The organism is Dyadobacter frigoris, from assembly GCF_005280585.1.
Taxonomy (GTDB): domain Bacteria; phylum Bacteroidota; class Bacteroidia; order Cytophagales; family Spirosomataceae; genus Dyadobacter; species Dyadobacter frigoris.
Genome location: NZ_SZVO01000004.1, coordinates 403,701 through 506,112, shown reverse-complemented (window position 1 = coordinate 506,112; position 102,412 = coordinate 403,701). Strand labels below are relative to the sequence as shown.

Here is a 102,412-nt window from a genome sequence, read left to right as displayed (position 1 = left end):
TCATTTCAACGATGTTAGTCAGATAATTAGGGTTTTCAAGCGGGTGCGCAGAGTTGGCCCCGTAATACCCGCCGCCGTTGGTACCCAAATGTTTAATCGCAACAAATGCTGCAACCGGGCCTGTGGAAACCTGAACGGTATCTCCCTGCATGTTGACGATCGTATCTTTTCCTTCAAACGTCATCGGCGTTCCGTTGAAAGCCAGAATAGCAGCAACAAGAATAGAAAGTGGAAGCAGGATTCTTGTACAGGATTTAACCATCAAATTGTAGAAGTTACCCAGTTTGTCCGTTGTGCGTTCGCGCAAGGCCATAAACAAAACAGCTGCTGCGGCCATACCTGTTCCCGCTGTTACAAAGTGAAGGAACATCAGAAATAGTTGAGACAGATAACTAAGCCCGGATTCGCCGGAGTAATGCTGCAGGTTACAGTTTACGACAAAGGAAATACTGGTATTAAAGGCCAGATCAGCCGTTTGACCGGGGTTTCCATCAGGATTTAGCGGCAGCCAGCCCTGGTTCATTAATACAAACATGCCCAGCACAAACCAGACCATGTTGATGGTGATCAGCGAAAACATATGTTGTTTCCAGTTCATTTCGGCCTTTGGGTCAATACCGCTGATTTTGAAAAACAACTTTTCGATAGGGTTAAAAACAGGATCGAAGGAGGTTTTTTCGCCTGCGTAAACTTTTGCTATGTACCTGCCCAGCGGTATTGCAAAGGCAATCGTCAGGACAAACATGGCAATGATTCCAAATAATTCAGTGTTCATTTTTTTATTAATTTAAATTCGATTTCGCTTTCCAGAAAATGATGTAAACCATCGATAAAACAACCAGCCATACAAAAACAATGGTGAGAACCTCCCACAGCCCTGATTTGCTTTTGTTGTCTTTACCGTGCGTTTCCATGACTTTGGGATCAGAACTTTTCAGGTTTGATCAAAACATAACAGATGTAACCAAACACACATATTGAGACTATAAAGAGCGCTGCCATGATTAGATATTTTCAAAGAAGTTTACTGTTTTGTAGAAAAGCGCGAAACATAAAATTCCGGCAGATAATAAGAGGATTGTGATCATAAAATTTAAATTTATTTGAGTAATTGCGTTTTGCTTGTACTAATACCAAACTTATTCCGAATGAAGTTTAAATTATTTAACTACCTATAAATCAGAAAAATAACAACATAAACATCAATCTAAACCCTGATAAAAGCAACTCAAAATGATAGGATTTTATCAGAATGAAAGGTTTAAAGTGAAGTAGCGTTTCAAGCTTTTCCATGACCTAGAATGCGTTGATTTGTTTGATGTATTCCTTTTTCAAGGCATTTGGAAGAATTTTTTCGGTGTTGAAATGTTTCAATTCCAACATGCCGGAAACAGAATATAGGTAGACGTTTGAAATCGCAGTTTTGGTTTCTTTGTTTCCGTTGATAAAAAGACTTTCAGCGATGGCGAAGCATTTTTTCGCGCGTGACATATTACCTCTTACAATCATGGTTTGGGTGATGTCAGCAAATTTTTGCATCTGTTTGTAAATTCCCCTTGTTATTTTCCTTTTCATCGTTTTTGTAAATTGATATGAAAAGGTGGATACCAAAAACAAACCACAATTTTTATTTTAGGGTTAATTTATTGTATAACAATTATTTAAAAATATATAATTGTTATGAAGCCGAATAATGGCGTATAATTTTGATCTGATTTTATCAATTTGGAAGATTCGTGAATCAATCCACCCCGGAATAAATTCCGGCGCTACAATGTCGGCCGTGCCTACGGCATTTTTTAATTGGAAATTTCAAATTCCGTACGAATGCCCGCGATCTGGCCCGTCATTACAACCGCGGAATTAATTCATCAAATCCAACCAACAAATGCCGTAGGCACGGCCGACATTGTAGCGCAGGGTTTCAACCCTGGGAAACGAACGGGCGAGGATAACGCGACAAAAAAATCCGCCAACCAAAATTCAAAAAATTTCGATTGGCGGAAGAAAATGATCTTTTCTAAACTATTAAATATTCTTCTTTTTCAATTCCTTAACAGCAAAATCCGCAGCTCTTGCCGTAAGCGCCATGTAAGTCAATGATGGATTAACACAACTTGCCGAAACCATTGCCGCCCCATCCGTAACGAACACATTTTTCACAGCGTGCATCTGGTTATTTCCGTTCAAAACAGAAGTTTTCGGATCACGACCCATGCGAGCCGTTCCCATTTCGTGGATTGCCATACCAAGATAAGATCCGTTGTCATGTGTTTTCACATTTTTAACACCAGATTTTTCAAGCATTTCGGCCGCATCGTTCATCATGTCCTTACGCATTTTCATTTCATTTTCACGTAATTCTGCATCAAAAACAACCGTAGGCATACCCCATTTATCTTTCTTTTCTTTGTTCAGATACATCCGGTTTTCGTGGTAAGGCAATGTTTCACCAAATCCACCAAAACCCATGGTCCACTGACCTGGTGTTGTTAATTCTTCTTTGAAATCTGCACCGAAAGCAAGTTCTGCCACATTGCGCTGCCATCCCTGACGACCGCCGCCACCCTGGTAACCAAATCCGCGAATATAATCACGTTTGTCAGAACCAATATTTTGATAACGAGGCACATAAATTCCATTTGCACGGCGACCGAAATAATATTTATCCAAATCACCTTCCCAAACACCACTGGCGCCCGTACGGAAATGGTGATCCATCAGGTTATGACCCAGCTCACCTGAATCATTACCCAAACCATTTGGAAAACGATCAGATGTTGAATTTAACAAAACCAATGAAGTACCGATTGCACTTGCACAGACAAAAATTATTTTGGCAAAATATTCACGTTCCTGCAAAGTCACAGAATCCGTAACCTTCACACCTGTCGCTTTTTGTTTTACTTTATCGTAAACAATTTCTCTCACCACAGAATCAGGACGAAGTGTCAAAAGTCCCGTTTTCACAGCCGGCGGTAATGTACTTGATTGCGTACTGAAATAAGCTCCATATGGACAACCATAAGAGCAACGGTTACGATATTGACATGGAGAACGGCCACCTTCCAGCTGGATTTTGTCTGGCTGTGAAAGGTTTGCAACACGTCCAATCGTCATCGTACGACCAGGGAATTGTTTTTCCAGTCTCTTACGAACTTCTTTTTCAACATGATACATTTCCATAGGCGGAAGAAAATCACTATCCGGAAGTTGTGGCAAACCTAATTTTTCACCAGAAATACCAACATGTTTTTCAACATAAGAATACCACGGCGCAACATCTTTATAACGGATAGGCCAGTCAACCGCAATTCCATCTTTCAAATTTCCTTCAAAATCCAGATCACTCCATCGGTAAGACTGACGGCCCCACATAATCGATTTTCCGCCAACAATATTTGGTCTGAACCAGTCGAATCTTTTCCTTTCTTCATATGGCGAATCAGAATCGTTCATCCAGTACTTTTCGGTCATCTCATTATAAGGATAATCCCGGGAAAGAAACGGATGCGTTTCTTTTTGTTTTACCGTCAGGCGACCATTATATTCCGTTTCCCAAGGTGCTTTCAAAGCATTTTCGTAACCGGTGACGTGTTCAAGTGGTTTCCCCTTTTCCAGCATCAATACTCTCAACCCTTTTTCTGTCAATTCCTTCGCTGCCCAACCGCCCGATACTCCGGAACCGATTACGATGGCATCGTAGGTCATATCTTTTATTGCATCAACGTTTAAATTCGCCATGGTGATAATACTTTTAATAAATTTAGAAAGGTTAAGATCTTAAAGTGCCCAGGTTTTTTGTCCTTCTTTCATCGGATAAGAACCTTCAAACCGACCAGGAATTGGCAGATAATCCAATGCTTGCGTCGCTCCGGTTTCGGATGTGAAATAAGCAGTCACTGTAAGTCCTTTCATTTGTAAGAAAAAAGGCTTGTCAGCTGTGGTACTACGCTTTATAATCTCATTTTTCTGAGCAGTATCGAGTGCTACAAACCCCTTTCCGTAGACATCGTTGCTGTCTTTATTCAACCTTTCCACACCGGCATAAAACTTATCCTGTTCATCTTTTACATAACAGTCTCGCATCACACGTGTGATAAACTTTTCAGCTCCGGCAGCTTTTGCGCCAGGTGTTTTCGTCGTCGGAATGATTATGTCGGCAATTTCAGCAAGCAATGCTTCCTGCTCGGCTGAAACTTCAACAGATGGGCCGAAGTTCAGCTTCTCTCCCATTACACCAGCCATTAAAGGTGCAGAAATAACGCCTCCCATCAGAAGGGTTAATTTTTGAACGGCTTCTCTACGATTCATCTCAAAAGAAAATGGTTAATAATTGATTCAGGATTGGTATCTCAAAGCTTTGATTCAACGAAATTCAAGTTTTGATCAACTTCGAAAGATAATTAAATATTACGATTTAACTTTAACATTTTCAGTTTTCCGAACTTATTTTTCCATATTTTTTTCAATATTATCAGTGTTTAAGTATATTTTTTCAAACAAAAAAAAAAATTACATTTTTATTTTTTGAAATATTTGGTTGATATGTCTACCTATTTTACCTTTGTATCATGGATATAGAAGTTAAGGAACTCAATAAAGCTAACTATGAGCGTCTGAGCAAAATGATGTTATTCAACATTATCACGGTTGCGCATCTTGTAGGCAGGAATACCAACAAGGAACTGGCCAAAATGGGCTATACTTTGCAGGTTGAACAGCTTCAGATATTATTCGTTGTTTACCTGCGCGAAGGGAATTCACCATCACAACAGGAAATCGCAAACTTCACCCAGAAGGATAAAGGAGGCATACAACGCTCGGTTCAAACACTTTCCCGAGATGGTTATGTCAGGATTGTTGGTGACTCAAATGATCGTCGAAAAAACCTGATTGAATTAACACCAGCCGGAAAATTGGTCGTGACAAGAATGATGGAATCGATCGAGGATATTGACAGACGAATGACTGCTTCAATCAGTCAGGATGAAATTGATTCTTTGATCTCCATTGTCAGAAAGATTTCAAAAGTAATGAAAGAGTAAAAAATTTGGATATATAGTTGATATATCCACAGTAGACACATCAACCTATTCGCATGAAAAAAAGATTTTTTTTAAAACTGTTTGTAATGCTTGCCCTGCCCTCACTCACGCAAGCACAGACCGCCTGGTCATTAAAGGATTGCATCGATTATGGACTCAAACATTTCGGGACTGTAAGAATTGCACAATACCAAAAAGAGAATGCACGGCAGCAGTCACGCCAGGCTTTGGCGGGTTATCTGCCTCAGATTTCGGGTACAGGAACTTTGGATGATAACCTGAAATTGCAGATGACTACTTTACCCGCAGGGATTTTAGGCCCGGAACCTACAAGGGTTGCTTTTGGTACAAAGTATCAAACTAATTTTTCTGCCTCTGCGGAGCAGGTTATTTTTGATCAGTCATTATTGACTGGTATCAAGGCAAATAAACCGAACCAGCAGCGTGCAGCGCTTAACGAAAGGCAAACGCAGGAGGAAATCATCTATCAGGTTTCAAAGAATTATTATCAGGTTTTTGTCTCTCAGCAGCAAATCTCACTTTTACAGGATAATTTGGAAAAAACTCAGCAAGTGCTGAATATTCTGAAATTACAGCGTGATAATGGTGTAATTCAACCAGTTGATTATGACCGGACGGACGTTACTTATAACAGCAACAAGTCGCAACTATTGCTTGCAAAAACAAATGTAACGCTGGCAATGAACCGGTTGAAATACCAAATGGGACTTGATCAGGATCAGAACTTGGTCCTGGGAGATTCAATTCTGCTAACCCAGCTTCCAGGAATTGAGCAGAGCCAGTTTGATGCTAAAAACCTTACAAGCTATCAGCTGAACGAAAATGAACTGACGCTGAACCGTCTGGATCAGGAAAGAATAACGGCCGGATACTTGCCACGACTAAGTTTTAATGCCCGGTATGGTCAATTGGCTTTGACCAATGAATTTGGTAATGCATTCAAAAACTTCAATGGATTCAGTACGATCGGGTTGAAACTCAATATTCCAATTTTTGATGGTTTTAACAGAAGTGCACAAATTCAACAGGCAAAAATAAAAGTCGTGACCCAGGAAGAGCAACAAAAGATGAACGTGCAATCTTACCGCTTAGCCTTCAACAATTCCCAGTCACAGATTCAGCAATCTCAAATCAATGTAGAAAATGACGACCGGAATGTGAAACTGGCGAGAAAAGTCTATGACATGACAACGCTTCAATATAAGCAGGGAACAGCGCCATTGACGGATCTGATCAACGCTGAAAATTCTTACCGCCAGGCGCAAACGGATTATGTGAATTCGCTGATAAATTTCTATCAGGCCAAGCTTGATCTTGAACAGGCGCAAGGCACGTTACTACCTTTCTTTAATCAACTTTGACATTACAAATAGTATAAGGCAATGAAAAAAACAACATTAATCATAACACTAGCTGTCCTGGCCATTGTGGTTTTAATAGGCGCCCGGCTGGTTTCCAATAAGAAAACTATTGATGAAAAGAATAAGCCAGTCACAGCTTCTAATGCTCCGATTCCGGTAACCGTCATTTCGGTAAGTGAAGATACAGTTAGCCAAATGCTCCTTAAAACCGGGAATTTGATCCCTTTCCGTGAAACTTCCATCATGGCCACCAGTCAGGGACAGGTCTTAAATGTAAATTTTGATCTCGGAACTCAGGTTTCAAAAGGTTCTACGCTGATTCAGATTGACAATAAATTGAATCAGCTCGCTTTGCAGGCGACCCAGCTTAATATTGACAAACTGAAAAAAGACGTAACACGTTATAACACGCTCTATGCCGGAAACGCCACGACCGAATTACAGCTGAACCAGACAAAATATGATTACGAAAATGCTGTCAATAAAGCGGAACAAATCACAAAGCAAATTCAGGATGCAACGGTAAAATCGCCGATAAGCGGAAGAATTGTGAAAAAAGATATTGAGGTAGGTGAATTTGTGAATGCAGGTACCGTTTTGGGTACAATTCTGGATGTGTCAAGATTGAAAGTACAAGTGATGGTCAATGAAAAAGATGTTTACCAGCTTCATGAAGGACAAAAAGTGAAGGTTAGTGCGGATGTGCTTTCAGGTAAAATCTATCCCGGACAAATTTCTTATATAGCGCCAAGAGGTAATGAGGAGCATAGTTATCAGGTCGAAATTACTGTAATTAACGCAGGCCCGCTCAAAGCCGGAACGTTTGTTAATGTCGATTTTTCCCAAAAATCAAAGGAAAAATCTTTACAGATTCCTCGTATTGCTTTGGTTGAAAGTATTAAAAATCCTTACGTCTATGTGGTTAACAATAATGTGGCACAACAGCGCAAAATTACCGTTGGACGCGAATTGGGAGATCTTATTGAAGTACGCGGCGGATTGTTGCCAGGCGATCAGGTTGTAACAACAGGGCAGTTAAATCTTACGGACGGAAAACCTGTTCAGATCTCAAAATAGGCCGGAAGTATATTTCGGAAATCTTTAAAACATACAACTATGTCTATAACCGAATTATCAGTTAAAAGACCGCTGTTGATTACTACCGTTTTCACCGTTTTAATTCTTTTCGGTGTGATCAGTTACCAGCAGCTCTCCTATAATCTTTTGCCCAAATTTGAGGCAAATGTGATCAGTGTTTCAACAACGTATCGTGGAGCTTCTGCGGATGAAGTTGAAACAAATGTTACGAAAAGAATTGAAGATGCATTGGCTTCCATCGAAGGATTAGACCGCATTAATTCCACATCTCAGGAAGGTGCTTCTATCGTGGTTATCCAGCTAAAAAATGGTGTAGACGTAACACTTGCACAACAGGATGCGCAACGAAAAGTGGAGCAGATTATCAATCTGCTGCCTGATGAAGCAGATCGTCCTACGATTAACAAATTCTCGACGGACGAACTTCCGGTTCTGCGGATGGGTGTAACTGCGAACATTTCTCCGGCCAAACTTTACGATCTGATTGATGATGAACTTAAACCACAGCTTTCAAATGCTGCCGGTGTCGGACGGATCGATTTGATTGGAGGAAATCAAAGAGAAATTCAGATTAATGTTGATGCTCAGAAATTGAGAGCTTATAATCTTTCAATCGGGCAAATTGCTGGGGCTATTAATAATGCAAACACCAGTTATCCGGCAGGACAGCTTGAAACAAGAGAATCACAGTTATCCATTCGTTTTGATGCTTCGGTTGCCAATACTGACGGGTTTAGAAATCTGGTGGTTTCCAGAACATCGGACGGTGGTGAAGTGCTGCTAAAAGATGTAGCCGAAGTTGTAGATGCTACCTCGAAACCTACGGCTATTAACCATATCAATGCGAGACCTTCAATAGGTTTACAGGTTTTGAAACAATCGGATGCGAACGCTGTAGAAGTTAGCAAGCAGGTGAAAGCAAAAATTATTTCCCTTGAAAAACAATACGCTTCAACCGGACTAAAATTTAACATCGCGGCGGATCAGTCTACTTACACACTGGCTTCGGCAAATGCAGTTGTTGAAGATTTATTCCTTGCCGTTGCGATTGTTTCGGTCGTTATGCTTTTGTTTTTACATAGTTTCCGGTCATCACTTTTTGTTTTGGTTGCCCTGCCTTCTTCCATCATCCCTACATTTATTTTGATGTATTTGTTAGGATTTTCCTTGAACCTGATGACGCTGATGGCACTTTCTCTGGTCGTTGGGATTTTAGTAGATGACTCGATTGTGGTATTGGAAAATATCAACAGACACCTTGAAATGGGAAAAAGCCGCTGGCAGGCTGCTCTTGACGGACGAAGCGAAATTGGTTTTACTGCCCTTGCGATTACGCTTGTAGACGTTGTAGTTTTTATTCCTTTGGCGATGACGGGCGGACTGATTGGTAATATTCTTCGTGAATTTTCTCTTGTTGTCGTGTTCTCTACTTTGATGAGTTTGTTTGTTTCCTTCACCCTTACGCCACTTTTGGTTTCAAGGTTTGGGAAACTGGAAGTATTAAGCAAAACTTCTCTTTGGGGTAGATTGAATATTGGTTTTGAAAATCTTCTGACACGTCTGCAAAATGCTTATGGCCGGATTCTTTTGAAAGTTTTGAGTCATAAAAGATATGTATTTCTTGGCGTCCTGGCTTTGCTGATCGGTGCAATTGCATTAGTTCCGACAGGATTTATCGGTGCTGCTTTTATGCCGGCAAGTGACCAGGGAGAGTTTACGGTTCAAATTGAACTTGCCCCTACGGCTTCGATTTATGAAAGTAATAAAGTCACTCAGATCGCAGAGCAAATGCTGTTGAAACATCCGGAAGTAACGAACGTTTTCAGCAATATCGGATATAGCAGCAATAACCTTACGTCTTCGTCCAACAGTAATTTATCAACTTTGAATGTCAAGCTGATTGATAAAAAGAATAGAATTGTTTCGACCGAAGATTTTAGTGTTGTGGTGAAAACAGAGATCGCAAAAATTCCTGGAACAAAAGTGACGGTTAGTCCAACCGGTTTGGTAGGGACGTCTGAGGCACCTATACAAATTGCCGTAAAAGGGACAAATCTTGATTCGATCAGAAAAGCATCTGCGATGGTGAAAAAAGTAACAGAATCCATTCCGGGAACTCAGGATGTAAAATATTCCGTACAGGATCCGAAGCCAGAGGTAAAGGTGATTCTGGATCGAGACCGTATGGCGCAACTTGGTATCAATGCCGCAGAAGTTGGTGTTGCTTTACAAAACGGTTTCCGTGGTGATGACCGTTCAAAATTCAAACAAAATGGAAAAGAATATGATATCCTGGTAAGTCTGGATCAATTTGACCGTACCAATGCTTCGGATATTCGTCAGCTGCTTTTTGTGAATAATCAGGGACAATCTTTTCAACTATCCCAATTTGCTTCTGTTGAAGAACAAATCGGTGAAAGTGTTTTACAACGAATTGACAGACTATCTTCCATTTCTGTAAATGCGCAGGTTGTAGGTCGTCCGGTGGGAACGGTTGGTGCTGATATTAAGGCAAAAGTGACAAATTTGAAATTTCCTAACGGGATTACTATTCAGTATCTGGGTCAGATGCAGCAGCAGGGCGATGCCTTTGGAAGTCTTGGACTTGCGCTTGTGATTGCGATTTTGCTCGTTTATTTTATCATGGTTGGACTTTACGAAAGTGTCGTTTATCCTTTTGTGGTATTATTTTCAATTCCGGTCGCGTTAATCGGAGCACTTTTAGCACTGGCGTTAACTATGGAAAGTTTAACGGTTTTTGCAATTGTAGGGATGATCATGCTTCTCGGTCTGGTTGCTAAAAATGCGATTTTGATTGTCGATTTTACCAATCATTTAAAAGAACAGGGACATGAGGTGGTGGATGCTTTGGTTGAAGCCGGGAAAGAACGTCTTCGGCCAATTTTAATGACTACGCTGGCAATGGTTTTTGGTATGCTTCCAATTGCGATGGCAAGTGGAGCGGGTGCTGAAACTAAAAATGGTATGGCCTGGGTGATTATCGGCGGGTTGTCAAGTTCTTTGATTCTGACTTTGCTGCTGGTACCTTCGGCTTATCTGGTTGTGGATAGAATTAAGGCGCGTTTTGAGAAGAAAAAGCCGGAAGTTGTACCGCCGTATGAAGTGAGTGTCGGGTAAAGGTTTCACGCAAAGTTACAAAGCTAAAAACGCAAAGACCGCAAAGTTTAACTCTGCGCCCTCCTATGTTTGTAAAGAATAAAAAGTTCTTTGAGAATATGTTAAGATACCAATAAATTTGATTGTGTAAAGTGAAAAAGAGCGGGAGCACATTAGCGGTCAAGCAACTTTTTAGTATGCTCTCGCAAAGAAATTGCCCCGCTCTTTTTTATCTCTTCGAGTTTGAACAGAATGTAAGGAATAAGGCAAGGCTTTATATCCGCAATATCCAGCCAGGAGACCAAACCGTGAGAGATTTTTTCACTTTATTATTCTTTCATCAAAAAAATGAATTGGTATGAAAAAGGTGATCAAACAAGTATTGGGTATTGATGTTGCCCAAAAAGAGCTCGTGGTTTGTCTGGGCAGGATGCATGATGACTGGACACCGGAGCTTTATGCGAACAAAACTTTTGCCAATACGTCCAAAGGTTTTTTATTGGTTCTCTCGTGGATAAAAAAGTTGACTATTCCAGATCTGCCGGTTCGTTATGTGATGGAAGCCACGGGCGTATATCATGAATCTTTGGCTTATTTTTTAAAAGATCAAGGTCTGCAAGTTTCTATTGTACTGCCCAATAAAATCAGCAACTATGCGCGTAGCTTAACAATCAAGACAATAACGGATAAAACTTCTTCTGAAGCCATCACCCAATTCGGCTTGGAACGCAGCCTGGACGAATGGAAAAAGCCTACACCTATCTATAAAAGAATGAGGCAATTAACCAGGGAGCGCGACCAGATTGTACTGGAAAGAACTATGGTTAAAAACAATTTACATGCAGAACTGAGCGAAGCCCAGCCCAATGAAACATCCCTGCAACGGATTAATAAACGAATTGTGTTCCTGGACAAACAGGAAAAGGAGATCACTGCTGAGCTCTCAGAGTTAATAAAGGAAGACGAAAAAGTCAGTGGATATGTAAATGTTCTTTGCTCTTTGCCGGGAGTAGGACTATTGACAGCGGCCACCGTTTTAGCAGAAACCAATGGATTTGATTTGATCCGTAATAAACGGCAGCTGACCAGTTATGCAGGCTTGGATGTCAAGGAAAAACAGTCGGGGACATCAGTCAGGGGGAAAAGCAAAATATCAAAGAAAGGGAACAAGTATTTGAGAAAAACAATGCACATGCCTGCATTGTGTGCCATCAGATATGATAATCGTTTCAAAGGCTTGTTTATCAGATTGGTTAGCAGGCATGGTATTAAAATGAAGGCAGTCGTGGCAGTCCAAAGAAAATTACTGGAAATGATGTATACAATATTTAAAAACAACGAAAAATACGACAAAGAATACCTAAAAAAACAGTTGGCAGGCGATCCTGCGGCAGGCGATCCTGAACAAACACAACCTGAAAACATAAACAAAATGGCCGTATAAGAAATTAGGGACGGTCATAAAATGAGCCATCCCTAAACAGGCTGGCATGAAGCCGCCTAAGTCACAAATTTAACGAATAATCTAAAAAATGCTTGGATCTTAACACAGAATCTTTGCGCTTTTACTTACCTGCTTCGCGTAAAACCTTTATTTTAATTCTCCCTTCTCAGCTTCTTTTTTCATATCCTGATCCGCGAAAATTGCTATTTCCACCCGGCGGTTTTTCACACGATTTGCTTCACTATCATTTGGAAATTTAGGTTGAGATTCTCCATACCATTTCGTTTTAAGTCTCGATGACGGAATGTTCTCTGATTCAAGATACGACGAAACAGCTTCAGCGCGGCGTTCTGATAACTTCATATTCAAATCATCAGAGCCAGTATCATCAGTATGGCCTTCCAGCAGAATCTGAGTATCATTATACTTCGCTAAAATGCCGCCCACTTTTTTCAGTTCCTGCTTCGCATCTTCGCTTAAATCAGCAGAATTAATTTTAAATAACAAACCTGAATTGAAAGTCAGGTTTATACCCTCACCTACCCTTTCAACGGTCGCATCCGGAATGGCTTGTTTCAACTCTTCCGCTTGTTTATCCATATGTTTACCGATAAAATAACCAGCCGACCCACCCACGGCAGCACCGATCAATGCACCGATAACACTGTTTTTTCCAGTAAGTCCGCCAATGGCTGCACCGGCTGCCGCTCCACCAGCAGCACCGATACCGGTACCTTTTTGCGTATTATTCAAACTTTTGCAGCCCAATGCAAACACTAACAATAATATAACGATGCTATTTCTTTTCACAATTTTCATTTTTAGTTTAGCAATGATTTATTCGCAGATTGAAGCAGACAACAAGTCTAATCGCAGGTTTCGCAAACCCATATCCAGCGCTTTTTTCATATCTGCGCACAAAGTGTTTTTCTCCTGTTTTGTCATCCGTTTCGATAACTCTTTAATATCCGTTGTAACATATTTTTGCTGCAATTGTTTCAGCCGTGCTTCGGTTCTGATCTGATAAATTTCAAGATCATTTTTTCCCAGATCCAGCACTTTGTCGTAAGCTTCAAAGGCATCGTCATAGTTATTGATCTTAATCATCATATCACCTTTTTGAACAAAAAAGGCAGGATTTGTTGGATCAAGCTCAATCGCCTTAGTCAGATTCGTATCTGCCTCAGCAAGTTTGTTCAGCTGAAAATCAAGATGAGACAATTGAGCAAACATTGTCGCTCTGGCTTTCACGTTTTTATTTCTTTTGGTGAGATCCGTGATCTTCACAATATCCGCTTTCGCATCTTCTGTTCTTCCAACATTATTGAAAGCATAACTTCTTGCATAGTAAGCCATTAAATTTGTCTGCTTGCTAACTTTAATCGCGCTTTCCGCAGAAGCAATTGCATTATCAAATTGTTTCAACCCGTTGAAAGCGATTGCTTTACCAACATTACCTTGCTCTTTGGCATCCTTTGCAGAACAATCTTTGAGCACTTTGGTAAAAGTAATTAACGCATCCTGATATTGTCCCTGATCATTTTGCTGATTCCCCGTCTGAACCTGTTTGTAACATTTGTTAGACATGGTAATTAATTGTTGTGCACTCAGTGAAAAAGGAGTTAACAGCACAACCAAAACAAACGATTTGATTTTTGTTGTCATAAAAGATGAAGTGAGCTGATTATTGATTTCTGATTCTTATAGCTCAACGTTATTTTGTATTAAAACTCTTGTCTTAAAATATAATGCCTATCGTAAAAATCAACCAAAAATCTGATAATTAATTTGCTTAAAGATCTTGCAGAATTTCCCTGATATGCTCAACACTTTTGAATTTTTCGCTTTCAATTGTGTTCTCAATCTGTTCATGTGCCCAGGTAATATGGTAAGGTACATGCACTGCGTATCCACCAATATTCAAAACCGGCAATACATCTGATTTCAAAGAATTCCCTACCATCAGCAGATTTTCCGGCATGATATCCAGATGTTTAATCAATTTGAGATAATTGGCATCATCTTTTTCTGACATGATTTCGATGTGATGAAAATAATGGCTCAGTCCTGATTTTTTCAGTTTTCTTTCCTGGTCAAGTAAATCACCTTTGGTAGCAACTACCAGCTTGTATTTCCCTTTCAATTTCTCCAAAACTTCCTCCACGCCATCCAGAATATCAATCGGTTCGTTGAGCAGATTTTTACCCAAATCAAGGATTTTTTCTATATGTTCAAGACTGATTGTTTTGTCGGAAATCTTCAAAGCCGTTTCTATCATAGAGAGCATAAAACCTTTCACGCCATATCCATAAAGAGGCAAATTGTCAATTTCGGTCTTGAATAATTCACGTTCCAGCGCGTGACGTTCGAGATATTCGCTTAACAGCTCACAAAACTGCTCTTCTGTTTTTCTGAAATAAGGTTCATTTACCCATAACGTATCGTCGGCGTCGAAGGCTATTACTTTTATATCCATTGATTGTTTTTTTGATCGAAAAGTAAAAATAGAAATTTGAACTTGAATGCCAGCTATGGACTTATGGCATTTAGCAGGATCCGACAATTATCTGCTATTATCTATCACAAATATTTGAACCTAACGAGCATAGATTTCGGCTCCTTATTACTTTATTAAACTAGTCACAAAATTCTTAATTCCAATAATCAATCGACCTCATTTTCAATGAAAAATCTCCTTTCAATTCTTTTGGTTTTTCTCGCAATAATATCTTCCTATGCTCAAAAAGGTGCCAGACTTGTTGTCAGAGGTGACGACATGGGCTATTCACATTCCGGAAATCTTGCTCTGATAAAATGTTATAAAGAAGGAATTCAGACTTCCATCGAAGTTATTGTTCCCTCGCCCTGGTTTCCGGAAGCTGTCAAAATGCTAAAAGAAAATCCCGGCGCTGATGTCGGCGTCCACTTGGCCATCACCAGCGAATGGGACAATGTGAAATGGCGGCCGTTGACGGATTGTGCAAGTTTGAAAGATGAAGATGGATATTTTCTTCCCATGATTTACCCTAATAAAAATTACCCAAAACGCTCAGTAATCGAAAATAACTGGCAGTTGTCCGATATTGAAAAAGAATTCCGGGCACAGATTGAAATGGCTTTAAAAAAGTTGCCGCGCATTAGTCATTTGTCCTCGCACATGGGTTGCGCCGGCATAACGGAAGAAGTAAAAGCATTGACAAGAAAACTAGCAAAAGAATATAAAATCCCGGTTGATCCCGAGCCGAAAATTGATAGATATGTCAGTTATGATGGCCCTCGCAAAACGTCTGAGGATAAGGTAAAAAGTTTTATCTCAATGCTCGATAAACTTGAAACCGGCAAAACCTATATTTTCGTTGATCATCCGGGACTTGATGATGCAGAACTTAAAGCCATCTCGCACATTGGATATGAAAATGTCGCCGAAGACAGACAAGGTGTTACGGATCTTTTTACGAGTGAAAAGGTGAAAGCTGCTATTAAGGAAAAAGGAATTCAACTGATCGCTTATAAGGATTTGGCTGAGAAGAAATGAAGATTTTAATATCCATTCATTTTGTATAAAACATCTTTCTATTATCCGTCGGACGGCAGAAAAAGCCGTCCGACGGATAATAGAAAGTAGCAATAAACTATAAATCCGCTTATTTCATCAACTTTCTAATCAAGAATTCAGCAATCGCCTGATCAACTTTAACCTGATTTGAAAATTTCATCCAGTGATGGGTATCGTCCGGAATAATCAGTTGTTCAAATGGAATATTCTTTTGTTCCAGCCTTCTCGCAAGATCCACACTTTGAGAAAAATAAACATTACGGTCGTCATCTCCGTGAATAAATAAAACCGGCGAAGTCCAGGTATTTACATAGGCAATCGGCGAAGATTTGTAGACAACTTTGGCCGCAAGAGCAGCATCTGGTGCAGTTTTACTTCCTTCATTTACAAAAGCCCAGTCATGTACACCATGCACATCAACACCAGCGGCAAATAATTTAGAATCTTTCCCTAAAGCCATCGCGGTCAGATAACCGCCGTACGAACCTCCATAAATCCCGATTTTTTTCTTGTCCACATCTGACCGGGCAGCCAACCATTCTCCGGCAGCTTTTACATCCAGATATTCAGAACCACCATTACTTCCCGCATTGGCAGGCTTATGAAATTCAAAACCGTAGCCAATTCCTAATCTGTAATTTACCGCCAAAACGACAAACCCCTGATTTGCCAGATATTGATTAATCGCATATGTATTGGCATAATAATCACCATAATGCCAACCCAGTAACATCTGACGTGGCGGACCTCCGTGAACGAAAACAACAGCAGGTTTTTTGGATTTTGCAGCTCCTCCGGCAGGTTCAAATAATTGTGCGTAAACCAGCGTTCCATCCGATGCCTTGAAAGTTACCTGTTTTGGAATGACCAGTTTTCCCGTTGGGAAATTGGCTGGCAATAAAGATTTATCAAGGATTTTTATCGTTTGATTTGTACCAAAAGGCATTACTGCAAGCTGTGGAGGAAGCACTGCCGATGAACTTATAAAAGCAACATTTGCTCCGTCGGCGGTAACAACCGGAAATGCTTCAACACCGGTTCCGGGTGTCAAAACCTCCATTTTTGCCATATCAACTGGTACCCTAACAATATGTCTACGGTCAAGGTCCAAAACATCAGGACCTGTATTTGCAGCAAAAATCAGCCACTTACCATCATGGCTCATTTCAATATATTCACACATAAAATTACCCGGCGTCAAAAGCAAAGTTTCTCCGCCTTCCGGTTTTATGGAATATAAATGTGGCCAGCCATCTTGATAGGAAGTGAAAGTGATTCTTCCCGCCGACGACCACATCAGATTAGCACCTCCGTCTGTTGTTGGGTAAGATCCGCTCAAAGTTTTCGGCGCCGACCAGATTTTTTGTGCTGTGGATGTTGCAATATCGCCCACTAGGATATTCCACGGATTATGTTTCCTTGGTAAAATAGAATCAGGTAATCCCCCACTTGCAGGTCTTCTGACAAAAGTGATTTTCTTTCCATCCGGCGACCATTTTGGCGAGTCATCTTTGGCAAAAGAAGGAGCAATCCAGCGGATCGTTTTTTCTGTATCAGCAAAAATCCCAATAAAAGAATGATCTCCGCGGGACGAAACAAAAACCATTCCCGAGCCATCCGGAGCCCATTGAACGGAATAATTTGTTCCCTTGGTTTCAAATAAAATTTTCGCAGCAGGAGAGCCATCGGGAGAAACCTGCCATATCTGACCACTTTTTATGAAAGCAATCCTGTCACTTTTTGGAGAGATAACAGGATAGTCGCCTTCCGCCAGTATTTTCGCTTCACCACCTTTAAAAGGAATACTTAGAATTTCGACTTTCGGCATTGCAATTAATGACGATGGATTTACCGTAAGGCTATTGTCATGATTGCCGCCATGCTCTCCGCCTTTAACAAAAACAACCCATTTCCCATCCGCAGAAATGGAGATACTAGAAAGTTGCTGACCATTATCTTCATCAAAAGAAGTCAGTTTTCTTGGTTTGAATTCCGGTCCTTCTGCAACATAAATATTTCTTTTTCCCTGGTCATTATACGTCCAGGCAATTTTCGATCCGGAAGCAGAAGATGTTAACTCAGAAGCCAGCGGATAACTGATAATGTCTTCCATTTTAAAGCTTTGCGCGATGGAAGGCACCTTACTTAAAAACACCAGCAGCAAAAAAAGGAGTGATTTTTTCATTGTATAATTTAAAAACTTTCACTTAACCAGAACCGTAAACTTACTTTTCACTTTTTCTGAATTCCATTCCGTCAAAAACCAGTACGTCTGCTTTTCCACTACTATTCAAAGCAAAGCTTGCCGTTGCATTTCCATACCAGGATTTTTGATTTGGTCCATAAAACGTATCGTAATGAAAATGACCTAAGGTTGCTTTCAAGACATCATTTATATTGAACATTAATTTATTTCCAACGACCGTAACTTCCGCCTGACCGTACAAAGGACTGGTATATTTCCCTTTGTATTGCTCTAAGGGTAAAGAAGGTGACGTATTTCCGACCCGTTTCGCTTCAAAATCAAATTTTCTCTTTTTCCCTTTTTCAGCAAGATTTGTGTACAAAGTTTTAAATTCCGAGTTCCAGTCACGCGTTTCACCTAATGCAAAGCAGTCAAGGGTTTTATACATCAAAACGTGACGAACTTCCGCGTGATCATAATTTCCAAAAATATAAACGCCCAGTTTTTCATCAGGCAACTGCGCCGTTATCGCAGTTAATCCTGCAAGACTTCCCGTATGAAAATTGATTTTTTTGCCTTTGTAATCATGCTGATACCAACCCAGTCCGTAAGTCCGCCAGTTTGGCTTTATCAAACTCATCGTCGGATATTCGTCTTCCGGGAAAAATGCCTGCGATTTAAAAATTTCGGTCCAGGTTTCCGGTTTCAACAATCTGCCGCCAGCGAATTTGCTGCTGTCGAGCATACAAATAATCCATTTGCTCATATCATCCGCAGAAGACCAAACGGCGCCGGCAGAACCGATTTCACTATCAGCCCCATATTCAATTACCTGAATCGTATCGTTAATTTTGAAATGGGGTTTTGTGACGTTATCTGTTTTGATAAGCTTGCGCTTCGGCGCGGTTTGCGTCATGCCTAAACGATCAAAAATTCTTTCCTGCATTACCTCCGACCAAAGTTTCCCAGTTAGCCTTTCAATAATCCGGCCTGCTGCGGAATACATAATATTCTGATATTCAAATCCCCCTCGAAAAGGATAAACCGGTTTCACCAGTGCCATTCTTTTCAGCATTTCATTGACAGGAATATTCATAGCTCCCGTGAAAAAATCTGTCCCCGGAATTCCGCTATTGTGAGTCAGCAGATCACGGACGGTTAAGGCGCGTGTTACATAGGGGTCGTACATTTGAAGCTCTGGCAAATATTTTGTTGCCTGATCATCCCATTTCACTTTTCCCTCATCCACAAGCATACCCATCAGCGCAACCGTCATGGCCTTGGTTGTGGATGCGCAGGCAAATAATGTTTGCGTATCAACAAGTTCCGGTTTCCCAAGCTCTCTCACACCATAACCCTTTTTGAAAATCACCTGATTATCTTTCACCACCGTTATGGAAAGTCCCGGCACGTCCCATTGTTTCCGGACCATTTCAACATAATTGTCAAATTCCTTAATCTGAGCCGGCGTCACTTTTTTCTGGGCACAACAAGAGCCCGCAAAAAGCAAAAAAATGCAAAAAAGAAACTGTTTCATAACTAACGGGACGAAGTTGTTATAACAGAAGAATTAAACAAAAAATAATCATAAATACTGCGGGAAATGTGCGCAATTGTCTGCTCCCTTTCCGCAAGTTCTGCACCGGATTCGGCAACAAAAATGGCAATAGCGACATGACCGGCTCCATCCGGAAGTGTAATAATTCCAACATCATCGGTAGCACTTGCATTGAGCGAACCTGTTTTATGAGCTATCACTGTTCCCGTCGGCAGGTACCCTTTTAAGCGGGCAACGCCTCCCCTGCATCTTTCCATAACGCCAAGCAAAAGTTCACGACTTTCCGGTTTTAACGCCATTCCATTGTAAATCTGGGTTAGCAAATTTACCATAGCTTCCGGAGAAGAAGTATCGCGGGGATCCTTTTGCAGCCTCAACTCGGCAGCGTCTCTTGATTCCCGGGTTGTATTATTCCATAATTTGTCGTAAAAACCATGCGTCCACTGATCTTCTGGCGGCAGCGTAATCCCTTCTTCATCAGCAATTAACTGAATAATAGTCCGATCAATTGACATTCCCTTTATACCGAGAGCGTTCATTCGTTCCTGCACCGCTTTTGTGCCCCCAACCAATCGGAGCAAAATATCCGTCGCGGAATTATCACTGATAACCATCATTAGTTCCAGCAAATTCTGGACAGAAAGCTGCACGCCCGGTTTGGCAAAAAGTACGTCCAGTGTTCCGCTTCCGGGATGGAGATCTGACGGCTGAAGATCAACCATCGTCATCAGCGAAAGTTCTCCCTTTTCAATTTTGGTAAAAAGCTGAACTGCAATGGCCACCTTAATAGTGCTCGCCATTGGAAACAACTCTTTGAGATTAAGACTAATATGCTTTCCCGTTTCCAGATGCACCGCAGAAACCCCCACTTTTCCTTTGGCCAGTTTAGCAATACGTCCAAGCTCATGGTCCAGTCTTGGATTCATTACATTTGATATCTCTGCAACCGGTTGTATTGTTTGCGCATTTACATCCGCCTGAGACGCCAGTAATGTACAAACGAAAGAAATTTCAAGTGTTTTTAATAAATTTTTCCTGATCATAACACTGCCATTTGTTCCGTTTTAATTGCAGCCAGTGCCTGTTCCAAATCTTCGATCAGATCTTCAACATTTTCAATACCGACGGAATAGCGTATCAGACTTTCAGGAATTCCAAGTAAAGCGCGTTGTTCCTCTGTTAATTCTACATGACTTGTGGTTCTGGGTGGGCCGGCCAGTGTGCTTACAGAACCTAAGCTGGCAGCGAGATGAACCAATTTTAGTTTAGGCAAAAATGCCTTTACTGTATCATAATTTCCTTTCAATGCAAAACTCATCACACCACCAAAACCAGACATTTGCGCTTTGGCAATTTCATGTCCCGGATGGGTTTCCAGTCCCGGATAAAAGACTTCTTCAACTGCATCATGTGCCTTTAAATATCTTGCGATTTTCAATGCAGAAGCATTTTGACGTTCAATCCTTAATTCCAGCGTTTTCATTCCGCGTGCTATCATGTAGGCAGGATCCGCCTGCAAACTGGCACCATTTATTTCTCTGAAAGAAAAAACCTTTTTTACCAGCTCAGCTTTCCCGCATAAAACGCCGCCCATCGCATCTGAATGCCCACATAGAAATTTGGTAGCACTATGAAGAACCAGATCAGCACCCAATAAAAGTGGATTTTGATTGATCGGCGTGGCAAAAGTATTATCAACAACCACAACAGCGCCCACCTTATGCGCCGCTGCCGACAACCGTTTCAGATCAACAACTTTAAGCGTTGGATTTGTCGGCGTTTCCAGATAAACCAGGTCACAGCCTTTTGCTATTTCAGCTTCAATTTCTTCATGATTTATTGTTTCACAAAGTGTTACATTGATGCCATAAGCAGGAAGAAAATCTAAAAAAAGACGGCTTGCTCCGCCGTAAGTATCTTTTAAAGAAACAACTCTTTTCCCTGGACCAAGCAATGAAAACAATGTATTACTGATCGCACCCATACCAGTGGCGAAGGAAGTTGCGGCTTCGGCACTTTCCAAAATACGGATTTTTTCTTCCAAAACATGCACCGTTGGATTTGTGTTGCGGCTATAAATATGACCTTCTGATTTTCCGGTCGCAACTGCGTGCCATTCGTCCAGATCGTTGTAAGCAAAGGCTACACTGTTATAAATAGGAGATGTAACGGCGCCGTTCGGAAAATGCTCCGTCTCTCCGCCCCATACAGAATTTGTCCCTTTTCGGGAATCAGATTGGTTCATTCAATAGATTAGTTAAGCGTTGTCAGGCAGTATTTTATCAAATCAATATTATACTTCAAATTATTAAAATATCAGATTTAAATTTCGTTTTTAACCCAAAATTCAATCAATTGTAATTTAGCAAGTAACTTTCCCAAAAACAATGTGGTGGAGGAAATAGTAAGTTATCTTAAAGATTTCCCGTCAAAAGTGATAAAAAGCAAAAAATCGCCCATCGCTGAAAATGCGTTATCCATCCAATGAATTGTGGCGTTGGTCACATTTTACTTCCGCAAAACCGGTTTCCGTCGCACCTTTATGCCGTTAAATACCAATCACATGAACATGCATAAATTTTTCCTGACTATCATTATCATTCTGGCCGCCTTTATTTCGCCTGCATTTGCCCAGTTTCCAACGGGAGGCGCTGCAACTCCGAAAGCATTACCGGGCACAGCCGGTGACCAGACACCAAAAGGAACAGCTAAAATAAGCGGTACTATTCTGGATTCAGCTTCTGCCAAAGGTGTTGAATTTGCAAGCATTGCCCTTTATAACAAAACAACAGGACAAGCTATTGACGGAACGGTTGCAGATGAAAAAGGTAAATTTTCTCTGACCAAAATAGTAAATGGCGATTTCAAAATTCTGATTTCTTTTATCGGCTACGGAAACAAAACCCTTGATAACATCAAACTGGCGAAAGGACAAGAACTGGACCTTGGTACAATAAAACTTGCTTCGAACACTAAAACACTGGACGAAGTTACCGTAACAGGACAATCCGCACTGATCGAAGAAAAAGTAGACAGACTGGTCTATAATGCAGAAAAAGATATTGCTGCCAAAGGAGGTGACGCAACCGATGTGTTACGTAAAGTACCTCTTTTAACCGTAGATCTTGATGGAAATGTTTCTCTCCGCGGAAGCCAGAATATCAAGGTTCTTATCAATAACAAGCCAAGTACGATTATCGCGAGCAGCGTTGCGGATGCCTTGAAGCAAATTCCTGCGGATCAGATCAAAACGGTGGAAGTAATTACCAGCCCTTCTTCAAAATACGATGCGGAAGGTTCAGGAGGTATTATCAATATCATCACCAAAAAGAACAGCTTGCAGGGACTGAATCTGAATGTTGATTCAGGCGTTGGTAACCGTGGATCGATGCTTTCTTTGAACGGAAGTTATCGTAAAGGAAAAGCAGGCTTCAGCCTTGGAGGATTTGGTCGTGGAAATTATAACACCAAAACCACAACATCGCTGGATCAGTCAAGCATTGTGGATAATGTTACAACATTAACCAACCAAACAGGTACAGGATCCAGCAAAGGACTTTTTGGTCAGTACAGTTTAGGATTTGATTATGACCTCGCGAAAAACCAAAGCATTACGGCCGGTGTGCGTTATGGTGTAAGAAACATGCTAAGTCAGCAAGATCTCATCACCAAACTTTTTGAAAACGGAAAGCAGACTTCAACATCAGGCAGAAATGTTGATACCAAAAACCTTTCCGGAACAGTGGATGCCAACATTGATTATCTGCATACTTTCAAACCTCAGCAGGAATGGAGTGTTTCAACACTTTACAGCCGCAATGATCTGACGAACAATTTTGATGCTGATATTTTGAATAGCGACAACCAGATTGCCAGCCGCCAGCGTAACCTGAATAAAAGCATCAACGAAGAATTTACGTTGCAAACGGATTACCAGACACCGATCAAGAAAAATCAGCTGCTTGAATTTGGAGGAAAAGGAATTTTCAGGAAAGTAACGAGTGGTTACAGCTATTTGCTTGCTTCGCCAACCGGAGAATATGAAACAGAAGCGGGACAGCCTGCCGGAGATTTATTGTATCATCAGAATATCGCTGCCGGATACTCTTCTTACACATATACAACGAAAAAACGATACACATTTAAAGGAGGACTTCGTTACGAACATACCTTTATTGACGCCAGCACAAAAGAAAGCGGATCGCTTGGCGTAGGGAATTACGGTGTGCTCGTTCCCAGTGTAAATGCTTCGAAAACGATCAAAGGTGCAACATTGAAACTGGGCTATAACCGCCGTATCCAACGCCCGGGATTGCAGCAATTGAACCCAAACTACAATGCATCCAATCCACAGAACATTACGATTGGAAACCCAAAATTACGTCCTGAACTGACCAATAACTTTGAAGTTGGTGTGAGTAAAAACATCAAGAAAACTTTCGTGAATGCGACATTTTTCGGACGGATTACGAACAATGCAATTTCACAAATCCGTCAGCCATCAGATTCTATCTCGGGCGCAGTTGTAACTACCTATCAGAATATTGGAAAGCAACATGCATACGGCACCAACCTTTTTGCAAACGTAGCTGCAACAACCAAAATCAACGTTGGTCTTTTCATGAATGCCTTTTATTCGACACTGACGGGACAAACAACCGGCAGAGACGGATTATCGAGGGAAATAAGCAATTCAGGTATGAACATAAGCGGCGGTATTTTTTCTCAGGCTACTTTCAAAAATGGCTGGGGGGCACAGGCTTTCGGTTTTATGCAGGGAAATACGATTCAGTTACAGGGAAAACAGGGCGGTTTTGGATTTTACACACTGGGTGTGAAAAAAGATTTCAAAAACAAAAAAGGAAGTGTGGGAATTGCTGCTGAAAACTTCCTGAGCAAACGATACACGATCCATACAGAACTTAATTCCGATTTGTTTAACCAGGTTAATAACGTGCATCTTTACAACCGCGGTATCCGCCTGACATTCAGCTATAAAATTGGAAAAATGACGATGGATGCACCAAAAAGAAAAGCGAAGTCTGTTAACAACGACGACGTAAAAAGCGAAGGTGGCGGACAAACTCAATCTGGCGGAGCAGCACCGGGAGGTGGCACACCGAAATAATCTTCTACCTTTGGAACCTGTTTAACAAACTAATCTATACATAAATCAACTTCACAAATGAAAACAAACAAACTTTTTGTAGCGGTCGTTGCGGCATTAATAGCTACAAATTCCTTTGGCCAGACAGTCGACGAAATCGTTGACAAACATGTTGCAGCAATCGGCGGACTGGACAAAATAAAGGCCGTTACCAACGTTGTTACTGAACGTTCACTTTCGGTACAGGGAATGGAAATTCCAAGTAAAACAACGATTGTGGTTGGAAAATCACTGCGCAGTGAATCCACCGTTATGGGAAATTCAATGGTTCAGGTTGTTGACGGAGCAACGGGCTGGATGATCCGTCCGACTATGATGGGTGGAACCGGCGAACCGGAAGATATGCCGGCAGATCAGGTTAAGCAACAAGTTGGACAGCTTGATCCTTTCGGCGGTTTGGTAAATTATAAAGAAAAAGGAAACAAAGTTGAATTGGTTGGGAAAGAAAAGGTGGACAAAAAAGATGTTTATCATCTGAAACTAACAACAAAAGATGGCCAGGCGATGGATGAATATCTTGATGCAACGACTTATCTTCTTACCAAAGTAAAAGCAACCATGAACGGTCAGGAAGGTGAAATCGACTTTTCGGATTATAAAGAAACGGATGGTGTTAAATTTCCAAATGCGATGGATATTGCAAATCCACAAATGGGAACGATGACTTTTGTTACCAACAAGGTGATCGTCAATGGAAAAGTGGACGATTCGATCTTTAAAAAACCAACAAAATAGTTTTGCATTTTTTGTCAGTTTGATAAAATAGCCAGATCGAAAATCCCGGTTTTCTGCTATATTTAGGCATGAAACAGTATTTGACGGCATTATTTACAGTATTGACATTCTTTTACGGCGCAGGTTATGCGCAAGTGACAAAAGGAAATCTATTTATTATAGGAGGTGGCGACCGGCCTGCATCATTAATGCAGGAGATGGTTGCCACTTCCCTTTTAAAACCAACAGATTATGTTGTGTTGCTACCCATGTCCGGGCTTAATGCGGATACTTCTTTTTATTATTTCAATCAGGATATGAAATTGGTTTGCAATAATGTTATTGCAAATCTTAATTTTAAATCATCTGATGTTACTAACAAAAAGTGGCTTGATTCCCTGGAAAATGCCAAACTGATTTTTATCAGCGGTGGAGATCAGGAGCGGTTTATGAAAATCGTATTGAATACACCTGTTTATGATGCCATTCACAAAGCATACCAAAAAGGTGCAACCATTTCCGGAAGCAGCGCGGGCGCGGCTGTCATGAGTAAACTCATGATAACAGGAAATGAACTGGTTGGAGATACAACTTTGAAATCCACATTCAGAAAACTGCAAGATAAAAACCTTGACATAAAACCAGGACTTGGCTTACTTACCAACGCCATTATTGACCAGCATTTTGTAGTCAGAAGCCGTTATAATCGTTTACTTTCTGCCATTGCAAAATATCCGGATCTTGCCTGCATCGGTATTGACGAATCGACTGCCATTGTCGTAAACGGTAATAATGTAAAAGTTGTTGGCGAAAGTCAGGTTATTGTTATGAAACGTCCTGTTGAGTTAAAAGTTACAGATCGGGGATTGATCAAAATGAAAGATTTGCAGTTAAGTATTTTTACGTCGGGCGATTCTTTTTCAATAACCAATTAATTTAAACACACCTTATTAAAACATTTCCATTCATGGAATGACCAGACGAATTGATTTTGTAAAATCCTGTCCTGTAAGCGAAACAAGATAAATTCCTGAAACCAGTTTCTTTTTTGCCGTAACCTTCACCAAATCAGCATTCTCTATTATAATATCACAGAAAATTTCCTGGCCGGTTATACTGTAAACTTTCACTTCTGTATCAACAGGAATTTGTAAAAAGAACTGATTATTAACGGATGGATTGGGGAATAACATTTCATTTCTTTTGGTTTCGACTGAAATGGCCCGATAAGGAAAACGGCTTCCATCCCAGTCTACTTCCGTTAATCTGTAATAATTTATTCCTTGCAAAGGATTGGAATCCGTAAACTGATAATCTTTCTTTATGTCAGCATTCCCGGCTGCATCTACACTTGTGATTTGCTGCATAGCGGTTAAATTATTTCCTCTTTCCAAAACAAACGAGCGACTGTTATCTTCCCAAGTTGTTGCCCAGCTCAAACTTACCTGCTGGTTTTCAAGCAGATTTCCTTTAAAATAAAGCAAGGTTACAGGAAGCGCACCACTGATTGAAACGGTAAAATCTTCCGCCTGCCCATCTCCATTTAAAGCAACAGAAGTTGGCGGAGAGCCAAAAACATCATCCGCAACAACGCGCATCAATAATGGCACATTGGTTGGAGCAGATGTTGGAATCGTAATATTTCCGGTCATTGAAGGAACCCAGTCACCGGACATGACCAATTCGTTCGCATCCAGAAAATCGCCGTTATTGTTGTAATCAATATAAACCCGTAGATATTCCGGATTTGCATAAGTACTTGTCACCGTCAGTGATGTTGAAGAACCACTGGTTACAGTCGCCCTCTGATTACAGGTACGGCTGATCAGATTTCCGTTATCCTGCAAAGCGGTTCCTGAATAAATATCAATTCCACCAAACTTAACCCGCTCCACACCATAAAATTCCGATTGGCCGTTTGTTGCTGTAAGCGGAGGATTAAAAGATGGAGCAGCAGCAACGGGAGACAATGCTTTGGAATAAATAAGTCCCGGCCGGAATAATTCCAAAAATCCGCGGGCCCTCGTTTTTTGTCCTTCGGTAAACATAGACTGGCAGGTGCCATAACCCATATAATTATTTAAAACCGTATAATTTAATCCGGCATCGGCAACGAGATATACCGCACCTGAACATTCGTTTGGCGTTGTTCCGCATGAGACATTTTTAGTCGGTTCCGTATCGCAAATCATATCACCGGTGTTCGCACAATCCGTGGTCGGCGGACAGCTTATTTCATCAAAATCGGTTACCCTGAAAGTATGGTACAAACCAAAAACATGGCCCATTTCATGCGCTATCGTTTTATTGATACCATCCACGGTTCCTGCAAGAATCGTAATACCATCAATACGGGAATCGGCATGTTCAGGAAAATAAGCGAACCCGCCCGGAAAAGTATCGCTGCCATCAATTTTCGTAACGACCCAGATATTGACATAATCAGCAGAAGACCAACGGCTTAATCCTTTCACCACTGCTTCATTTCCACCTATTGACGTCGTGATGCCATTGGCGGAATAATCAGAAACCCCGCTCCCATCTACCCGGTTGATACCGGAAGTACTGCCGCAGGTCGAAGATCGTTGAGCCAGGGCAAATTTTATCTGCATATCTGCGCCACCGTAAGAAGCATCGTTTTTACTCCATGTATCATTGAGTAATTTCAGCGTTGCACTGATGGCCGCATCCGTAGGATTATCCGGCGCTCCAACGGAACCTCCATTTGTGATGACATGAAAAACTACCGGGAGCGTATATACCACAGCCGCAGTTCTGGACGAATTCCTTGACGTTAAATATTCACGCAGTTTTGATTCCGTATTAATTAAATCTGACTGATAACGTTTATCATCAAGCAATTTTCTCTGCTGAATTGCACTAAAACCGCAGGAAGCCATTTCCTGTGAAAATCCGGTCAGGGCCAAAAAAGCCAGGCTCAAAAGTAGTATATATTTCATAACACCCGAATTTATATTGATGTAATTCAATATAAATTTATGGTGTTATGTCTGATGCTGAAATAGTTAGTGGTAACTAGTTTAACAAAAGAAATAATGTCAATTTTACCATAACCGAAAACCAACTCTGATACCGAACTTGACAATTCTGGCTTCAACTTTTTGATTTTGAGCTGTAACTACATGGGATAAACTTGAATTATAAATGCTATTTCCCAAACCGTAATTACCAAAAACTTCCGCGAAAGCACCAAAATGCTTTTTCTGAATTTCCAGTCCGACAGTTCCTGTCACGGATAACATCGTTTTCTTCAATTGATCCGTCCCACTTACTTTTTGAAATATTGAAAAGCTTTCATATTCGTAAGAGGTTGGAATAAGCATTTCTGTACCAATTTTTAAATACGGTCTGATTTTATCAGGATTTGTATTGGGTTTATGAAGTTTGATCGCAACCAAAACATTTGCCCCGCTTAAAGTAAAATTCTCCATAACAGATCCCGCCGATTGTTCAGTGTAATAATTGGTATTAAAATACTCAACACCAATCGTAAAATCGATCGGATTTTTATGGTCAATAAAAGTAAATTGTGCTCCCGCAGAACTGGACCAGCCATTTCCCATTTTCCTGGCTACACCCGCAACCGAATATTTAGGCATATTCCTTGCAAAGCTTCCGGTAAGCTCAGGTCTCCACCAGGATTTTGTCTGGCAATTTTTTGTTTCTGCCAAACCGGTTTCGATTTCTTCATCCAAAACGTCCTGATTACAAACGCGCAAGGATTTCATTTGTTTGTAAACCTCGGCAGTTTCCAAGCAATTTCCGGTTTGCAAGGATTTTTGAATTTTTCCATGATAAACCGCCAAGAGACTATCATTCCTGACCATCATAAAAACAGAATCTTTCAGGCTTTTATTTGACAATAAAATGGTCCGCGAATCCTTGCATCCCTTTATATAAGCAACATTTTTTTTCCAAAGCCCCTGTGCTTTTGCCGTATTGCAATTAGATAATTCCCGTCTGATCAATACGATGCCTTTCAAATAATCATCTAATCCTGAACAATTTGAAACCGGCGGACTAGCAATTTCTGGAATTGTAGCTTTGTAAGATGTGTACTCATTGTTGATACAAGATTTTATGTCCTCACGAATTTCTTCGGGAAAATCTTCTGTCCAGGTAAGCAGACTTTCATAGGCGCTTTTGACGGTTGCAGCGTTATCCTTATTGGCTTTCAGCAAATTAATTTTCTTCTGCGTACTTCTAAACTCATTCAGTCGTGCAAGTAATGGTGCGAAAGCAGACACATTTTCCTTATTATTATTTACATAACTAATCAGTAAATCAGTATCACAGATCTTAGCTATTGTAGTCAGCGAATTATTCCCATCGATTTCAGCTTTCAATTCCTTCATTTTCACTTCAACATCCGGAACATCCACATTTCTAATATCACGGTAAGTGGTCAGAAAAGCAAGTTCCTCTGCTTTGGAATAATTTGTTGTCTCAAACCTGACTTTCGCTTGTCCCCAATTTGCTAACGCTTCCGTTATACGATTTCCTTCGATGTATTGTTCCCGAAGAATATTATTCCGGTTTCCACCTAAGATTCTGGCATTATTAAAATCCCGCTTCGCTCCTATCGTATCCAGCAAACTCAGTTTTTCCCGGCCACGATGCGCCCATTCAAAACCCGTAATGACACGTTGCTGTGAGGTTAATTCGGTAAGTTTTCCTTTGTTGATCTGAGCAAGGCATTCTTCTATTTTCTTTTCAAAAATGCCAAGAGTTGGGACATCTTTAAGTTTTCGGTATTCTTTGTATTTATCGACGGCTTCTGCGAAATTATCTTTTTTTCTGAGTTTTTCAGCTTCGTAAGAAATATCTTTGATACGAGAAATCTGCCTGACTTTCATTGCGAAATTCAGATTTTCCTTATGTGTATTATACAGACGCAGCGCGTCATCAAACTGCCCGGCATCTAGCTTTTCTTCTGCCAGAATCCAGATGTGATAGAGTTCTTTTTTGGGAAATAATTCTTGGGCTTCACTGGTAGTTGAGAAGAAAACAATTGATAAAATAAAGAGGAGGTAGATTTTTATTTGCATATTTTGGGAGCTTTGTTTGTGAGGGCGGCCGCGTATTTATAATAGTAGTTTGGTATGTATTTCAATTCTGTATCGCTTCGAAAAAGCGCGCATTTATCATTTCCAATATTGGTATAAATTCTTGACAAACTATCCAGCCGTGGGTCTCCTTTTCCAAGTGTTGATGCTTTAATAAAAAGCTCTTCTGCGGTTTCATATCTCTCATTTTCCACGGCCAGAATACCTTTCTTTAATATTTCATTCAATTTGGCTCGGTTGGCAGAAGTCAGAAAATGGCCGTCGGTATCTTTGCTTTCAACGCTACCGGTGTTAGGTCTATCAATCACTTTTTTAACAACAAATGAAGCAAGCAAAATCAAACTTAAACTGATAAGTAAAATCAATCCCGGATATACAAGCAACTTGTAATCAAGCTTAAACTTTTTTATTGAGATAAAAGAACCATAGACGAGCCCAATTAACAACCCCAAAATCATCCACATTAAAACTGGCGGAATGCTGTGTGAGATAAACAATAAATTATCTATCGGGACAAAGAAAAATGAGCTTAACCGTCCCAGAAAATTACGCATCACGTACACTATAAAAACAGTCAGCGCTAATACCACGAATACTGATTTGCCGTCTTTCATATCTTCTCGTATTTTTTAACCAGACTGAAAGAAAATATACCTCCCAAAACAAACATAACAAATACAAAAAAGGATAATAGCGGCGACTTGCCGATTACGTCATCAGGATTTCCAATTGCTGCGTTGTGAACCAGCCAGCCGTTATAATTCAAAAAAACACCCAGAAGAAATCTGAAAGCGCCGAAGTAAAAGGCGGTTATCAAACCGTATAAAACAAGTTTGGTGAGGTATGCTTTTTTGGGGAAAATAACTTTTATTTCAACAGGTATAATGATGTCTTCATAAACCGAGGAAACTACCAGTTCCAGATTATAAAGCTGATCTTTTTGAAGTAAAGAAGTATCAATAATAATATCTATATTTTCACTAACCTTGCTTTCAAGATTGTTAAATTCCAAAACATCTTTACTCAAAGAAATTCCTTCTTTTATGAACTTGAAATAAACTTTTACTTTAACATATCCTTCATTTTTCAAACTTATATTGATACTGTGGTTTAGGATAACACCGCCATTGATCGATAAAAGCTGTACTCTTTCCTGATCAATTTTGAGCCTTGGTTTATCAGAAAGATGATTGATAATATGAAATAAGGCCTGAACCATGCCAAGCCTTATTTCTGGTTCCGTATAATATCCGGCATGTGAAAGGAATGCGTAGCTATCTATTATCTGATCGTTCCAGTCCTCGTTTCCAATACCTGTAAACCATTCCTGAATATTTTTAGCAGCCATCGATTCGGCGATGGCAGGCCAAATTGAAAAATCTTTTCTGGCATATTCAGCCAATAAATCGGGCGTTAAAAACCGATGATTTTCAATAAAAAAAGGAAGCGTAGCATCTGTTTTAAACAGGAATCGAAGAAAACTGTTAAGATCGTATTGTGTTGAAAGATTTAAGGCAACTCCCGGATCGGATTCCTGAATCCATATTTGAAGTATTCCTTTTCTGTACGATTCCAGTAAGGCCTGATATCCCTTCGGAGTTTCACACGCTTTTTGTAATAAAACAGAAACTTCGGTATATAATTCGTCCTCAAATCGAAACGGCAAACGCGGATTTAATTTATAAAGAATTCGTAAATAACGCTTTTCCGAATCGAATTCTTCTTCAATTATCCTTTCAAATTCATCTGCCTTTGTTGCACTTTTTGTCAAAGCAGTGACCAGACCCGGCAGGTAATTTCCGTTTCTTAAAAAATATTTTGCGTCATCTTTATTGTTGAATGAGATATCACCAAGTTTACTTAAAGAATTTGCCTTTTCCCCAAGCCATTCCACTTCTATCAGACTTTCCTTGTAATCCAGCCAGACTAAATCGGTCATCCATTTATTCTGAATAGATAAGGGATCAGGGTGATTGATTTCACGCGGTTTAAAACCTCTTTTGCTTAACTCCGCTACTACATATTGCACAACAATATTTCTATTGACGCTATCACCGACAAGCGAGACGATTTCCCCAAACTGGTCTGTGGATAGAATTCCCTTCCTAAAAATCAGTTCAAGTTTGGTATTAATTATTTCATAAGGCCGCCAATCGATGTCTGAATAAACCTGTTGTATCAGCTGATTTAATTGTCCAAGATTAAGATCGAGTTGCCTCCCATCAGACACCAAATTGGGATATTCAGTTATTTTTATATCGCCATGATTCAAAATCAGCAAATCCTTTAATTGCTGTTTCAGACTTTCTATTGATGCCATTTTTGTTTAATATTTCTGTTAACTAAAACTGATTTGGATCGGCTTAACAATCAGCCATTTATTACCTTGTAGTTTTAATTCACCAGCTACATCCGTATTGATCAAACTATTACCGGATGGAAAAGTATCATACTGACTTGTTTTTCCCAGAAAATAAGGAGAGTTTGAAAGCGCATAACGCTGTGCGTTTTGATTGCCGGATATTTTAAAAGACGCAGTGTTCGGAGATAAAACAGTCAGCTCAAATATGGTTTCACTATCCTCCTCCTCCAGCAATTCCTGAACAGAAAATCCATCTCCCTGATCAGCATATCTCGCATATTTTATCGCTGATTCCAACGCAGGTGCAGCAACTTGTTCAACCGGCTTTTCAATTTCAGGCACAACAGAAAGTCGTTCATTTCTTTCCATCTCAGCTCTGACATTATCCTGAAGAATCGCAATTTCAGCCTCCGCATCTTTCAACTTTTTTTGAACAGCTTTCAGCTCATTATTCAAATTTTTCGTCTGCCATTCCGTACTTCCGCTTTTGTGAAGCTGGTCTTTCAATGCGCTGCTATTTCTTTCCATCGTCTGGTTTTTATTACGAAGTATCCATAATAAAAACAGGATTCCAACCAACAAAAGCAGGATGATGGTATAAGACATATCCTTCGAAATGTCTGGTAAAAACGCAAAAAAACTAGCTGATTCCGAAGGTTTTTCTAACATTATTTTTTCTGGTTCTGTTACTTTTAGTTCAACAACAGGTTCTGGCATTTCCTGTATTTTTTGAATATCAGGTATGTCTTCAATCGGCTCAGAAATGGATACTTTTTCTATGATTGAATCAAGTTTATTTTCATAAGAAACATAATTCGAAAACTTCTTTCGGTTGCTTTTGGGACCTGTTGTTATTTTCGTAATTATTCGATCTTTAAAGTTGATCAGGCTCTTTTTCCAGTTTGAAGCGTTGGCATCAATCGCTATCGATTGCCAGTCACTTATCAGTTCGTCAGCCTTTTTAATCTTGTTTTTTTTGACAAAACTTACCAGTTCTTCATAACTTTTACAACTTGCGCATTGTCTTTGCTTAGCATCTTTAAATGTTTCTTTATCAGAGGCTAAAAATTCAACACTTGCTTTTACAATCTGAAATTTAGCATCCCAAATTTGCTTCTCCGCTCCCGTTTGAGCCTTTGCGGATAACTGTAAAATCAAAAGCACAAAAAAAACACCCCACTTTTTCATTAAACGACAGGTTTGATTTCCGTTATACTTTTTGAAAGACGGTATAATGCGTCTTTTAAAGCAAAGAAAAACAGTGATTCTGAAATCTCGTTTTCGCCTTCCTGCTTATGTAAATCCTGTAAAACTTTCCGGTAACTATCGTAGATCAAACCCTCACCGTTGAAAATATTATGGTTCCACTGCAAAAGTCGTAATGATTCTTTAAGACCATTTATTTTGAAATCTTTCAGGAACTTAGAAATATCCGGATTACTAAGTGTTTTCTCCAAAAACTCATTGAGATTGTGGAGCACTGCCACATTCAGCGGACTATCAATTTCAAATGTATCAGAAATATTAAATTTCCCAGTGCCCGTCGACAGCTTCAATTCCAGTTCAGAATTCGTTTTTGGATCAAAACCAGGATGAATGAAATCCATGTTTTTTCGATACTTCTCTTTTTCATCCTCCGAAGCCAATGCATACAGTATCGACCCATTTGCAGTGATCTCTTTGGGATTGGAATTCAAATGAATTTTAAATCCGGATTGAAGCGTTTTGGATGTATACGCATTGATCAGAAGACGGGTAAAATCTTCCAGATCACGTTCATCTCCGCCGCAAAGCAGTTTTATATACTGACTTCCTTTTCCGGTAAAAGATAAATATCTCGGCAAAGGATAATCCTTTATTTCGATCAACTGGACCAAATGGAAAATAATAGCGCTGTAATGCAGATAAGGAATGATGAGTAAATCCGGATTTCCGATGGTAATGGAATCACTGAATTTGAAATCATCGTAGCGGAATAGTAAGCTCACTAAATCGTCTGCACTGAGATTTGTATCGTCCTTAACCTTGTTGAAATATTTTATCTCATTCGGACTAATGCTATTTTTCTTTTGATAGCCAAGATAATTACGAATAAAACCATTGTCCTTCAATTTGTTACGATACCCGTTCCCCCAAATATCACTGCCCGCAAAACGAAATGAAGTTGTTAAATATTTATCAATACGATTGCCGGAAGATTCCATGAACATCATCACGTCTGTCGTTCCACCGCCGATATCCACGTTTACAACATTGGCAGTATCCTGAATGTCTGTATCTGATTTGGTAAGGAAGAAATATGGCGCTACGGATTCCGGGATCGGATCCAGTAATTTGGCGCCCGAATTTTTAAATGCATCTTTAAAAGCACCATCCAAAACTTTTCTAAGCTCCGATTTAATCCCGCGTTCCATACTTAACGGAACGGACCAAACCACTTTCAGATCAGCAGGGTTACCATAATTCAGGATTATTTTCGCTCTGATTTGTAGCAGAAGCTGCTTCAAAAAAGCACTAACACGACTTTTATTTGAATCGTTATTATCGTTTTCCAGTAACCATTTCAAATTGGTCGTATAATTCACATTACTCGCCTGAACTTCCTCCTGATCAATGTAATAACCGATATTGATATGACTGAATAACGACTTGTTTTGTATATTATTAAAGGAAACAATTTCACATGTTGCCGTTTTGAACGGGTAGGAAATATTTTGTCCTGCTCCTAAAACAGGCGGCAAAAACTCCCGCCTTAACGTTAAATCCATCCAACCGGAATTACCATAGGAATCAAACTTATTTCCTCCCGAATCATTCCGACCCGGCGCGTTCAGCAAAACCATTTGTTGATCCGGCTCTCCAATATCGAAAGGTCTTGGCAGAGCTTCGCCATTTTGCATGTAGGCAATATGCGTGTTCGACGTTCCAAAGTCTATGGCAAAGGTGTACGCTTTGGTAAGGTTATCTTTGTTAAAAGTTCTGGTTTCGAAATTTGGAATAATCAGTCCGCCAGAATCGATGCTGTTAGGATCGGAATAGGCTAACTGGATATAATCAAACGCCTCTTTTATTTTATAAAACCTGGAAGTCGAGCCAGAATTTCCTGCATTTATGTCAGACCAGGTTGACCGTTCATCCACTGTCGCATTAAGATTCGTCGTATCGGAAGCAAAGTTTTTGAAAGAATAAAACTCCAATTTTTTAAGCGACATTCTTTCATTTCGTTCCGCTAGCAGAACCGTATAATCATTCAGATCTTTTAATCTCGGATCGGAATCATTGATCTGATAAAACGGAAATATTCCTAAATCCGAACGATACTCAACAATGGATTTACCCTTCTCATACTTCCTCGAAAAAACAATTTCAGAAACCCCTCTCCGGTTTTTTACGGGAATTTTAAGATTCGCCGTAACCTGTCCGTCATTCACTTCAATGGACAGATTATTCTTCAAATCCGCCAGATTGAAAAAGTTGAAGTATTCCTTTCTGATCGGTAGCAAATATTTAAAATCTCCACCGAAACCGGTATAAAACTTTCCTCTATTGATGTTGAAAGGCATTTCCACCAGAGAATCTTCAAGGAAATCATCAATGGTAAGAAAAGGATACGTAACTGTGGTAAGTGCATTTCCCTGTGGCAATTTCCTTTCAAACAAAGGAACACCTCTATGATAAAAATCCTTGATCCGGGTGGATGAATTCCATGGAATATTTTTCTCCATATAGTCTCCGGGAATGTTCATTCCGTCAACCAAAACCAAAGGCGGCTCTACAAGCTGCTGCTCATTTTTATCGTTGTATTGGTCTTTATATTTTGATTCCGTAGCACGGATAATGAAGTCGCTGACCGATTTGATTTTTTCCTTTTCTTTTTCTTCTTTTTGATGAAAAAAGAAAAGTCCGTTGACCGTCAGGAATTTACCATCAACATTCGTTTTTATTTTACTGTATTCAGCATCCATCAAACTGGTACCTGCTTGCTGATAGTCAGGAAACTGATGTCTGAAATCCGGGAAATAACGATCTACTGTTTTATTAAGATACTTTCTAAAACCATCCGCTTTGGCAAAAGCCGGTTTAAATTGAAGAGAAAGTTTATAAATATATTCGATGAATTCCTGATCTCTTTTGAAGAGCGGACGGTAGTCATTACTGAAAAACAACTTTCCGTCAGAGCTTTGCGGAATTGTTTTGATATCGTCATTCTTGATGTATCTCGCCCAGTTTGGCGTTGTAAAAAACAGCGAAAGCGGTGAAGTTCCGCCTAATAGCTTGTTCTCATAAAAAATCAGAAAAAGACTGTCCATTTCTGAAAATCTGCTGCTATCCTTGTCATTGAAAATCTGTTCAAGCGATTTTGCCAGCAAGTTATGCGGATGATCTTTACCTTTTTCTTTCAGTCTGCCTATGTTTTCCTGAACTTTCCATTCCTTGAACCAGATCTTTTTACCGGGACCGATCTCAGAATTTTTTGAATTAAATAAAAGCTGAAAAACGTCAAGACAATCGGATACGAGTTGATGATAAATCGTATTTCCATCCAGATTTCCACGATCCGAGGCGACGATTTGAAAGGCAGTATCAAAAAGTTCGAGCCGCGCCATCGGCGAAGGAATGGACGTTCCTGCCTTGGAAGCGCCTCTGCCGAAAGCTATATTTTCAGGATCAAAACTGGCGGGATCAATTCCTGTGCTTTGACTCCAGTCTTGTATTTCGTTTGGATTATAACCCGGATATTTTCTAAAAATGTATGAAGACATGGCTTTGAAATTTAGATCATGGATGGAAGTGCTTCCAGTTTTTTGTAGCATTCCATAGAAATACGGTTGAGCAGTTTAAAGAAACGTTTATCCTGATCCGGGATACTTTTCTTTAATTCATCTTCCAGTTTTCCAAGCTCGGTTTTCAGAAATGCTTCGGAAATTCCTGGCTTGGTTACAATCCCAAGCACTTTTTTGACCTCAATCGGTTTTTCCCTCACCAGCGCATTCAGGTCCTGAGTCAGGTTGAACGGCTGAAATGTCCGCTCATTCCCTGACATTTCCACCAGCCAGTTTTTGTAATGTACCGAAAAGAAAGCGGTGAGATTCTGGTAAAATTCGCTATTGGAGTATTTATCGCCCAAGTTTAATTCCTTATAAAAAGCTTCGTTGCGGAACTCCGGCAATGTTTCCAGATAAATTTTCATGGCATAAGTAAGCAGCGTCAGCGGCTCCATAACCGTTTTGGCCGTATTCTGATAAAAATGTCTGATGTCAATTACCTGGTCTTCCTTTTTTATTCCAAAATCAAAATATTGCGTTTGGCCTTTCGAAGCAAAATTCCCATCCGGCTTATTAACAAAATCGATAATGGCAGTCGCTCCAATTAATTCTATTAAATGAGCACTGTTTTTCTGTTCAATGCCGCCTTGTTTATTTTCGTATTGTTTCAACGGCCTGTCCCACAACTGATAAAAACAGTTGATTTTACCATTCAGATATTTCAGATAGTAAGAAAGTGCCGCTTCTGTTTTGGAATTAAACATATCCGAATTGATAGCACTTTTACTATCGTCGGTCACGTTGAAATAAGGCATTACCGTAAGCGCGCCATATTTATTTCCACGCAGTTTTTCTTCCTGTTGCAGCAATTTCACCAACTGCGGAAAGCCCGAAGAACCCGTTCCCCCAAAAATAGAACTGACAATAAATATGCGGTCATTTTCGCCAATACTTTTCAATACAAATTTGAATTCTTTTGTATTGGCCAGGTTATTAAAAACAACGGATCCAATGTTTGGATTTCCTTTAAAACCCTGATTTAATTTCAGATTAAGCTCAGTATTGGGATCATCGTGACTGGAATTGTCGTAAAGTGCTTCCAGCAAATCCATATTGATATCGCCCACAAGCTCACCTTTCGGGTCAAGATATTCGATAAATGACTTTTCCAGATTTTCGAATTGCAGTTGAAATGAATCATCCAGACCTTCCGAATAATCATTTTCCTGCGTAATAGAGCTTAAAGTATTCAGGTTCGCATTGAAGAAACCGTCTCGAATTTCTTCGGTATTGCTGTACCCATTTGAGCGGATGTATTTATAAGTTTTAAGCGCCGCCAATGCTCTGCTCGTATCGGCATTATCTGCATCCACATCAATAATGATAGGGATAATTTTATTCGTATCATTAAGTTTTGTACCTGCGGCAAGCAGCATTGTCAGAGAGCGAACGATCCTCGCCCCTGTTCCTCCAATTCCAAAAACAAACGTATTTCTTGTAGGCATAATCTGTGCTAAATCGACGGGTTAAAAGGGAGTGCGCTTGGCGAAAATCGAGAATCTTTTCAACAAGATTGAAAACAGGATGTAGTAAATAAACGCATAGAGCGTGTTGACCATTGCAAAAGTATAGAAGAAAGAATTCTCCTCCTCTTCCGTAACCGTCTGCGCATGATTATACGCGAAGCCAAAAGCAATGATCAGCAAAATGACCATCGTGATAACCCAGTGAACCGTTTTGTCCCATATTGGCCTGCTTCTGCCCAGAATAATGTAAAACACAAGCGTGAAAACAAAGGCAAAAACCAGTGTAAACAACCCTACAAAAGGATAAATGTCTGATGCAAAAATCGGATCCGGATTTTGTCCGCAAAGCAGCTCATAAAGAAATTCAAACATGGAAGCTATTTTTTTACAGGTATTGAAATATGAACAAAGTTATCATTTGAATTTTCGTAAGCCTCGCGTACGCCATCGATCAGGTGTTCGAAAGCAAAGGTTTTCCCCGGAATAGAATCCAGATTTCTGTCGTCCATGATAGACATGGCTTTGTAACCATTGTCATAAACCAACGGAAGTTTGATATCTATATTGGCATTGTCTTTATAGATATCAGAAACTTCAATGACGATCACGTGGGTGTTATTTTCCAAAAATTCCTTTTCCCTTGGCTTCAATTTAGATTTGTCCAAGTCCTTGGTTAGTAGTATATTTTTGATCTTAAAGTCAAGATTTTCCGACGAAGTTTTCAGGTGTCGATTTAAATAATCCGGAGCACTGATCGAGTTTGGCAGCGCAGACAGATCAACCGCAATGGCAAAGCTGGCAGGTTTCTTTTTAGACGCCTGAAGGTTAGAAATTCCTTTATCTTTTGGTTCCCATTCCCCTTCTCTTTCGTAAGTAAAGAATGTTTCAAAATCATCTATGGTTTTATCAAACAATCCGAAGTTGAGATCAAGAACCGGTTTGAAATTATTTAAATCAGCAAGCTTTTTATTGAATTTACTAACAAGCTCTTTGTTGCCGATTACCCACAGATAGTAAGGCCTTTCCTGCCCATCCAACTTCAATTTAGCGTTTTGATAGGTATAATAATTACCAAAAAAAGCAGAATTAAATCCGTAAAGTGAAGCCGAAATATTGTCTCTTTTTAATTTCAGAAAAGTCGATTTAACCAAAGCCTTCAATTCTCCCGGCGCTTTTTGCTTATTAATTTCAGAATTGGTTTTGATGACATTATCAGGATAGGATAAAATACAGTCGGACACGAAAAGAGAAATGTCGTTCGAATCTGTTTTACTGGCAATCATTTCCAGAATTTTATGCATTTCCGAGCTTTTCTCGTTGGCAACTTTTGTCGTGGAAATTTCGCGGATGAAATCTTTGGTTGAACCTGAGTAAGGTGTCAAGGAATCAGCGACATAGTACAATTTAAGAGGAGCTTTTCCAAAAGATTCCTTTCCTTCAATGTCAACCAAAAGATTTGGAATGTCTTTTACAAATTCGGTCGAGCCGTTAAAATAACCAGCCATACTGGCCGAGGTTTCCATAAAGAAGTTAACCTTGCCAATTTGCTTGTCAGGTTCTTTTTCCTCTTTATGCTCTTTTTTAGAGCAGCTTAATGCAGCGATTAATAAAGCAAACAAATAAAAATATTTCTTCATCTAGTATAATATTGTATTGAGGCTAATTGGTTACCAATATAGAAATATTTGTTGGTTGCTGCCTACATTTATTCGTTAGAATACCTTCTAAGTAAATAAATAGGCTTTCCGCAACAAATTCCGGAATTACTACGAACAGATGCGCTGATTATTTTAAAAATCCCCAAAGACATAGCCAATTTCAGCGAAATCCAAAGTCTGAACCTTAACCGGGCCTTGAATCGATTTCTATAAATAATTATTCAACCTTAATATTAGGTCCTGACTAACAAAAAATCGTCCTAAAAATCTGACAAAGCTGTCAGGTTTTTAGGACGATTTTTTTTCAAAATTTAATTGTAAAAATTGAATGACTTAAAGTATCAGTTTCCTGTGACTAAAATTTGACCTCCTGAACCAAATAAGTTTCCGCATTATCGCCATTAATCTTAACCTCGGCTTTCAGTGGCTTTGCCTTCCAGTCAATCGTGATCAGGCCGTAGTTCAACTTCGCAATCATTTCGCCAACACGATATTTATTTGGTTCTTCATGTGGTTTTGAAACGTGCGTTAATCCGCTGCTGGTGATATCATAAAGATCATAGTTCAAACCCGGCACTTTTACTTTTGAAATTTCAGCAATATGTCTGTCACCGCTGATCAGCATAGCACCTTTGGGTTTTGTTTTTCCAAGCAAATCTAAAAAGCGTTTCCGGGCCGTCGGGAAATTTGCCCATTTTTCATACGGATGTTCATCGACAATAAACTGAACACCGCAGCCAATAATATGCACATCCGCATCCGAATTTGTCAGCTGTTTTTCCAGCCAGGCCCATTGTGCCTCACCTAACATATCGCCAGATGGATCAGGCACGTTGTCTTTTCCATTTTTCTTCAACGGATCACGGAAATAACGGCCGTCAAGCAAAATCACTTTTACACGTTGTCCCTTCGGACCATACGTATTGGAAGAATATCCACCTTCCTGTGTACGCAAAGGACTATTCGCTGGCACGTCCATAAAATCCAGCATCAGCTGCTGACTTTCTTTGCGTTTTGGATATTCTTTTCCGCCGTCATTTACGCCATAATCATGATCGTCCCACACGCCTATTATTTTTGTCTGACTACGAAGCTGCTGATATACGGGATTGGACTTTTGCTTATCATATTTGGCTTTCAACGTATCCATACTTTCCGAATCGCCATAAATATTATCGCCCAGCCATATCCATACATCCGGTTTTTGTGCTACGATATCGTCCCAAAGCGGCTGTGGACGTTTTTGATCACTGCATGAACCGAAGGCAATGGTTGATATTGTATTTGAATTATTAGAAGCGGTTTTCGCAACTTTGGAAGTATGACAGCCAGCCAACGCCAGATATCCAAAAAGACAAGAAGTAATAAGTTTTTTCATGAAGGGATTTTGTTAGTGCGTAAAAGTAGAAAATCTTATCGCTCTTTAAACGACTTTACAATTTCTTCATATTACGCATTAACAGACTTTTCCCACCGCCCGGAAATTACGCAGCTGTTTTTCATAGTGATAAACTTTTCCCTGTCCCACTTCTACAATCTAAACCTTAACTTTGCCGGCAGCATTAACAAACTACGCCTCCGATGAGCCTGATTAAAGATATTTATTCGCCCGCCTTTTATGACCGTTTCGCAGATGCCATGAAGCAAGCCGTTCCTGATTTTAGTAAAAAAGAATTCATCAGACAGATTTTTACGGATGCATTCAAAACGATGGAATGGAAGGAAAGGATGAAACATACGACCCGGGTCTTTCACGAATTCCTGCCAACGGATTTCCCGAAAGCAACAAAACTGATAGAAAAAATAATCACCCAACTTCGTCAGAGAAATACAGGAGAAGACAGTCTGGCTTATATTTTCCTGGCTGATTATGTTGAAGTATATGGATTGGATGATTTCAAAACTTCTGTAAAAGCATTGGAATTCATCACCCAGTTTATCAGCTGCGAATTTGCTGTCAGACCATTTATTTTGAAATATGGCAACCAGATGATTGACCAGATGGTACTATGGTCTACACATGAAAATTATAAAGTAAGAAGATTTTCGAGTGAAGGAAGTCGGCCAAGATTACCCTGGGCGATGGCGATTCCGGCATTAAAAAAGGATCCGTCCCCACTTCTGCCGCTACTGGAAAATCTCAAAAATGATCCTTCAGAATTTGTGAGAAGAAGTGTGGCTAATAACCTGAACGACATCGCAAAAGATCACCCGGACATTGTGCTTTCGATTGCGAAAAAATGGAGAGGCGGCAGCAAAGAAACCGACGCGATCATCAAACACGGCAGCCGGACTTTGTTAAAACAAGGCCACGCAGAAATTCTGGAAGTATACGGTCTGGATGGAAAAAATATTAACGTAACAAATCTTGAAATCTCGACGCCGGAAGTGAAAATTGGTGATAGTCTTGAATTTTCTTTCACTATTACCAACGCAAACGACAGCAAAAGAATGGTACGGCTGGAATATGGCATTTACTATCAAAAATCCAAAGGGCATCTGGCCAGAAAAGTATTCAAAATCAGTGAAAAGGAATATGAAGCGGGTGCAAAAATCAATGTTTCCAGAAAACAATCTTTTAAACTGATCACCACCCGGACATTTTATCCCGGACTTCATCAGCTTTCGATTATCGTGAATGGGGAAGAAAAAGTGAATCATGATTTTAAGATTACAATTGATTAAAAACAATTACAATAATTGATTGATCAGTTTGATCTTTTTCCAGGATTGGTCTGGTTGTTTTTTGAAGATGATGGTGGTCATCCCGAAAAGGCCGGAATCGTATGGCGGTCCTTCATCAGGGGAGATAAAAGGCTCATTATCGTTATCAAAAGTTTCAAAATACATAAACGCGTAATGCCCGTCGGAAGTAAAAACCGGTTCCCTGGTAATTACATAGAATCGCTTTATGTCCTTTGCCGACGAAATGGTTGAGTAATTTTTTCCTTTCAAACTGATTTTATCTGGATTTATAGCACCAGCCCTTTTCCGCAAAGCAAGCCGTTCTTTTGCCGAAAACAATCTAAAAATCAATGGATCCCGGTAAAGATAATCGGGATCATAACTCTCGTGCACTTCGCCTGGCTGCGTCATGATTTCCAAAAGCGTCTCATCCCCCGTCCACCCTGACCAGAATATCCCCGCCGGCCAATCCCTTGTTTTATCCAATACATAAATGTGCTCCGGCTGGATGTTGTCCATGGAGGACATGATGGTGAAGTTTGTGGGGTCGGAGAAAGTTTGGTGGTAGATTTTTTGGGTTGCGGGGGTTTGGGCTTGGAGGTGGAGGGTTAGGGTTGTTAGGAAGAGGATTTGGAGGAATTTTTTCATGGATATATTTTTAACAGGAAGTCTTATTCAAACTAACGCTATTTCTCCATTACAGCATATCTACTTTCCAAAATCCTGATATATTTCTCCTTCTGATTATTGGATAGAAATGACTGACTGATCCAATATAACGCAATTTCCTTATTCCTTAAAAATCTTGAAAAAACGCCGGAGACCTGTTTTTGGTTTAAACCTAAACCGTCGCCAAGTTTTTCAAAATGTTCACGTTTTAACTTTTTCTTTTTCCCTTCCAGTGTCAATGCAAGTTCTTCATCATCGGCAGGATTGACAATAGCCACATTTAAAAGGTCATACGCGGGTGCAAGCGACCAATGATCAGCGTTATTGATCATTGAAAAGTTTTTCAGGTGCATGTCATTATTTCCTGTCAAAAAACTAAAAACGCTTATTTCAAAAAAATACAATTTATCGAGTAGCGTGTTGGAAGAATATTCTCCCAGCGCTTTGCCTATTTTTTCCATCGAGCTTTTGTATTTATCAAACGCTTCCAAAATCTGGAACATATCAAGCATATGAATTTTTTCTCCGCTTTCGGTTCTGTCGATACGTTTTGTAATATAGGAGAGCTCACCAGATTGGAGCCTGATAAGACTAGACTTCACGGTTCGAATCCCGAAAGCTTCCGCAATGCGCATCGTCACATGTTCATTTTGCGGCATTTCAGGAAAATGTTCGGATGGTGGTTTGAATATATAATTTCCACCCAAAGCGCCTACAATAGTCAAACGTCCATTTTTACGATCATCAAGTGTATTATTGACCAGCGACAAAGATAATTTAGGTTGTACGCCCGGCACCGCAACACTTCTTTCAACAATATTTTGTGCCAGCTCAGTCATCTGAGATAAGGAATATGGAAACAGAGGCTGTGTTCTTGTACCAAAAAATTCAAGGCTGCAACGTTCATGAAAATCGACGTTGCTGTCGTTTTCCAGCGGTCTATAACAATACAAACAATTCCTACGCATTATCTTCCTGGATTGGTTGAACACTCACCGCGCCAATACAATTCTGACAACAAGCCAAAAGCAAACCCATGCGGTCATTAGGATTTATCTTCCAGTTTTTTGATGCAATATCCAACAGCCATCCTTCCGGTATCAGTCCTTCAAAAAATGCAAACAAGCGCAGCTCCACATACTTTTTCGAAGTGACTGGCATTGTAAATGTTATGAATTGCCTGGGATAGTTTTCGATGTAAACAGCATCATAAACATAGGTATACTCCCCATCATCCGTTTCCGTCAGAATGCCAGCCAACACATCTTTATAATAAATGGCAGCTTTTCTCATGAGTCCAGGTTATCCTTTTTCATTGACAATTCCTTACTGCTCACCGGAACCAGCGTATGCCCAAACATCTTTAAAACCTGATTTACCTTTTCAAGATTCAGATTTTCTTTCCCCTGCTCTATTTTCCTAACCACAGTAAGCGCAACGCCGGCACGTTCTGCAAACTCTTCCTGCGTAAGTTTTACTTCTTTTCGTTTCGCTTTTACAAATTCAGATAGTGATCTCATTATATGCTTTTGCATCGATTATATACAAATATACATGTATTATATGTTATTGCATATAGATAGATGGCATTTCATGAAATTATATGTTATTGCATATAATTTAAATCAGATATAAAAAAATTATTATATCGTTCAACATCAGAAATATTCAACTATAACTTTCTGCTTGTTAAAAATAAACCCCAAAATAAATAAAAATGGAATAGCCAGCCAGCCAGTGAAAACCAGTTCGATTCCATTTTGCCCGTCTGTGACGTTACATAGCGTATCGGGATTTGAGAAAAATATTTCAAGAGCTGCCTGAATAAAGATATATTCAAGGAGATTAAACACACCAACTTTTAGATCAAGATCTTGCTTTCTTATTATTGTTTTTCGATTTAAGTAAAGCAAAAAAATAATCGGTAAACCGATACTCCCAACCGTACACAACCACCAAACAGATTTCAAGGCATTTTCGCAATCCATCCCAGATAACTCGAAAAGTTTTTGAATTCCTAATAATGCAACCACAGTAAAACCAGGAATAAAAAAACCTGCTATCGCAAAAAATTTGGTTATTCTTAAAAAGTTGAACTGCTCATTTTTATAATTTGGCATCGCTAATTACACATCTGATATTTAAGCATATTAAATTTTTTAAATCTATATCTTAACCCTACCCCGCAACCGCCCGACCATTCACCTCTTTCACCATCTCAATTACCTTCTCTGCATCGTTCCTGGAAAATACCCCTGCAACTCCTTGCTCATGAAACTTCGTAAACGGTGCGTCGAAAAGCATTTCGGGATCTATTTTTCCATTTTGGGTCAGCTGGTTGATCACGTAATTGATAAATTCTATTTGAACTGAGGTTAATGGTCCGTTTGCGGAAAAAGCAGAAAAAGCTTCCTTTGCGGAATTACGGTCCATCCCTAAAATAGATCTGACAAAAATACCCAGCGGCTTTTCTCCCAGAATCTTCTTAAATTCTTCATGCGTTTGTGCGCCGGATTCCTCAAATAGCATTCTGTCCAATTCGTCCAGTTCTGCGGAAGTGATAGGCTGATTGGTGTGAAGTCTGTGTATGGTTAAATGGTTCTCATGCTTTTTGATGATTTTTTTCAGCTTTGCGTAGACACTTTCGTAACTTCCAAAATTTCCGCTGAAATCCTGAATCGTGACAGGAGCTGTTATCTCATCTTTAAAATTGGTGTAGAAAATACTTCTTCCTGAATTTTCCAGCAACTTGGTTAAATCCCTGATCTCGGTTCTGACATTTTCAAGTACAGAAATTGAAACATTCTCCCAGAATTCTGGCTGAACGATCCGGGCGAGAATATCTTTCTTTTTGGTTATCGCGGGCACATTTCCTGACTTTCTCAATAATTCGGACGCTGTACTCACAAGTTTTTCCACATAACTTTCCTGCGACGGCTCGCTTCTCAGTATAGCCAGTTGAAGTTTGACCATCATCAAATCAAACCGCTTGATCTTTTCGTTAGTCTCTTCATTTGAAACGAGTGGGGCAACGTGTTCTGCTAATTCACTGATCTGTTTTTCTTTGATCGAATCCCAGACCTCTGTTTTGCGGTAATGCTCTACATGTCGCAGATGTAACCTCACCAGGAAACCTGTTGTATCCAGATCGGAAACCTGTTTACTTAATATTTCACCAATGTTTTTAGCTAATTGAAAATCATCACTGTCTGGCAACGGATCACCCTGCGTTTGTAACAGATAGACCAGCTCCGCTCTGGCGTTGAAAGTATTTTCACTTAAAGACTTTGCCCGCGCAGGCATTATTCCTTCCGGATTTTCATCAAAATATTCAAATGTGCCGCAGACATCAAATACATAAAAATCTTTTTTGTCCAGTTCCGGGCCAAAAATATTTTCGCATAAACGTGTACCTCTTCCCAGCATTTGCCAGAATTTAGCCGCAGAATAAACAGGTTTGAAGAAAATTAGGTTTAATATTTCAGGCACGTCAATACCCGTATCCAGCATGTCTACGGAAATAGCAATTTGCGGATATTTATCTTTTATCTTGAAATTTAAGATCGTTTTTTCCGCATTAGGATCGTAGTTATCGATGATCTTGGCAAAGTCGGAAACGTTTTTATATTGAGGATACAAAGCATTGAACCTTTCATATATAAATTCGGCGTGTTTATGGCTACGGGCGAAAATGATGGTTTTTCCAATTTTCTCATTTCCTTCGACCTTCTGCCCTACTTCCATGAATTTCAACAGGACTTTATCAACCGTATCCTGATTAAATAACCACTGGTTAATCGCACCAGAGTTGATCTCATCCATTACTTGTCCTGTCGTGGGATCATAAAATTTAAGCTCCCAATCTCGTTTTTCTTCTTCCGACAAATCACTGTATCGGATTCCCTGTGTAGGAAATTTCAATTCCAGCGGTACTTGTTTAACCGGCCTTAAAAACTCGTCGGCGACGGCCGTTGTATATTCGTAAGCGTCAGTCGGGTCTCCCTGCTGATGATTGAAAAGAGCGTAGGTATCACGGTCGGTTTCGTTTTTCGGTGTCGCAGTTAAGCCAAGATATAATCCGTCAAAATATTCGAAGACAGCCCCATATTTATCATAGATCGAGCGGTGTGCTTCGTCAATGATGATCAAATCAAAATGACCGACACCATAGTACCGTTTTCCATTTCGATAATCCTCGTCAATCTTATTGATAATCGTTTGATACGTTGAAAAAACAATGCGGGCACTTCCCTGATCCTGTTCTTTGGTCAGGTCAATACCTGTGAGGCTCGGGAGATATTCGTTGTAATTTTTCAATGCCTGCGTGATCAGCGCATTTCGGTCGGCCAGAAAAAGCACCCGTTTTATCCATTGTGCTTTTGCGAGCAAATCGACGATGGCTGCTGATACGCGGGTTTTTCCAGTACCCGTTGCCATCACCAAAAGCGCCCTTTTCTGATGTTCGTCTTCAAACCGTTCGGCAACACGCCTGATTGCGCGTTCCTGATAGTAACGGCCCGCGATCGTCTGATTAATATTTTGATTTTTGAGCGGTAGCCTCTCCCGGCGTCTGTTCATGATCCGCCTTAACTCATCCGCATTCAGAAACCCATATACCTTTCCGGGCGGATATTGCAGATCATCCCAAAAAGAGGTTTCAAATCCATTGGTATAATAAATAACCGGCCTCTGTCCATATTGCTTTTCCAGGGCGTCAGCATAATTTTTAGCCTGTTGCCTGCCCCGCTCTCTTTCCAGCGTTGTACGTTTCGCTTCGATAACGGCCACAGGTTTGCCGTCATCTCCCCAAAGTACATAATCGACTTTCAGATTTTTAATTTCGCCCGTATGCTCGTCAACGGCCGAAACAGCAAATTCCTGAACATTGGCCGCTTCAATATCCCAGCCCGATTGCCGGAGTAATACATCTATATATAATTTCCGGGTTTCTTTTTCAGATAATACCTGGGGGGCCGCAACAATTCCGTTTTGCTGGCTCAGCTGTTCGTAATGCGCCAGCTTTGCCTTTATCTTTTCCAGCTCCTCTTCCTTCGCACTAAGCTCCGCAATCCGGCGATCCAGTTCGATAGAATGCAGTTGCGCATCTTTCAAAATTTGTTCGTATGCCTTTTTTGAAAGTTCATTTCCTTTATCAGGAATCAAACTTTCATCAAAAGGCAGATAGGAATAAGGTGTGCTGGAATAGGTCCGGACGACGTTTGAAGAAAAGCGGAACAAATATTTGATGCTCGCCAACGATTCGTTAGCGCCTATCGTCACGCTTTTATGCGCCGCATTATTCCCCGTATTCTTTACAATATGCAATTCCTGCCCAAACTCCCTTCCCCAGGAATCTTTGAAACTTTGTTCCCGAAGCAGATCATTCAAATTGAACTGTTCCTTTGCCGGAAGCCGCAACGTGCTGTCGTTATCGTAAAGCCACGTCAGCATTTCTTCCAGTGCTTTCCTGCTCAAAAATGCGGAAACCGTCGGTTCCGTTATTGCATAACTTTCTGCTTTTTTGGCCGTTTCATAAATATCAGCCCATTCATTGGTCAGGAAAAAGAAGTTGGATTTGAGCATTAATCGTTTATCTAAATTTCAACGGAGAGTAGTTTTTCAAGTTCTGCTAAATTTTTCCGGCGCGCCTCGTCCAATTCCTTTATTCTCGAAATGATCACTTCCGGTTTTTCATAAAACTTTTCCTCATGAACCACTTCCTTGTACCGGTTGATGCTAAGATCGTAATTATTTGCTATGATTTCACCAAAGGGTACAAAAAATGATTTATCCGTTCTTTTCCGTTCAGTTTCCTGTTCCAGATTACGGAAACGGGTCACGATATCTTCAATGTCGCTGTTGGAAATTTCCTGGCGTTTGTCGTCCAGACTATACCCATCGGCCTGCATATCGTAAAACCAGACATTTTCAGTTCCGCCGGAATCCGTTCTGGTGAAAATCAAAATCGCGGTGCTGACTCCTGCATAGGGTTTGAACACGCCGGAAGGCATGGAGATCACCGCTTTCAATTGATGACGATCGCTGATTTCCTTTCGGATCTGGATATGCGCTTTTGACGAACCGAACAAAACCCCGTCCGGAACGATCACCGCTGCACGTCCGCCGATTTTCAAACCTCTCAACATCAAACCCAGAAAAAGCAATTCTGTTTTTTTGGAACTGACTTTTGCCAGAATATTCTTTTCAACAGATTCATGGTCAAGACTTCCTTTGAAGGGCGGATTGGCTAATACCAACGTGGCTGCATCCGTAAATCCGGCATTGGCTTCCGATAAAGCATCGACATCGATCAGGTTAGGATTTTCGATTCCGTGCATCATCATGTTCATTGCGCCGATGCGTAACATAGTCGCGTCGAACTCGGTACCCATGAACATTTTCTCGTTGAAATGTTTCCTAAATTCCGGGTCGCCGAAACGGTCTTCGTATTTGGTTTGCACGTATTCTGCGGATGCTACCAGGAAACCACAGGTTCCAGCCGACGGATCACAAATGACATCCTGTGGCAATGGCTCCATCATATCCACCATCATTTTGATAATGTGGCGGGGCGTACGGAACTGTCCGTTGGTACCGGCGGATGCGATTTTGGAAAGCAGATATTCGTAAATATCACCTTTGGTATCGCGGTCTGTCATCTGCACGTCGCTGAGCAGATCGATCACCTGAGCCAGCAGACGGCCTGTTGGAATCATAAAGGTGGCGCCTTTCATAAAACGGCTGAAATCTGCTGCTGTTCCCATGGTTTTGATAAAATCGAAAACGCCGGATTCTTTCCGGAAATGTGAGAACAGATCTTCCGGCTCGCGGTCTTTAAACCGGCTCCAACGCAGATCCGACTGCTCGTCCGTGTATATAGGCGACTCGATGGCCTGATGCAGCAAATTGGCCTTTAATTCCTTCGTAGTTTGTATTTCATCCAGCCGTTTAATGAAAAGCAAATACGTGATCTGCTCAATAACGGTAAGCGGATTGGAAACGCCACCCGACCAGAAGGCATTCCATATTTTATCTATTTGTGAACGTTTCTCGCCTGTAAGCATTGTGTTTTTTTAGAAGTTTGGGGAATCACCAGATGACATTTACCAATGCCAGGTAGTTTTCAAATTTTTGGTCAATGCTAATCATACCAGCATTTTCGGCAACAGCAGTTGCAACAAGCATGCGATCGTATGGGTCGCGATGATCATTTATTAGTGGGACATTCTGATATTCGAGCAAATGTGCATTACTTATGGGGAGCACTTGAATGTAAGCGTCGGTTATATCCTGAAAAATCAGATTTAAAGATTTTTGCAAGGAGAGTTTACCTAATTTTAACTTGATGGATATTTCAAAGAAGCTTGTTACACTGACATAAATTTCATTACGAGGATTTTCAATAAGTTCTCTTGCCTTTGCAGAAAGTTTTAAATCCCCCTCGATAAACCATAAAACTGCGTGTGTATCCGGCAATAACTTCATTACATATAATCTTTTAGATCGTCCAAAGGGTCATTAAAATCCGGACTCATTTGGATCGTGCCTTTTGAGATGCCAAAAGTGCGCTTCTTAGGTGCAACTTCAGTTTCTATTATTTCCTCAAATATCACCATTACCTTGGTTTTGGTATTGAGCTTCGGCGTATGTTCCAGTACGATCTGACCGTTTTCGTAAACTCCTTCTATCACAGTAAGCATAGCTATTCGTGTTTTTATTCTTTCAAATATAATCAATTATCCCCGAAATAAGTGGAAAGGAGACCTTGGAATAGAGATTCGCTTTCGGCGAGGGATTTTTTAGTTTGCTCCTTTTGTGATTCAATTTTTTCAGAAATCTTTACAAAGTGTTTTTGAAGTGCCAAGGGAGGTATTTTTAATCCAATCTTACGAATTAAGCCCAAATTAAGTCCTGTCATAATTGCACCCCGTCCCCCGGCAGTAATTTGCTTCACCACTTCGGGATTAGAATGTAAATTATAAGCAATGAAAATTGGCTCAACTTTGTCCCTATCTAAACTAATTGCAGCAAGGTGCTTGGAATTTATAGCCAGGGGCATTTCCTCCGGCACAATTGCGACTCTGCCAACTGTTGCCATTATAGAAATCAATAAGTCACCAGGTTTTACAGTGTATCGATTGAGTTTCTCATACTTTTCCAAAGAAATATAACGGAGTCTATCCCATTCAAATCTGTTGTTCACTACATTATCAATTCCAAGCACAAAAACACCATCATCAACAAATTCACTATGAAGTAAATCACTACCAAAAGGTCCGGTTCTCATACTTCCCTTTTTTTCTTCTGCAATTTCTTCAATTTTTAAAACTGGCCAGTTGGTGGAGTCAGTATTAATTTCACCAAACATTTCAATAAACGTACTTTGCAGCAACGCATCATAGTGAGCCAAAAGTTGGCGGTTTTGTTGGCGTAGTGCATCGGCTTTGTCTAAGATGGATGCGATGTGTTTTTGGGTTTGGAGATTGGGGAGTGGGATTTGTAGATTTCTCAGCGCTTCACCAGAAACGTGCGGAATGGTCGCACCTGTTCTTTGAGATTTTATTAAATCAAATTTAGAATTCAAAAATCTAAAAAGGAAGTCGTGATTTAAATCATTATTGATAATTCTTAATCTTGCCAGAGTACTTCCAATTACACCTTCAAGATTAGATCCCACTTTTCCTGCATTCGCTCCATCCCACGCAATAATCACGTCATCCTTATTTACCTCAACTCCATTTTCATCAGTAAACTTCTCGTTAATCGAATTTGACAGATCTTCAATTTGAATATATCTTTTGGAAGATTCAGAATATGGAGTCTCAGCATGTTTTTTACCCTTCGAAATTTTTACTACATCTCCTAACTTTATCTTTTTACTCATAAATAACTGATCATCAAATAATTTTCCTTTTGAAGTATTTTCAATTGGTTTAAAAACCCTCCATTTGTGCAAATGTAGGGTTTTTAGGTTGTGGTATTTCGTAAATTTTAGCGTACAATCCTCTTTTGGTTATAATTTGTTTTTAACTAAATAGATCCAAATAGTCCTTGAAAACATATAATTTGTTACGCTGCCCTCCTGAAACTTCCTTTAAGATTTCTAATCTTTCCAAATCTGCCAGCAATTTGTAATTAGTAGCCTTTGACTTTCCGGTAAGCTTTTCCACTCTTGATGCTCCAATAATGGGTTGTTCATAAAGGTATTCAACTATTTTTTTTGCTTCCTTTGCGCGGCTTCCAAAAGATTGTATTTTGATTTCGAGACTTCGCTGTAATTGCAGAATCGCATCAAATGTTTCTACTCCGTTTTTAGATATTTCAATAATTCCAACCAGAAAAAATTTCACCCATTGATTAATATCATTATGTGTTCTGGCCCTCATTAAATTATCATAATATAATGTCCTATTCCGCTCGAAATAATCTGACAAATACAATATGGGTTTTTTCAGTATTCCTTTGTCAACCAAATAGAGTGTGATAAGCAGCCTGCCTACTCTTCCGTTACCATCTAAAAAGGGATGTATCGTTTCAAATTGGTAATGAATAAGCGCAATTTTCAGTAAATCCGGTAGAAGATTTAACTCGTCATTTGCAAATTTTTCAATATCTGATATTAAATCCGCTATTGAAGTATGTACAGGCGGAACAAACACGGCATCATTTATAGAGGCTCCTCCAATCCAGTTCTGACTTGTACGATATTCTCCTGGTTGTTTATGCCTTCCTCGTACACCATTCAACAAAATTTTATGGGTTTGCCGTATTAGGCGCGATGAAAATGGAAGGGTATGTAATTGCTTCACAGCTTCATTCATAGCACTAATGTAGTTTTGCACCTCTTCCCAATCTTCCCGTTTTTCTACGGCAATCTCTTCTTTATCCAGAAACGCCTCTTCCATATTCGTTTGTGTACCTTCAATTTTGGACGACTGCGTAGCTTCTTTGGCAATATGCATTCGGATATACAAATCTATATTCACATATTCGGAATACATATCCAATCTTCCCAAAAAGCGATCTGCCTTACTCAACAAGCTAAGTAGCTTCATATCATCCACTATCCAATTTCGATTAATTTTCTCAGGTTGAAAACTTTTATAGTAACCTTGGTTAATATGGATTCCTGCTTTAAAACTCTTCATTGAAATAAGAATTAAACATTGCTTAGTTTAGAATTACATTACAAAACTAAACTAAAAATATTTTAAGTTTAGTTTTGAGCCAATAAACTAAACTAAGGAATTACTAAGTTTAGTTTATTGGCTTTAAAAATTACCTGCCTCCAAAAGCCTTTTTTATCATTTTATTAATTTCCTCCTCTGCATCTTTAATAACTTGATTTCTCATTTTATCAACTTCTTTGTCAATCCGCTTTTGATTCAAGGACACAAGTTCATCGTATCCGCCGCTGTATTCTCTTTGGCAGTTGTTGCATTTCGCATACGTTTTGTCATCTGTTAGCTGAATGTCATTGCTTCCGCAGCTTTTGCAGAGCAAAGTGATTTTTGTTTGATAATTGCTTTTCATGATACGTTTTCGTGCTGATTAAGTGAAAATAAAATCTTTTGTCGTTCCACAAAACAAAGATTGTCACTACCTATGCAGTGTATCTGCAGAGAAACATTTATTTTCGGAAATATAACCGAACCTCATGTCTCAGAATAAACAAGCCCTCATCCGATTTCACGTTTTGGACAAATGTTTTGCCAATCCCGGCAGGAAATATTTTATAGCAGATCTGCTGAATGCCTGTAATGAAAAGTTGCAGGAAATTAATCCAGGTGCTGAAGGAATTCAGATACGCCAGCTGTATGCTGATATCAAATTCATGGAAAGCGAAGAGGGCTGGTGCGTGGAGCTTGATAGATTAAAAGATGGAAAACGGACCTATTACCGATACCGTGATCCAAATTTCTCCATCGACAAACAACCACTGAACCAGGCAGAAATTGAACAGGTAAAATCTGCTATGCAAATTTTATCAAGGTTTAAAGGAATGCCGCAGTTTGAATGGGTGAATGAGCTTTCGCCAAAACTGGAACAGGCATTTCTGCTGGAACACGATAGTGATACGATTATCAGTTTCGACAATAATCAATATCTGACAGGAATCGAACATCTGGGAGGATTATTTCATGATATCTTGTACAAACGGCCTCTTTGCATTCAATACCAATCTTTCAAAAGTGAGGTGGCGGTTGAAAATATTATTCATCCTTATTATTTGAAACAATATAATAACCGATGGTTCCTATTCGGCCTTCATCATGATCGTCAGAAAATAATGAATCTGGCTTTGGACAGAATCGTTGAAATTTCAAAAAGAGGGATTCCTTTTATTCCCAATACGGTTTGTGATTTTAATACTTATTTTGAGGATATCATCGGTGTGACCAGGCACGAAAATGTTGCAGTTCAAAAAATAGTATTGGCTTTCGACAAGCAAACCGCGCCGTATATTTCTTCCAAACCGTTGCATGAATCGCAGAAAACGGTTTCAAAGGGTGAAGAGGAATTAAGGATATCGATTGAGGTAATTCCAAATTACGAGCTGGAAGGTTTGGTTCTTTCTTTTGGGGACCGGGTGAAGGTTTTAGGGCCGGAGGGGTTTAGGGATTTGATTGTGGGTAGATTGGTGGAGGCGGTGCGGAATTATGGATAGATTCATTTCACAAACTAACGGAATGCCAACGGAATGAATTCCGTTGCTACAATGTCGGCCCGGGGCGCGTAGCCATACCTACGGTATTTTTTACGTCCCAATGCCGTAGGCATGACCGACATTGTAGCGCGGGGTTTCAACCCCGGGATCGCATAATTCGTTTCAACACACAAATCCCAATATCAATTTAACCCCTTCCAAGCCTTCTCCACCATCCCCGCAATCACCTCATACCCCTTATCCGAAGGATGGAGCCCGTCATAAGTCATATTAATCGCCTCAACCGGATAAGGATATTCATCTTTTTCCGGATCGAAAGGAACGGCTGTGTAGGCTGGATATCCGTAGTTTATGTAGGTTCCGGTTTGCGGATCTTTCAGCCTTTTGAAATTGACCATATTATCCAGTGTAATTCCACTATCATGGTAAAGATCAACAACAGGAAATTTTTCAAGTTTCCCTATTTCAACGATCGCGTTAACGAACTCTTCAAGATCCTGCTTATTCTTTTTCCGATACGAACCGTAAGCATTGTTTTTAGCACTATTAATATACACAAAATCACCCCGCTGCATAGGTGTGATCAGGATTATTTTCGCTTTTTTATTGAGACTTTTCAGTTTGTTGTTAATAATGCGAAACGCTCCGTAAACCGTCCCCGTTCCGGCATTGTTTTCATAGTCATCTATTGAACCCAATGTTTTCCCCTGCCACCAGTCGTTGGTTCCCAAAAACACAGTATACACATCAGCTTTTACCAATTCGAGCGACTCAATTTTGTCGGCTATGTTGATGGAAGTCCAGCCGTTGTGGCCCTGATTGATGTATTCTATCTGAGGATGTTTTTCCGTAATTAGTGTCATATAACCTTTTGTGACACGGTTACCCGTTTCATCCTTGTGGTCATTCAGGTAGGTAATAGAATCACCGATGGCAACCCAGGTAATTTTCCGGGGTGCGGATGCAATCGATAAAAAGATTAAAACAGTAAGGAGAAAAAACTTCTTCATGGAATACAGATAGCTATGCGTTGATCTTCGAATATTAAATTTAAAACACCTACATAAACCTCCAAGTATTAAAAAATACTTATGAAATCTGAAAATTCGACCAACATTTTGTAAAGAATCAGATAGACAAAAAAGGAAGATTCTGCAATTTTCTAAAACTTTATCGAAACAAAACTAAATTGCGCGGCTTCATAGGTAAGCACACAATCCAATTCTTAAACACTCACCCTAAATTCAAACAAATGAGAATTACATTACTAGCCTCTGCCTTGTTTTTTGGCCTGATCAGTTGTACAGAAAAAATCGATACAAAAATAGAAACCGCTCCTTCTATAGCGGGAACGTGGACACTGGTTTCAAGCAAGGTGATTACCAAGGGTGATACTGTTGCAACTTTTCCCGTCACGGGCCAGGAAATGATTAAAATATTCAACGAAAATACATTCGCATTTTTCAAACATGACCTTAACGGAGGTAAAGGCGAGGCTGCAATATTCGATTCCGGTGCCGGAACTTATGAATTGAAAGACGGAAACTATTCGGAACATCTGGCCTATTGCAATTACCGCGACTGGGAAAACAGGGATTTCAAATTCAAACTACGCGTACAGAACGACTCGCTGATACAGACCGGAATTGAGAAAATCGACAGCCTCAATGTTAATCAGGAAATTGTTGAAGTTTATGTCAGGAAAAAATAAGGATAAGTAATACTATGTGAAGAGCGAAGGTTTCTCCCCCAATTATTAAGACAAAGATTTCAGTCAGTACTCACGCTTACCAATAAACGTGAATGTTGCCTGGAATTTCTGTTTTAAATTAATGGAAATTTCACGGGCTGAGATTTAGACTACAGCCTTTGCGATTCCGGATACACTTCACATGTATTTTCTCAGGAATTTTGCTTCATCATTTTTAAACGAATTGTATGGAAAGCGAAATAAAAGGAAAAGTTGTAGCGATTACAGGAGCGAGCAGCGGTATCGGCGAAGCAATTGCATTGATGCTTGCAAAACAGGGAGCAAAAGTTGTATTGGGAGCTCGCCGGTCCAATCGGCTGGAAGAACTCGTGGCTACAATTACGGAACATGGCGGGGAGGCCGTTTATACGGTTACTGATGTTAAATGCAGGCAGGATTCAGAAAAACTTGTAAAGCTAGCCTGCGACCACTTCGGAAGACTTGATGTTATGATTAATAATGCAGGGATTAGTCACTTATCCCGCATTGATGAGCTTGATGTTGAAGGTTGGGAAGAAATGATTGATGTAAATCTCAAAGGCGTTCTTTATGGTATCGCTGCGGCAATCCCTGTTTTTAAGCAACAGGGATCAGGACATATCATCAACATTATTTCCACATCCGGAATAAAAATTGTCCCGATGCAGGGTGTTTATGCGGGGACGAAAAATGCAGTTCGCACAATCAGCGAAGCCTTGCGCCAGGAATCCAATGGCCGGTGGCGCGTTACAGGTATTTCGCCCGGTTTTGTAAAAACAGAATTCGCAGACGGCATAAAAGACGAACAAATGCGCTCTGCCATTATAGATAAAATGGGGACCGTCGCGATCTCGCCTGATGCCATTGCCAGCGCTGTTTCTTTTGCCATCGGGCTGCCTTCCAATGTTGATGTCGGAGATATTGTTATCCGGCCTACTGCTCAGGATTAGTTTGTAACTTTACACAGGCACGGTCAAAAATCTTTGAGCTTTGCCTGTATTTTACAGACCATTGAAAAATAAAGTTTACAAGAAAAGCCTACGACCATGCTTCAAAACTATAACAGTATATCCGAATTGATGAGGCGAATGGAGCAGCCCAAACCACTTCATCCCCTAGTTACTCTTATCGATTATAGCCATGTAAAAGTTTCGCTGGCTGATGCGGGAAACAAATTCTCTCTTGGTTTTTATAAAATATCCTTTAAAACCAGCTTCAGCGGTCAGGTGAAATATGGTCAGGGTTATTATGATTTTGAAGAAGGCGGACTGGCTTTTCTTGCCCCGAACCAGATTGTTACGATGTCCGATAATCAAAATGGTTATGAAGGATATTCCCTATATTTTCACCCGGATCTGATCAGGAATTATCCGCTGGGTTCTGCTATTCAAAAGTATGGCTACTTTTCCTATTCCGTCTCAGAGGCTTTGTTTTTATCCGAAAAAGAAAAACTTGTCGTCGCCGCTTTATTTGAAGCAATCGCCAATGAACTCGATCATAACATCGACAATTTCAGCCAGGATGTTTTGGTTTCCCAGCTCGAACTCTTACTTAATTACAGCAACCGGTATTACAACAGGCAATTCCTTACGCGCAAGTCGGTGCATAGCGATATTATTGACAAATTGAACGTTTATCTTTCAAATCGGTTCGACAGCCAAAAATCCACTTTATCCGGATTGCCAACGGTTCAGGAGGTTTCAGATCACCTCAACGTTTCCCCACGTTATCTGACGGATATGCTAAAATCGCTCACGGGTTATAACACACAACAACACATTCATAATCAACTGATTGAAAAATCAAAAAATATCCTGAGTAATACAAGCCAGACAATCGCCGAAATCGCTTATAAACTTGGATTTGAACATCCGCAGTCTTTCAACAAATTGTTCAAACAAAAGACAAATTTATCTCCATTAGAATTCCGCCAATCCTTCGATTAACAGGTTTTTCCTGAAATCTGTTGAGCTTCGTTAAAAATTCCCTCCCGGTTGCAACCATTTGAACATTTTTGGACTCCTTAGTTTAACAGGATTATTATGCTCCTAGCTTTAAGGGCATTTTTATCCCATAAAATGCAATATCCCTAACAAATTTTTACAGACAATGTTATTTACCTCCACTATAACCTTTTGGTTAAACTATACTTTTTTTAATACAAAGACCACGCATAAAGCCTCTTTCATTTTGATTTCGAATAAAAATGATTGAGTCGGCTCCTTTATTAAAACCCGCATCAAAAGTTGTCAAATCTGAAATTAACCGGCAACTGATCTTTGTAATTCTTTGTATCGTCATTGTTGTTCCAAGATGGTATTATGTTGAAAACTTCGCGGTTGCACTGCCTTTCTGGGATCAATGGGATGCTGAATGGGTTGGGTTAAAAAACCCTGGACCGAAGGAAAGCTTGCGTTTTCAGACCTCTGGAACAGCCATAATGAACACAGGATATTTCCAACCAGGCTATTGACTTTGCTCAGTTTTGAACTTACCGGGGTGTGGAGTAACCTGACGGAAACCAGACTAAATATTTTACTCGGTGCATCGACACCGCTGTTGCTGATCTGGCTGCTTTATAAAGGGAGAGAATTATATGGACTCAGATGGCTGGTAGTCGCAGTTATTGTCGCTGGTGCTGTATTTCCTTTTTCGTGGGAAAATTTATTAATAGGTTTTCAAAGTCAGTTTTACTTTCTAAATCTTTTTACGTTATCCGCTCTTGCACTGGCAGTATTCCGTTCACGAAGTACCTCAGCGATGGTTGTCGTAGCCGGACTTTGCTGTCTAAGCATTGTTACGATGGCCTCAGGTCTTGTCACACCGATTGCCATAGCCATAGTTTACGCTGCTGACGGATATACCCAAAAGAACTGGTCACCAAAAAAACTGCTTGTTATTTCTATCCTCTTGATAATTGCCGCAACCGGATACTTTACGATGCCATACGTCGCAGGACATAATTTTCTACATGCCCAAAACATGACGGAAATGGTAAAAACGACGATCCGTGTCATGGGATGGCCACTTACAGATCATAAGTTATACATCGGTCTGATGTGGTTACCAACGTTGATTACAATTCCCGTACTCCTATCAAACCGTCGGTTTACGCGTTTTGACCTTTTGATGTTCGGCTGTTTTATCTGGACTGGCGCAGAAGTTTTGGCCCTGGCCTATGGAAGAGGACACGCGCTTTTTGATGTTTCGTCGCGATATACCGAAATCCTTCACTTGGGATTGGCTGGCAATGCATGGTTTGTTATACGCCCAACAGAAGAATTTTTTAGCGGGCAAAAGTCTAAAATTGCAATCACGATTGTTGCATTACTATTTTTTGCAGCATTGTTTTTTAGTCATGCGCAAAGGTTCCCGCTGGATATCGTAACGATGAAAAACGATCGGGCAATCAGATTAATACAAACAAAAAATGTGCATTTGTATCTGAAAACGCGTGATAAAAAACCCTCGAAAAACCCCGGATGCATATCCCCTATCCAAATTCAGAAAACTTTCAAAAGATACTTGACAATCCGGGTTTGATGAAAGTACTGCCTCAGTCCGTCCTGAATGAAAATAAATAGAATTTCATTATTTGGAGAGAAAGCTTGGCGCAAGGTAACTTTCGTCTTTTATTCAGAAGGGCTTTTTCCGGTTCTTTTTTGGATTATTAAAGACGTAGTAACTGGAGAAAATCTTGGCAAAGCATTAAAAAACGGTACGTACCTTTACCATGTTAAAAGCGGGACCAGTGATAGTTTAACAGTATCCGTCCTCATGAACGGGATTTGTGAAGTGAAAGACAAAAATGGTAAAACTGTACTTCCGGTACATAAAAATTATAAGTAATATGGAGCCTGCGCTATGTAACTGTCTTCTGATGAAGGACGAGCATAAGGAGATGAAATGATAGTCACAAACCGGCCGTGAAAGAATTACTTGTGTAAATTAAATCACTTCAGGTTCCCGGGCCGGCAACTTCCTTGCAAAAAAGGAAGGTATCGGCTCCTCGCACGGTCAATTTTAGCTACCTCGGCTAAAATTAAAATATTCAGTAAATTTTAAATGACCTGATTGATTATTTAAGAGCTGCTTTCTTAGCAGGCTTTCTTCTAAATGGTTGTGTATTTTTCTAATTTTGAGTACAAATTATTTGCGAAAAGCAAAACAATCAATAGTCGGTATTTTTCAAAAGTTTTTTTGAATTTTAATTAGTCCTGATCCGATTCCTCTTCATCCCCTCCTTTTTCAAGTCTTACAAAAGCGCCGCGTCGCGGGGCTGGCATAATGCTGTTTTTTCCACGAACCGTTTGCCATACGATCTTGCTGAAAATCAGATCGTCAATGGCGTCAGGGACGGAAAGGTCAAACTGATCAGAACGGCGCGAATTTGTATTCACCGCCACATTCTTCTGGGTAAGGTCCACACCTGCGTCTTTTGAGGTAAAAGTGGCCGGGTTGGATTTGCTGCTAAAACATCTCCACATCGGAACCGCGGCAGCGTCGTATTGACTCATCGGTTTCAAGCCCAGGATCAGTTCCATCGTTCGGAGCATTCCGGAGGTTGAATACATTGTGTGATCTACAAACCCTCTTTTCACAAAACCTCCCGCGACAAACGCAATAGAACGGTGTGCATCCACATGGTCCGGGCCATTCTGGGCGTCATCTTCAAGGATAAACACCACTGATTCATTCCAAATATTGCTTTTGGAAAGATGCTCGACAAAACGCCCGACAGCAAGGTCATTATCAGCCACCGCCGCAAATGGCGTTGGTTTGCCAACACTTGCGCCCGAGGTATGGTCATTGCCAAACCGAAGTGTATTCAGCTTCGGAAGCTTGCCGGCGATCACGAGTTCATCAAAATCCTTCTCCCAAGCCGCTTCCCGGTCGATATCCTTGTAGCCTAAATCATACCCTTCGAAGGTGGGACAATACTTGCCTTCCAGTGTTTTGATATTTGCTTTTCCATCATCTGCAAACCAGCCGTAACTCCGGAACGTTACGCCTGCTCTTAACGCATGGTCCCAGATAAATCCGTCCCTTGGGTGGGCAATTTCTTTCTGACCTTCATAATCGTAAGTTCCGCCGCGACCACCGTAGCTTGTCACCCAGTTTTTCTCTACGTAATCGTTGGCATAAGCTGCCGAGGACCAGTTATGTCCGTCGGCACTCACCTCGGCATCTACATAAAAGTTATCCAGCAATACAAATTCACGGGCCAACGCGTGCTGGTTTGGTGTTACCTTTTCCGGAAACAAACAAAGCGAAGCATCTCCGTTTCCTTCCTTCATATCGCCGAGAATCTGATCGTAAGTACGGTTTTCCTTGATAATGTAGAATACATATTTGATGGGTGACTTGTCTCCTACTTTCATGGGAACCGGGTTTCCAGCCTCACCTTCCGCATTGAGTTCCTTATTTTTGGTATAAGGCGTGTTGGCGTAAACGGCACGGGAGTATGCTGAGAGTTCCTGCTGTGACGGTGCATCAATGATCGACAAAGTTCCTTTAAACAACCCACCAATATATTGTTCCCGACCTGTATACGCCTGTGGGTTTGGACCAACCTGTTGGGGAACTTTTGACAGGTTGGGATTAGGGCCTTTCGGATTTGCTTTGGAGGAAAATCCTTTTCCGTTAGTGACAAATATCTTTGAACCTATGATTTTGACAGCAGTCGGATACCATCCTGTCGGGATAAAACCAATGGAATGGCTGCGTCCTTTGGTTTCCACGTCAAATACGGCAAGACAGTTGTTATCTGCATTGGCAATATACAATGTTTTCTCATCCTCGCTCATTGCCAGCCCGTTAGGCGTGGTACCGACTGGCGCATCCGGGAAAAGGGATGTGGTCAATGTTTCGGATATCTGGCGTTTGGCAACATCAATGAGCGCAACAGTGTTGTCATTGCCATTAGCAACATACAAAAACTTTCCGTCTTTGGTCAGCAGCAGATCGTTGGGGTTCTTATTGGTGGCAATATCCGCTGATATTTTCTGGGTTTCGGTATTTACAATCACAACCCGTGAGCCACCCCAAAGTGAAACGTATAGTTCTTTTTTGTCATTGGAAAGCAAACAAGTATATGCTGCCGCACCAAGATTTAACTTTCCAATCGTCTTTTTGGTTTGAGAATCACATATGTAAAGCGAGCTATCTTCTTTCGTGACCACATAAATCCTTTTCTGAGCATCGTCGACAGCTATGCCCGTAGGCGATATTTTAACAGGCCAGGGTTTACCCAATACGATCGGTTCCACAGGAACAAGCTGCTGATTCTCAATTTTGAATACTAAAATCGTATTATCATTTCCGCCGGACGCATATAGAGTTTTTTCATCCTGACTGAAAGCCAAACCCAGATACGATTTAGTCACTTTGGCAGAGTCCAGCACTTTTTCCGAAGCCGCGTCAATTAAAGTAATGCTCTGCGTGCTTTGACCATTATTGGTAACAGCCAGATATTTTTTGGAAGGAGAAACCACCAGGTTCAAAGGCAGATCATCCAGATCCAGGCTCCTTCCAACCGGCGTGAGTGACCATCCATTGGGTAAATGAATTCGTTTAGACGAAAGCCCTTTAAAAATGGCAGTCTCCTGCTGCACGCCAGAGCCTATATTTTTCTTGCAGCTGTAAGTAAAAACACCCGCAAACATCAGGCAAAGTATAAATTTTAATTTTTTTGTCATGGTGAGTTGGTAGTATTATTGCATTCAGACGGTTCCTGGGTAAAGTGAATCATTTTTCCGTACGAAACCACATAGCAGGAAATACAGAATTACGAAGCAACTACAAATTGTCTTCATCGGTCAAAGATTTATCTACAAGATTATAAATCTAATTGTTCTACTCAACCAAAAAAAATTAACCTAATTATCAATTTGTTAAGTTAAACGCCCGTAAGACTTTTTCGAACGCACTTACAAGATGAAAAAACTCTTCAAACATTCCCAGAAGGAAAGCCGATAAACCTGGTATCCGGAGAGGGGTTAGAAAACCTTAAACACAGCTACGTTATACCTTATATGTGTATTTGTGAAAAGTCCAGCGTCAGATGTAATCGGATTATTAAACCACCTGCCTAATAAATTTCCTCAAAACTGGTAGAACTTCTGCAAAAAGCTCTACTAGTTAATATGGATTTGTCGGACGGATACAGAACTTCAGGTTAGACAATTGCTTTATGCTATTTATATTTTCAGTACTAGAATTCCGGAAAACCAGTCTTTCAGGAAAGGAGTCTTGTGTAACCCTATGTCTTATCGAAAGTGATTGGTTATGTAACCTAATATTTTTGCTGCCTCGCCAGCCATTCAGCTCCGCCTGATTTCTACCTAAGTTTTTTCCTGAAAAATTTACTTTTCCCCGATTTCTCTCAGGCAGCTATTCAATAAATTCCCAGTGCTCTTTGATTCCCCTCCTGATCCGGAGGAACCGGAGGGTCCAGGTGATGGAGAAGGTTCTGGGCCAGGTGAGGTTGATACATTTCAGGGATTTCCTCAAAATCCTACAAATAATCAAAAATTTACTTATACCAACCCTAGTGGAGTTAGTACAACTTTCACTTACAATAGCGAATTTAAACTTTGGATGTTGCCTGAAGTAACTTTTTTGCTTGCCCGAGGTGGACAAGTTAATCTTAATGTACCTCTCCCACCAAGTTATAATGGTAAAGTACTAGCCGCCATTGCGACAGTTGCTATACCTGAACCGACACCTGTGGGTGAGATTGTTCTTGCAGGTGCAGCGGCAGTAGTGACTTCAATGTATATTTATGATCAAATCGTGTTTGTCAATTATTTGAGAGAACATCCTCATTTGGGTAAGTGTATTGAATACTATGTAAGATGTAGAGAAGATCTGCCTTCTAATACGCCTTGCGACATGTGTTTACACAAATGTCGGGCGATAGCAGAGTGGGATCAGCACCAATGTCTAATTTAATTTTTTCTAAATTGCTAATTAATGGAAGATATAGAAAATAAGCTTCATAAGTTAAGAGTTGATCTTTATACAAGTGACTTTGTAGATGCCGAAGAAAAAATTAGAAAATTTAGATCTGAATATTCTTCAATATCTCTCAATCCTTATATAGAAGGAAAGCTTACTATGCTGTTAATTGACAGCTACTCGATTTCCGGTCGATTGGCTGAAGCGTTAGATTTGAGTATTAATTTACAGAAGTCGAATGATATCTCGGATAATATCCGTTTGCTGCTAACTCTTATTATTGCACAAACATTAACAGACCTGGGGAGGTCAAGTGAAATAAACGCCATTATTGAGACATCATTAGACGACGAGCGTTATCTAAAACCATTAAATGGTTGGATGTTTTTAGATATTTTATCTTTTTATACATTTCATTCCGAAAATTCATATAAACTATTTGAAAAACAATTAAAAAATATTGAAGACTATCTGGGTATTGCCCTTGATAGGAATAATATTGGTAACTCTATAAGCACTACAAGACATTCCTGGCTATCAGAAAAAACGACCCTGAATGATATCCGGTCATCGAAATCACTTTTAAGCATGGAAGAGTATAAAAGGTCAATTTTGGATTTTATTTCTATCGCCAAGTTCAAACCACACATTTTAGAAGCGGAACGTCTTATAGGGTCCCTACAATAATAGATTGTTGACAGATATTTAAATTCTGATGCTGCGATTCTATTATAATACAAAGGATATGCTACCTTTAATCTGTTCAAAAGCTATTTCCCCTGGTTTACCTAATAAAGTATTTTAAGCAAAGTGAATAGAAAGCCATATTTGATTGAAGTACAGGTCGCGCGAGAAAAGATTGATGATTTTAATGAATATCCATTCGATATCCCTGCCATCAAAAATCTTTCTTCGATACGGTTTCACGAAGATGTGACTTTCTTTGTAGGAGAAAACGGTGCCGGAAAGTCGACTTTGATAGAGGCGATTGCTTTAAGTCTGGGATTTGGCCCTGAGGGCGGCACCCGTAACGTGCAATTTTCGACCCATAACAATACGTCGAAACTTGTTGATTATCTAAGATTGATCCGAGGCTATAAATCACCTGATGACTATTACTTTTTGAGTACAGAAAGTTTCTACAATGTAGCAACATACATGGAGCAGATAAATTATATCAAGGGATATGGCGGCTCTCCACATACGAAGTCACATGGAGAATCTATCCTGGCAGTGTTAACAAAAAAATTGCAGGGGAACGGGCTGTACATATTTGACGAACCAGAAGCAGCACTATCACCGGCACGGCAATTAACTGCTTTGGCTGCTATTAATCAATTGGTTCAAAAAAATTCACAGGTGATAATCGCCACCCACTCACCTATATTACTGGCATATCCTAATGCTGTTATTTATCAATTAGACGAAAATGGAATCACGGAAATTTCATATCAGGATACACCTCAATATCAAATTACGAAGGGTTTTTTGAATGATTATAAGCGGATGATTAATATATTGCTGGAAGGCTGAAAATGAATTCCAGGATAGTAAAACAACAAGGAACGTGGGTGCCCTGCGCATTTTGTTCTTTAGAGCTTCTTAATAACATTGGGCTTAATTGAGTTAAATTAAAAGAAAGTGCAAAAAGCGCCACGGGTTTCGGGTAGCATTTTGGTTGCGCGCATATTATCTGTATTCAAATCTCAGGGTCATCTTTTAGAATATTTTGAGAATTATCCGGTATGAAGAATGGAGATGACGATCTATTTGTCATTTTGGACTCCTAAACCTATTTTAAAACCTATAAATTACATCCTAAAGGCAGGAATACTGCCTTTAGGATTAGATATACCAAGCTGATGGGAAAGAAAAATCCTACACGAAGGTCGTGACGGTTTTTCTCCTTTCTTTTAATTTAACCTATCGTTTGAAAGGATCCCAAAATGGTAGTAAAGAAAAGCCTACCTGCACGAATGGTGTGGCACCCGTCTTATTTTTGATCAGATAGTCGTTCTGTTTCGCCCCAACCCTGAATATCCTGGATTGCAGGGTTGAATTAAGCCCTCCTGAGAAACTTAGTACGGCCTTTCGGGTAAGTCTGTGCTCAAACATAAGTCCGGTCTTCAATTCCGTTGTCGCGAAGGTCATACGGTGTGGCAGCATTGGATTTGGTCCGTCAAATCCAAAGAAAGAGTTATTGCCAGCCATTTCGCTAAAGATACTTACCGAGTTCTTTTTCGCTATTGTTCTTCGGAGCGCCACCCTGTATGGCAGGTCTGCCAACAAGTCGATGTCCACGGCTTTAAATTTATGCCAGTAGCTGATTAGGGGAATAAAAGGTGTCAGTGACGAAGGGTCGATATTGAGTACCACACCGACGGTCATATTCGTGTTTTCCTTTCGAATGATCGGCACGGTAAGAATCCCAAGGAAGCGAAACTGCTTGCTGGCAAAATCAGGATTGAACAGACCTCCCACAGAAGCTGTAAGTGAAACAGGAATATTAAACACCGTATCGCGTCTGTTGAAGCTTGCGGCCAGGTTGATCATGGGTACGTAGCGTGTTTCCTCTGAAACCGAATAATCAGGGTCTTGGCTGGTCATCTGGTTCAAGTCGAAAAACTGGTGGACGAACCCTATGCTTGCAACTGCAGTATTTTTTTTCTGAGTCAGGATAGGAATATTCATGTTGACTGTTGTCCTGGACACCCGCATCCGGCCGTTAAAGAAAGCGTTCCCATAAAGTTTGGAACGAATATTTCCTTCACCGTTGCTTTGATGTGTTATCGTCAGTTGACGTATCCTGGGGTAGATCAACGCTGCTTCGTCGATACGCGCTGACCGGATGGAATCGATCATCTTTCGTTTCATAGCCTCCATCATTTTTTGTCTGACCGGGTCGACTTCCTGCTGGGCTTGCACATAGCCAGAGGCTACTAAAAATAGAATCAACACTTTGATATTACGCATAAGTTTTTTTTACTGGTATAGAATGAAGTTTTGTAGGTTACGGTGATGCTTAGATCGGTCATGATTCCATTTTCCGCCAGAGGTTTGCGGCGATAGCGAACCAACTGGCGGAAAAATAGAAATACCTTTATAGAAGGCTTACTGATATATGGCTAATGACCGGAAGGTTTGCTAAATCCTTCTTCGATCCAAAATTCACCATTTAAATAGCAGGACAGAAGGGGTTTAAGCACGAAGCAGACAAAAAAGGAAATTAGTCGGCACCCAGCAAAAAGAAAAGACCGGGATTCTTATTGGCATTGCTTTGCAAACATCTTATTTGGAATCGGGACGGTAATGAGGTTAAATAATCTGGTATTGTTTTTACCTTCTTCACAAGATTAAATTGCCAGGAAAGTTCGCATTGACGTTCGCTTGATTCAGGGTATCGACGGCGGTTGTAAATATTTAACCCGGTGGAGGACTTTCAGCAGGATCTTGCTAAATCAAATAAACAGTTGCGATGCGTTTTATTGAATGCAATAAAGCAATTAACCGATATGATAAGATCTTATCATTTCAAGGCATATGACAATCGCTGTTTTACAAAATGTAAAAACCAAAAATTGGCTCGTATTTTCTTAATCGCTAACCTTGCTCAGGTTGCCGCCTTATTGTCGCTTTTGCCAGCTTCAAGAAGAAAGTCTTAGCTCATACGTCAGCAAATTCATACTTTCGAAAATCATGAAGCACAAATTCAATTATACCACGATAGCCAGGCGGTTTACATCTCATTATCCGCTGCTGAGCTCATTGATAACTCAAATTAGCTTTTGGATAATGGCCAACGCAGTGCTGGGCCTAATCATATTTTTATACGTCAGATCCCTTGAATCTATTTATCCCGTTATCGCTGATCAAAGACTTTCACCGGTTATGGTGATTGCTATTCTGCTCGGGTTTTTATATGGTGCCACGCTTGGATTAGTTGATCATTACGTTGAAATTTTCTCTTTCCAAAAAAGATCAATTGGTCAAATCATATTGATTAAAACAATTCTATCAGTAGGAACCTTAACTACGATGTTGTGGCTGATACTTGATAAGCTTCATGAATTTATTTTTGCCAGTGTCATTCAACAACACCAGCTCCCAATTAATGACAGATTCTGGCATTATGTCCTCTGTATGCTCGTGGTCTATTACCTGTTTATGACGCTTATCATAAACTTTGCAATTCAGGTCAATAAGAAATTTGGGCCGGGCGTCTTGCTACCGCTTTTATTTGGGAAATACAGAAATCCGATAGAGGAAGAACGTATTTTTATGTTCATGGACTTAAAATCTTCTACCAGTATTGCAGAGTCATCCGGACATTTACAATATAGTGCTTTCATCCGTGACAGCTTTTATGACATTAATCAGCTCATACCTCGTTATCATGCAGAAGTTTATCAGTATGTAGGAGATGAGATTGTATTAAGCTGGACAGTTCCGGAGGGACTGAGGAAACTTGCTTGCATACAATTTTTTTTGCCTGTGAAAAACTCTTTGAGGATAAAGCAAATTATTACCAGAAAAACTACGGACGCGTACCACAGTTTAAAGCCGGACTTCATATGGGTATCGTGGTAGCAGTTGAAATCGGTGAAATAAAACGAGACATTGCTTATCATGGCGACACTTTGAATACCGCAGCCCGCATTCAAAGTGTGTGTAATGACTACAATAAAAAGCTGCTTGCTTCAGAACATCTTATCTGTCACATTAGTATTCAGCACAGCTTTACGACAGAAATGTTGGGGACGATTCATTTGAAGGGAAAAGTGATACCAATAAACATTGTAAGTATTGGTCAGATACAGTAAAAAATTACATTTTTTGCTCTAATGCTGCGATCCACGAGTTACTATCCTGTTTGCCAAAAATTGAGGCCAATCAAGTTTCTGATAACCATTTGAGGAAGGCGGGGGCTTTTTCTTTGCTAATTGTGATACTCTCGTCTATGGGTACTGAAATATTTAACGATAACTTCCTGGAAAATATGCTGGACGCGGTAACGATAGCTTTTCGGTGAACAAGTGTTTGTCTGTTAACCCTGAAAAAATCATCACCGACGATTTCTTCAAGCTCTTCAAGACTTTTTCCCGGATAATATTTTTCTCGTTCAAATGTCATGATGTGAACATTACCATTTTCGAGGCGAAACAATGCAATATTATCAATTTTCAAAGGTTTGATCGTGTCCCGGTACTGGATCAGTATTGAAGAGGGCTTTGGAGATTTAATTTCTGACAAAAGTCGTTTTATAGATTCATATTGACCCGACTGCGCGTCGGTGTTGGCCTTGGTTAATTTTCTGAATTTCCGTAGAGCTGCGTCCACCGACTCAGAAGAAAAAGGTTTAAGTATATAGTCAATTCCATTGGCATGGAATGCGTTAAGCGCATACTCATCGTACGCAGTACAAAAAATTACCGGTATAAATTCACTTCCTAGAATTTCGAAGCTAAGCCCGTCACCTAATTGAATATCGCTAAATATAAGGTCAGGTACGGCATTTGATGCAAACCACTTCTTTCCTTCTTCAACGGATTTAAGGATCGAGACAATTTCTATTGAAGAATCTAATTCCACAAGGGTTTGCGCCAGATCCAGTGCGAGGGCACTCTCATCTTCTATAATTACAATTCTCATTTCTCCAGAATTTTTATGGTGACTGTGAAATTTAAGGTATCAGAAGTAATACTTATATCTTCGCTTCCAATAAACTGATAACGCTCTGAAAGATTTGAAAGCCCATAACCCGTGGATGGTTCCTTGTATCTTCGTGGTTGCAGGTTATTGGAGACTCTTAGATAATCCCCCAGTTGCTCAATTTTTATGTGGATCGGACGATTTTCTGTCAAATCGTTATGTTTAAGAACATTCTCCACAAGGGGTTGGAGGGAAAAATACGGCAAATACTGCTTGTCAATTACTTCTTCGTCAATTTTAATGGAATAGGTAAGTGCAGAGCCAAACCTGACTTCCTGCATTTTCAGATAATCAAGACAAAATTTCAACTCATCCATTATCAAGGCAGTCGTAGTGTTCTGGCTCGATATGGCTACCCTGAGAAAATTAGCCAGATGGATCAGATAACTTTCACCTTGTTTTTCATCGATCTTATAAAGCGACTTTATTGTTGTCAGCGAGTTAAAAAGAAAATGAGGGTGAATTTGCTGTATCAGTAATAAGTTCTTGGTTTCACTTGCATTGGCTTTAAGTTGAAGATTTTCGATTTCGCTTTGCATCCTTCCATGCTGTATAATGACTAGCCTTTGCACGATTAAGATAAGCGTATTTAGAGCTATAACCGCCACCAGGGATGGTGCATAATCCCATAACTCATGAAATCCTTCTGATTCCCAGGGCAGCCCTGTAGCTGCCGTATAAAGAAACCTGGTAAGCGTCCCGATAATAATGGAAATGGTAAAGCTCAGCACATAAAATCTGCTTGGAAGATGTTGGTCAGAAGAACTTTTTTCTTTGTGAAACAACTTTAACAGAAACAAATTGCTAAAGCTTGTTGCAGCGAAAAAAAGCAATGATTCAAAAAAACTGTTTGTCGCTACCCTTGTATCCTCAATAATTGAAATCAGGAAAATAAATATAACAAGTGAGGACATCAACGAGACGATCCAATTCAATTTGACTAGGCTCTTTACAGGTAATTGATTTGCCATTGCTCGAGTAAACTATTTTAACGCGAATTCTTATTTCCCAAAGATACATTTATCGTTGACAATGAATTTCGCTGGTACTTCATATTCAGGACAGCCGCCGGCGTAACCCTGTTCGTTACTGAGCTGCGGTCACTCCATTTTCTCTTTACATCTCCCCCTGCAAATTTGGCAAAAATGAATCAAATTGGATAACGTCTAGCTTGTGAGCCGGACAAAATATCGCATAAGCAGGTCAAAGTTAGGATTAAATGAAATCTTAGCTTCGAGCTGTTAATTCATCTCCCAGGAGATTGGTGTCGTTGACCACCTCATTCCGAAAACAGTACTAATGTACTCCGGTCTTAAAAGATTTATCTAAATACTAGAAGATGTCGGTAGGTCTAGTTGTTTAATAGCATCGGATGATCCATCTGCTAAGGAATCAAATGGACGATGATCTGAATTTCAAGCGATTAAAGAATCTACGCACCGTTTCTATGGAAGACCATTCGCATTTTTCTCTGAAACTCAAAGTAAAACGCCGCCAGAATGCCTGGGTCTATATCCAGCCGCTCCCATCTTTCTTAGATTTACCGGTGATTGAGCTGTGCCACCGGGCGTACTTTTGATCCACCTTAGGTAAAACGATATCCCCGGTCGCCATCTACAAAATTCCGAATTTATTATATTGAAAAACGTTTCAATACCTAATTCCTTGGCCAGGTAAACATGGCCTTGCTCCAATGAAGACAGGTTTTATTAATCGATGGAACAGCGACCAGCAAAACCAGTATCAATCCAAGGATTATTGTAAAAACCATAAAGACGGCTTTGTTTGTTAATAGCTGAGTCTGCTGGTTAACACTTTGATCCAGAAATGAATTGGCCAGCAACTGCGCCAGTGAAGCACTATATCCTTTTGACTGGAATAATTGCCTGTAACCAATCAGCTTCTCGCTGGTAAGTTGACTCTCGGGCGTCAGATAATTCAGAAAACTTGTTTTGAAGTACTTATTAAAATAAAGCTGCATGGTGTAAAAACCAGCAATAGAATTCAGCGTAGCAAGACATCGTGCGTATGCCGCCACGACCAGACCGCTGGTGCCGGTATGTACCGGCGCAGAAGACAAAACAAAAATCATCAGCGGAACAAACAGTAATCCTGACGCCGCTCCTTGTAAAAACACAGGAATGACAAGGTCTGCAAAAGAAAGGTCTGGAGTAAAAAGATTATACATCCACAGATGAAAAATCAGCATAATGCTGAACCCGGAGAGTAAAAAACTACGTGCAGAATGCCTTTTTTTGATCATAAGCTGAGCAGAAATCACAAGAAAGCATACAAGACCTGCCAGATTGACAAGTGCAAGCTGCATTAAGGCTGCCGTGCTCCATTTCAAGGTATTACCGGTATAATTGTAGATCAGGCTGATACTATCCTTCATACCATAATAAAATGCAAGCAGGACCAGTCCGGTCATGAAATTGATTGACTTAAACACATCCGGATTGATCAAAGGCCGCTTTACAGCGGACTGTCTGTACATAAATGCTAAAATGCCAGCTACCGCAGCTACGGCTGCGATTTGTATCCTGGAATCTGAAAACCAGTAATATTTCGGTCCGTAAATAATCGTGTAAGTAAGGGAAGCAGCTCCCGCAGAAAAAACAATAAAACTCCGCCAGTCAACCTGCCATAAAGGATACTTCTTCAATCCCGTCACCGGCTTTAAGATTAGCACTACGATCAGTAAACTTAGCAGCTGTAACATCATCAGATAATAATAGGTAATTTTCCAATCATAACTTGTCACAACAACCGATGCGACAAGTCCGGCAATAATCGTATTACTTAGTATCGTTCCGTAGAACACAGAGGATCCAACAGCCTGCATGTGCTCGGTTTTCAGTCGTGAAAATACCAGCGTCAGTATCGCAGCCGCAATATTACCAACCACAATCCCCTGAAAATAACGCAGGATAAGAAACAATGTAATGTCAGTACACTGGAAGCTTAGTATACTTATCATCAGACCAGCCATGATGTTAATAGCCAGATAACTTCTGGTCTGAAAGAATCTTAAAAAGCGGAACTGAACAGGAAGAATTGAAAGAATACCTACATAAGTAAGAAGCAAGGCAAAAGAAATGTCCTCCGGCTGAGCTCCAGGCAGTGATACCATATAATTCTGCGTCATTGCAAAAAGCCCGAATTGCACCAGCGCTGAAAGCAGTATCACAAACAAACCTATCCGTATGCCCCACTCCCAGCCTGAGATCCAGTCTTTAAAATACGTTGAGTTATTCATAGTTTTTTTCTTTTAACGGCAACGATCACATTCATTCCCGGGATTATTTCCGGGATATTTTTGTTGACAAACTGAATCTTGACCGGTATGCGCTGAATGATCTTCACAAAGTTTCCGGTGGAATTATCAGGTGGCAATAGCGAGGATTTAGAGCCGGTAGCACCGGCGATCGCTACGATCCTACCCTCATATTTACGGCTGCTGATCGCGTCAATGGTAATATCGACACTCTGTCCAATAGCAAGTCCTTCAACCTGAGTTTCCTTAAAATTAGCTGTTACCCACTTTTCACTTTCATCCACAATACTGACCAACGGCTGGCCAGCCTGTATCTGTTGTCCTTCTAAAATTGTTTTTTTTCCCATTTGCCCTGCATACGGTGCCACAACGACTGTATAGGATAAATCAAGTTTAGCCAGGGTAAGTCCGGCCTCCTTTCTTTTTAAGTCTGCCTGCAAAAGGGCAGTATGAGAATAAAGTTCTTCGATACGTGCCCTGCTCGTTTTAAGCGTATTTTTGGCGGCTTCGTAATCGCTGGCGGCAACATCGTGCCTTGCTTTTACCTGCTCATAATCAGAACCGGTAACCGCTTCTTCTTTGAGTAGATTCTCATAGCGTATTATATCCTGCTTTTGCTGCACAAACCGCGCATTTGCTGCATTAATTTGATCTGAATTGACAAGCGTTGCCGTCTGTGATGCTTTGATGCTGGCAGAAAGAACATCGAGCTGCGCACGCGCATCATCGACAGCGGCCTGTGCCTGCTGCAACCTTGCGATCACTTCCCGGTCATCCAGCGTGAGCAACGTATCTCCCTTTTTAACCATTTGATGTTCACTGAACCATACCTTTTGAATATATCCGCCCACGCGTGCGGATACCGGGTTTATATTCGATTCTACCTGTGCATCATTCGTCTCCTGGTAGTCTGCGCTAAAAATCAGGTATTTTGTAAAGTAGATCACTCCAGCCACAAGAACGATTATGGCGGCGATGGTAATTACGATATTTCCGGCATGTGGTCTGACCGGATTTTCTTTTGTTTTCATGGTGCTCATGATAGGGTTACAGTTTTCCGGCGGTGTAAAGCAGGTGGTAATAAATGGCCAGTGCATCGGTCTGTGCCTTGATCAGATTAAAGCGCGACTCCACAAACAGATTGTCAGCGTCAAGAAGGTCTGTTAGTAAAGAGAGCTGGTTAAAATATTTTGTGTTAACAATCCTGAGGTTCATCTGCGCCTGTTCGATCGAGCGCTTGTTGACTGCGATACGGTTTAGCGATTCCTGGTATTTGATCAGATAACTTTTAAGATCCTGCATAACATTATCAGTGATGGCCTTCTGTTGGATCCGGGCCCCCGTTATGCGGAGTTTGCCGGCGGCGACTTTATTCTTGTTTTGATACAAAGAAGATATACTATACTGAGCTCTAATTCCTAAAAAACCAATCGTATAGGCCTGATCGACCGGAGAAAAGAAAAGGTAGTTTGGATAGTTTAGCCCGTAAGCTGAATACAGACTGACGGTAAATCCCCCGGCGTCAAAGTGAAATTGCTGAGCGAAAGTGGAAAGACTAAAACCTACGCCGTCATCTTTTCAACGGGTGATGAAGTGGTCTCGGCTCTGACCGAGTTTGCTCAAAAGTATGATGTTAAGAGTACTCACTATACGGCTATAGGCGATGCTACTTCAGCCAAAATCGGTTGGTATGACAAGGACCGAAAAATGTTTAAAGTGATTCCGCTTCCTGACCCATCAGAGGTTTCTTCACTGATCGGTGATATTGCAGTGTTTAACGGCAAATCCGTAGCGCATACCCATGTGAATATTTCTACCGAAAATGGGCTAAGTCATGGAGGCCATCTCATTGAACTTTTTGTGGGACCAACGCTCGAACTGTTTGTTACCGTGGAACCGACACCCTTATTTAAAAAGCTCAATCCGGAATTTAATGCAGGGACCATTGACCCCGCTCCGGATAAATAGATTCGATTCTTTTAATCATAATATAAATAAACATGGAAATAACAGCAGCTGTCGTTAAAGAAAAAGGCAGTAGTTTTGAGCTTGCAAAAGTTAGTTTAGATAAACCTGGTTCTGAGGAAGTACTTGTAAAAATCGTTGCAACGGGAATCTGCCATACCGATATGGTGGCCCGGGACTTTGTCATGGGCGCTCCGGGCTTTCCGGTAATTTTGGGACATGAAGGGTCCGGGATCATCGAAAGTGTAGGGGAAGATGTGCATCACCTTAAAGCAGGTGACCATGTGGTATGATGCGGGATCCTGTCACCGGCAACCGGACAGTACTTAATGTTACCAACCCAGACATCACGATTTATAAACCAGAAAAAAATGCCAACATGACCGCTGTCCTGATTTGCCCGGGTGGTGCATTCCATGTTTCAAAAAAGCTGATTCTTAATTCCAAATCTGATTTTAAAAATGTTTGGAGGCTTACTCCTGTCTGGTTCTTAAACAACCTTAAAAAATAAGGAAGAGTCTCAAAACCTAATGCGTTGGCTATCTCAGTTATATTATGTCCAGAGCCCATCAATAAGTTTTTGACTTCTGAGATCAGAAAAACACGAATGAGTTCCAATGCAGTTTTTCTGGTTTCTTGTTTGAGCAGGTCACCAAGGTAGGGCAATGGTATATTGAGCTGATCGGCCATAGATCTAACGGAAGGAAGACCGTCTTCCTTGAGTCAGCTATTTCCCCAATAACTCCCCAAAAGTTGATTAAACTTAATAACTAGTTCGCAGACATATTTACCTCATCGATAAGCCGTTTATTTAGCTGAATTTTTCAGAGAAATTAGTTCCTCAAATTCAATGGGATGAAATTGAAATAAAGAATCATTGAACGATAAACTCTCACCTAAATAAACATGAAATCCCATGTAGGTACCAGCTGTACCAGCACCCAGTTTTAATTTTTCACTAGTCTTTAAAAAAGCAATAGGTGCTATGGACTTAACATTTCCCCTTGATAGATAGCTAAATTTTCCCAGTAATGTATCGCCCTTTATATTACCAATAATGGTACCGTCATCCTTTGTCTTGTCATAGTATTTAATTTGATAATCTCCGTAGAAGCCCGCTTCTGATGTCACCAACTTCAGCAATGCAGTATCCCGTTTATCCAAAGATATGGCTTTGTAGTACTTCGTGTCATATTCTGGTCCACAGCTGATCAAGACAAACAAAAGCAAAAAATATATAATTTTCATCACATTAAACATTTCAAATTTTTAAAGATTGAGAATTGATAAAACCAAATATGATAAATTAGATTGTCTATATTCATTTTTTAAGTTTAATAATTTGCTTGATTTAAGATAGCATATCCAATTTCACAATAACTTAATCTACATTAAGCGCACTTCTTAACATAGATTAAGGCTACTCCTGATGGATTTTCACCAATTTTGCAACTGCCCATACACTGTGGAGAAAAAACGATGGATTTGAAATCAGAATAAAATTATATAGCTGCCAACATATTTAATTTAACAGATCTTGAAGAGCAACAGTACATCCCATCAACACCTGATCAACTATTTTAAGGATTATTTTCCGCTTAATAATTCCGGCATACCGAACTGGTGTCACATTTTAGTGATCGGTCCGTGAAGCGTCGTCGCTTTATCTTGAAACAGGGAGACGTATGCAATCACTTTTCTTTTATAATATCAGGATGTTTTAGAATGTATGCCATTGACAAAAAACGGAAAAGAGCATAATATCCAATTTGCAGCGAAAAACGACCGCCCGGCCCGGTGGATTTTTGATCTTTCGAGCTTTTACTCCGAAAAGCCGAGCCTACTTTACATCGAAGCTTTGGAGCCTTCTCAAATCCTTCAAATCAAACATCCGGACCTTGTGGGTCTTTTTACCAATCACCACAAGTTTGACCGGAATTTCAGGATCATCATAGAACAAAAATTCATCGAAATCCAAAACCTGGTACTCGACAAAATCAGCTCCACTGCCGAAGCAAAGTATCTGTCTTTTTTAGAGCAATACCCGGAATTATCTAAGCGGGTACTCAATACGCAAATTGCATCGTATCTTGGCATTACCCCTGAATTTCTGAGCAAAATCCGTAAGGATATAACTGATCTGAAATAATTCTTAAACTATATTAAGAGTATTTCTTAAGATTGTTTATAGGTCTACGCGCACATTTAGCCAGACCTTTGTAGCACCTTACCAGTTAGTTATCTTGCTTACTTAACAAGTTACTGATCAAAGTAAGTTATATCATTTTATCAAACTATAAAAGAAAAGGGTCTATGAATCATGCAAAAGAATCCATAGAAATTTTGCCAGCTGATTTTACAAATGCATTAAATTCCGGAAACCGGGAAGATATTGCCGCATTCTATACTGAGGACGCCTTATTCATGCCCCCGGGTAACGTCTCCCTGTTTAAAAGCACACTTTCAAAAAATACTAGCCGGGAACATTTCAAAAAGGTGAATTTTCATATCGACTATAGGGTAAAAGATAACAGATCGCTTCCGCACATGAATTTATGGAAAGCAATTCAGCCAGTGGAAAGATCGTAGTACTGACTGGCAGCACCACCAAATTATAAGGAAGCAAACATGAATTTTAAGGAAGACAACTATACAGGGCAGCTGCCTGCGCTATCTGATAAGCCTATTGAAAAATTTTACCAGGAAGTGCTGGAAGGACTGGGCAGTATACCTAAAAGGCTTCAATCAAAATACTTTTATGACCAGCAAGGCGACATCCTGTTTCAGCAGATTATGGACTGTCCGCAATATTACCTGAGCCGCTGTGAATCAGAAATATTTCAAAACCAGGCGCCTAAAATGGCCCATTTCCTGCAATCTGCTTATGACTCTTTTGATCTGATCGAACTGGGTGCGGGGGATGCTACAAAATCACAATTTTTGCTTCAATCTCTGACCGAACATCAGGTTGATTTTACCTATATGCCCATCGACATATCCGGTTATATACTTTCCGTCTTGCAAGACCGTTTGGAAAGTCAGATTCCAGGTTTGGATCTTGTCCCTTTTGAGGGAGAATATTTTGAGATGCTTGCTCAGGCTACGTGTTTTTCATCCAGACCAAAGGTGGTTATGCTTCTGGGTGCAAACATAGGAAACATGGCTCCCCAGGATGCCCGGCTATTTTGTGCGAACATACGAAAAATGCTAAAACCCGACGATCTGGCAATTATAGGTTTTGACTTAAAAAAACAACCACAGGTTATTTTAGATGCTTACAATGATGAAGGCGGTATCACCAGCCGGTTTAATTTAAACTTACTTACCAGAATTAACAAGGAACTGCATGGCAACTTTAACCTAAATAATTTTGTACATTATCAGACCTATGACCCGGGAAATGGCGCATGTAAAAGTTATCTGGTAAGTCTCTGTGATCATACCGTCACAATCGCAGATCACAGCATAAAATTCAACCGGGATGAGACCATTTTTATGGAAGTCTCACAAAAATATCAGCTACCGGAAATTGATGAGCTTGCCCGGTATGTACATTTTGAGCCAATTTACCGCTGCCAGGATTTAAAAGGCTGGTTTATTGACGATTTCTGGCAAGCCATTTAAGAGCTGTCATTCTTTATTTTATTTATCGTGAACAATTTATTAACTAAGTACGAAGCGGTCAGACAATTGACCGGGGAGATCTGCCGGCCTTTGGAAAAAGAAGATTATGTTGTGCAGCCTACCCTGGATGTAAGTCCGCCTAAATGGCATTTAGGCCACACCACCTGGTTTTTCGAAACCTTTATCTTATTATCTTTCCTCCCTGAATACAAAGAATTTAATTCTCAGCATAACTTTGTTTTTAACAGCTATTATGAAACGGTCGGTGCAAGGGAGTGCTCCGAACTAACGATCTGATTTCATTCAGAAGAAATCCGGCCTCCTATGCTTGCCACAACGAAGCAATTTTCATAAGCGGTCTAAATCCGTTTGTCGGAGTCACGCAGATAAAGTAAAAGTTGTTACAACTTTCAAAATCAATTCATTTGAATCACCTGACAATAGCAGTCGATTCGATTTAAGCTAAACCAATGAAATATTTAATAACTTCCGCAGCAGTGGCAATTTTTCTTATTCCGGCATGTTTATCAGCTCAGAACGTGACTTTGGACAAAGCAAAACTGGAACCCCACCAGGTATCAATGGAATTTGTGCAACAAATGGAAAAAAAGGCCGTGAAGGTCATCAAGGATTCCACGGTCCGGTTAGTAGACGAACCTACCTTTGTGAAAATAAAAGACATCGATTTTCACGATGGTACGATTGAAGTGAAGGTTCTTAGCAAGCTTCTGAAAAATGCTCCACAGTTGGCAAGGGGTTTTATTGGCATTGCATTCAGGATCAATGAAGACAATTCCTGTTATGAGAGTATTTACATCAGGCCAACCAATGGCAGGGCAAATGACCAGGTAAGGCGAAACCATTCCATTCAGTACTACTGTGCTATCCGGATTATAAATTCGACCGTCTCAGGAAAGACGCGCCGGAAAAATATGAGTCTTACGCCGACATGGATTTAAACAAATGGATCACCATGCGCATTGAAGTGAGTGGCCAGCACGCCAAGCTCTTTCTGGACGGTGGCTCTCAGCCCGTGCTGATTATCAATGATCTATTTCGTGGCACACAGGCTTCGGGCACCATAGCGCTATGGGTAGAAGTGGGTACAGAAGGCTATTTTTCTGATTTAAAGATCACCAAAACAGATTAAAAAACAGTGACAAGGTGACTGTGCCTTTGTTTAAGCCGGTGAAAGCCCGTTATTATTGACAGGTTTTCTTAAATTTGGTTCTGCTGCACGTTTTAATGCAAAAGTTTCCGATGAAATGTACAATCTACCAGTACCCATATCTGGTCAACCGGCTCTCCCAGGTACAGATCGCATCATTGTTAGGCGTAACACCAGAGTTCTTAAGCAGATTACGAAATCTGCGCAGCAAAGCTGCAAAGCCCCAAAAAGCTTAATCTACATCATTACTATTTCTTAAAACAGGTCATTGGAGCCTCTAAGCCCACGGGTGAAATTTGTACCCGGTAATTGACCTTTAAAAGGAAATAGTTAGGAGCACAAAATCAAAAATTGCAGTTATTGATCTTAGCTCCCAGAGCCGAAGGAGATCCCTGCCGCCATTCACGAAGCAGATATTATCATCCTGGTTGTTTGGTTTGATAGCATCAAGGAGTTTTTCACCAAATATGCAGTACAACTTCAAAACAAGATCATCGTCGATCCATCCAACCCGATTGCAGCCGACACAAATGGAGGGTTCAAGAAGATCATTGGTAATCAAGAGTCCGCGGGTCAAATCCTGGCCGCCGTTTTGCCGGAAGGTGCCAAACTCGTAAAGGCGCTTGGATCAATGGGTGCAGACTCACTCGCCAAAGCCGCGTTGGGGCAACCACAAAAAGCGGTTCTGTTCTATGCCACCGATGATGCAAGCATCAATATGAAATTGAGGACCTGATCAGGCACAGTGGTTTTGATCCTTTTAAGCATTGGTAATATAAATCAATCCATTCGCATAGAAGTGTTCGGCGACCTGCATGAATTTGGCACGCTGAGCAAAACTATCACGCTGGCCGAGGCAACAAAATTCATTGCCTGATTAGCATCGCTCATTAATTGTTGAGGTAAAAGCTTAATTGACGGAAAAATAAATAAACAGATAACTACTGAAACTAAGCCGATGTATTGCCACGTCCACACAAGAAAACACTACACTGACGACGCCAGGCGATTAGTATTAGATAAAGGTGGTCCATCTTGTGGAACTTCGTATCCAACCACAAATAGAGAATTGAACAAAATGCAATGTCTTATATAAACCATCTTATAAGATAAGTGCAGTAAGGATAGATACCGTAAAACGATACAATAATTGGAGGTGAATTGATACGCTGCATCCTTTCGTTATTATGGTCAATTTCAATAAAATCCCCAGGTTGCTGCATTTCAGAAGCTGTATGGGGATCTATGCTGTGTTTCTAAAAATATAAAGTGTGGTGATATGGTAATGGTTTCCAGCCGTACGACTACGAAGACGGAACACTCGTTTTTCATCAAATTCCAGCTAATGTGAATTTCAATTCATACCATAGTCTCTAAAATAGTTACTTATTTCTGGGATTAGAGTATGAATAAGCTAAAGAACTTTCAAAGTTGAAGATTCAAATCTTGTCCTTTAGGAAATACCTTTAAAAAGGGCGATGGACTTCCGGACTTCCTCTTGCCGGCATTTAATTTAAAGAATCTGATTTTTCAATGACATTACATCCTTCGCCGGGATTTCCTGTACTAGGTCCTTCACACATGGTATGGGCAAAATTCATCCTGGCATACTCGGACGGACTTACACCGAATTGCTTCTTAAAACAGGTCCTGAAATACTGCAAATCATTAAATCCGACATCGTATGTTATTTCCGACACGGTCAATTGATTTTGTTTTAACAACTGCGCCGCTCTTTTTAACCGGATCGTGCGTACAAATTCAACTGCTGTCTGACCTGTCAGTGCCTTGATTTTTTTATACAAAGGCATTCTGCTCATCCCAACGTCTTTTCCCAGATCCTCTACCCGAAATTCCGGATCAGAAATATTTGCCTCAATACTTTCAAGTACTTTTTTTATAAAAATTTCATCCAACGGCGTAATTGTTATTTCCTTTGGTTCAAGGATCAATTTATTGCTGCGGGTAAATCTCTCAATAAGCATTTCTCTGGACTTTATCAGATTCCTCACCCTTACTTCCAGCTCATTCGAATCAAAAGGTTTGGAAACATAATCATCCGCTCCGGTTTCCAAGCCTTCAATTTTGTTGACCGAGTCAGCCTGGGCTGTCAATAAGATGATCGGTATATGAGAAGTCTGTACATTGTCCTTTAAATTTTTGCACATTTCAAACCCGTTCATTACAGGCATCAAAACATCTGAAATTATTAAATCGGGCATTTTATCCATTCCGGCTTTCAAACCTTCCGCACCATTTACTGCTTCTAGTATATAATAGTTTCTCTCCAGTCGTTCCTTCAGATATTTACGCATGTCATCGTTGTCTTCTACCAATAAAACGACCGGAAGCTCCGTATCTGGCAACAAAATATTGTGCGGCAACAAGACCTCATCCAATGTTTGCTCCGAATCCTGTACGAAACGTTCACGATATACCTGCCTGGGGCTTTCTTCATTAATATCCGTTGCGTTAAAATGCTCTTTACCAAGTGGTAAAATCACCCTGAAAGTTGTCCCGACTCCAACCTGGCTCTCAACTTCCATTTTGCCATTATGCAATTCTGCCAGCTCTTTGGCTAACGATAAACCAATGCCCGTCCCTTCTTGGTCACCGGGATAAACACGGTGCGCTACCTGATAAAAATGGTTGAAGATATGGCTCAAATATTCTGGCGCTATTCCCACTCCGCTATCCGAAACACAGATCTCTACAAATTCCTGAGCTTCAGAAATGTTCATCGCATCATTCTCAGTAAGTCTTACAGTTTTTACAGCTAATTTGATTTCCCCGGAGTCAGTGAATTTAAACGCATTGGAAAGCAAATTGGTAACTATTTTTTCAAGCTTGTCCGGATCAGCATAAAGCTCAACAGGCGCGTCATGATTCACGAAACAATACTTGATCTGCTTTCTTTTGGCATAGGAATCGAAAGATAAAAAGATGGGTTTAAGGAAATTATTGAGATTTAAGCGGGAAGCGTCGAGTTGCATATTGCCCGAATCCAGTTTTGATAGATCAAGCAACTGATTGATCAACTTCAATAACCTTTCAGCATTGCGAATCATAATCTGGTATTGCGTCTTAAAATCACCTCCAAAATTATTGCTGTACATGTCTTTAAGAGGACTTAAAATCAGGGTAAGCGGTGTGCGGAACTCGTGAGAAATGTTGGCAAAAAAATTAGATTTCAGCCTCTCCATTTCCTGCATTTTAGTCAGTTCCAGATGTTCAATTTTCAAGTCATTTTCCAGACGCAGCTGCCTGATCAATATCTGCCGGTACCACCACAGCAATCCTATAAAAGCCAGTCCATACAGCATGTATGCCCACCAGGTTCTCCACCACGGAGGCAGCACAATGATATTAATACTGGCTTCCTGTTTATTATACAACCCATCATTGCCAATACTTTTTACCCGGAATCTATAATGGCCGGCGGGGACCTTGGCATAACTTGCATTTCTTATGGTGCCAACCGATTGCCAGTTTTCATCATAGCCTTCCAGTAAATAGCTGTATCTGCTTTTGAATGCGGTCGAATAATTTAAAGCCGCAAAACCCAGGCTGAAATCGTTGTTGTCATAGGATAGAATAATTTCTTTTGTCTCACTGATATGCTTTCGCAGCGGTGATTTCTTTTGATCCGGCTTGATCAGCACATTCCGGATTCTAAATTCAGTTAAATATAGCGGGGATATAAATGACTTATCCTTAATATTCTCAGGAAAAAATGAATTAAATCCATTTACACCGCCAAAAAACAATTCTCCCGTTTTGCTTTTCAGGAAAGAGCCTTTGATAAATTCCTGCGATTGTAAACCGTCGGCGGTTGTGTAATTCTTGATTTTTCCGCTCACCGGATCAAGCTTGCTGATTCCATGATTTGTGCTCAGCCACAGAAAACCATTTTTATCTTCAACCACAGCATTCACTACATTATCAGGCAATCCATTCTCCTTGCTGTAAACCCTGAATGTCTGATTCTGATGATTGATCTTGTTTAGGCCTTTACCCGTTCCAATCCAGAGATTGTGGCTCCCATCTTCCGTAATGGAGTTGATTACGTTACTGCTCAACCGGTCCGGACTGTTACTTTCGTACTTGTAATGCGTAAAGGAAACCCTATCTTTCCCTTTCCAATGCAATAAATCCAGACCTCCCCCATTGGTACCAATCCACAAATTCCTATTACTGTCCTCAAATATTTTAATAATCTGGTTACTGCTTAGGCTGTTAGAATTATCGGGATTATAATTATAATGCAGAAACGAGTCGGTCTCAGGATTGAACAGATTTAGCCCGCCGTAAAAAACACCTACCCAAAAATTACCATAACTATCTTCACACATCGTGAAAATATTATTTCCGTTTATGCTCGCCGGATCCGTACGATTATGAATGTAATGTTGAAAGCCTTTCGTCTTTTTGTCAAACCGGTTGAGACCTCCCCCCCATGTCCCAACCCACAAATTGCCCTTGCTGTCAATTAATAATGAAAGCACGGCGTTACTTCCCAAACTATTACTTTGCTGTGGGTCGTGAATATAGCTGGTATATTTATTCGACTTTCTGTCAAAATAACTTAGCCCACCGCCATCAGTCCCGATCCAGAAATTACCCCGATCATCCTCCAGAAAACAAGTAACATCTTTATTGCTTAAAGTATAATTGCCTGATGGAGCGATGTTATACTGATTAAACTTTTGCTGGTGCCGATCCCATTTATCCAGCCCCCGGTTACGCGCTCCAACCCACATTGTTCCCATCCTATCTCTAAAAATAGACCAAAGCGAATTGCTGCTGATGCTGTACTGATCGAGTGGATCAGGATAGATATTGAAGAAAACATTTTTCTTTTTATCGTAAATCGAGAGCCCGCTTATCTGGGTTCCAATCCATAATCTTCCAAACAAATCTTCGGAAATACTAAGTATGGAGCTGTTGCCCGGACTGTTGGGGTCATATTTAGTATGCTGATAACGGACAAATTCAGCGCCACCGGGCTTTTGTACCAAAAAATTCAGTCCATTTTGTGTACCCAGCCAGATACCTCCCTTTGAATCCTTATAGTAAGTACTGATCACATTATTGCTTATCGTTTTGGTATCCGTCGCATTGTGACGGTGATGTACAAACCTTTGGTTCTTCTGGTCAAAAAACTCCAGGCCGCCCCCTTTGGTCCCAACCCAAAGATTAAATTTACTATCTTCAAAAATGACGCCGATGTTATTGTCACTAAGACTCCACGGTCTGGCCTGATCATATCTGTAACAGACAAAACTTTGATTTTCAGACACAAAATAATTCAGTCCGTTCTCAGTGCCAATCCACAACCTATGGTTTCTATCTTCGTAGATACAATTCACATTGTTATGACTTAGCGTGGATGAGTTATTCTTATCGTGTATAAAATGAGAGAATGTTTCCTTATCCTTATTGAATAAATTCAGCCCCCCCTCCAAAGTTCCGACCCATAAATTTCCCTTAGAATCCTCAAACAAAGAAGTCACATAGTTATGGCTAAGCGACGTGCTGTCCTTAACCACATTCTCAAAAGTGGTAAATTCAACCCCATCAAATCTATTCAGGCCATTTCTGGTACCAAACCACATAAATCCTTTTTTATCCTGCAAAATGCAGGTCACTGTACTTTGTGAAAGTCCTGCGGAAATGTGCTCAAATCGAATGTTATCTATTCCATGGGTTGCCTGAGGCCAGCAGATCACCATTGGACAAACGCTAAGAAGTGTTCCAATTATCAAAACAGTTAGTCTGTAAAATAAGCCCATATTAATTTGTTTGTTAAAGCGTTGATCCTGGCAGTATTTTCTGATTCAGGTCTGCTCCTGGAAGTCTTCAATAGCTTGAAAAATGAAAACCAATTACTAACTTATTATGAAGTGAGCTACCAGGTGTGCCATGTAAAAAATCGAGTTCCCGGATCATTGGACTGAGCCTGCTAACTAGAAAATTTCTATTTTTAGTGACAATATTCCTGTAAAATACAAATTTTTTGCATCAGCATGAACATCAAATAGAATTTCATCTGGTCTTTTGTGACCATTTTGTGCAAAATAATCTTTCAAAATTATCTTTTATCATCCTGAACTGGAATGACATTTTGCATAAAATGCAACGGTATTTTTGCAAATTCTTCAATTAAGTGAGCTCGGTGCTTATCGCTTAAAATGACATTGCATTTATTGATTTATCCCATCGCCTTTTCACACCAGGTCCTTGTTATTTTGAGATAGAAGATCTGGCTTACATAGCAGTCTTTTCATACCCGGACAATGTGCTTTCGGGCACTTTGCCAGTATAATATCAACCCCATATCAATACTATTATGAACTTATCCCGTCAAAATCAATGGTATCTTCTTGTTTTGCTCCTGATGATTCGATCAGCAAATTGTGCGGCACAGATCCTCGAACCAGCCCGGTGGACTTATGCGGTTTCAAAAGATCAGGTAAAAGCCAATGATCAGCTGGAATTGATTTTTAATGTCAGAATTGATAAAAACTGGTATTTGTATTCCTCCGATTTTGATGCTGACCTGGGCCCGATGGTTACAACATTTAATTTTAAACCTAATATGACCTATAAATTGATTGGCAAGATAAAGCCCATCCATCCAAAGAAGAAAAACAGTGAGGTGTGGGCAGGAATATATACCTATTTCGTAAATACCGCCCAGTTTGTTCAGACCGTTAAAATTCTTGATAAAAATTATGCAATTAATGGTAACGTCGAGTATCAGGTTTGTACTGAAATTGATGGAAAATGTATTCCATTTGATCAGGAATTCAGCTTTTCAAATCAGGAAGACATTCAAAATTCTGCGGTTCGCTCACCAGATAAAACAATCGGTTCATCGCATGAAATAGCCCTTGACAAATCAAATGCCTACTTAAAAGACAGCACTTCAAAAGAGAAGTTATCTGACATAAAAATCCTCAGAGAAGAAAAACAGAATTTAAAACCCAAACCCGTTCCATTAACTGCCACCGGAACCAAGTCCTATTCTCTTTTATCATTTATGCTCCTGGCCTTTTTGGCAGGAATGGCGGCTTTAATCACTCCATGCGTATTTCCTATGATTCCTATGACGGTAACATTTTTCACATCCAACAGTAAGGATCGCAAAAGCTCTATCATTAAAGCATTCATTTTCGGTTTTTCTATCATTGCGATCTATACGTTGGTCGGAACAATTGTTTCCCGAATTAACGGTCCTGAATTTGCTAATTGGCTGAGTACGCACTGGCTTCCAAACCTTTTATTTTTTGGCATATTTATCTTTTTTGGGCTGTCGTTTCTCGGGCTCTTTGAAATTATCCTTCCTTCTTCTATTGTCAATAAAATGGATAAGGAAGCCGATAAAGGTGGTTATTACGGCATTATTTTCATGGCTTTTACCATTGTTCTGGTTTCATTTTCCTGTACAGGTCCAATCGTGGGAAGCATACTTGTGGAATCGGCCGGCGGAGCAATCGTAAAACCCATTGCTGGCATGTTTTCTTTTTCAATGGCATTTGCAATACCATTTACTTTGTTTGCTATTTTCCCTAACTGGATGAAAAGCCTGCCAAAATCAGGCGGTTGGTTAAATTCAGTAAAAGTAGTTTTGGGTTTTCTTGAACTCGCTTTGGCACTCAAATTTTTAAGCACCGCCGATCAGGTTTATCATTGGCAGATCCTTGACCGGGAGGTTTTCCTGGCCATCTGGATTGCGGTTTTTTCCGGAATGGCTTTGTATCTTCTGGGCAAAATAAGGTTACCTCATGACAGTGAGATCAAGGCAATTGGTGTACCGCGGCTGGTTTTGGGACTGTTGACCATTTCTTTTGTAATCTATCTTATTCCCGGACTCTTAGGAGCGCCATTAAAGTCACTGTCCGGATTCCTCCCCCCTATGAACACGCAGGATTTTAATCTAACCAGCAAGACTGCAGAAAGTTCAGCCAATGTCGTTTCCACGCTTTGCGAAATGCCTGACAATCCTGCCTCGCTCAGTTTCCCCCATGGAATACAGGGATATTTCGAGTTGAAACAAGCCATTGCCTGCGCAAAAAAACAGAACAAACCTGTCCTGATCGATTTCACCGGTCACGGATGTGTAAACTGCCGTAAAATGGAAGAACGGGTATGGATAGAACCGCAGGTGCTGAGTAAGTTAAAAAGCGAATTTGTCATTGCCGGATTATATATCGATGAAAAAACTGAATTACCGGAATCAAAATGGTATACTTCAAAATATGATAACAAAATAAAAAAGACCATTGGCAGCCAGAATGTTGATATGCAGATTATCAGGTTTCAGAACAATGCCCAACCTTATTACGTAATTCTTGACCCAAACACGGAGGACATTCTGGTTCAGCCAATTTCATATGAAACAAACCTCAGTAACTTCATAGGTTTCCTTGACACTGGTATTGCCAAATTCAAAGCTAAAACCACAGCCACATTGGGCGAAAGGTAAAACCTCGTTTAACCAAACTTAACTATATGAAAACAAGACGCGAATTTTTAGAAATTTCCAGTGGAATTGTACTCGGAGGTCTGTTTTACCCCAACCTGATACAGGCTGCCAAAGTAAAAAATATAGGTATAAACCTTTATTCTGTTCGTGAAGCAATGCTGCTGAATGCAACCGGCACTTTGGAAAAACTGGCAAAAATTGGTTACAAAGAAATTGAGTCTGTTAAAAGTGTGAAAGGAAATTATTATGGTCTTAAGCCAAAGGAAATAAAAAAAATTATGGAGGATCTGGGACTTAACTTACGAAGCGGCCATGTAGCTGTAAACGCAGATTGGCAAAAAAGTATCGACGCTGCCGCGGAAGCAGGACAAAAATATCTGATTTCACCCGGATTACCCTCCGCAGGCCAGACGGTGGATAATTACAAACGGGTTTCCGAGACTTTTAACTTAGCAGCAGAAGTATGTAAAAAATCAAACATTATTTTCGGTTATCATAACGGAGGCTCAGATTTTACGCAGGAAAACGGACAGGTATTATATGACGTACTTCTAGATAATTCTGATCCTGATTTAGTCAAAATGGAACTGGATCTGGGTTGGGCGATTGTCGGCGGAGCTGATCCGGTGAAATATTTTGACAAGTACCCGGGCCGATTCACACTCTGGCATATTAAAGATATTAAGATAGATAAAGCCGAAAGTACTGAATTTGGCAAAGGACGTATAGACATTACCGGATTACTGAAAAATCAGAAAAAATCTGCTATGAAATTTCTTTTTATCGAACAGGAGAATTGGGATCATTCGGCATTGGAAATGCCTGGCTTATAACTACAATTATTTGGCAAACCTGGATTATTAATTTAACGTCAGCGCTGGTTAGGAAAAAAGATATAATGTCACTACCTGGCAGATCACAAACAGCTACAATGTAATCCCCATCCATTCCCCAGCTTTTCGGACAAGAAAAACACATTTTTAAAAGCAATAATCCAAAGGGGATAAAGTAATTGGAGAAACTTTCATAAAAAATTTAAGTCAAACCTGCAAAGTGTTATATGGTTTGAACAAAGGTCCTATCCCAAAATCGCGTTAAACAAACAATAATAACTTGTCTGAAAGGATTATTTAATTACAGATTTTGAGATTCACAAAAAAGCAATTGCCGGTATAAGGATCAGATAAATCCTAGTTCCGGCAACTGCTTTGCATTAAAAATCTTCGAAGACAAAACTACTTCACCGCAGCAGCAGGTTTAGGGGCCGGGGGAGCAGGATTCGTGGCAGCGATATCAACTCTGTAGGAAACGGTAGTAGCGGTGGGAAAATTGGCAGGCACTTTTTGCGTAACCTTCCCTGTTGCAACCCATTCGGTTCCCCGTTGGAGTAAAACTCCGTAATCTACCGAACTCATCGCTAACGGATCATGACCGGTGGCATGGTGAAAAACCCGTCCTTTTCCATAATTAAGAACCATTACCTGTGGCTCATCGTAACCAGTCCCTTTGTTGTCTTTTTTAGAAGGCGCCGTTACCAGCACAGTCATATTTTCACCGGGCCCACGTAATTGTGCATACAATTCATCATTCTGATGCATCCATATTGGTGGAAGTCCTTTTGTAATCGGGTGATTTGCATTGACGACTTTCATCTCAAATGGGAGCTTGTTGCCATGGCTTCCGGCGCTTCCCGGTTTTTTATCTTCCACCAGTTCCCCATCCAGATAATACCAGTAAGGGCCGTTTTTTTCACTCCGGTTTCGCCAGCCGCCCATACCGATCATTTTGTTATATTCTGCCCATTCCGGAAATGAATTATTGGCCGCATGGATAATCACCAGCCCACCACCATTGGACATATATTGCTCAAACGATTTTTTCAAAGCTTCCGGCCAGCGTTCTGTCGGCACATCATAATTTAACACGATCGCCTGATAATCCGTAAACTTTGGCATAAAACTGCTAAAATCACCATCCTTACCGGGAGCCGAAACGACTTCCACCTGAAACTTTTTTGACTCTTCCAGAAGTTTTTTGAGAATCGGTGTCCCCAAATCCCAGCGATGGTATGGATTTGTCTCTCCATCCAGAATCATCACCCGGATCGGATTTTGTGCATTAACAGACAGAACGGAAAAAAGAATTACCGCACATAAAGCTAAAATGGATCTTTTCATAATGTTTAATTCTAAAAGGTAGATAATTCTTTAAAACAAAATTCAGGATCATACACTGTAAACTGACAGGCTTTTGTAATTCATTTCCATGCTTTCAATGGATGGGCGCGTAAAACTTTCCTGCTCAACTATAAAGTGTTTCATACCGGCTTTTTTACCCTCTTTTAAAATATTTACATAGTCGATAGAGCCGTTTCCAATCTCCGTATTTTTTTTCTTATCAAGCTTGTCCATGTCCTTCACGTGACATAACGGAAAGCGGTTAGGATACTTTTTAAAATAAGCAACCGGATCGTGCTGGCCTGCTACAAGCCAGAAAATATCCATTTCCCACTGAACCAGTTTAGCATCTGTATTTTCGAGCATAAAATCGTACATAAGAGAATCTCCTATCTTTTCAAATTCAAAAGCATGGTTATGATAAGCAAATTGCAGACCGGCTTTTTTGCATTTTTCTCCAACTTTATTAAAAAGTTCGGCGGTGCGTTTCAGGTCTTCCGGCGTGGTTCGCAAGCTTTTATCCAATGAAGAGCAAGTCAAATAGGGTTGTCCGGTTTCCGCAGCTTTGTCAACCAGTTCGTCAAACCTGGTCAGCATCGTTGCCTGATGCCACGATTCGGCTTTTCCATCATTCTTGCCCGATCCAAAATGGCTGCTAACCAATTTCAAACCCATACCATTAAGCATAGAAGAAAACTCCTTTGGTTCCATGCCGTAATAATGACCTTTACTTCCTGGATAAGATTCTATCTCTTTGTAACCCACATTGGCAATCTGCTGTAAAGTGCCTTTAAGGTCTTTTTCCAACACGTCTTTTAAAGAATATAATTGCAAGCCCACTGCCTTTATTTTCTTCACTTCTTCCCTTTCGCTGATCAGGAAATTCCCGCCTTTCGAAATTGAAGGCAGAGCCAATGCACTCAATGCAAGCGCGCCAGTATTTTGAAAGAATTTTCTCCGGTTTATCATTTTATGTCTTCGTTTTAATAGATGTTTTTAAGAAAATTACTTTGTGCTTGCTTGTGAATCCGGCGAACCCACTTCTCCCGAATTGCTTATAAATGCCACCTTTTTGCTGTCCGGCGACCAGGACGGTGTGTTGATAGTTCCTTGTCCGCCATATACATAGGCGATAACTTTGGGTGTCCCGCCACCAATCGGCATCATTCTCAGATATACATGTTTGTAAAAAGGATGATCTCCGGCCGGCACTTCTTCTTTCAGAAAAGAGATGAAAACAATTGATTTCCCATCGGGTGAAATGTGTGGAAACCAGTCATGAAATTCACCTGTTGTAACCGCTTCCTGTTCGCTGCCATTGGACTTCATTTTCCAGATCTGCATGGTTCCGGTGCGGTTAGAATTGAAATAAATGTATTTACCATCAGGTGTATATTCCGGACCGTCCTCCAGTCCTTTGGCTGTGGTTAATTGCACTTCCGGGCCGCCGTTTGAAGGTACACTGTAGATATCATATTCATTATTCCGGGAACCTGTAAAGACAAGTGTTTTTCCATCCGGCGACCAGCCGTGCAAATAGGACGGACCTTTGGGTGTAATTTGTTTGGGAGTTCCGCCTGTTATATGGACCGTCCAGACGATAGAACCACCAAGTTCATTAACACCACTACTCAGTCCGAGCATTTTACCATCAAAAGAAATAACATGGTCGTTGTTGTTGTTTTTAACAGTTCCGGTGTTAATTAATTTAGGCTCGCGTTTTGCCAGATTAAAGTTATACATGGATCCTTCTCTGTTGTAAATTAGACTCTTACCATCGGTGGTCCAGTTTGGTGCCTGTAAAGATTTTGGAGAATTATAGATAATTTCCCTTTTACCGGTGGCAACTTCCAGAAGCTCAATACTGCTGCCCAGATAGTTTTTGTAAGGCACCAAAGATTCGGGAGCAGGAGCGGAAATCCGAACGTCGCTGTAAACACCCTTTTCAACCACATCTTTATTGTGCGAACCTAAAAATAATCCTAAATAAATCTCATCTCCCAGATCCAGGTCAGCAACCTGTTCGGTAACAAATGGCTCACCGAATTTGGCGACCCGCATCGTATAAGTGTTGCCTTTCCGTTCCAGTTGAATCACATCAGCATGCGTGAGCTTCGAACGGATCTCTTCTGTTTTTGCAGCATTCGTTTTTCTGAATTGCAAAGAAGTCAGTCCGTCACCATGTACCACCGCATTCACATGTGGAGAAGTTCCTTCAAGATTTGTGCGGGCCATCCAGCCTACTTTCCGGTGCGGATCTACACCTTTTCCGATGAAACGCGCCCTTGTGTAAACAATAAAATCGCCTTTCATTTTTTTCCATAAGAAATGGAATTCATCATGATCCAGCCAGATATTGTAACCGGATCCGCTCATTTCATATTCCCGTGTTTTTGCATTGTAAACAGCAGATCCCGGCTCCACATCTTTCCCAATGTCCCCATGGCCGTCAAAAACCCCGAGCGCTTCCTTTTGAGAAAAAGCAGGATTCAGGCCCAGGCAAAACAGAAATATTATAAACTTCAGACTTTTCATAATGGAGTATAATTAGGAGTGTTAACAAATGAAAAATTAAAAAAATCAGTCAGCGGCAGTAATCATATGATTTTCATACGCTATTAAAAATCTTTCTGCCTCCAGGGCGGCCATGCAGCCCGAACCCGCAGCCGTCACAGCCTGCCGGAAATGCTTGTCCTGAACATCGCCGCAAGCAAACACGCCGTGAATATTTGTTTTAGTGGAATCTGGTTGTGTAATGATGTAACCCTGCGCATCCGTTTCCAGATATTTACTGAAAACGGATGCATTCGGATGATGACCGATCGCTACAAAAAAGCCCTGCAGCTGAATTTCACGCAGCTGCCCGGTCTGGGTATCTTTTACCAGCGCTCCCGTAACTGTACTTTCTCCCAGGATTTCTTCTGTATCCGTATTCCAGTGAATGGTTATATTGGGTGTGTTCCGTATTCTGGACTCCATAATTTTAGAAGCCCGCATGTGATTCTTTCTTATCAGCATGTGAACATGATTACAAAGTTTGGACAAATACATTGCTTCTTCACAAGCAGTATCGCCAGCGCCAACAATGGCAACATCCTGCCCACGGTAGAAGAACCCGTCACAAACAGCACATGCAGAAACACCACTTCCATTAAGTCTTGTCTCAGAGGGCAGGCCCAGCCATTTCGCAGAAGCACCAGTTGCTATGATTACTGTATTCGCAGTGACTGATTTTTTACCATCAACCTTAATCTGATGAGGATGTATGGAAAAATCAACGTGTGTGACCTCGCCATAACGGATATCCGCATCAAACCTTTTTGCTTGTCTATCAAACAATTCCATCATTTCCGGCCCCATGATCCCATCAGGAAATCCTGGATAATTTTCTACATCATTGGTGATTGTCAGCTGGCCACCAGGCTGATTTCCAACATACATTACTGGTTTTAAATTTGCGCGTGCTGCATAAATTGCAGCGGTATAACCCGCAGGTCCGGCGCCGATTATCAAACATTGAACATGTTCCATTAAATATCAAATAAAGGTTTGAATAACTCATCACCACGGATGGTTATTGAGCAGTTTACATCAGGCTTCCGGAAATGAGTATATCGGCAAAGCCTGATGTAAAAGACTAATAGTATCTGCCTACATTTTCCACTATCAGTTTTTTCATTTGTTGCGGTACAATGGAACCCTGGGTCCGGTACAAAATCTTTCCGCCAGGTCCAATCAAAAGAGTATATGGCAAAGCACCTTGCCATTTGGGGTCAACGGCTTCGATAAGTTTGTACTTATCCTCTGAATTATAGATGTAATTCTTGCCGGAAGCCTGCATTTTTTTTAGCAGCTCCTGTGCTTTTTCTTTTTTATCAGGTTTATCTGCACTGATAGTGATAAACTCAAAATCGCGTCTGCGGTACATGCGGTTAATTTCCACAAATTCTGGCAATTCAGTTACACAAGGTCCGCACCAGGTTGCCCATATATTGACCAGACGCACCTTGTCCGTATCATTTTTCAACAATTCTTTAATCGCAGCATCATCAATAACTTCCAGGTTAACAGGCTCTTTTGCCCAGACCGCAGGAGCTTTCACCGCCCATTCGCCTTTTTCTACCCATTTTACCGAACAGCCGAATGTTTTGGTCTGAGGCACGGCTACTGTTTTATCGGCCAGCAAGGCATCCAAGGCATTACGCGCATCTTCCGCGTTGGCAGAGCCTGGTTTCTCTGATCCATCCAAGCGTCCCACATATTGAAGCTTGCGTTGCTTGTCAAAAATAAAGATGTGCGGAGTAGCGATTGGGCCATAGGACCTTGACATCTTTTCTGTCTCTCCATCATAGAGATACGGGAAATTATATCCCTTTTCCTTTACCCGGAGCTTCATCTCCGCAAAACTGTCACCCATATCGGTATAACCAAGTTCGTCCAGGGCAATGGCCTTGGGATCGTTTGGAGAAACTGCAACAACGGCAACCCCTTTTGCTTTATAATCCTTGGTTAATGCAATTAAACGATCTTCGTAAGCCTGCGCTGTTGGGCAATGATTACATGTGAAAACAACGACCAGTACTTTTGCCGCCGTAAAACTTTTCAGGGAGTATGTTTTACCGTCGGTTCCAGGCAAACTGAAATCAGGCGCGACGGCACCGATTTCCAGCGTTTTAACCTCAGCGGCGAAGCTTTGGCAAGCTGCCAGCAAGAAAAAAAACAGTGGAAAAACCTTTCTGAAATAAGCAGATGATTTCAAACAATTCATAAGTGTTTTGATTTAAGTATGATAAAAAAATTAGATGCTATTGTCATTCATGATTCTGCTGCAATACTTTCCCGCTCAAATCGATGGCGGTTAAACGAATTAGCGTTACTGCATGTTCGGATATCGCCTGATTCCCATGATTCTTATGCACTCGAATTGTGACATATACCTGGCAGATATTTTTTTAAACTTCGGCACCCCGCTAGCCATGGATCCGCTCATAAGCCTACGAACCGGAATACAAATCTCCTATGGACTAATTTTTAACATCCACAGGAAGATTCAATTAATTGTCAATAAAATTCCATATTTTAGTTTGTCAAAATTGGGTACAAATTCAGCAGCAGTACAATGACAGATGTAATAAATAGCAAGGGTATTTTTTTTAATGCCTGTAATTGTTGTCCACTGGCCTCAAAACGCGTTGAAACCCGATTCAGATTTGAAGGGATTCTCAAAGGACATAAATCAGACTATGAGGCTGCCAACCAAGCGGTCGTCATCAGTGCAAGTGCATGGTATACAAATTCCTGATACGCATGCCAATATTCCCGATTCAATGTGAGAATCCCTGCTGAAATTCGCATCCAAAAACCACGCTGCTTTGGCACTTCCTGCACTAGCATTGGTTATAAATAAACGCTGTCTTGAACTTCGGCGGATCGCGGTAAATGTCCCTGTATACTCACTGTTATCTCCGCTCAATTCCAGTCCTCCGTAACTTGAACCCTCATAGGTAATATTTCCGCTTCCTTTAATATTGCCGCTAAGTTTGCCGTAACCTGTCCAGCCATTCCATAAATAAACATTCCCTTCGACTTCAATATTATTCGGAAGAAACGAGTTTGTATCATCCGTTGAAGAGATCGAAGAGCCATTTTTCATGATAATTGTACCTGTTCCCAGGGGCCCGTTAACCGATCCGTTTTCTCCGCCCAAATACCTGATTTGTCCGCCGTTGATTATCGTACCACCGTTGTAGGTGTTCAAACCTTCCATCACCAATGTACCGACGCCCCTTTTATTTATAGCATAGCCTCCTGAAAGCAGCCCTTTGAGCTGCTCCCCCGGCAGTATTGATCTGTACATTGTTATTTAGCGTTATCGGCATCTGAAGTGTCTGGTTTTTAGTCGAATTGTTCTCAATTCCGCTACCAAGACTAATCTGGTTTCCCGTCATTTGATAACTGCTGTCGCTGAAAGTGATCTGTGCCACAGCCAAGTTAGTGAGATCATTTTCCAAAATCGCAGTTGATTGCGGCGGACCAAAAGATACAAGAGCAGGACTCGCGGGGACTCCCCCATCCCAGTTATTGGCATCCGACCATAACCTGGTGGCAGGATTCACTTTCCACAGACTGCGATTGGTGCCCGGAACGCCCAGTCTCTCCGGCGAATTGCCACTTTCCAATGAACTGCCTGCTGCCGAAACAACATAATAGTATAACGTTCCATTAATAGCTGTCACATCTGTGTAAGTGGTTGCCGCAATACCGCTTGCGATTTCTGCATATGGACCATCTGAAACTGCACTGCGTTTAATCTTATACGTTATCGCTCCAAGCGCTGCCGGCCATGACAGGGTAACTTGCCCGTTGCCACTCACGGCCTCGGGCCTTACCGGCGTTTTTGGAGGTAATTCAGAACCTATTTCGTTGGACGGGTTACTTTCCAGCGTCCTTGCGAATGCAGTAACAATGTAATAGTTTAGGCTTGGTTTTGCACTGTTATCAACAAAAGATGTTAAGGTTACATTTGAAGCAATTAGGTCGTAAGGGCCTCCTGCTGTCATGGAATGTTTAACGGTATAACTGCTTGCGTTTTCAGGGGCAGTCCAGGAAACTGAATATTTTATCAATAGCAGAATTGACCACACGTATCAATGTTGGAGCGTCGGGAGCGACGTTGCTCGTGACCTGTAAGATTAATATTGCCGTACCTGTTCCGGACGCATTCGTTGCGCTTATCATTATCTGAGAGCTTCCAGGCGAAAGCGGAACACCTGAAATTATTCCGGTATTGGCATCGATGCTCAGTCCATCTGGCAAACCTGAAGCAGCGAAAGTTATGGGAGAATCCGATGCTGTAATCTGATACTGAAAACTAGTACCGGCCACCGCAGCGGCGGCAGTGGAGCTGCTGATTATCGGTGAACCTTCGGGCGAAGGATTAGTAAGCTGCACGTCAGTGAATATGGCCGTAGAAAGTGCCGAAGAATTTCCAGAGGTCACTCCAAGACCTATGTAAATGTCTGATGATAAAGCAATTTCAACATCTGCCAGCGCTGTCCAGTTAACACCATCGGGCGAATCGTAAGTAAAGATCCGGCTACCAATTCTTTCCATTTTAAGCCAATAGGGCGCTGAAAAACAATAATGTAGAAGATATCCTCCGGGAGGATTATTCCATGAAACATTGGTTTTGCTAAATGCGGCGGCTCCGCGCCATGTAGAGTAAATTCCACCCTGTGCGTTCGCATAGAGCCCTACATATTTTGAGTCCGGATTCAATGTTTCCCTGATCAATAGCCCTGCACGCGCGTTGGCACCACCCTGGACGGAGATAACTTTGGTCACAAAAGAGACATCTCCGGAAAGTTTTTGGAACGCAAATTGAAGCCCGTCAGGTCGTGACAAAGCAGGAACCGGGATACTTTCTCCCGCTCCTTTTATCGTCCGGGTTCCTGTGTTAAATTCAGCAGATCCTTGCAACCCAACCGTTCCGATTCCGATGGTTGTAAGATTGAAGACCGGTTTTACCGTGGGCAAAATTCTTGGCGGCAAAACAGTTGCGGATGAGTTGTCAGCAGATTTTCTATAAAAAAAATTTCCCGTGTTAAGACCATACTCCGTGCGCATCAGGTCTATCCAGGGTGTTGAAAACCCTTTTCTGACAGCATACGCATTGGCAAGGATCTCGTGCGCCACCAGAGATTTTCTATCTCCAGCCGTGCCGGCATCTCCCCAATTAGTAAAACAGGCATAGCTACTCCCAGCTGGAATAAACTGACCCGCGTAATCCGCAGCTACCCGGTGGTAATGCGCGTGCTGTTCGCCGATTGCCAGCATCCTGTTATCAAATTCGGCACACAAATCGATACCTTGTTTCCAAACAACTTCCAAGCACCAGGCCAACGCTTCAACCTGACCACGCCAGTGACCTTCATCGCGTCCTGAATCACCAACCTGCCCATTGCTGAGACTATTAGACGAACCGCCACCGTCGGTTCTAAGCGCATGGACAGCCTGCTGCCATTTCACAGGATCCTGCAAAAAAGCTGCGATACCAATAGCCGCTTTTAACTGAATCGCTCCCTGATTGGCTCCCCGAATCGGATTTGGCACATCCACAACCGGCCAAAGCACCTGTGAAAACCAAGTGTTCACAACCTGCGTGTCTTCCGCTGTCCAGCCCGGATATGTTGATTTCAGGATATCAGCTGCCGGAGCAAACTTGTCTGCATAATCACCCACATCAAGAAAATCTTCGTCACCAGCCCACTGTTTATTGACAGTTGCCCAGCCGATCAGAATTTCCTTCGCCTTTGCCCCATAAGTGTCTGTACCGGTAATGGCATACATCATGCTTAAATTAAAAAGCATGGTCATATCCCTGAAAAACGCGGTTCTTGCCGCATCGATATTGGGAGCCCGGCTAACGATAACCTGCGGGCTCGCAACATAATTGGAATTCGACTGCGCGCTGAATGCGTTGTAAGCAGTCTTCCAGGGCTCGGTGGTGATATTTACTTTTAACTGGGCAATATCGCCCGCGGTAAAAGGTGCGCCCGGATGAACAGACTGCGCTTTTGTATCAAATATCAAAAAATATGATAGCACAGCCACTATATATAAAATACCAGATTTAACTTTCATAATACGCTCTTCGGTTTATTTGAATAATCATACTGCATAAAAAGTGTAAAACAGACACAATAGCATCTTTTAAACTCACAATCATGAAAAATGCAGGAGAGTATGGCAGCAGATAAAAAAGAAGTCGCCAGGCAAATCGTGGTTTGCCTGGTGACAGTTTACCAGGATTTGTTTTGTTCCAGTATCCCGTTAGAAGAAGTGATGTAAGTAGAAGGAATAGGGAAACGACTAAATTTCGCAAAGTTGAAATTAGTCCTTCCATAGGTATTTTTTAATAACGCCTCGGTATAGCCCGTTCCGTCGCTGCCGTCTGCTGCCGCGACTTTATTATAACGAAACAAATCAAACCAGCGGTTGAATTCCAGCGCAAGCTCTACCCGGCGCTCTTTCCATATTGCCAGACGCAGTTCTTTTTTACTGGTCGCGGTAATTTCAGGCAATATACCCTTTCCCGCATTTAAACCAGCTGTGACAGATGCCTGAAAAGTCATGCCTCCACGTGCGCGGAAACGGATCTGTTCCAGATATTTAAGCACATCTGCCTGGCTCCCCAGTTCGTTGCTCGCTTCTGCGTTGATAAGCACAATATCTGCGTAACGCAAGAACATCGGGTTCACATTCTGAAAAGAAAAATTGGACTGGTTCCAGTACGAAAACGGCCAGATAACCTTCTTGTTTGCATAACCCGCATTGGCAGGAAATGCAACAGGTTTGTTATTGTTGTAACCTGAGATAGAATCTGTTTTTGTGAAAATTGTTGCCTTAAAACGCGGATCGCCACTCTCATAACTATCCACCAGATCTTGCGATGGATAAATTATTCCATTGGTAAATGCAGGCAATCCCTGGTATTGTAAATAGGGATTATACCAACGACCAGCAGAAATGGAAGAGTTGAAAATGTAACCTCCCGGCATCATGTTTTCGGCATCATAAAGTTTTTCAGGACTAAACACACCACGGTAATCCGGGTTCAGACTGTATTCTCCGCCATTAACTACCCGCATCAGCATATACTTTGGCATTTGTATAATCGCCCTCATATAAATACACCTTGGCAAGAAGCCCTTGTGCAGTGCCTTTTGTCATACGCCCCAATTGTACTGTTCCCCACTGAGCTCTTGTCGGCAGATTGTCTATTGCATATTTGAGATCAGAAATTACAAGCTTGATAATATCAGCACGCGGGCTTTTGGGAATGTTATACTCCTCCAATGACGGGTCATGATCTCTTAACGGCGCGTCACCAAAAACATTGGTCAGGTCAAACTTATAATAAGCACGGAAAAATTTAGCCTGAGCCTCATACAATTTGGCTGAAATGGGTGCTTTTGTACCCAATGCTGCAGTGCGGTCTATGACAACATTGGCGTAATGAATATTCTGATAAGTCCTGTCCCAGAACTGCTGAATGTAAGCATTGTCGGCCAGGAACGTATAATTTTGAAACAGGTTCATGTTGGCATCCGAGCCAGGAACAAAGTCATCACCGGACAATTCATGTGTGCTGAACTGTTGCCGCCCGATGGTATATTCCTGCCATGCCAGTGTACCATACAACCTGTTTACAGCTAATCCCAACGTTGTGGTATCGGTATCAAATGTTGCAGTTGACAGCGTACCAAGTGGCTCCTTATCAAGAAAACTCTCACTGCATGAGCCTAATATTAAGGCTATTAGGGAAGATAACGCGTATATTTTTATATTTAATTTCATCGTTAAAGCAATTAAGGTTTTTAGAATGTCACGTTTACCCCAATCCTGGCTGTGCCTGAAACCGGATAAGTCCTGAAATCATCGCCCATTGTCGTCACTCCGTAGGAGTTGGAAACCTCGGGAGAAAATCCTTTATATTTTGTTAAATAGAATGGATTGGTTGTATTAGCATATACCCTCAGACTTAAAATCCTGGCTTTACTTAACAGCTTCGTACTTAGCGTATAACCTATCTGAATAAACCTGGCTTTAAAATAGCTTCCGTCG

General features: G+C 40.7%; 88 protein-coding genes (1 of these 88 running past the window's edge). 31 read left to right on the top strand and 57 right to left on the bottom strand.

Going from position 1 to position 102,412, the window contains the following annotated elements:
- The 6 genes from FDK13_RS11390 to FDK13_RS11370 all read right to left on the bottom strand — a co-directional run.
- A partial coding sequence (locus tag FDK13_RS11390; RefSeq protein ID WP_137340100.1) for a potassium-transporting ATPase subunit KdpA occupies positions 1–775 on the bottom strand: 775 nt, incomplete at its 3' end.
- A gap of 7 nt (positions 776–782) precedes the next feature.
- Positions 783–914 (bottom strand): hypothetical protein, encoded by a 132-nt coding sequence (locus tag FDK13_RS36410; protein ID WP_262711817.1) that lies wholly within the window; start codon positions 912–914, stop codon positions 783–785.
- 10 nt (positions 915–924) lie between these two features.
- The gene (locus tag FDK13_RS36610) at positions 925–1,002 is read right to left on the bottom strand and encodes a potassium-transporting ATPase subunit F (RefSeq protein ID WP_137340128.1); all 78 of its coding nucleotides are present in this window, start codon (positions 1,000–1,002) and stop codon (positions 925–927) included.
- 294 nt (positions 1,003–1,296) lie between these two features.
- Positions 1,297–1,575, bottom strand: a complete 279-nt coding sequence (locus FDK13_RS11380) for a DUF7674 family protein (protein ID WP_137340099.1) — start codon at positions 1,573–1,575, stop codon at positions 1,297–1,299.
- A 453-nt stretch (positions 1,576–2,028) separates the two neighbouring features.
- Entirely contained in the window at positions 2,029–3,744 is a 1,716-nt protein-coding gene (locus FDK13_RS11375; protein WP_137340098.1) for a GMC oxidoreductase, read from the bottom strand.
- 39 nt (positions 3,745–3,783) lie between these two features.
- On the bottom strand, positions 3,784–4,314 hold the full coding sequence (locus tag FDK13_RS11370) for a gluconate 2-dehydrogenase subunit 3 family protein (protein WP_137340097.1): 531 nt from the start codon (positions 4,312–4,314) through the stop codon (positions 3,784–3,786).
- A gap of 260 nt (positions 4,315–4,574) precedes the next feature.
- Here FDK13_RS11370 and FDK13_RS11365 point away from each other — a divergent pair, with 260 nt between their 5' ends.
- The 5 genes from FDK13_RS11365 to FDK13_RS11345 all read left to right on the top strand — a co-directional run bounded on the left by FDK13_RS11365 (position 4,575) and on the right by FDK13_RS11345 (position 12,089).
- Positions 4,575–5,048 (top strand): MarR family winged helix-turn-helix transcriptional regulator, encoded by a 474-nt coding sequence (locus FDK13_RS11365; protein WP_170982782.1) that lies wholly within the window; start codon positions 4,575–4,577, stop codon positions 5,046–5,048.
- Positions 5,049–5,101: 53 nt separating this feature from the next.
- Complete coding sequence (locus FDK13_RS11360) at positions 5,102–6,430, top strand: TolC family protein (RefSeq protein WP_137340096.1); 1,329 nt, start codon at positions 5,102–5,104, stop codon at positions 6,428–6,430.
- Positions 6,431–6,451: 21 nt separating this feature from the next.
- Entirely contained in the window at positions 6,452–7,507 is a 1,056-nt protein-coding gene (locus tag FDK13_RS11355) for an efflux RND transporter periplasmic adaptor subunit (RefSeq protein ID WP_137340095.1), read from the top strand.
- A 39-nt stretch (positions 7,508–7,546) separates the two neighbouring features.
- Positions 7,547–10,666, top strand: a complete 3,120-nt coding sequence (locus FDK13_RS11350; protein WP_137340094.1) for an efflux RND transporter permease subunit — start codon at positions 7,547–7,549, stop codon at positions 10,664–10,666.
- A gap of 337 nt (positions 10,667–11,003) precedes the next feature.
- Positions 11,004–12,089 carry an IS110 family RNA-guided transposase gene (locus FDK13_RS11345; RefSeq protein WP_137340093.1) on the top strand — a complete coding sequence of 362 codons (1,086 nt, stop codon included), beginning with the start codon at positions 11,004–11,006 and terminating at the stop codon, positions 12,087–12,089.
- Between the two features lie 147 nt (positions 12,090–12,236).
- Here the strand turns inward: FDK13_RS11345 and FDK13_RS11340 are convergent, their stop codons facing one another.
- The 3 genes from FDK13_RS11340 to FDK13_RS11330 form a co-directional block, all read right to left on the bottom strand.
- On the bottom strand, positions 12,237–12,908 hold the full coding sequence (locus tag FDK13_RS11340) for a YiaD family glycine zipper/OmpA-like lipoprotein (protein ID WP_137340092.1): 672 nt from the start codon (positions 12,906–12,908) through the stop codon (positions 12,237–12,239).
- Positions 12,909–12,926: 18 nt separating this feature from the next.
- Positions 12,927–13,754 carry a tetratricopeptide repeat protein gene (locus FDK13_RS11335; RefSeq protein ID WP_137340091.1) on the bottom strand — a complete coding sequence of 276 codons (828 nt, stop codon included), beginning with the start codon at positions 13,752–13,754 and terminating at the stop codon, positions 12,927–12,929.
- 127 nt (positions 13,755–13,881) lie between these two features.
- Complete coding sequence (locus FDK13_RS11330) at positions 13,882–14,565, bottom strand: HAD family hydrolase (RefSeq protein ID WP_137340090.1); 684 nt, start codon at positions 14,563–14,565, stop codon at positions 13,882–13,884.
- 207 nt (positions 14,566–14,772) lie between these two features.
- Here FDK13_RS11330 and FDK13_RS11325 point away from each other — a divergent pair, with 207 nt between their 5' ends.
- Positions 14,773–15,624 carry a polysaccharide deacetylase family protein gene (locus FDK13_RS11325; protein WP_137340089.1) on the top strand — a complete coding sequence of 284 codons (852 nt, stop codon included), beginning with the start codon at positions 14,773–14,775 and terminating at the stop codon, positions 15,622–15,624.
- A 109-nt stretch (positions 15,625–15,733) separates the two neighbouring features.
- Here the strand turns inward: FDK13_RS11325 and FDK13_RS11320 are convergent, their stop codons facing one another.
- Genes FDK13_RS11320 through FDK13_RS11305 form a run of 4 tightly spaced genes read right to left on the bottom strand, consistent with a single transcriptional unit; the run spans position 15,734 to position 21,633 of the window.
- Positions 15,734–17,830 (bottom strand): S9 family peptidase, encoded by a 2,097-nt coding sequence (locus FDK13_RS11320; RefSeq protein ID WP_137340088.1) that lies wholly within the window; start codon positions 17,828–17,830, stop codon positions 15,734–15,736.
- Positions 17,831–17,870: 40 nt separating this feature from the next.
- Complete coding sequence (locus FDK13_RS11315; protein ID WP_137340087.1) at positions 17,871–19,367, bottom strand: serine hydrolase; 1,497 nt, start codon at positions 19,365–19,367, stop codon at positions 17,871–17,873.
- Between the two features lie 2 nt (positions 19,368–19,369).
- Entirely contained in the window at positions 19,370–20,431 is a 1,062-nt protein-coding gene (gene bla / locus FDK13_RS11310) for a class A beta-lactamase (protein WP_137340086.1), read from the bottom strand.
- Positions 20,428–21,633: a cystathionine gamma-synthase family protein gene (locus tag FDK13_RS11305; protein WP_137340085.1), complete on the bottom strand. Its 1,206-nt coding sequence runs from the start codon at positions 21,631–21,633 to the stop codon at positions 20,428–20,430. Before FDK13_RS11305 ends, bla begins: the two co-directional genes overlap by 4 nt.
- Before the next feature lie 318 nt (positions 21,634–21,951).
- On the opposite strand from FDK13_RS11305, the gene FDK13_RS11300 reads away from it, so the two are divergent.
- From FDK13_RS11300 to FDK13_RS11290, 3 genes are all read left to right on the top strand, one after another.
- Positions 21,952–24,516: a TonB-dependent receptor gene (locus tag FDK13_RS11300; RefSeq protein ID WP_137340084.1), complete on the top strand. Its 2,565-nt coding sequence runs from the start codon at positions 21,952–21,954 to the stop codon at positions 24,514–24,516.
- Positions 24,517–24,573: 57 nt separating this feature from the next.
- Positions 24,574–25,290 (top strand): outer membrane lipoprotein-sorting protein, encoded by a 717-nt coding sequence (locus FDK13_RS11295; RefSeq protein ID WP_137340083.1) that lies wholly within the window; start codon positions 24,574–24,576, stop codon positions 25,288–25,290.
- 68 nt (positions 25,291–25,358) lie between these two features.
- Positions 25,359–26,204 carry a cyanophycinase gene (locus FDK13_RS11290; protein WP_137340082.1) on the top strand — a complete coding sequence of 282 codons (846 nt, stop codon included), beginning with the start codon at positions 25,359–25,361 and terminating at the stop codon, positions 26,202–26,204.
- A gap of 30 nt (positions 26,205–26,234) precedes the next feature.
- On the opposite strand, the gene FDK13_RS11285 is transcribed toward FDK13_RS11290, so the two are convergent.
- From FDK13_RS11285 to FDK13_RS11240, 10 genes are all read right to left on the bottom strand, one after another.
- Positions 26,235–28,229, bottom strand: coding sequence for a zinc-dependent metalloprotease (locus FDK13_RS11285; RefSeq protein WP_137340081.1), 1,995 nt, complete (start codon positions 28,227–28,229; stop codon positions 26,235–26,237).
- Between the two features lie 105 nt (positions 28,230–28,334).
- Positions 28,335–30,338, bottom strand: a complete 2,004-nt coding sequence (locus FDK13_RS11280; RefSeq protein ID WP_137340080.1) for a PorT family protein — start codon at positions 30,336–30,338, stop codon at positions 28,335–28,337.
- Entirely contained in the window at positions 30,329–30,970 is a 642-nt protein-coding gene (locus FDK13_RS11275; protein WP_137340079.1) for a hypothetical protein, read from the bottom strand. Before FDK13_RS11275 ends, FDK13_RS11280 begins: the two co-directional genes overlap by 10 nt.
- Positions 30,967–32,676, bottom strand: coding sequence for a hypothetical protein (locus tag FDK13_RS11270; RefSeq protein ID WP_137340078.1), 1,710 nt, complete (start codon positions 32,674–32,676; stop codon positions 30,967–30,969). Before FDK13_RS11270 ends, FDK13_RS11275 begins: the two co-directional genes overlap by 4 nt.
- An 18-nt stretch (positions 32,677–32,694) precedes the next feature.
- On the bottom strand, positions 32,695–33,906 hold the full coding sequence (locus FDK13_RS11265; RefSeq protein ID WP_137340077.1) for a hypothetical protein: 1,212 nt from the start codon (positions 33,904–33,906) through the stop codon (positions 32,695–32,697).
- Positions 33,906–37,481: an acetate and sugar kinases/Hsc70/actin family protein gene (locus tag FDK13_RS11260; RefSeq protein WP_137340076.1), complete on the bottom strand. Its 3,576-nt coding sequence runs from the start codon at positions 37,479–37,481 to the stop codon at positions 33,906–33,908. Before FDK13_RS11260 ends, FDK13_RS11265 begins: the two co-directional genes overlap by 1 nt.
- Before the next feature lie 11 nt (positions 37,482–37,492).
- The gene (locus FDK13_RS11255) at positions 37,493–38,989 is read right to left on the bottom strand and encodes an FtsZ/tubulin family protein (RefSeq protein ID WP_137340075.1); all 1,497 of its coding nucleotides are present in this window, start codon (positions 38,987–38,989) and stop codon (positions 37,493–37,495) included.
- A gap of 21 nt (positions 38,990–39,010) precedes the next feature.
- Complete coding sequence (locus tag FDK13_RS11250) at positions 39,011–39,382, bottom strand: hypothetical protein (protein ID WP_137340074.1); 372 nt, start codon at positions 39,380–39,382, stop codon at positions 39,011–39,013.
- Between the two features lie 5 nt (positions 39,383–39,387).
- Positions 39,388–40,647 (bottom strand): hypothetical protein, encoded by a 1,260-nt coding sequence (locus FDK13_RS11245; RefSeq protein ID WP_137340073.1) that lies wholly within the window; start codon positions 40,645–40,647, stop codon positions 39,388–39,390.
- A gap of 376 nt (positions 40,648–41,023) precedes the next feature.
- Positions 41,024–42,046 carry an alkaline phosphatase D family protein gene (locus FDK13_RS11240; protein ID WP_137340072.1) on the bottom strand — a complete coding sequence of 341 codons (1,023 nt, stop codon included), beginning with the start codon at positions 42,044–42,046 and terminating at the stop codon, positions 41,024–41,026.
- Between the two features lie 203 nt (positions 42,047–42,249).
- Between FDK13_RS11240 and FDK13_RS11235 the strand changes: the two genes are divergently transcribed.
- Positions 42,250–43,353, top strand: a complete 1,104-nt coding sequence (locus FDK13_RS11235; RefSeq protein WP_137340071.1) for a DNA alkylation repair protein — start codon at positions 42,250–42,252, stop codon at positions 43,351–43,353.
- A 6-nt stretch (positions 43,354–43,359) separates the two neighbouring features.
- On the opposite strand, the gene FDK13_RS11230 is transcribed toward FDK13_RS11235, so the two are convergent.
- From FDK13_RS11230 to FDK13_RS11175, 12 genes are all read right to left on the bottom strand, one after another.
- The gene (locus FDK13_RS11230) at positions 43,360–43,881 is read right to left on the bottom strand and encodes a hypothetical protein (RefSeq protein ID WP_137340070.1); all 522 of its coding nucleotides are present in this window, start codon (positions 43,879–43,881) and stop codon (positions 43,360–43,362) included.
- Between the two features lie 158 nt (positions 43,882–44,039).
- Positions 44,040–44,990: a HipA domain-containing protein gene (locus tag FDK13_RS11225; protein WP_137340069.1), complete on the bottom strand. Its 951-nt coding sequence runs from the start codon at positions 44,988–44,990 to the stop codon at positions 44,040–44,042.
- On the bottom strand, positions 44,983–45,315 hold the full coding sequence (locus tag FDK13_RS11220; RefSeq protein WP_137340068.1) for a HipA N-terminal domain-containing protein: 333 nt from the start codon (positions 45,313–45,315) through the stop codon (positions 44,983–44,985). Before FDK13_RS11220 ends, FDK13_RS11225 begins: the two co-directional genes overlap by 8 nt.
- A complete protein-coding gene (locus FDK13_RS11215; protein WP_137340067.1) occupies positions 45,312–45,542 on the bottom strand; it encodes a type II toxin-antitoxin system Y4mF family antitoxin in 231 nt (76 codons plus the stop codon). Before FDK13_RS11215 ends, FDK13_RS11220 begins: the two co-directional genes overlap by 4 nt.
- 138 nt (positions 45,543–45,680) lie before the next feature.
- Positions 45,681–46,142, bottom strand: coding sequence for a hypothetical protein (locus tag FDK13_RS11210; RefSeq protein WP_137340066.1), 462 nt, complete (start codon positions 46,140–46,142; stop codon positions 45,681–45,683).
- A gap of 58 nt (positions 46,143–46,200) precedes the next feature.
- Entirely contained in the window at positions 46,201–49,605 is a 3,405-nt protein-coding gene (locus tag FDK13_RS11205; protein ID WP_137340065.1) for a DEAD/DEAH box helicase family protein, read from the bottom strand.
- 11 nt (positions 49,606–49,616) lie between these two features.
- Positions 49,617–51,086 (bottom strand): type I restriction-modification system subunit M, encoded by a 1,470-nt coding sequence (locus FDK13_RS11200; protein WP_137340064.1) that lies wholly within the window; start codon positions 51,084–51,086, stop codon positions 49,617–49,619.
- A gap of 25 nt (positions 51,087–51,111) precedes the next feature.
- On the bottom strand, positions 51,112–51,507 hold the full coding sequence (locus FDK13_RS11195; protein WP_137340063.1) for a type II toxin-antitoxin system VapC family toxin: 396 nt from the start codon (positions 51,505–51,507) through the stop codon (positions 51,112–51,114).
- On the bottom strand, positions 51,507–51,722 hold the full coding sequence (locus FDK13_RS11190; RefSeq protein ID WP_137340062.1) for a DUF2281 domain-containing protein: 216 nt from the start codon (positions 51,720–51,722) through the stop codon (positions 51,507–51,509). Before FDK13_RS11190 ends, FDK13_RS11195 begins: the two co-directional genes overlap by 1 nt.
- Positions 51,723–51,754: 32 nt before the next feature.
- Positions 51,755–52,978 carry a restriction endonuclease subunit S gene (locus tag FDK13_RS11185; RefSeq protein WP_137340061.1) on the bottom strand — a complete coding sequence of 408 codons (1,224 nt, stop codon included), beginning with the start codon at positions 52,976–52,978 and terminating at the stop codon, positions 51,755–51,757.
- Positions 52,979–53,048: 70 nt separating this feature from the next.
- Positions 53,049–54,170 (bottom strand): Fic family protein, encoded by a 1,122-nt coding sequence (locus FDK13_RS11180; RefSeq protein WP_137340060.1) that lies wholly within the window; start codon positions 54,168–54,170, stop codon positions 53,049–53,051.
- 130 nt (positions 54,171–54,300) lie between these two features.
- Positions 54,301–54,555, bottom strand: a complete 255-nt coding sequence (locus FDK13_RS11175) for a hypothetical protein (protein WP_137340059.1) — start codon at positions 54,553–54,555, stop codon at positions 54,301–54,303.
- 124 nt (positions 54,556–54,679) lie between these two features.
- Between FDK13_RS11175 and FDK13_RS11170 the strand changes: the two genes are divergently transcribed.
- Positions 54,680–55,690 (top strand): helix-turn-helix transcriptional regulator, encoded by a 1,011-nt coding sequence (locus FDK13_RS11170; RefSeq protein ID WP_137340058.1) that lies wholly within the window; start codon positions 54,680–54,682, stop codon positions 55,688–55,690.
- Between the two features lie 182 nt (positions 55,691–55,872).
- Here the strand turns inward: FDK13_RS11170 and FDK13_RS11165 are convergent, their stop codons facing one another.
- Positions 55,873–56,700: an SGNH/GDSL hydrolase family protein gene (locus tag FDK13_RS11165; RefSeq protein ID WP_137340057.1), complete on the bottom strand. Its 828-nt coding sequence runs from the start codon at positions 56,698–56,700 to the stop codon at positions 55,873–55,875.
- Positions 56,701–56,942: 242 nt separating this feature from the next.
- Here FDK13_RS11165 and FDK13_RS11160 point away from each other — a divergent pair, with 242 nt between their 5' ends.
- From FDK13_RS11160 to FDK13_RS11140, 5 genes are all read left to right on the top strand, one after another.
- A complete protein-coding gene (locus FDK13_RS11160) occupies positions 56,943–57,401 on the top strand; it encodes a hypothetical protein (protein ID WP_137340056.1) in 459 nt (152 codons plus the stop codon).
- Between the two features lie 227 nt (positions 57,402–57,628).
- Complete coding sequence (locus FDK13_RS11155; protein ID WP_137340055.1) at positions 57,629–58,369, top strand: SDR family oxidoreductase; 741 nt, start codon at positions 57,629–57,631, stop codon at positions 58,367–58,369.
- Between the two features lie 96 nt (positions 58,370–58,465).
- Positions 58,466–59,365, top strand: a complete 900-nt coding sequence (locus tag FDK13_RS11150; protein ID WP_229216006.1) for a helix-turn-helix domain-containing protein — start codon at positions 58,466–58,468, stop codon at positions 59,363–59,365.
- A 427-nt stretch (positions 59,366–59,792) separates the two neighbouring features.
- Complete coding sequence (locus tag FDK13_RS11145) at positions 59,793–60,962, top strand: hypothetical protein (protein WP_137340054.1); 1,170 nt, start codon at positions 59,793–59,795, stop codon at positions 60,960–60,962.
- A 27-nt stretch (positions 60,963–60,989) separates the two neighbouring features.
- Positions 60,990–61,268, top strand: coding sequence for a hypothetical protein (locus tag FDK13_RS11140; protein ID WP_137340053.1), 279 nt, complete (start codon positions 60,990–60,992; stop codon positions 61,266–61,268).
- A 362-nt stretch (positions 61,269–61,630) separates the two neighbouring features.
- On the opposite strand, the gene FDK13_RS11135 is transcribed toward FDK13_RS11140, so the two are convergent.
- Entirely contained in the window at positions 61,631–64,117 is a 2,487-nt protein-coding gene (locus FDK13_RS11135) for a bifunctional YncE family protein/alkaline phosphatase family protein (protein ID WP_137340052.1), read from the bottom strand.
- A 712-nt stretch (positions 64,118–64,829) separates the two neighbouring features.
- Here FDK13_RS11135 and FDK13_RS11130 point away from each other — a divergent pair.
- The 3 genes from FDK13_RS11130 (at position 64,830) to FDK13_RS11120 (ending at position 66,911) form a co-directional block, all read left to right on the top strand.
- Positions 64,830–65,372, top strand: coding sequence for a hypothetical protein (locus FDK13_RS11130; protein ID WP_137340051.1), 543 nt, complete (start codon positions 64,830–64,832; stop codon positions 65,370–65,372).
- Positions 65,373–65,393: 21 nt separating this feature from the next.
- Positions 65,394–66,065, top strand: a complete 672-nt coding sequence (locus FDK13_RS11125; RefSeq protein ID WP_137340050.1) for a hypothetical protein — start codon at positions 65,394–65,396, stop codon at positions 66,063–66,065.
- A 123-nt stretch (positions 66,066–66,188) separates the two neighbouring features.
- Positions 66,189–66,911: an AAA family ATPase gene (locus FDK13_RS11120; protein WP_137340049.1), complete on the top strand. Its 723-nt coding sequence runs from the start codon at positions 66,189–66,191 to the stop codon at positions 66,909–66,911.
- 390 nt (positions 66,912–67,301) lie between these two features.
- On the opposite strand, the gene FDK13_RS11115 is transcribed toward FDK13_RS11120, so the two are convergent.
- The gene (locus FDK13_RS11115; protein WP_137340048.1) at positions 67,302–68,351 is read right to left on the bottom strand and encodes a ShlB/FhaC/HecB family hemolysin secretion/activation protein; all 1,050 of its coding nucleotides are present in this window, start codon (positions 68,349–68,351) and stop codon (positions 67,302–67,304) included.
- Between the two features lie 723 nt (positions 68,352–69,074).
- On the opposite strand from FDK13_RS11115, the gene FDK13_RS11110 reads away from it, so the two are divergent.
- Positions 69,075–69,965 (top strand): hypothetical protein, encoded by an 891-nt coding sequence (locus FDK13_RS11110; protein WP_137340047.1) that lies wholly within the window; start codon positions 69,075–69,077, stop codon positions 69,963–69,965.
- On the top strand, positions 69,950–70,198 hold the full coding sequence (locus tag FDK13_RS11105) for an adenylate/guanylate cyclase domain-containing protein (RefSeq protein ID WP_137340046.1): 249 nt from the start codon (positions 69,950–69,952) through the stop codon (positions 70,196–70,198). Before FDK13_RS11110 ends, FDK13_RS11105 begins: the two co-directional genes overlap by 16 nt.
- 70 nt (positions 70,199–70,268) lie before the next feature.
- Here FDK13_RS11105 and FDK13_RS11100 read toward each other — a convergent pair whose 3' ends face one another.
- The 5 genes from FDK13_RS11100 to FDK13_RS36915 form a co-directional block, all read right to left on the bottom strand.
- Positions 70,269–71,027 carry a LytR/AlgR family response regulator transcription factor gene (locus tag FDK13_RS11100; protein WP_137340045.1) on the bottom strand — a complete coding sequence of 253 codons (759 nt, stop codon included), beginning with the start codon at positions 71,025–71,027 and terminating at the stop codon, positions 70,269–70,271.
- On the bottom strand, positions 71,024–71,872 hold the full coding sequence (locus FDK13_RS11095) for a sensor histidine kinase (protein ID WP_170982781.1): 849 nt from the start codon (positions 71,870–71,872) through the stop codon (positions 71,024–71,026). Before FDK13_RS11095 ends, FDK13_RS11100 begins: the two co-directional genes overlap by 4 nt.
- Before the next feature lie 872 nt (positions 71,873–72,744).
- Positions 72,745–74,346: an MFS transporter gene (locus tag FDK13_RS11090; protein ID WP_137340043.1), complete on the bottom strand. Its 1,602-nt coding sequence runs from the start codon at positions 74,344–74,346 to the stop codon at positions 72,745–72,747.
- Positions 74,343–75,395, bottom strand: coding sequence for an HlyD family secretion protein (locus FDK13_RS11085; protein WP_137340042.1), 1,053 nt, complete (start codon positions 75,393–75,395; stop codon positions 74,343–74,345). Before FDK13_RS11085 ends, FDK13_RS11090 begins: the two co-directional genes overlap by 4 nt.
- 16 nt (positions 75,396–75,411) lie before the next feature.
- Positions 75,412–75,666 carry a hypothetical protein gene (locus FDK13_RS36915; protein WP_510185852.1) on the bottom strand — a complete coding sequence of 85 codons (255 nt, stop codon included), beginning with the start codon at positions 75,664–75,666 and terminating at the stop codon, positions 75,412–75,414.
- A 225-nt stretch (positions 75,667–75,891) separates the two neighbouring features.
- Here FDK13_RS36915 and FDK13_RS11075 point away from each other — a divergent pair, with 225 nt between their 5' ends.
- Both FDK13_RS11075 and FDK13_RS11070 read left to right on the top strand, forming a co-directional pair.
- The gene (locus tag FDK13_RS11075; protein ID WP_170982780.1) at positions 75,892–76,332 is read left to right on the top strand and encodes a PPC domain-containing DNA-binding protein; all 441 of its coding nucleotides are present in this window, start codon (positions 75,892–75,894) and stop codon (positions 76,330–76,332) included.
- Between the two features lie 32 nt (positions 76,333–76,364).
- Entirely contained in the window at positions 76,365–76,622 is a 258-nt protein-coding gene (locus FDK13_RS11070; RefSeq protein ID WP_137340039.1) for an alcohol dehydrogenase catalytic domain-containing protein, read from the top strand.
- A gap of 61 nt (positions 76,623–76,683) precedes the next feature.
- Here FDK13_RS11070 and FDK13_RS11065 read toward each other — a convergent pair whose 3' ends face one another.
- The gene (locus FDK13_RS11065; protein WP_137340038.1) at positions 76,684–77,019 is read right to left on the bottom strand and encodes a helix-turn-helix domain-containing protein; all 336 of its coding nucleotides are present in this window, start codon (positions 77,017–77,019) and stop codon (positions 76,684–76,686) included.
- A 117-nt stretch (positions 77,020–77,136) separates the two neighbouring features.
- On the bottom strand, positions 77,137–77,577 hold the full coding sequence (locus tag FDK13_RS11060; RefSeq protein ID WP_137340037.1) for a hypothetical protein: 441 nt from the start codon (positions 77,575–77,577) through the stop codon (positions 77,137–77,139).
- A gap of 481 nt (positions 77,578–78,058) precedes the next feature.
- Here FDK13_RS11060 and FDK13_RS11055 point away from each other — a divergent pair, with 481 nt between their 5' ends.
- From FDK13_RS11055 to FDK13_RS35815, 6 genes are all read left to right on the top strand, one after another.
- On the top strand, positions 78,059–78,478 hold the full coding sequence (locus tag FDK13_RS11055; RefSeq protein WP_220417351.1) for a Crp/Fnr family transcriptional regulator: 420 nt from the start codon (positions 78,059–78,061) through the stop codon (positions 78,476–78,478).
- Between the two features lie 164 nt (positions 78,479–78,642).
- Positions 78,643–78,918, top strand: coding sequence for a Cif family virulence factor (locus FDK13_RS11050; RefSeq protein WP_137340036.1), 276 nt, complete (start codon positions 78,643–78,645; stop codon positions 78,916–78,918).
- A 39-nt stretch (positions 78,919–78,957) separates the two neighbouring features.
- The gene (locus tag FDK13_RS11045) at positions 78,958–79,953 is read left to right on the top strand and encodes an L-histidine N(alpha)-methyltransferase (protein ID WP_137340035.1); all 996 of its coding nucleotides are present in this window, start codon (positions 78,958–78,960) and stop codon (positions 79,951–79,953) included.
- Between the two features lie 27 nt (positions 79,954–79,980).
- Complete coding sequence (locus tag FDK13_RS11040; RefSeq protein ID WP_229216005.1) at positions 79,981–80,250, top strand: DinB family protein; 270 nt, start codon at positions 79,981–79,983, stop codon at positions 80,248–80,250.
- A 173-nt stretch (positions 80,251–80,423) separates the two neighbouring features.
- Positions 80,424–80,912 (top strand): hypothetical protein, encoded by a 489-nt coding sequence (locus FDK13_RS11035; RefSeq protein ID WP_220417350.1) that lies wholly within the window; start codon positions 80,424–80,426, stop codon positions 80,910–80,912.
- A gap of 14 nt (positions 80,913–80,926) precedes the next feature.
- Positions 80,927–81,103, top strand: coding sequence for a hypothetical protein (locus FDK13_RS35815; RefSeq protein WP_220417349.1), 177 nt, complete (start codon positions 80,927–80,929; stop codon positions 81,101–81,103).
- A gap of 1,526 nt (positions 81,104–82,629) precedes the next feature.
- Here the strand turns inward: FDK13_RS35815 and FDK13_RS11025 are convergent.
- Positions 82,630–86,913, bottom strand: coding sequence for a two-component regulator propeller domain-containing protein (locus FDK13_RS11025; RefSeq protein WP_137340033.1), 4,284 nt, complete (start codon positions 86,911–86,913; stop codon positions 82,630–82,632).
- A 557-nt stretch (positions 86,914–87,470) separates the two neighbouring features.
- Between FDK13_RS11025 and FDK13_RS11020 the strand changes: the two genes are divergently transcribed.
- Positions 87,471–89,609, top strand: a complete 2,139-nt coding sequence (locus tag FDK13_RS11020; RefSeq protein ID WP_137340032.1) for a protein-disulfide reductase DsbD family protein — start codon at positions 87,471–87,473, stop codon at positions 89,607–89,609.
- 26 nt (positions 89,610–89,635) lie between these two features.
- Positions 89,636–90,442: a sugar phosphate isomerase/epimerase family protein gene (locus FDK13_RS11015; RefSeq protein WP_220417348.1), complete on the top strand. Its 807-nt coding sequence runs from the start codon at positions 89,636–89,638 to the stop codon at positions 90,440–90,442.
- Positions 90,443–90,844: 402 nt separating this feature from the next.
- Here the strand turns inward: FDK13_RS11015 and FDK13_RS11010 are convergent, their stop codons facing one another.
- From FDK13_RS11010 to FDK13_RS10960, 11 genes are all read right to left on the bottom strand, one after another.
- On the bottom strand, positions 90,845–91,786 hold the full coding sequence (locus FDK13_RS11010) for a ThuA domain-containing protein (protein ID WP_137340031.1): 942 nt from the start codon (positions 91,784–91,786) through the stop codon (positions 90,845–90,847).
- Positions 91,787–91,834: 48 nt separating this feature from the next.
- Positions 91,835–92,755 carry a sugar phosphate isomerase/epimerase family protein gene (locus tag FDK13_RS11005; RefSeq protein ID WP_137340030.1) on the bottom strand — a complete coding sequence of 307 codons (921 nt, stop codon included), beginning with the start codon at positions 92,753–92,755 and terminating at the stop codon, positions 91,835–91,837.
- 36 nt (positions 92,756–92,791) lie between these two features.
- Complete coding sequence (locus tag FDK13_RS11000; protein ID WP_137340029.1) at positions 92,792–94,321, bottom strand: TolB family protein; 1,530 nt, start codon at positions 94,319–94,321, stop codon at positions 92,792–92,794.
- A 45-nt stretch (positions 94,322–94,366) separates the two neighbouring features.
- A complete protein-coding gene (gene trxB / locus FDK13_RS10995; RefSeq protein WP_137340028.1) occupies positions 94,367–95,317 on the bottom strand; it encodes a thioredoxin-disulfide reductase in 951 nt (316 codons plus the stop codon).
- Between the two features lie 106 nt (positions 95,318–95,423).
- Positions 95,424–96,554 (bottom strand): redoxin domain-containing protein, encoded by a 1,131-nt coding sequence (locus FDK13_RS10990; protein WP_137340027.1) that lies wholly within the window; start codon positions 96,552–96,554, stop codon positions 95,424–95,426.
- Positions 96,555–97,022: 468 nt separating this feature from the next.
- Positions 97,023–97,643 (bottom strand): autotransporter-associated beta strand repeat-containing protein, encoded by a 621-nt coding sequence (locus FDK13_RS10985; protein ID WP_137340026.1) that lies wholly within the window; start codon positions 97,641–97,643, stop codon positions 97,023–97,025.
- Complete coding sequence (locus FDK13_RS10980) at positions 97,576–98,346, bottom strand: fibronectin type III domain-containing protein (protein ID WP_137340025.1); 771 nt, start codon at positions 98,344–98,346, stop codon at positions 97,576–97,578. The genes FDK13_RS10985 and FDK13_RS10980 overlap by 68 nt, the downstream gene beginning before the upstream one ends.
- Positions 98,347–98,377: 31 nt before the next feature.
- Positions 98,378–100,429: a putative Ig domain-containing protein gene (locus tag FDK13_RS10975; RefSeq protein WP_137340024.1), complete on the bottom strand. Its 2,052-nt coding sequence runs from the start codon at positions 100,427–100,429 to the stop codon at positions 98,378–98,380.
- A gap of 158 nt (positions 100,430–100,587) precedes the next feature.
- Entirely contained in the window at positions 100,588–101,454 is an 867-nt protein-coding gene (locus FDK13_RS10970) for a RagB/SusD family nutrient uptake outer membrane protein (RefSeq protein WP_170982779.1), read from the bottom strand.
- Positions 101,423–102,145 (bottom strand): RagB/SusD family nutrient uptake outer membrane protein, encoded by a 723-nt coding sequence (locus FDK13_RS10965; RefSeq protein ID WP_137340022.1) that lies wholly within the window; start codon positions 102,143–102,145, stop codon positions 101,423–101,425. The genes FDK13_RS10970 and FDK13_RS10965 overlap by 32 nt, the downstream gene beginning before the upstream one ends.
- A gap of 20 nt (positions 102,146–102,165) precedes the next feature.
- Positions 102,166–102,412, bottom strand: the 3' portion of a protein-coding gene (locus FDK13_RS10960) for a hypothetical protein (protein ID WP_137340021.1). 173 nt of this gene lie beyond the right edge of the window; only the last 247 of its 420 coding nucleotides appear in the window; the start codon falls outside the window, past its right edge — the gene reads right to left on this strand; its stop codon occupies positions 102,166–102,168.

Bases quoted from the DNA above. Each gene is read 5' to 3' on its own strand.
- FDK13_RS36410 (WP_262711817.1), bottom strand. From the start codon at position 914: ATGGAAACGCACGGTAAAGACAACAAAAGCAAATCAGGGCTGTGGGAG.
- FDK13_RS36610 (WP_137340128.1), bottom strand. From the start codon at position 1,002: ATGGCAGCGCTCTTTATAGTCTCAATATGTGTGTTTGGTTACATCTGT.
- FDK13_RS11380 (WP_137340099.1), bottom strand. From the start codon at position 1,575: ATGAAAAGGAAAATAACAAGGGGAATTTACAAACAGATGCAAAAATTT.
- FDK13_RS11375 (WP_137340098.1), bottom strand. From the start codon at position 3,744: ATGGCGAATTTAAACGTTGATGCAATAAAAGATATGACCTACGATGCC.
- FDK13_RS11370 (WP_137340097.1), bottom strand. From the start codon at position 4,314: ATGAATCGTAGAGAAGCCGTTCAAAAATTAACCCTTCTGATGGGAGGC.
- FDK13_RS11365 (WP_170982782.1), top strand. From the start codon at position 4,575: ATGGATATAGAAGTTAAGGAACTCAATAAAGCTAACTATGAGCGTCTG.
- FDK13_RS11360 (WP_137340096.1), top strand. From the start codon at position 5,102: ATGAAAAAAAGATTTTTTTTAAAACTGTTTGTAATGCTTGCCCTGCCC.
- FDK13_RS11355 (WP_137340095.1), top strand. From the start codon at position 6,452: ATGAAAAAAACAACATTAATCATAACACTAGCTGTCCTGGCCATTGTG.
- FDK13_RS11350 (WP_137340094.1), top strand. From the start codon at position 7,547: ATGTCTATAACCGAATTATCAGTTAAAAGACCGCTGTTGATTACTACC.
- FDK13_RS11345 (WP_137340093.1), top strand. From the start codon at position 11,004: ATGAAAAAGGTGATCAAACAAGTATTGGGTATTGATGTTGCCCAAAAA.
- FDK13_RS11340 (WP_137340092.1), bottom strand. From the start codon at position 12,908: ATGAAAATTGTGAAAAGAAATAGCATCGTTATATTATTGTTAGTGTTT.
- FDK13_RS11335 (WP_137340091.1), bottom strand. From the start codon at position 13,754: ATGACAACAAAAATCAAATCGTTTGTTTTGGTTGTGCTGTTAACTCCT.
- FDK13_RS11330 (WP_137340090.1), bottom strand. From the start codon at position 14,565: ATGGATATAAAAGTAATAGCCTTCGACGCCGACGATACGTTATGGGTA.
- FDK13_RS11325 (WP_137340089.1), top strand. From the start codon at position 14,773: ATGAAAAATCTCCTTTCAATTCTTTTGGTTTTTCTCGCAATAATATCT.
- FDK13_RS11320 (WP_137340088.1), bottom strand. From the start codon at position 17,830: ATGAAAAAATCACTCCTTTTTTTGCTGCTGGTGTTTTTAAGTAAGGTG.
- FDK13_RS11315 (WP_137340087.1), bottom strand. From the start codon at position 19,367: ATGAAACAGTTTCTTTTTTGCATTTTTTTGCTTTTTGCGGGCTCTTGT.
- bla (WP_137340086.1), bottom strand. From the start codon at position 20,431: ATGATCAGGAAAAATTTATTAAAAACACTTGAAATTTCTTTCGTTTGT.
- FDK13_RS11305 (WP_137340085.1), bottom strand. From the start codon at position 21,633: ATGAACCAATCTGATTCCCGAAAAGGGACAAATTCTGTATGGGGCGGA.
- FDK13_RS11300 (WP_137340084.1), top strand. From the start codon at position 21,952: ATGAACATGCATAAATTTTTCCTGACTATCATTATCATTCTGGCCGCC.
- FDK13_RS11295 (WP_137340083.1), top strand. From the start codon at position 24,574: ATGAAAACAAACAAACTTTTTGTAGCGGTCGTTGCGGCATTAATAGCT.
- FDK13_RS11290 (WP_137340082.1), top strand. From the start codon at position 25,359: ATGAAACAGTATTTGACGGCATTATTTACAGTATTGACATTCTTTTAC.
- FDK13_RS11285 (WP_137340081.1), bottom strand. From the start codon at position 28,229: ATGAAATATATACTACTTTTGAGCCTGGCTTTTTTGGCCCTGACCGGA.
- FDK13_RS11280 (WP_137340080.1), bottom strand. From the start codon at position 30,338: ATGCAAATAAAAATCTACCTCCTCTTTATTTTATCAATTGTTTTCTTC.
- FDK13_RS11275 (WP_137340079.1), bottom strand. From the start codon at position 30,970: ATGAAAGACGGCAAATCAGTATTCGTGGTATTAGCGCTGACTGTTTTT.
- FDK13_RS11270 (WP_137340078.1), bottom strand. From the start codon at position 32,676: ATGGCATCAATAGAAAGTCTGAAACAGCAATTAAAGGATTTGCTGATT.
- FDK13_RS11265 (WP_137340077.1), bottom strand. From the start codon at position 33,906: ATGAAAAAGTGGGGTGTTTTTTTTGTGCTTTTGATTTTACAGTTATCC.
- FDK13_RS11260 (WP_137340076.1), bottom strand. From the start codon at position 37,481: ATGTCTTCATACATTTTTAGAAAATATCCGGGTTATAATCCAAACGAA.
- FDK13_RS11255 (WP_137340075.1), bottom strand. From the start codon at position 38,989: ATGCCTACAAGAAATACGTTTGTTTTTGGAATTGGAGGAACAGGGGCG.
- FDK13_RS11250 (WP_137340074.1), bottom strand. From the start codon at position 39,382: ATGTTTGAATTTCTTTATGAGCTGCTTTGCGGACAAAATCCGGATCCG.
- FDK13_RS11245 (WP_137340073.1), bottom strand. From the start codon at position 40,647: ATGAAGAAATATTTTTATTTGTTTGCTTTATTAATCGCTGCATTAAGC.
- FDK13_RS11240 (WP_137340072.1), bottom strand. From the start codon at position 42,046: ATGAAAAAACTTATTACTTCTTGTCTTTTTGGATATCTGGCGTTGGCT.
- FDK13_RS11235 (WP_137340071.1), top strand. From the start codon at position 42,250: ATGAGCCTGATTAAAGATATTTATTCGCCCGCCTTTTATGACCGTTTC.
- FDK13_RS11230 (WP_137340070.1), bottom strand. From the start codon at position 43,881: ATGTCCTCCATGGACAACATCCAGCCGGAGCACATTTATGTATTGGAT.
- FDK13_RS11225 (WP_137340069.1), bottom strand. From the start codon at position 44,990: ATGCGTAGGAATTGTTTGTATTGTTATAGACCGCTGGAAAACGACAGC.
- FDK13_RS11220 (WP_137340068.1), bottom strand. From the start codon at position 45,315: ATGAGAAAAGCTGCCATTTATTATAAAGATGTGTTGGCTGGCATTCTG.
- FDK13_RS11215 (WP_137340067.1), bottom strand. From the start codon at position 45,542: ATGAGATCACTATCTGAATTTGTAAAAGCGAAACGAAAAGAAGTAAAA.
- FDK13_RS11210 (WP_137340066.1), bottom strand. From the start codon at position 46,142: ATGCCAAATTATAAAAATGAGCAGTTCAACTTTTTAAGAATAACCAAA.
- FDK13_RS11205 (WP_137340065.1), bottom strand. From the start codon at position 49,605: ATGCTCAAATCCAACTTCTTTTTCCTGACCAATGAATGGGCTGATATT.
- FDK13_RS11200 (WP_137340064.1), bottom strand. From the start codon at position 51,086: ATGCTTACAGGCGAGAAACGTTCACAAATAGATAAAATATGGAATGCC.
- FDK13_RS11195 (WP_137340063.1), bottom strand. From the start codon at position 51,507: ATGAAGTTATTGCCGGATACACACGCAGTTTTATGGTTTATCGAGGGG.
- FDK13_RS11190 (WP_137340062.1), bottom strand. From the start codon at position 51,722: ATGCTTACTGTGATAGAAGGAGTTTACGAAAACGGTCAGATCGTACTG.
- FDK13_RS11180 (WP_137340060.1), bottom strand. From the start codon at position 54,170: ATGAAGAGTTTTAAAGCAGGAATCCATATTAACCAAGGTTACTATAAA.
- FDK13_RS11175 (WP_137340059.1), bottom strand. From the start codon at position 54,555: ATGAAAAGCAATTATCAAACAAAAATCACTTTGCTCTGCAAAAGCTGC.
- FDK13_RS11170 (WP_137340058.1), top strand. From the start codon at position 54,680: ATGTCTCAGAATAAACAAGCCCTCATCCGATTTCACGTTTTGGACAAA.
- FDK13_RS11165 (WP_137340057.1), bottom strand. From the start codon at position 56,700: ATGAAGAAGTTTTTTCTCCTTACTGTTTTAATCTTTTTATCGATTGCA.
- FDK13_RS11160 (WP_137340056.1), top strand. From the start codon at position 56,943: ATGAGAATTACATTACTAGCCTCTGCCTTGTTTTTTGGCCTGATCAGT.
- FDK13_RS11155 (WP_137340055.1), top strand. From the start codon at position 57,629: ATGGAAAGCGAAATAAAAGGAAAAGTTGTAGCGATTACAGGAGCGAGC.
- FDK13_RS11150 (WP_229216006.1), top strand. From the start codon at position 58,466: ATGCTTCAAAACTATAACAGTATATCCGAATTGATGAGGCGAATGGAG.
- FDK13_RS11145 (WP_137340054.1), top strand. From the start codon at position 59,793: ATGGGTTGGGTTAAAAAACCCTGGACCGAAGGAAAGCTTGCGTTTTCA.
- FDK13_RS11140 (WP_137340053.1), top strand. From the start codon at position 60,990: ATGAAAATAAATAGAATTTCATTATTTGGAGAGAAAGCTTGGCGCAAG.
- FDK13_RS11135 (WP_137340052.1), bottom strand. From the start codon at position 64,117: ATGACAAAAAAATTAAAATTTATACTTTGCCTGATGTTTGCGGGTGTT.
- FDK13_RS11125 (WP_137340050.1), top strand. From the start codon at position 65,394: ATGGAAGATATAGAAAATAAGCTTCATAAGTTAAGAGTTGATCTTTAT.
- FDK13_RS11115 (WP_137340048.1), bottom strand. From the start codon at position 68,351: ATGCGTAATATCAAAGTGTTGATTCTATTTTTAGTAGCCTCTGGCTAT.
- FDK13_RS11110 (WP_137340047.1), top strand. From the start codon at position 69,075: ATGAAGCACAAATTCAATTATACCACGATAGCCAGGCGGTTTACATCT.
- FDK13_RS11105 (WP_137340046.1), top strand. From the start codon at position 69,950: ATGGGTATCGTGGTAGCAGTTGAAATCGGTGAAATAAAACGAGACATT.
- FDK13_RS11100 (WP_137340045.1), bottom strand. From the start codon at position 71,027: ATGAGAATTGTAATTATAGAAGATGAGAGTGCCCTCGCACTGGATCTG.
- FDK13_RS11090 (WP_137340043.1), bottom strand. From the start codon at position 74,346: ATGAATAACTCAACGTATTTTAAAGACTGGATCTCAGGCTGGGAGTGG.
- FDK13_RS11085 (WP_137340042.1), bottom strand. From the start codon at position 75,395: ATGAAAACAAAAGAAAATCCGGTCAGACCACATGCCGGAAATATCGTA.
- FDK13_RS36915 (WP_510185852.1), bottom strand. From the start codon at position 75,666: ATGCAGGATCTTAAAAGTTATCTGATCAAATACCAGGAATCGCTAAAC.
- FDK13_RS11070 (WP_137340039.1), top strand. From the start codon at position 76,365: ATGGAAATAACAGCAGCTGTCGTTAAAGAAAAAGGCAGTAGTTTTGAG.
- FDK13_RS11065 (WP_137340038.1), bottom strand. From the start codon at position 77,019: ATGGCCGATCAGCTCAATATACCATTGCCCTACCTTGGTGACCTGCTC.
- FDK13_RS11060 (WP_137340037.1), bottom strand. From the start codon at position 77,577: ATGAAAATTATATATTTTTTGCTTTTGTTTGTCTTGATCAGCTGTGGA.
- FDK13_RS11055 (WP_220417351.1), top strand. From the start codon at position 78,059: ATGCCATTGACAAAAAACGGAAAAGAGCATAATATCCAATTTGCAGCG.
- FDK13_RS11050 (WP_137340036.1), top strand. From the start codon at position 78,643: ATGAATCATGCAAAAGAATCCATAGAAATTTTGCCAGCTGATTTTACA.
- FDK13_RS11045 (WP_137340035.1), top strand. From the start codon at position 78,958: ATGAATTTTAAGGAAGACAACTATACAGGGCAGCTGCCTGCGCTATCT.
- FDK13_RS11035 (WP_220417350.1), top strand. From the start codon at position 80,424: ATGAAATATTTAATAACTTCCGCAGCAGTGGCAATTTTTCTTATTCCG.
- FDK13_RS35815 (WP_220417349.1), top strand. From the start codon at position 80,927: ATGCGCATTGAAGTGAGTGGCCAGCACGCCAAGCTCTTTCTGGACGGT.
- FDK13_RS11025 (WP_137340033.1), bottom strand. From the start codon at position 86,913: ATGGGCTTATTTTACAGACTAACTGTTTTGATAATTGGAACACTTCTT.
- FDK13_RS11020 (WP_137340032.1), top strand. From the start codon at position 87,471: ATGAACTTATCCCGTCAAAATCAATGGTATCTTCTTGTTTTGCTCCTG.
- FDK13_RS11015 (WP_220417348.1), top strand. From the start codon at position 89,636: ATGAAAACAAGACGCGAATTTTTAGAAATTTCCAGTGGAATTGTACTC.
- FDK13_RS11010 (WP_137340031.1), bottom strand. From the start codon at position 91,786: ATGAAAAGATCCATTTTAGCTTTATGTGCGGTAATTCTTTTTTCCGTT.
- FDK13_RS11005 (WP_137340030.1), bottom strand. From the start codon at position 92,755: ATGATAAACCGGAGAAAATTCTTTCAAAATACTGGCGCGCTTGCATTG.
- FDK13_RS11000 (WP_137340029.1), bottom strand. From the start codon at position 94,321: ATGAAAAGTCTGAAGTTTATAATATTTCTGTTTTGCCTGGGCCTGAAT.
- trxB (WP_137340028.1), bottom strand. From the start codon at position 95,317: ATGGAACATGTTCAATGTTTGATAATCGGCGCCGGACCTGCGGGTTAT.
- FDK13_RS10990 (WP_137340027.1), bottom strand. From the start codon at position 96,554: ATGAATTGTTTGAAATCATCTGCTTATTTCAGAAAGGTTTTTCCACTG.
- FDK13_RS10985 (WP_137340026.1), bottom strand. From the start codon at position 97,643: ATGTACAGATCAATACTGCCGGGGGAGCAGCTCAAAGGGCTGCTTTCA.
- FDK13_RS10980 (WP_137340025.1), bottom strand. From the start codon at position 98,346: ATGACAGCAGGAGGCCCTTACGACCTAATTGCTTCAAATGTAACCTTA.
- FDK13_RS10975 (WP_137340024.1), bottom strand. From the start codon at position 100,429: ATGAAAGTTAAATCTGGTATTTTATATATAGTGGCTGTGCTATCATAT.
- FDK13_RS10970 (WP_170982779.1), bottom strand. From the start codon at position 101,454: ATGCCAAAGTATATGCTGATGCGGGTAGTTAATGGCGGAGAATACAGT.
- FDK13_RS10965 (WP_137340022.1), bottom strand. From the start codon at position 102,145: ATGAAATTAAATATAAAAATATACGCGTTATCTTCCCTAATAGCCTTA.